This window comes from Chelativorans sp. M5D2P16 (assembly GCF_034427935.1).
Lineage (GTDB): Bacteria > Pseudomonadota > Alphaproteobacteria > Rhizobiales > Rhizobiaceae > Chelativorans.
In genome coordinates this window covers 54,874-169,785 of sequence record NZ_JAXQNM010000013.1, presented here as the reverse complement: position 1 = coordinate 169,785, position 114,912 = coordinate 54,874, and the positions used below count along the sequence as shown (strand labels likewise).

At 65.7% G+C, this 114,912-nt stretch carries 99 protein-coding genes and 1 tRNA gene (2 of these 100 cut by a window edge); 61 read left to right on the top strand and 39 right to left on the bottom strand.

The annotated features are described in order from the left end of the window. On the top strand, window positions 1-581 hold the 3' portion of the coding sequence (locus SIN08_RS08040; protein WP_322451050.1) for a sulfate transporter family protein. 160 nt of this gene lie to the left of the window's left edge; 581 of the gene's 741 nt are visible here — the last part of the coding sequence; its start codon lies off the left edge, out of view; it ends in the stop codon at window positions 579-581. 16 nt (window positions 582-597) lie between these two features. Here the strand turns inward: SIN08_RS08040 and nth are convergent, their stop codons facing one another. Next, a complete protein-coding gene (gene nth / locus SIN08_RS08035; protein ID WP_322451049.1) occupies window positions 598-1,386 on the bottom strand; it encodes an endonuclease III in 789 nt (262 codons plus the stop codon). 21 nt (window positions 1,387-1,407) lie between these two features. Here nth and SIN08_RS08030 point away from each other — a divergent pair, with 21 nt between their 5' ends. The 4 genes from SIN08_RS08030 to SIN08_RS08015 all read left to right on the top strand — a co-directional run bounded on the left by SIN08_RS08030 (window position 1,408) and on the right by SIN08_RS08015 (window position 4,476). Next, the gene (locus SIN08_RS08030) at window positions 1,408-1,893 is read left to right on the top strand and encodes a DUF2244 domain-containing protein (RefSeq protein ID WP_322451048.1); all 486 of its coding nucleotides are present in this window, start codon (window positions 1,408-1,410) and stop codon (window positions 1,891-1,893) included. A 65-nt stretch (window positions 1,894-1,958) separates the two neighbouring features. Beyond that, window positions 1,959-2,855, top strand: coding sequence for a bifunctional helix-turn-helix domain-containing protein/methylated-DNA--[protein]-cysteine S-methyltransferase (locus SIN08_RS08025; protein WP_322451047.1), 897 nt, complete (start codon window positions 1,959-1,961; stop codon window positions 2,853-2,855). A gap of 50 nt (window positions 2,856-2,905) precedes the next feature. Next, window positions 2,906-3,808 carry a ribokinase gene (locus tag SIN08_RS08020; RefSeq protein ID WP_322451046.1) on the top strand — a complete coding sequence of 301 codons (903 nt, stop codon included), beginning with the start codon at window positions 2,906-2,908 and terminating at the stop codon, window positions 3,806-3,808. 53 nt (window positions 3,809-3,861) lie between these two features. Beyond that, window positions 3,862-4,476, top strand: a complete 615-nt coding sequence (locus SIN08_RS08015; RefSeq protein WP_322451045.1) for a LysE family translocator — start codon at window positions 3,862-3,864, stop codon at window positions 4,474-4,476. Window positions 4,477-4,479: 3 nt separating this feature from the next. On the opposite strand, the gene SIN08_RS08010 is transcribed toward SIN08_RS08015, so the two are convergent. Then, entirely contained in the window at window positions 4,480-5,421 is a 942-nt protein-coding gene (locus SIN08_RS08010; protein WP_322451044.1) for a nucleoside hydrolase, read from the bottom strand. Between the two features lie 109 nt (window positions 5,422-5,530). On the opposite strand from SIN08_RS08010, the gene SIN08_RS08005 reads away from it, so the two are divergent. Together SIN08_RS08005 and SIN08_RS08000 are read left to right on the top strand one after the other, a co-directional pair. Then, window positions 5,531-5,956 carry an Hsp20 family protein gene (locus SIN08_RS08005; protein WP_322451043.1) on the top strand — a complete coding sequence of 142 codons (426 nt, stop codon included), beginning with the start codon at window positions 5,531-5,533 and terminating at the stop codon, window positions 5,954-5,956. An 83-nt stretch (window positions 5,957-6,039) separates the two neighbouring features. Then, window positions 6,040-6,297: a DUF1150 family protein gene (locus SIN08_RS08000; protein ID WP_322451042.1), complete on the top strand. Its 258-nt coding sequence runs from the start codon at window positions 6,040-6,042 to the stop codon at window positions 6,295-6,297. 96 nt (window positions 6,298-6,393) lie between these two features. On the opposite strand, the gene ptsN is transcribed toward SIN08_RS08000, so the two are convergent. The 6 genes from ptsN to lptC form a co-directional block, all read right to left on the bottom strand. After that, window positions 6,394-6,858, bottom strand: a complete 465-nt coding sequence (ptsN, locus tag SIN08_RS07995; RefSeq protein ID WP_322451041.1) for a PTS IIA-like nitrogen regulatory protein PtsN — start codon at window positions 6,856-6,858, stop codon at window positions 6,394-6,396. A gap of 56 nt (window positions 6,859-6,914) precedes the next feature. Beyond that, a complete protein-coding gene (gene hpf / locus SIN08_RS07990) occupies window positions 6,915-7,493 on the bottom strand; it encodes a ribosome hibernation-promoting factor, HPF/YfiA family (protein ID WP_322451040.1) in 579 nt (192 codons plus the stop codon). A gap of 220 nt (window positions 7,494-7,713) precedes the next feature. Then, entirely contained in the window at window positions 7,714-9,195 is a 1,482-nt protein-coding gene (rpoN, locus tag SIN08_RS07985; protein ID WP_322451039.1) for an RNA polymerase factor sigma-54, read from the bottom strand. Window positions 9,196-9,355: 160 nt separating this feature from the next. Next, window positions 9,356-10,153: an LPS export ABC transporter ATP-binding protein gene (lptB, locus tag SIN08_RS07980; protein WP_378624867.1), complete on the bottom strand. Its 798-nt coding sequence runs from the start codon at window positions 10,151-10,153 to the stop codon at window positions 9,356-9,358. 13 nt (window positions 10,154-10,166) lie between these two features. Next, on the bottom strand, window positions 10,167-10,715 hold the full coding sequence (locus SIN08_RS07975; protein WP_322451037.1) for an LptA/OstA family protein: 549 nt from the start codon (window positions 10,713-10,715) through the stop codon (window positions 10,167-10,169). Further along, window positions 10,708-11,418, bottom strand: a complete 711-nt coding sequence (lptC, locus tag SIN08_RS07970; protein ID WP_322451036.1) for an LPS export ABC transporter periplasmic protein LptC — start codon at window positions 11,416-11,418, stop codon at window positions 10,708-10,710. The genes SIN08_RS07975 and lptC overlap by 8 nt, the downstream gene beginning before the upstream one ends. A 306-nt stretch (window positions 11,419-11,724) precedes the next feature. Between lptC and sppA the strand changes: the two genes are divergently transcribed. From sppA to SIN08_RS07890, 16 genes are all read left to right on the top strand, one after another. Further along, window positions 11,725-12,696, top strand: coding sequence for a signal peptide peptidase SppA (gene sppA, locus SIN08_RS07965; protein WP_322451035.1), 972 nt, complete (start codon window positions 11,725-11,727; stop codon window positions 12,694-12,696). A 55-nt stretch (window positions 12,697-12,751) separates the two neighbouring features. Then, window positions 12,752-13,036 carry an integration host factor subunit beta gene (locus SIN08_RS07960; RefSeq protein WP_322451034.1) on the top strand — a complete coding sequence of 95 codons (285 nt, stop codon included), beginning with the start codon at window positions 12,752-12,754 and terminating at the stop codon, window positions 13,034-13,036. 81 nt (window positions 13,037-13,117) lie between these two features. Beyond that, a complete protein-coding gene (locus tag SIN08_RS07955; RefSeq protein WP_322451033.1) occupies window positions 13,118-13,438 on the top strand; it encodes a lipopolysaccharide assembly protein LapA domain-containing protein in 321 nt (106 codons plus the stop codon). 10 nt (window positions 13,439-13,448) lie between these two features. Continuing rightward, window positions 13,449-14,408, top strand: a complete 960-nt coding sequence (locus tag SIN08_RS07950; RefSeq protein WP_322451032.1) for an ornithine cyclodeaminase family protein — start codon at window positions 13,449-13,451, stop codon at window positions 14,406-14,408. A 69-nt stretch (window positions 14,409-14,477) separates the two neighbouring features. Further along, window positions 14,478-15,485 (top strand): class I SAM-dependent rRNA methyltransferase, encoded by a 1,008-nt coding sequence (locus tag SIN08_RS07945; protein ID WP_322451031.1) that lies wholly within the window; start codon window positions 14,478-14,480, stop codon window positions 15,483-15,485. After that, window positions 15,482-16,345, top strand: a complete 864-nt coding sequence (locus SIN08_RS07940) for an RNA methyltransferase (protein WP_322451030.1) — start codon at window positions 15,482-15,484, stop codon at window positions 16,343-16,345. The genes SIN08_RS07945 and SIN08_RS07940 overlap by 4 nt, the downstream gene beginning before the upstream one ends. Then, entirely contained in the window at window positions 16,342-16,827 is a 486-nt protein-coding gene (gene lspA / locus SIN08_RS07935) for a signal peptidase II (RefSeq protein WP_322451029.1), read from the top strand. Before SIN08_RS07940 ends, lspA begins: the two co-directional genes overlap by 4 nt. Window positions 16,828-16,912: 85 nt before the next feature. Beyond that, window positions 16,913-17,902: an MDR family oxidoreductase gene (locus SIN08_RS07930; RefSeq protein WP_322451028.1), complete on the top strand. Its 990-nt coding sequence runs from the start codon at window positions 16,913-16,915 to the stop codon at window positions 17,900-17,902. Window positions 17,903-17,981: 79 nt separating this feature from the next. Continuing rightward, on the top strand, window positions 17,982-20,192 hold the full coding sequence (locus SIN08_RS07925; RefSeq protein WP_322451027.1) for a PAS domain-containing sensor histidine kinase: 2,211 nt from the start codon (window positions 17,982-17,984) through the stop codon (window positions 20,190-20,192). Between the two features lie 117 nt (window positions 20,193-20,309). Beyond that, window positions 20,310-21,173 carry a GNAT family N-acetyltransferase gene (locus SIN08_RS07920; protein WP_322451275.1) on the top strand — a complete coding sequence of 288 codons (864 nt, stop codon included), beginning with the start codon at window positions 20,310-20,312 and terminating at the stop codon, window positions 21,171-21,173. A 200-nt stretch (window positions 21,174-21,373) separates the two neighbouring features. Beyond that, window positions 21,374-24,019: a DNA mismatch repair protein MutS gene (gene mutS, locus SIN08_RS07915; protein ID WP_322451274.1), complete on the top strand. Its 2,646-nt coding sequence runs from the start codon at window positions 21,374-21,376 to the stop codon at window positions 24,017-24,019. Between the two features lie 254 nt (window positions 24,020-24,273). After that, the gene (locus tag SIN08_RS07910; protein WP_322451026.1) at window positions 24,274-27,078 is read left to right on the top strand and encodes a [protein-PII] uridylyltransferase; all 2,805 of its coding nucleotides are present in this window, start codon (window positions 24,274-24,276) and stop codon (window positions 27,076-27,078) included. 79 nt (window positions 27,079-27,157) lie between these two features. Further along, window positions 27,158-28,720 carry a murein biosynthesis integral membrane protein MurJ gene (gene murJ / locus SIN08_RS07905; RefSeq protein WP_322451025.1) on the top strand — a complete coding sequence of 521 codons (1,563 nt, stop codon included), beginning with the start codon at window positions 27,158-27,160 and terminating at the stop codon, window positions 28,718-28,720. 70 nt (window positions 28,721-28,790) lie between these two features. Continuing rightward, a complete protein-coding gene (gene trpS, locus SIN08_RS07900) occupies window positions 28,791-29,858 on the top strand; it encodes a tryptophan--tRNA ligase (RefSeq protein ID WP_322451024.1) in 1,068 nt (355 codons plus the stop codon). A gap of 91 nt (window positions 29,859-29,949) precedes the next feature. After that, complete coding sequence (locus SIN08_RS07895; protein ID WP_322451023.1) at window positions 29,950-30,441, top strand: universal stress protein; 492 nt, start codon at window positions 29,950-29,952, stop codon at window positions 30,439-30,441. 91 nt (window positions 30,442-30,532) lie between these two features. Continuing rightward, window positions 30,533-31,105 (top strand): NifU family protein, encoded by a 573-nt coding sequence (locus tag SIN08_RS07890; RefSeq protein WP_322451022.1) that lies wholly within the window; start codon window positions 30,533-30,535, stop codon window positions 31,103-31,105. Window positions 31,106-31,226: 121 nt separating this feature from the next. Here SIN08_RS07890 and SIN08_RS07885 read toward each other — a convergent pair whose 3' ends face one another. Then, window positions 31,227-31,850 carry a L,D-transpeptidase gene (locus SIN08_RS07885; protein WP_322451021.1) on the bottom strand — a complete coding sequence of 208 codons (624 nt, stop codon included), beginning with the start codon at window positions 31,848-31,850 and terminating at the stop codon, window positions 31,227-31,229. Window positions 31,851-32,075: 225 nt separating this feature from the next. On the opposite strand from SIN08_RS07885, the gene SIN08_RS07880 reads away from it, so the two are divergent. Then, a complete protein-coding gene (locus tag SIN08_RS07880; RefSeq protein WP_322451020.1) occupies window positions 32,076-32,573 on the top strand; it encodes an MmcB family DNA repair protein in 498 nt (165 codons plus the stop codon). A gap of 3 nt (window positions 32,574-32,576) precedes the next feature. Here SIN08_RS07880 and SIN08_RS07875 read toward each other — a convergent pair whose 3' ends face one another. From SIN08_RS07875 to SIN08_RS07850, 6 genes are all read right to left on the bottom strand, one after another. After that, window positions 32,577-33,143: an ActR/PrrA/RegA family redox response regulator transcription factor gene (locus SIN08_RS07875; RefSeq protein WP_322451273.1), complete on the bottom strand. Its 567-nt coding sequence runs from the start codon at window positions 33,141-33,143 to the stop codon at window positions 32,577-32,579. Between the two features lie 30 nt (window positions 33,144-33,173). Further along, complete coding sequence (locus SIN08_RS07870; protein ID WP_322451019.1) at window positions 33,174-34,520, bottom strand: ActS/PrrB/RegB family redox-sensitive histidine kinase; 1,347 nt, start codon at window positions 34,518-34,520, stop codon at window positions 33,174-33,176. A gap of 42 nt (window positions 34,521-34,562) precedes the next feature. After that, window positions 34,563-37,019, bottom strand: a complete 2,457-nt coding sequence (gene hrpB / locus SIN08_RS07865; RefSeq protein ID WP_322451018.1) for an ATP-dependent helicase HrpB — start codon at window positions 37,017-37,019, stop codon at window positions 34,563-34,565. Beyond that, window positions 37,016-37,657, bottom strand: coding sequence for an ATP-binding cassette domain-containing protein (locus SIN08_RS07860; RefSeq protein WP_322451017.1), 642 nt, complete (start codon window positions 37,655-37,657; stop codon window positions 37,016-37,018). Before SIN08_RS07860 ends, hrpB begins: the two co-directional genes overlap by 4 nt. Window positions 37,658-37,672: 15 nt before the next feature. Further along, complete coding sequence (locus SIN08_RS07855; RefSeq protein ID WP_322451016.1) at window positions 37,673-39,352, bottom strand: ABC transporter permease; 1,680 nt, start codon at window positions 39,350-39,352, stop codon at window positions 37,673-37,675. A gap of 154 nt (window positions 39,353-39,506) precedes the next feature. Further along, a tRNA-Thr gene (locus SIN08_RS07850) sits at window positions 39,507-39,582 on the bottom strand. Between the two features lie 209 nt (window positions 39,583-39,791). Here SIN08_RS07850 and SIN08_RS07845 point away from each other — a divergent pair. The 3 genes from SIN08_RS07845 to SIN08_RS07835 all read left to right on the top strand — a co-directional run bounded on the left by SIN08_RS07845 (window position 39,792) and on the right by SIN08_RS07835 (window position 43,659). Next, window positions 39,792-40,277, top strand: a complete 486-nt coding sequence (locus SIN08_RS07845; protein ID WP_322451015.1) for a (2Fe-2S)-binding protein — start codon at window positions 39,792-39,794, stop codon at window positions 40,275-40,277. A gap of 143 nt (window positions 40,278-40,420) precedes the next feature. After that, window positions 40,421-42,769, top strand: coding sequence for a xanthine dehydrogenase family protein molybdopterin-binding subunit (locus SIN08_RS07840; RefSeq protein ID WP_322451014.1), 2,349 nt, complete (start codon window positions 40,421-40,423; stop codon window positions 42,767-42,769). Between the two features lie 89 nt (window positions 42,770-42,858). Continuing rightward, on the top strand, window positions 42,859-43,659 hold the full coding sequence (locus tag SIN08_RS07835) for a xanthine dehydrogenase family protein subunit M (RefSeq protein WP_322451013.1): 801 nt from the start codon (window positions 42,859-42,861) through the stop codon (window positions 43,657-43,659). A 72-nt stretch (window positions 43,660-43,731) separates the two neighbouring features. On the opposite strand, the gene SIN08_RS07830 is transcribed toward SIN08_RS07835, so the two are convergent. Beyond that, window positions 43,732-44,184 carry a hypothetical protein gene (locus SIN08_RS07830; RefSeq protein ID WP_322451012.1) on the bottom strand — a complete coding sequence of 151 codons (453 nt, stop codon included), beginning with the start codon at window positions 44,182-44,184 and terminating at the stop codon, window positions 43,732-43,734. A 160-nt stretch (window positions 44,185-44,344) separates the two neighbouring features. On the opposite strand from SIN08_RS07830, the gene SIN08_RS07825 reads away from it, so the two are divergent. Continuing rightward, window positions 44,345-44,803 carry a DUF305 domain-containing protein gene (locus tag SIN08_RS07825; protein WP_322451011.1) on the top strand — a complete coding sequence of 153 codons (459 nt, stop codon included), beginning with the start codon at window positions 44,345-44,347 and terminating at the stop codon, window positions 44,801-44,803. A gap of 6 nt (window positions 44,804-44,809) precedes the next feature. On the opposite strand, the gene dgcN is transcribed toward SIN08_RS07825, so the two are convergent. Then, window positions 44,810-45,805, bottom strand: a complete 996-nt coding sequence (gene dgcN / locus SIN08_RS07820; protein ID WP_322451010.1) for an N-acetyltransferase DgcN — start codon at window positions 45,803-45,805, stop codon at window positions 44,810-44,812. Window positions 45,806-45,975: 170 nt separating this feature from the next. Here dgcN and SIN08_RS07815 point away from each other — a divergent pair, with 170 nt between their 5' ends. Beyond that, window positions 45,976-46,950, top strand: a complete 975-nt coding sequence (locus tag SIN08_RS07815) for a hypothetical protein (RefSeq protein ID WP_322451009.1) — start codon at window positions 45,976-45,978, stop codon at window positions 46,948-46,950. A 58-nt stretch (window positions 46,951-47,008) separates the two neighbouring features. Here SIN08_RS07815 and SIN08_RS07810 read toward each other — a convergent pair whose 3' ends face one another. Further along, window positions 47,009-48,601, bottom strand: a complete 1,593-nt coding sequence (locus SIN08_RS07810) for a cisplatin damage response ATP-dependent DNA ligase (protein ID WP_322451008.1) — start codon at window positions 48,599-48,601, stop codon at window positions 47,009-47,011. After that, window positions 48,601-49,611 carry a ligase-associated DNA damage response exonuclease gene (locus tag SIN08_RS07805; protein ID WP_322451272.1) on the bottom strand — a complete coding sequence of 337 codons (1,011 nt, stop codon included), beginning with the start codon at window positions 49,609-49,611 and terminating at the stop codon, window positions 48,601-48,603. Before SIN08_RS07805 ends, SIN08_RS07810 begins: the two co-directional genes overlap by 1 nt. A 79-nt stretch (window positions 49,612-49,690) precedes the next feature. Between SIN08_RS07805 and SIN08_RS07800 the strand changes: the two genes are divergently transcribed. Continuing rightward, entirely contained in the window at window positions 49,691-52,207 is a 2,517-nt protein-coding gene (locus SIN08_RS07800; protein ID WP_322451007.1) for a ligase-associated DNA damage response DEXH box helicase, read from the top strand. Beyond that, entirely contained in the window at window positions 52,204-52,920 is a 717-nt protein-coding gene (gene pdeM / locus SIN08_RS07795) for a ligase-associated DNA damage response endonuclease PdeM (RefSeq protein WP_416208033.1), read from the top strand. Before SIN08_RS07800 ends, pdeM begins: the two co-directional genes overlap by 4 nt. A 64-nt stretch (window positions 52,921-52,984) precedes the next feature. Here the strand turns inward: pdeM and SIN08_RS07790 are convergent, their stop codons facing one another. The 3 genes from SIN08_RS07790 to SIN08_RS07780 all read right to left on the bottom strand — a co-directional run bounded on the left by SIN08_RS07790 (window position 52,985) and on the right by SIN08_RS07780 (window position 58,480). After that, on the bottom strand, window positions 52,985-53,773 hold the full coding sequence (locus tag SIN08_RS07790) for a TIGR02186 family protein (protein ID WP_322451006.1): 789 nt from the start codon (window positions 53,771-53,773) through the stop codon (window positions 52,985-52,987). Window positions 53,774-53,776: 3 nt separating this feature from the next. Further along, window positions 53,777-54,697, bottom strand: coding sequence for a sulfite exporter TauE/SafE family protein (locus tag SIN08_RS07785; protein WP_322451005.1), 921 nt, complete (start codon window positions 54,695-54,697; stop codon window positions 53,777-53,779). A 171-nt stretch (window positions 54,698-54,868) separates the two neighbouring features. After that, window positions 54,869-58,480: a peptidoglycan-binding protein gene (locus SIN08_RS07780; protein WP_322451004.1), complete on the bottom strand. Its 3,612-nt coding sequence runs from the start codon at window positions 58,478-58,480 to the stop codon at window positions 54,869-54,871. 338 nt (window positions 58,481-58,818) lie between these two features. Between SIN08_RS07780 and SIN08_RS07775 the strand changes: the two genes are divergently transcribed. The 6 genes from SIN08_RS07775 to SIN08_RS07750 all read left to right on the top strand — a co-directional run bounded on the left by SIN08_RS07775 (window position 58,819) and on the right by SIN08_RS07750 (window position 66,440). Then, complete coding sequence (locus tag SIN08_RS07775; RefSeq protein ID WP_322451003.1) at window positions 58,819-60,612, top strand: acyl-CoA dehydrogenase C-terminal domain-containing protein; 1,794 nt, start codon at window positions 58,819-58,821, stop codon at window positions 60,610-60,612. A gap of 38 nt (window positions 60,613-60,650) precedes the next feature. Next, window positions 60,651-61,859, top strand: coding sequence for an acetyl-CoA C-acetyltransferase (locus SIN08_RS07770; RefSeq protein ID WP_322451002.1), 1,209 nt, complete (start codon window positions 60,651-60,653; stop codon window positions 61,857-61,859). A gap of 11 nt (window positions 61,860-61,870) precedes the next feature. Further along, the gene (locus tag SIN08_RS07765) at window positions 61,871-64,093 is read left to right on the top strand and encodes an FAD-dependent oxidoreductase (RefSeq protein WP_322451001.1); all 2,223 of its coding nucleotides are present in this window, start codon (window positions 61,871-61,873) and stop codon (window positions 64,091-64,093) included. Between the two features lie 392 nt (window positions 64,094-64,485). Next, window positions 64,486-65,046, top strand: coding sequence for a thioesterase family protein (locus SIN08_RS07760; protein WP_322451000.1), 561 nt, complete (start codon window positions 64,486-64,488; stop codon window positions 65,044-65,046). A 47-nt stretch (window positions 65,047-65,093) separates the two neighbouring features. Next, entirely contained in the window at window positions 65,094-65,729 is a 636-nt protein-coding gene (locus SIN08_RS07755; RefSeq protein WP_322450999.1) for a 2-hydroxychromene-2-carboxylate isomerase, read from the top strand. Window positions 65,730-65,798: 69 nt separating this feature from the next. Then, window positions 65,799-66,440, top strand: a complete 642-nt coding sequence (locus SIN08_RS07750) for a helix-turn-helix transcriptional regulator (protein WP_322450998.1) — start codon at window positions 65,799-65,801, stop codon at window positions 66,438-66,440. Window positions 66,441-66,670: 230 nt separating this feature from the next. On the opposite strand, the gene SIN08_RS07745 is transcribed toward SIN08_RS07750, so the two are convergent. After that, window positions 66,671-68,326: a lysine--tRNA ligase gene (locus tag SIN08_RS07745; protein WP_322450997.1), complete on the bottom strand. Its 1,656-nt coding sequence runs from the start codon at window positions 68,324-68,326 to the stop codon at window positions 66,671-66,673. 133 nt (window positions 68,327-68,459) lie between these two features. Between SIN08_RS07745 and SIN08_RS07740 the strand changes: the two genes are divergently transcribed. Further along, entirely contained in the window at window positions 68,460-68,876 is a 417-nt protein-coding gene (locus SIN08_RS07740) for a tellurite resistance TerB family protein (RefSeq protein WP_322450996.1), read from the top strand. 52 nt (window positions 68,877-68,928) lie between these two features. Then, on the top strand, window positions 68,929-69,753 hold the full coding sequence (locus tag SIN08_RS07735; protein ID WP_322450995.1) for a sterol desaturase family protein: 825 nt from the start codon (window positions 68,929-68,931) through the stop codon (window positions 69,751-69,753). Here SIN08_RS07735 and SIN08_RS07730 read toward each other — a convergent pair. Continuing rightward, complete coding sequence (locus SIN08_RS07730; protein WP_322450994.1) at window positions 69,747-70,589, bottom strand: transporter substrate-binding domain-containing protein; 843 nt, start codon at window positions 70,587-70,589, stop codon at window positions 69,747-69,749. The two genes, SIN08_RS07735 and SIN08_RS07730, sit on opposite strands and share 7 nt — an antisense overlap. Window positions 70,590-70,976: 387 nt before the next feature. Between SIN08_RS07730 and SIN08_RS07725 the strand changes: the two genes are divergently transcribed. The 3 genes from SIN08_RS07725 to phoU all read left to right on the top strand — a co-directional run bounded on the left by SIN08_RS07725 (window position 70,977) and on the right by phoU (window position 75,278). After that, on the top strand, window positions 70,977-73,019 hold the full coding sequence (locus SIN08_RS07725; protein WP_322450993.1) for a glycosyltransferase family 2 protein: 2,043 nt from the start codon (window positions 70,977-70,979) through the stop codon (window positions 73,017-73,019). Window positions 73,020-73,174: 155 nt separating this feature from the next. Then, a complete protein-coding gene (gene phoR, locus SIN08_RS07720) occupies window positions 73,175-74,437 on the top strand; it encodes a phosphate regulon sensor histidine kinase PhoR (protein ID WP_322450992.1) in 1,263 nt (420 codons plus the stop codon). Window positions 74,438-74,546: 109 nt separating this feature from the next. After that, window positions 74,547-75,278, top strand: coding sequence for a phosphate signaling complex protein PhoU (phoU, locus tag SIN08_RS07715; protein ID WP_322451270.1), 732 nt, complete (start codon window positions 74,547-74,549; stop codon window positions 75,276-75,278). An 8-nt stretch (window positions 75,279-75,286) separates the two neighbouring features. Here phoU and SIN08_RS07710 read toward each other — a convergent pair whose 3' ends face one another. Then, window positions 75,287-76,669, bottom strand: a complete 1,383-nt coding sequence (locus SIN08_RS07710; protein ID WP_322450991.1) for a DHA2 family efflux MFS transporter permease subunit — start codon at window positions 76,667-76,669, stop codon at window positions 75,287-75,289. 155 nt (window positions 76,670-76,824) lie between these two features. After that, the gene (locus SIN08_RS07705) at window positions 76,825-77,346 is read right to left on the bottom strand and encodes a GcrA family cell cycle regulator (protein ID WP_322450990.1); all 522 of its coding nucleotides are present in this window, start codon (window positions 77,344-77,346) and stop codon (window positions 76,825-76,827) included. Window positions 77,347-77,730: 384 nt separating this feature from the next. Here SIN08_RS07705 and SIN08_RS07700 point away from each other — a divergent pair, with 384 nt between their 5' ends. From SIN08_RS07700 to SIN08_RS07690, 3 genes are read left to right on the top strand one after another with little or no spacing between them, the layout of a single operon-like run. Continuing rightward, window positions 77,731-78,954, top strand: a complete 1,224-nt coding sequence (locus SIN08_RS07700; RefSeq protein WP_322450989.1) for an aspartate aminotransferase family protein — start codon at window positions 77,731-77,733, stop codon at window positions 78,952-78,954. Then, complete coding sequence (gene argF / locus SIN08_RS07695; RefSeq protein WP_322450988.1) at window positions 78,951-79,865, top strand: ornithine carbamoyltransferase; 915 nt, start codon at window positions 78,951-78,953, stop codon at window positions 79,863-79,865. The genes SIN08_RS07700 and argF overlap by 4 nt, the downstream gene beginning before the upstream one ends. After that, the gene (locus SIN08_RS07690; protein ID WP_322450987.1) at window positions 79,862-80,851 is read left to right on the top strand and encodes an Hsp33 family molecular chaperone; all 990 of its coding nucleotides are present in this window, start codon (window positions 79,862-79,864) and stop codon (window positions 80,849-80,851) included. The genes argF and SIN08_RS07690 overlap by 4 nt, the downstream gene beginning before the upstream one ends. Window positions 80,852-80,927: 76 nt before the next feature. Here SIN08_RS07690 and SIN08_RS07685 read toward each other — a convergent pair whose 3' ends face one another. The 3 genes from SIN08_RS07685 to SIN08_RS07675 form a co-directional block, all read right to left on the bottom strand. Continuing rightward, complete coding sequence (locus tag SIN08_RS07685; protein ID WP_322450986.1) at window positions 80,928-81,734, bottom strand: YiiX/YebB-like N1pC/P60 family cysteine hydrolase; 807 nt, start codon at window positions 81,732-81,734, stop codon at window positions 80,928-80,930. A gap of 109 nt (window positions 81,735-81,843) precedes the next feature. Beyond that, window positions 81,844-82,329, bottom strand: coding sequence for a bacterioferritin (gene bfr, locus SIN08_RS07680; protein ID WP_322450985.1), 486 nt, complete (start codon window positions 82,327-82,329; stop codon window positions 81,844-81,846). Continuing rightward, a complete protein-coding gene (locus SIN08_RS07675; RefSeq protein WP_322450984.1) occupies window positions 82,295-82,606 on the bottom strand; it encodes a (2Fe-2S)-binding protein in 312 nt (103 codons plus the stop codon). Before SIN08_RS07675 ends, bfr begins: the two co-directional genes overlap by 35 nt. A 367-nt stretch (window positions 82,607-82,973) precedes the next feature. Here SIN08_RS07675 and SIN08_RS07670 point away from each other — a divergent pair, with 367 nt between their 5' ends. The 5 genes from SIN08_RS07670 to SIN08_RS07650 all read left to right on the top strand — a co-directional run bounded on the left by SIN08_RS07670 (window position 82,974) and on the right by SIN08_RS07650 (window position 88,339). Continuing rightward, window positions 82,974-84,224: an ABC transporter substrate-binding protein gene (locus SIN08_RS07670; protein WP_416208032.1), complete on the top strand. Its 1,251-nt coding sequence runs from the start codon at window positions 82,974-82,976 to the stop codon at window positions 84,222-84,224. A gap of 648 nt (window positions 84,225-84,872) precedes the next feature. Beyond that, window positions 84,873-85,898, top strand: coding sequence for a TRAP transporter substrate-binding protein DctP (gene dctP, locus SIN08_RS07665; RefSeq protein ID WP_322450983.1), 1,026 nt, complete (start codon window positions 84,873-84,875; stop codon window positions 85,896-85,898). Window positions 85,899-85,968: 70 nt separating this feature from the next. Further along, a complete protein-coding gene (locus tag SIN08_RS07660; protein ID WP_322450982.1) occupies window positions 85,969-86,598 on the top strand; it encodes a TRAP transporter small permease in 630 nt (209 codons plus the stop codon). Window positions 86,599-86,607: 9 nt separating this feature from the next. Beyond that, on the top strand, window positions 86,608-87,891 hold the full coding sequence (locus SIN08_RS07655; protein ID WP_322450981.1) for a TRAP transporter large permease: 1,284 nt from the start codon (window positions 86,608-86,610) through the stop codon (window positions 87,889-87,891). A gap of 10 nt (window positions 87,892-87,901) precedes the next feature. Continuing rightward, complete coding sequence (locus SIN08_RS07650; RefSeq protein ID WP_322450980.1) at window positions 87,902-88,339, top strand: universal stress protein; 438 nt, start codon at window positions 87,902-87,904, stop codon at window positions 88,337-88,339. Between the two features lie 208 nt (window positions 88,340-88,547). Here the strand turns inward: SIN08_RS07650 and SIN08_RS07645 are convergent, their stop codons facing one another. Next, window positions 88,548-88,721: a hypothetical protein gene (locus SIN08_RS07645; protein WP_322450979.1), complete on the bottom strand. Its 174-nt coding sequence runs from the start codon at window positions 88,719-88,721 to the stop codon at window positions 88,548-88,550. A gap of 175 nt (window positions 88,722-88,896) precedes the next feature. Here SIN08_RS07645 and SIN08_RS07640 point away from each other — a divergent pair, with 175 nt between their 5' ends. After that, the gene (locus SIN08_RS07640; protein WP_322450978.1) at window positions 88,897-89,814 is read left to right on the top strand and encodes a LysR family transcriptional regulator; all 918 of its coding nucleotides are present in this window, start codon (window positions 88,897-88,899) and stop codon (window positions 89,812-89,814) included. A gap of 117 nt (window positions 89,815-89,931) precedes the next feature. On the opposite strand, the gene SIN08_RS07635 is transcribed toward SIN08_RS07640, so the two are convergent. From SIN08_RS07635 to SIN08_RS07615, 5 genes are all read right to left on the bottom strand, one after another. Further along, entirely contained in the window at window positions 89,932-90,768 is an 837-nt protein-coding gene (locus SIN08_RS07635) for a dipeptide ABC transporter ATP-binding protein (protein WP_322450977.1), read from the bottom strand. After that, window positions 90,765-91,619 (bottom strand): ABC transporter ATP-binding protein, encoded by an 855-nt coding sequence (locus SIN08_RS07630; RefSeq protein ID WP_322450976.1) that lies wholly within the window; start codon window positions 91,617-91,619, stop codon window positions 90,765-90,767. The genes SIN08_RS07635 and SIN08_RS07630 overlap by 4 nt, the downstream gene beginning before the upstream one ends. Window positions 91,620-91,621: 2 nt before the next feature. Beyond that, window positions 91,622-92,476 carry an ABC transporter permease subunit gene (locus tag SIN08_RS07625; protein WP_322451268.1) on the bottom strand — a complete coding sequence of 285 codons (855 nt, stop codon included), beginning with the start codon at window positions 92,474-92,476 and terminating at the stop codon, window positions 91,622-91,624. Window positions 92,477-92,560: 84 nt separating this feature from the next. Then, entirely contained in the window at window positions 92,561-93,565 is a 1,005-nt protein-coding gene (locus SIN08_RS07620; protein ID WP_322450975.1) for an ABC transporter permease subunit, read from the bottom strand. 92 nt (window positions 93,566-93,657) lie between these two features. Continuing rightward, window positions 93,658-95,253: an ABC transporter substrate-binding protein gene (locus tag SIN08_RS07615; RefSeq protein ID WP_322450974.1), complete on the bottom strand. Its 1,596-nt coding sequence runs from the start codon at window positions 95,251-95,253 to the stop codon at window positions 93,658-93,660. A 495-nt stretch (window positions 95,254-95,748) separates the two neighbouring features. Between SIN08_RS07615 and SIN08_RS07610 the strand changes: the two genes are divergently transcribed. Both SIN08_RS07610 and SIN08_RS07605 read left to right on the top strand, forming a co-directional pair. After that, window positions 95,749-96,300, top strand: a complete 552-nt coding sequence (locus SIN08_RS07610; protein ID WP_322450973.1) for a DUF924 family protein — start codon at window positions 95,749-95,751, stop codon at window positions 96,298-96,300. Between the two features lie 124 nt (window positions 96,301-96,424). Continuing rightward, window positions 96,425-98,479 (top strand): long-chain-fatty-acid--CoA ligase, encoded by a 2,055-nt coding sequence (locus SIN08_RS07605; RefSeq protein ID WP_322450972.1) that lies wholly within the window; start codon window positions 96,425-96,427, stop codon window positions 98,477-98,479. Between the two features lie 122 nt (window positions 98,480-98,601). Here the strand turns inward: SIN08_RS07605 and pgi are convergent, their stop codons facing one another. Next, window positions 98,602-100,233: a glucose-6-phosphate isomerase gene (pgi, locus tag SIN08_RS07600; protein ID WP_322450971.1), complete on the bottom strand. Its 1,632-nt coding sequence runs from the start codon at window positions 100,231-100,233 to the stop codon at window positions 98,602-98,604. Between the two features lie 153 nt (window positions 100,234-100,386). On the opposite strand from pgi, the gene SIN08_RS07595 reads away from it, so the two are divergent. Then, entirely contained in the window at window positions 100,387-101,880 is a 1,494-nt protein-coding gene (locus SIN08_RS07595; protein WP_322450970.1) for a PLP-dependent aminotransferase family protein, read from the top strand. Between the two features lie 373 nt (window positions 101,881-102,253). Here the strand turns inward: SIN08_RS07595 and SIN08_RS07590 are convergent, their stop codons facing one another. Further along, window positions 102,254-104,053, bottom strand: coding sequence for an IlvD/Edd family dehydratase (locus SIN08_RS07590; RefSeq protein WP_322450969.1), 1,800 nt, complete (start codon window positions 104,051-104,053; stop codon window positions 102,254-102,256). A gap of 122 nt (window positions 104,054-104,175) precedes the next feature. Between SIN08_RS07590 and SIN08_RS07585 the strand changes: the two genes are divergently transcribed. Further along, the gene (locus tag SIN08_RS07585) at window positions 104,176-104,646 is read left to right on the top strand and encodes a CoxG family protein (RefSeq protein ID WP_322450968.1); all 471 of its coding nucleotides are present in this window, start codon (window positions 104,176-104,178) and stop codon (window positions 104,644-104,646) included. A 209-nt stretch (window positions 104,647-104,855) separates the two neighbouring features. Here SIN08_RS07585 and SIN08_RS07580 read toward each other — a convergent pair whose 3' ends face one another. Continuing rightward, window positions 104,856-106,013, bottom strand: coding sequence for an Mrp/NBP35 family ATP-binding protein (locus SIN08_RS07580; protein ID WP_322450967.1), 1,158 nt, complete (start codon window positions 106,011-106,013; stop codon window positions 104,856-104,858). 146 nt (window positions 106,014-106,159) lie between these two features. On the opposite strand from SIN08_RS07580, the gene SIN08_RS07575 reads away from it, so the two are divergent. The 6 genes from SIN08_RS07575 to SIN08_RS07550 all read left to right on the top strand — a co-directional run bounded on the left by SIN08_RS07575 (window position 106,160) and on the right by SIN08_RS07550 (window position 113,158). Further along, window positions 106,160-107,059 (top strand): LysR family transcriptional regulator, encoded by a 900-nt coding sequence (locus tag SIN08_RS07575; protein ID WP_322450966.1) that lies wholly within the window; start codon window positions 106,160-106,162, stop codon window positions 107,057-107,059. A 94-nt stretch (window positions 107,060-107,153) separates the two neighbouring features. Beyond that, entirely contained in the window at window positions 107,154-107,624 is a 471-nt protein-coding gene (locus tag SIN08_RS07570) for a formate dehydrogenase subunit gamma (RefSeq protein WP_416208031.1), read from the top strand. Next, entirely contained in the window at window positions 107,621-109,177 is a 1,557-nt protein-coding gene (locus SIN08_RS07565; RefSeq protein WP_322450965.1) for an NADH-quinone oxidoreductase subunit NuoF, read from the top strand. The genes SIN08_RS07570 and SIN08_RS07565 overlap by 4 nt, the downstream gene beginning before the upstream one ends. Before the next feature lie 10 nt (window positions 109,178-109,187). Beyond that, window positions 109,188-112,058 carry a formate dehydrogenase subunit alpha gene (gene fdhF / locus SIN08_RS07560; protein ID WP_322450964.1) on the top strand — a complete coding sequence of 957 codons (2,871 nt, stop codon included), beginning with the start codon at window positions 109,188-109,190 and terminating at the stop codon, window positions 112,056-112,058. Window positions 112,059-112,062: 4 nt separating this feature from the next. Further along, on the top strand, window positions 112,063-112,920 hold the full coding sequence (gene fdhD, locus SIN08_RS07555) for a formate dehydrogenase accessory sulfurtransferase FdhD (RefSeq protein WP_416208030.1): 858 nt from the start codon (window positions 112,063-112,065) through the stop codon (window positions 112,918-112,920). Next, window positions 112,910-113,158, top strand: a complete 249-nt coding sequence (locus SIN08_RS07550; RefSeq protein ID WP_322450963.1) for a formate dehydrogenase subunit delta — start codon at window positions 112,910-112,912, stop codon at window positions 113,156-113,158. The genes fdhD and SIN08_RS07550 overlap by 11 nt, the downstream gene beginning before the upstream one ends. Window positions 113,159-113,213: 55 nt before the next feature. On the opposite strand, the gene SIN08_RS07545 is transcribed toward SIN08_RS07550, so the two are convergent. After that, on the bottom strand, window positions 113,214-114,912 hold the 3' portion of the coding sequence (locus SIN08_RS07545) for a S8 family peptidase (RefSeq protein WP_322450962.1). 524 nt of this gene lie beyond the right edge of the window; the window shows 1,699 of its 2,223 coding nt (coding positions 525-2,223); the start codon falls outside the window, past its right edge; it ends in the stop codon at window positions 113,214-113,216.

Sequence of the window (114,912 nt, the reverse complement as noted above, 5' to 3'; positions counted from 1 at the left end):
AGCTTGTGCCCGGCCTGCCCGGCTGGGCTGGCTGGCTCGGCGTGCTCGCCGCGATCGTGGCGGGCATCGGCCTGGCGCTGGCTCTGGCCCTGCTCATCGCCCCGGTGACGGCCATCGTTGCCGGCCTGTTCCTCGACGATGTCGCCGAGGCGGTGGAGAAGACCAGTTATCCGCAGGATCCGCCGGGCAAGGCCGTGCCGCTCGTGCCGGCGATCTGGCTTTCGCTCAAGTTCTTCGGTGTCGTCGTCCTGGCCAATCTGGTGGCGCTGTTCCTGCTTCTGGTGCCAGGCATCAATCTCGTCATCTTCTTCATCGTCAACGCCTACCTGCTCGGCCGGGAGTTCTTCGAGTTCGCCGCCATGCGTTTCCGCAGCGAAGCGGAGGCCAAGGCGTTGCGCCGCCGCCACGCCGTCACGATCTTTCTCGCCGGTCTCGTGATCGCCGGTTTCCTGGCGGTGCCGCTTCTCAACCTTCTGACGCCGCTTTTCGCCGGCGCCATGATGGTGCACCTGCACAAGATGATCGTGGCGCGGGAGTCGCCTTCCGGCGTCCGTCCGGCCGTCGGAGAGGCGTCGCCGTAGGCGGCTTACCCGTTCGCTAGGCCTCCTCGGCTTCGCGCTTGGCCTCGATCGGCTCCAGTGGCTCCAGCGGTGCCGGCACATCCGTCGTCTTCTCCGGTGCCTTGCACAGATCGGCGATCACGCAGGCCGGGCAATCGGGCTTGCGCGCCTTGCACACATAGCGCCCGTGCAGGATGAGCCAGTGGTGGGCGTGGTGCAGGAATTCCTCGGGAATGACGCTGACAAGGTTGCGCTCCACTTCCTCCGCCGTCTTGCCCGGCGCCAGCTCGATCCGGTTGGCGATGCGGAAGATGTGGGTGTCGACCGCCATGGTCGGCTGGCCGAAGGCCATGTTCAAGACGACGTTCGCCGTCTTGCGTCCCACGCCCGGCAACCTTGTCAGGGCCTCACGGTCGCCCGGCACGAGGCCGCCATGATCGCGGATCAGCGCCTCGCAAAGGGCGATCACGTTCTTCGCCTTGTTGCGCCACAGGCCGATCGTGCGGATATATTCGCCCAGCTTTTCCTCACCGAGCGCCAGCATCTTTTCCGGCGTATCTGCGACCCGGAAGAGCGGCCTCGTGGCCTTGTTCACCCCGGCATCGGTGGCCTGCGCCGAAAGCACCACCGCCACCAGGAGCGTGAACGGGTTCACGTGCTCCAGTTCGCCCCTCGGTTCCGGCCGCTGGACGCGGAAGCGGCGGAAGATCTCCGCGATTTCCTCGGGGCTGTAGGCGGTGAGGCTCTTTCTCTTGCGGCGGGCCGACCCCGCGGCTTTCTTCTTTGCGGCGCCGGGCGCGGCTTTTTTTGTCTTGGGCTTTTGCATACTGCCTCTATAATTCGAATAATGAGCGAACAGAATGCTGCCGACGAGCCTTTCTTCAAGGCGTTGCTCGTTCCCCACCGTTCATTGGGACGCAGGGGGTTTGCCGTCCTGATGGGCGTGGTCCTGTTTATCTGGCTTACCGTCGGCGCCCTTTTCATGAGCATCGGCGCCTGGCCGATCGTCGGCTTCTTCGGGCTCGACGTGCTGGCGCTTTATATCGCCTTCCGTCTCAACTACCGGGCCGCCCGCGTGCGCGAGGAGGTCTCATTGTCGCGCACCAGCCTTGATATCCGCAAGGTGCCGCCGTCCGGACGGGCCGAATCCCACAGCTTCAATCCCTTCTGGACCCGCTTCAACGTGCACCGGCACACCGAGATCGGCATCACCGCCATGGCGGTGGAAACGCGGGAGAAGAGCGTTCCCCTGGGCAGTTTCCTCAACCCGGACGATCGGGAAAGCTTCGCCGAGGCGTTCGGCCGGGCGCTCGCCACCGCAAAGGGCGGCTGACCGGCAAGAATCGGGTGGAGATGCCTGGGCGTCCGAAGCATATTGGCACGCAAGGAGAACGTGCCATGAATGCAGAACTCGCTATTCTCGATCGTGACGTCACGCCGGTAGGCCATGACTACGAGGTCGTGCGCCGCGTGATCGAAAAGATCAGCCTCGACTACCGCGACCAGCCCTCGCTCGAGGATCTCGCCGCCGATACGGGCGAGACGCCGACCGGTCTGCAGAAGCTCTTCACACGCTGGGCCGGGCTGTCGCCCAAGGCCTTCCTGCAGGCCGTCACGCTCGACCACGCCCGCCGACTGCTCGCCTCCGGCATGCCGCTTCTGGAGACCGCGCTGGAACTCGGCATGTCCGGTCCCGGCCGGCTGCACGACCTTTTCGTCACTCACGAGGCGGTGTCCCCGGGCGAATTCAAGGCCCGGGGCGTGGGCCTCACCATCCGCTACGGCTATCACCTGTCGCCTTTCGGCATTGCGCTCGTCATGGTCACCGACCGCGGCCTGGCCGGCCTTGCCTTCGCCGATGCCGGCAAAGAGCAGGCGGCTTTCGAGGACATGCGCGCCCGCTGGCCCAACGCGCACTACGTGGAGGACATGTCCGCCACCGCGCCCTATGCCGCGCGGGTCTTCGACCCGGCCCGCTGGCGCGCCGAGGAGCCCCTGCGCATCGTGCTCATCGGCACGGATTTCCAGGTGCGTGTCTGGCAGGCGCTGTTGAAGATCCCGATGGGCCGGGCATGCGCCTATTCCGACATCGCCGACGAGATCGGCGCGCCGAGCGCCGCGCGCGCCGTCGGCGCGGCGGTCGGCGCCAATCCCCTTTCCTTCGTGGTGCCCTGCCACCGGGCTGTCGGCAAGTCCGGCGCGCTGACCGGCTATCACTGGGGGCTGACGCGGAAGCGGGCCATTCTCGGCTGGGAAGCGGGGCAACTGCAGCAAAACGGCCAAGCGGCCGATTGATTTTGTCCGCGAACCGGGTAGCTTCCCGCAGTCATTGCGGGAGGCCAAGCGTGATCACCATCCTCGGTTCCATCAATCTCGATCTCATCGCCCGCGTGGAAAGGCTGCCCCGTCCCGGGGAAACCGTGCCGGGCGAGGCGTTCTCGACCGCGCCCGGCGGCAAGGGCGCCAACCAGGCGCTCGCCGCGCGCCGTGCCGGCGCGCCGGTGCGCATGGTCGGCGCAGTGGGGCAGGATGCCTTCGCCGGCCAGGCGCTGGCACTGCTTGAAAAAGCCGGCGTCGAGCTTGCCGCCGTCGCGAAGACCGGTACGGCGACCGGCACGGCCATGATCCTCGTCGGCGGCGACGGCGAGAACATGATCGCCATCGTGCCCGGCGCCAATGCCGAAGTGCTGCCCGAGCATGTGGAGCGCGCGGCATTTGGCGCGCGCGAGGTCGTGCTCCTGCAACATGAAGTGCCGCTTCAGACGGTGAAGGCCGCCCTCGGCGCCGCCCGGGCTGCGGGTGCCGTTTCCATCCTCAACACCGCGCCCTTCCACGCGGCCGCGGCAGATTTCGTGGCCGTGGCCGACTACGTGATCGCCAACGAGACGGAATTCGACCTCTATGCCGAGGCGCTGGCGCTCGCGGGCGCCGACCGCGAGGCGCGCATACGCGCCTTCGCGCGGCAGACGGGCCGCACCATGATCGTCACGCTTGGAAAGGATGGCGCGGTGGCGGCGACGCCGGAGGATTTCCTGCGCGTGCCGGCCCATCCCGTCACGCCCGTGGACACGGTGGGCGCGGGCGACACCTTCTGCGGCTATTTCGCCGCCGCGCTGGTCGAGGGCGTGGGCTTGAAGGAAGCGCTGGGCCGCGCCGCCGTCGCCGGCGCGCTCGCCTGCCTGAAGCCCGGCGCCCAGCCGGCGATTCCGTTGCGTGCCGAGATCGATGCGGCGATGGGTTCGCCCTGAGACTGGACAAGCGCCTGCGGGCGTGCCCTCCTGGTAGGGGAGGGCCCCATACGATGTCGCTCGAAACCTATCTCGCCTACGCCCTCGTCTGTCTGGTTGCTACAGTCGTTCCCGGGCCGACCAACATGCTGATCGTTGCCAACGGCATCCGCCAGGGCGTCAAGGCCGGTCTCCTGAACGTCGCCGGCACGCTGGCCGGCTTGTCGGTCATGATCGCCGTCGTCAGCGTCGGCCTGACGTCGGTCGTCGAAATCGCCGGCCACTGGTTCGCCTGGATCAAGCTGGCCGGCGCTGCCTATCTCTGCTGGCTCGGCCTCAAGATACTTCGTTCGAGCGGTGCGCCTCTCGAACGATCGCCCGCAGGGCACCCGCGCCGGGGTTTTCTCCTTCAGGGCCTGCTCGTCTCCCTCGGCAACCCGAAGCAGCTTCTCTTTTTCGGTGCGCTCCTGCCGCAATTCATCGATCCCGCGGGCAACCATGTCCTGCAGATCGCTTTGCTGGGCGGCACGGCGCTTCTCTTCTCGGCGATGTCCGACGGCGGCTATGCGATCGCCGCCGGCAGTCTCGGGCGTCGTCTCGGCGCCGCCGCCATGCGCCGGATCTGCCGCATCGGCGGTACGTTCCTGATCGGCGGAGGTTTGTGGCTCGCCTTTTCGCGGGCGAGATAAGCGCTACAACCTGCCCAGCCGCTCCGTGAGCAGGGCGAAGAAGCCTTCATCGTCTATCTCACGCATGACCTGCGCGTTATGCGGCCGCTTCGTGACGTGCCACCAGTCGATGACGGTCATGCCCATGGTCAGTTCCGAGGCGGTTTCCACACTGACATTGCAGGTGCGCCCGGCAAAAAGCGCCGGCCGAAGCAGATAGGCGATCACGCAGGGGTCGTGCAGCGGCCCGCCCTCGTTGCCGTACTTCTCCTTGTCGAAGCGCTCGGAAAAGCTCAGCATTGCCGCCGTCGCCAGACCGACGGGTGTGCCGAGTTCGCGGAAAGCGTCCACCCGCGCTCTGGTCGCCAGCGCCTTGTGCGTCACGTCGAGCGGCATCATGACGATGGGGACGCCGGAGCGGAAGACGACGTCGGCGGCATGCGGATCGACATGGATGTTGAACTCCGCCGCCGGGGTGATGTTGCCGCCTTCGAAGAAGCCGCCGCCCATCATGACGATCCCCCCGATGCGCGGCGCGATCCGCGGCTCGCGCACGAGCGCCAGCGCGATGTTGGTGAGCGGCCCCAGCGTGCATAGGGTGAGCGTGCCGGGTTCGTGCGCCATCACGGTCTCGACGATGAAGTCGACCGCGTGTGCCTGCATCAGCGGCATTTCCGGTTCCGGCAGATCGGGGCCGTCCAGGCCGCTCTTGCCGTGCACATGCTCGGCCGTCACCAGATCGCGCACCAGGGGCCGGCCGGCCCCGGCATGGACCTTCATGTCCGGCCGCCCGGCGAGTTCGCAGATCTTGCGGGCATTCTTCTCCGTCAGGCCGAGCGGGACGTTGCCGGCAACGGCCGTGATGCCCAGGACCTCGAGTTCCGGGCTTGCGAGCGCCAGGAGGATGGCCACGGCGTCGTCCTGGCCGGGGTCGGTGTCGATGATGATCTTGCGCACCTGTTGCACGTAGATGAAGCCTTCTTGAACTGATGTCGGCGATCGACCATATCAGGGACACCGGCAAAAACGCCAATCGGGTTTTTGCTTGTCCACGTCGCTCTTTGAGGACAGGAACATGACGCGTATGACGCCTTTTTCGAACCCGCTTCTCCTGGGGTTCGACAGTATGGAGAAGACGCTGGAGCGGATCGCGAAAACCGGCGACAGCTATCCCCCCTACAACATCGAACGCATCCGCAATGGGGAAGGGCGGGGCGAGCGCCTGCGCATCACCCTCGCCGTAGCCGGGTTTTCCGAAGCGGACCTGGACGTGACGACCGAGGAGAACCAGCTCGTCGTGCGGGGGCGCCAGAACGATGAAGGCGAGCGCGAATATCTGCACAGGGGTATCGCCGCGAGGCAGTTCCAGCGCGTTTTCGTGCTGGCGGACGGCATGCGCGTCCTGGGCGCGGAACTGAAGAACGGGCTTCTGGCCATCGATCTCGACCGGCCGGAGCCGGAGCGCCTGGTGCAGAAAATCGATATTTCGGTGAAGGATTAACCGTAAAACCGCATCTCTCACCGGAACCACGAGGCTCTCGGACGGGTTGATCATAAGGATGGCCCGCCGCATAGGAGGCTGAAATGACAGAGAACGAAGTGAAGAACACCGTGACGCAGCAGCAACTTGCCCATCTGGGCGAAGGGGCCATCGCCTATATGCGGGAGATGGACGTCGCCGAATTGAAGGGTAAGTTTCCCGGCATGCCCGACATGGAACCCGGAACGAGGCTGTGGGCCCTTTTCGCAGCGAACGGCCAGCCCATCCTGCTGGCGGATGCCCGCGACGCCGCCCTTGCCGGCGCCTTCCAGAACGATCTCGAGCCGGTCAGTCTGCACTGACACTGACGGGAAGGGCGCAAGTTCCACTAGGAAAAGGATGAGAGGCGCCCGATAGCGAACAGCCTTGCCCGGACCGGGCAGGGGATGCCGTCAGGCTCAGGCCGCGTTGGAGGCCGGTGCCTCCGCGAGGAATGTGTGGATTGCGGCGGCGTCCTTGGTGCCGCGAATCTTGGCGGTCGTCTCCGAATCGCGCAACACGCGCGCAATCCGCGACAATGCCTTCAGATGGTCTGCGCCGGCGCCTTCGGGCGCCAGAAGCAGGAAGACGAGATCGACGGGCAGATCGTCGAGCGCATCGAAATCAACCGGCGTCTCCAGCCGTGCGAAGACGCCGGTAATCTCCTTGATGCCTGGCAGCTTGCCGTGCGGAATGGCCACTCCGTTGCCCACGCCCGTGGAGCCCAGCCTTTCGCGCTGCAGGATCGTATCGAAGATCTCCCGCTCGGCCAGACCGGTTTCCGCCGCGGCCTTTTCGGCGAGAAGCTGCAAGACCTGTTTCTTGGAGTTCGCCTTCAAGGCCGGCATGACCGCCGAGACCTTGATCAGATCGCTCAGATCCATCTTTTCGCATCCTCTGCTTCGGCCGCATATTCCGGCTGAACGGGCCGGCGGGCAGGCTATCCGCTGGTGACCGCCGACGGGTCGATCCAGCCGATATTGCCGTCCGCCCGGCGATAGACGATGTTGACCTCGTTGCTTCCCGCGTTCCGGAAAACGAAGACAGGACTGTCCTTCATGTCGAGCTCCATGACGGCGGAAGCGACCGTCATCGACTTGAGTGGCATGCGCGACTCGGCCACCACCGTGGGAGCATAGTCTTCCGGCAGTTCCTCATCCTCGTCGGAAGCCGGCGCCATGACCCGGTAGGCCATGTCCAGCATGCCGTTGCCGCCTTGTGCCGGGCTGTGCGACTTAAGCCTTCGCTTGTACCGGCGCAACCGTTTTTCGATGCGCTCGGCGGCGCCGTCGAACGCCATCTGCGGGTCTTGCGCGCGGTGCGTGGCCTGAAGCACCGTGCCGGTGTCGAGATGGATGGTGCAGTCGGCGGAAAATCCCGATCCCGATTTTTCGACCGTTACGCGACCGGCGAAGCCGCCATCGAAATACTTGTCCAGAGCTTCACCGATGCGACCCTCGATACGGGACTTAAAGGCGTCGCCTATGTCCATATGCTTGCCGGAAATGCGCAGGCTCATGTGAGAAACGACCTTCGGTCAGAACTTCGACGTCTGAGAGTTTATACCTGTGGTCCGCGCACACAAGGTTCGGCTGCCGTAAAATAAAACCGGTCGGCCATGGGTTCCACCGCTCTGCGGCCGCCCGCACGGATTGGTCGTTGTCCGCAGGCCGCCGTCTCATGCGGGCGGGCTTTAGTGGCTTCGCGCCGGCTTGTCAAATGTTGTGGGGCGCGCGACCTCACGCCCCGGTGCCGGCCAGGGCCTTTTTCTCCCGCCGGCGTTGCACCGAGGAGGGGATGCTCATGCTCTCGCGGTATTTGGCCACGGTTCTGCGGGCGATATCCACACCGTCCTTGCGCAGGATGTCGACGATCGTGTCGTCCGACAGGACGTCCTTCACGTCCTCATCCGCGATGAGGCGGCGGATGCGGTCGCGCACGGCCTCCGCCGAATGGGCGTCACCGCCATCCGCTGCCGCCAGCGCGGCGGTGAAGAAGTAGCGCAGCTCGAAAAGCCCCCGCGGCGTCATCATGTACTTGTTCGCCGCCACGCGGCTCACGGTCGATTCGTGCATGTCGATCGCCTCGGCGATCGTGCGCAGCTTGAGCGGCCGCAGATGCCGCACCCCGGAGAGCAGGAAGGCATCCTGCTGGCGCACGATCTCGCTGGCGACCTTGAGGATGGTCCGGGCCCGCTGGTCAAGGCTGCGGGTCAGCCAGTTGGCGCTCTGCAGGCATTCGGACAGGAACGCCTTGCCTTCCCCGCCGGCCTGCGCCGAAACGGCGGCGAAATAGCTTTCATTGACGAGCACACGCGGCAGCGCCTGCGGGTTCAGTTCCACCGCCCATCCCCCGTCCGGACCGGGACGCACCACCACGTCGGGCACGATCGGATCCGACACGCCCGTCGTGAATGCTGTGCCGGGCTTGGGATCCAGCTCGCGAATTTCCGCAAGCATGTCCACGAGGTCCCCCTCGTCGACGCCGCACAACCGCTTGAGCGCCTGGAAATCGCGCTTGGCCAGAAGGCCGAGATTGTCGAGAAGCGCGCGCATGGCCGGGTCCAGCCGGTCGCGCGCCTTCAGTTGCAGCGCCAGGCACTCGGACAGGTTGCGTGCGAAAAGGCCCGGCGGATCGAAACCCTGGCACGTGGCCAGCACCGCTTCGAATGTGTCCGCCTCGGCGCCCGTGCGTGCGGCGATCTCCTCGATATCCGCCGCAAGATAACCCGCCTCGTCCAGCCCCTCGGCCAGTTCCTCCGCCAGGAGCCGGTCGGCCGGCTCCTCGAAGGCGAAGGCGATCTGCTCGCGCACGTGCTCGCGCAGGCTCGGGGGCGCGGCGGCGATGGCTTCCAGGTCCCAATCCGTATCGGCGGCGGAAATACCGGCCCCGCCCGCCGATCGCCATTGAGCGGAAAGATCCGGGCCGATGACCTCGCGCCTGCCGGGATCGTCGGGAAACAGGTTCTCAAGCGAGGCGTCGAGCCGCTCCGAAATCGCCTCGGCGGAGTTGCGCGGGGCCTCCTGCGCCGGCTCGCCGGGCTCTTGCGCGGGATCGGCGCCGTCCTCGCGCTCGAGAAGCGGGTTGCGCTCGATCTCCCCGTCGATGAATTGCTCGAGCTCGGCATGCGTCAGCTGCAGGAGCCGGATCGACTGCAGCAACTGCGGCGTCATGACCAGCGACTGCGTCTGCCGCAAATTCAGACTCTGTGAAAGCGCCATCGAGCTATGTGCGCCCTTCATACCCGTAACAGCGAGATGCCCTCGCGACTGGCTCGATAAAACTGGCCCGATATTTGCTTGTCAAGCAGCGAGCAGTGAAGGAGGCCCAAAAACGCTCCTTCAGGCCGTCTGCCTGCCGCCTTTCAAGGCGCGCGGATGCTCAGAGCGTGAATCCCTCACCGAGATAGAGGCGTCTGACATCGGCATTGCCGACGATGTCCTGCGGGCGCCCGTGGGTGAGCACCTGGCCGGCGTGGATAATATAGGCGCGGTCGATAAGGCCCAGCGTCTCGCGCACATTGTGGTCGGTGATCAGCACGCCGATGCCGCGCGCCGTCAGGTGCCGCACCAGTTCCTGAATGTCGGTCACGGCGATGGGGTCGATGCCGGCGAAGGGCTCGTCGAGAAGCATGAAGTTCGGTTTGCTGGCAAGCGCACGCGCGATCTCCAGCCGCCGCCGCTCGCCGCCGGACAGGGAGACCGAGGGTGCCTTGCGCAGATGGCCTATGCGGAACTCCTCGAGCAGCGCGTCCAGCGTTTTTTCACGTTCCTTGCGGCTCTTTTCCACCACCTCCAGGATGGCGCGGATGTTCTTTTCCACGGTCAGCCCGCGGAAGATCGAGGCCTCCTGCGGAAGATAGCCGATACCGAGCCTTGCCCTGCGATACATCGGCATCGACGTCACGTCGTAGCCGTCGATGTGGATGGTGCCCTGGTCGACCGGCACCAGCCCCGTCACCATGTAGAAGCAGGTGGTCTTGCCGGCACCGTTCGGCCCGAGAAGGCCTACCGCCTCGCCCGCGCGCACACCGAGCGATACGCCGCTGACGACCTGCCGCCCCTTGTAGGCCTTGGTCAGCCCGCGGGCGATCAGGGTTCCCTTGTAGCGCTCCGGATCGGATTGCGGTTTCGGCCCAGGGGCGGGACGGGCTCCCTGGCGCGTTGCGCGTGAGAAGATGGTCACGAAATGCCTATTGCCTGTTTTGCGAATCCGGTGTGAGCAGCATGCGCACACGGCCGCCCGAACCGCCGTCCTTGCAGCTTTCGAGCGTGGCCTGTCCGGAGGCCATCTGCACCGTCAGCTTGCACCCGACGATTACGTTTTCCCCCTCCGTCAGGACCACCTCATTGCCGGAAAGCTCCAGCACTTCGGTTTGCATGTTGAAAGTGCCGCGTTCGCCGGTGGCCACCTGCCCTTCGGATTTGAGGTAGACCCCGCCGTCCACCTCGAGCCGCTCGATCTGCGCGCCGCCGGCCGACACGGATCCGGACTCGCTGTCGTAAAACACCTTCATTCGTGCCGATCTGAGCTGCGTTTCGCCCTGCACGACGGAAACATTGCCGGTGAAGACGCCCACGCCCTCGCTTTCGTTCACCTCGAAGCGGTCGCTCTCGATCTGGATCGGCTGGTCGCCGGAAAGCTTCAGCCCGGTCTGCCGTCCCCCCTGTCCCTGTGCCAATGCGGCACTCGCCGCAAGAAGCGCCACCGCGGCTGCCAACAGGTATCGCAATCTATTCATCGCCGCGGCTCCCATCGCCTTCGTCCTGGTTCCGGCGGATGTCCGCCGGATCGATCTCCATGTGCACGCTATCTTCGAATACCAGAGTTTTGCCGCTGTCCGAAGCCCGGAATCGGTTGGCGGTGATGCGCATTCCCTCCAGTTCGATCTCCACCGGATCATCGGTCGACAGGGCATTCGAGGCAAGGTCGATCTCGGCCGACTGCAGCCGCGCGCGCAGCCCCGAATTGGTCGAGAGGGAAAGCGAGCCGCCGAGCGTGAGCCGGTCATTCGCGCGATCGAAGTGCCCTTGTCCGGCGCTGATCCGCGCTTCGGTATCCGCGTTGATGGGAATCGTCGCCCTTATCTGACTGAGATCGATGGGTGCATTGGTGGGTCCGACCGCCTGCCGCGCCCGCGCGGCGGTCATCGTATAGGGCAGGTTGTCCCGGGTGAAACCGTCGAGCGTGGGGTTCTCGATCACCAGATGGCCGTCCTCGATCGAAGCGGCGCCGATATCGACGGACTCACGGATCGTCTGCGGAATCAGGGAATAGCCGAGAAAAAGGACCGACACGACGATCGCCACCACGGGCAGGATGAACTTCAAGACCCGCACGCGGCGCGAATGGCGCGCGGCCCTGGCAAAGGCGGCGGCATCGCGCTCGGCGCGCCGGATCGCACGGGTGCGCGTGTCCTCCTGTCCCCTGGCGGCATCGCTCATCCGGTTGCTCCCGCCCGCCGTTCACGGCGCATTGCGGGCTCCGGCGCTGGCGCGCGCCGGCAACCGCCCGTCCCGGGGCGGGCCCGTCCTTGTCGCAGTTGCGGGATTTTTTGCATCGGTACCTTCAACCGCTCGCCCAATTCATACTATACCGCAATATGGCCAATTTGGGGTTAAAGTCAGAGGCTTAGCGGCTACCACCCGGACCGGCCGGCGGCCTGTCGTCGAACATGGTAGCTCATATGCGTTGCCTGCCCTAAAAAACAAGCCTACGTACCTTCTCCGGCAGAAAATGAGGTCCTCTCCATGTCCACCCGCGCCGATGATCTGATCGACCGCCGCCGTCTCAGGCGCAAGCTGACTTTCTGGCGTGTAGTGGCTTTTCTCGTCATTGCACTGGCGCTCGTCGTATCCGGGCGCTGGCTGTTCGGCGAGCAGTTGGGTGTGGCCGCTGCGCATATCGCCCAGGTGCGCATCGAGGGGACGATCACCGAGGATGACGAGCTTTTGGAGCGGCTCGACCGCGTTCGCGAATCGGCGGCCGTGAAAGGGGTCATCCTCACCATCGATTCGCCTGGCGGCACGACGGCCGGCGGCGAGGCCATCTTCGAGGAGATCCGCCGCGTGGCCGAGGAAAAGCCGGTCGTGGCCCAGGTCGGCACCCTGGCGGCGTCCGCCGGCTACATGATCGCCAGCGCCGCCGATTTCATCGTCGCGCGCCAGTCCTCCATCGTCGGCTCCATCGGCGTCATCGTCCAGATCCCGAACATCACCGGCCTGATGGACAAGGTCGGCGTCACCATGGAGGAGGTGAAATCATCGCCGCTCAAGGCCGAGCCGTCGCCCTTCAACCCGACGACGGAGGAAGAACGCGCGATGCTGCGGGCCATGGTCCTCGACAGCTATGACTGGTTCATCGGCCTGGTGACGGAGCGCCGCCCCCTGTCGCGCGGCGAGGTGACCGCGCTTGCCGACGGTTCCGTCTTTACCGGCCGCCAGGCGCTGGAACGCAAGCTGATCGACGCCGTGGGCGGCGAGCGTGACGCCAAGCAATGGCTGGTCGAAAGAGGCGTCGACGCGGATCTCGACGTCATCGAGTGGAAAGCGGACGATTCCGCCGGCTCCTGGTTCCTGCCTCAGATCGCTTCGAACTGGGCGGCGCGCCTGCTCGGCCTGCCGCAGGACGGCGCGTTTCTTCGCCGGATCGGCGCCGAGCGCATGTTCCTTGACGGTCTGCTGTCGGTCTGGCAACCTGAAAATACCCACGTGCCGGATTGAAAAAACAAGAAAAATCATGTTCATCCACGGGCAGTCAAAGCGGCGGTAAGAGACCATGATCAAGTCCGAGCTTGTGCAGACCATTGCCAATCGCAATCCGCATCTGTTTCTGCGCGACGTGGAAAACATCGTGAACGCGATCTTCGAGGAGATCACGGAGGCCCTCGCGGAAGGAAACCGCGTGGAATTGCGCGGCTTCGGCGCTTTCTCCGTGAAGAACCGCCCTGCGCGCATGGGGCGCAATCCCCGTACCGGGGAATCGGTCTATGTCGAGGAGAAGTGGGTGCCGTTCTTCAAGACAGGCAAGGAACTGCGGGAACGGCTGAACGCGGAAGACTAGAACGGACCACGACACAACAGCGGGCAGACGCGCGACGCGCAGGATGATGCCCGTCGCCATCTCAAGCAACCGGGAGCCTGCATGTTCAACCGCATCGTGATCGCGTTGGTTTTCATACCGCTGGCGGTTATCCTGATCGCGTTGGCGGTGGCCAACCGCGCGGCCGTTCCCTTCACGCTCGATCCCTTCAATCCCGGCAATCCCGCCCTGTCGGTCGAGCTGCCGCTTTTCGTCTATCTCTTCGCCGCCATCGTCATCGGCATGATTGTCGGCAGCATCGCCACCTGGTTCCGACAGGGGCGCTATCGCCGCATCGCCCGCGAACGCACGCAGGAAGTGGAGCGCCTGCGCGAGGCCGAGCGCCAGCGAAGCAGGGCCGTCGCTTCGCCCACGGATCTGTGAGCCTGACTGCATGATCACCATCACCGCGAACGACGTCGACAACTGTCTTACCTATGCAGGTCTGGTGGACACGCTGCGCGAGGCCTTCCGGGCCGGCGCCGTGCAGCCGGTGCGCCATCATCACACGATCGAGCGGGCCAAGGGCAGCGCCAGCACGCTCCTGCTCATGCCGGCGTGGAACGATTTCACCGCCGGGGAGGGCGATGGCCATATCGGCGTCAAGATCGCCGCCGTGTCGCCGGACAACAACGCCGCAGGCCTGCCCGCCGTTATGGGCGTCTATCTTCTATTGGACGGCACCACGGGCGAGCCGCGCGCCCTGATCGACGGGCAGCGCCTGACCCTTTGGCGCACGGCCTGCGCCTCGGGCCTTGCCACTTCCTACCTGGCGCGCAACGACGCCTCGCGCCTGCTTCTCGTCGGCGCCGGCGCGCTCGCGCCGCATCTGGCCCGCGCGCATGCCAGCCAGCGTCCCATCCGCGAGGTGACGATCTGGAACCGCACGCCGGCCAACGCCGAGAAGGTTGCCGAGACCCTGCGCCAGGAAGGGATGGACGTGAAGGCCACCGACGAGCTCGAAACCGCCATCGGCCGGGCCGATATCGTCAGCTGCGCCACGCTCTCCACCGTGCCGCTGGTGCGTGGCAGCCTGCTGCGCCCCGGCACCCACGTCGATCTCGTCGGCGCCTTCTCCCCGACCATGCGCGAGAGCGACGACGAGACGCTTTCGCGCGCCTCCGTCTTCGTCGACACCCGCGCCGGCGCTACCAAGGAGGCGGGCGACATCGTCCAGGGCATCGAATCCGGCGCCCTGACCGCGGATGACATCAAGGCCGACCTGTTCGAACTGACGCGCGGCGAACATGCGGGACGGCAGAACGCGGACGAAATCACCCTCTTCAAATCCGTCGGCGCGGCGATCGAGGACCTCGCCGCCGGCATTGCCGTCTATCGCGCCTTCATGCCCTGAGCAGCGGCGCGTTGCGCCTGTCCGGACGCTGTGGCAGAAGCGGCGCGAGGTCGGAATGTGGAGCCCTTGTTGAAGCCTTCACGTGCAAAGCAACGTCAGCCGCGCCGCCCGCGCGAGCCGAAGCGCGACGGCCGGCCCGCTGCCGCCGGTAAGCGGCAGAACGCGCGCCGGCTGGGGCCGCTGCCGGAGGAGCGCCTGCCGCTGATTCTCGAAGTGCTGCCGGGCGAGGACTACACGCTTCTGGATTCGGGCGCCGGCCGCAAGCTTGAGCAATACGGGCCCTATCGCATCATCCGTCCCGAGAACCAGGCCATCTGGCAGCCGGCCTGGAGCGAGGCGGAATGGGAAAGGGCGGACGCCGTCTTCACCGGCGACACGGACGAGGAGGGCATCGGCCGCTGGCGCTTTCCCGGCACGGCGCTCGGCGAGACCTGGCCCATGCGCCATGACGGCATCGCCTATCTCGGCCGCTTCACCTCCTTCCGCCATGTCGGCGTGTTTCCCGAGCAGGCCACCCATTGGGCGCATATGGAAGGCCTGATCGAGGAGGCGCGCCGCCCGGTCAAGGTGCTCAACCTGTTCGGCTATACGGGGCTTGCCTCGCTGGTGGCCGCGCGCGCAGGTGCTCAGGTGACCCACGTCGACGCCTCCAAGAAGGCTATCGCCTGGGCGCGCGAGAACCAGGAGGTCGCCGGCCTTTCCGACCGGCCGATCCGCTGGATCTGCGAGGACGCGGTGAAGTTCGCCGAGCGCGAAGCGCGCCGGGGCAACGGTTACGACATCGTCCTGCTCGACCCGCCCGCCTACGGGCGCGGTCCCAAGGGCGAGGTCTGGCAGCTTTTCGAGCATCTGCCGGGCCTGGTCGAGACCTGCCGCGCCATCCTGTCGCCGAAGCCGCTCGCGGTGATTTTGACGGCCTACTCCATCCGTGCCTCCTTCTTCGCCATCCACGCGCTGATGCGCGACCGTTTCGCCGGCATGGGTGGCCGCGTCGAATCGGGCGAGCTCGTCATTCGCGAGAAGTCCGCGGGGCGCGCGCTTTCCACCTCGCTTTTCTCCCGCTGGGTGGCGCGATGACGGAGCGCGATTGGGAAAGGCGGGCACCCGGCCGGGTGAAGGAGGTGACGAGCCTTTCCAACCCGCTGGTCAAGGACCTCAAGGCGCTCGCGCTCAAGAAGTATCGCGACCGCGAGCATGCCTTCATGGCGGAGGGCCTGAAGCTCGTTCTCGACGCCCTCGACGAAGGCTGGACCATCCGCACCCTCGTCTATGCGAAAACGGGCCGCGGCAATGCCGCCGTCGAGAAGGCGGCGGCCCGCACCGTGGCCGCCGGCGGGCTGGTGCTGGAGGTCGGCGAGAAGGTGCTGTCGGCTGTTACCCGCCGCGACAATCCGCAGATGGTCGTCGGCGTGTTCGAGCAGCGCTACCGTGCACTTGGTGAGATCCGCCCTGCCGAAGGGGATGTCTGGGTGGCGCTCGACCGCGTGCGCGATCCGGGCAATCTCGGCACAGTCATCCGCACCGTCGATGCGGTCGGCGCGCGCGGCGTCATCCTGGTCGGCGAGTGTACGGATCCCTTCTCGCTGGAGACCGTGCGCGCCACCATGGGCTCGCTGTTTTCGGTGCCCCTCGCGCGCGCCGAACCGGAGGCCTTCTTGTCCTGGCGAAAGGACTTCCCCGGCCTCGTCGTCGGCACGCATCTGAAGGGCTCCGTCGACTATCGCGCGATCGAATACGCTGGCCGCCCGGTGCTGCTTCTCATGGGCAACGAGCAGCAGGGCCTGCCCGACCGGCTGGCGGAGACCTGCGACCGCCTCGCGCGCATTCCCCAGGCGGGTCGCGCCGATTCACTCAACCTTGCCGTTGCCACCGGCGTGATGCTCTACGAAATCCGCCGCAAAGTCTTGCCCATGGCGGCCCCGGAGACCGGTTCATGAAGCTGCGCAAGCTCGTCCCCTATGGCGCCGTTGTCCTGCTTGCCGTGGTGCTCGACCAGGCGATCAAGTTCGTGGTCGAGGCGCGCCTGCCGCTGCACCAGGGCATCGACCTCCTCCCCTTCCTGGCGCTGCTGCACTCGCGCAATACGGGCGTCGCCTTTTCCATGTTCTCCGGCGTCGGCGGCTTGTGGCTGAGCCTGGCGGTGCTCGGCGTCATCGCTTTCATCGCCGTTCTGGCATTCCGTACGGAGGCCACGCAGCTCTTCGCGCGCGTGGGTTTCGCCCTCATCATCGGCGGGGCGCTCGGCAATCTCATCGACCGCGCGCTGCGCGGCTTCGTCGTCGACTACGTCTATTTTCACACGCCGTTCTGGTCGTTCGCGATCTTCAACCTGGCCGATGCCTTCATCACCGTCGGCGCCGGCCTGGTGATCCTGGACGAGGTGCTTGCCTGGCGGCGCGGCAGGAAGGCCGAGGAGTGAATCGGCCCCGCCGGGCCCGGCGAGCATTGACCTCCTGCCCCTGCCGCCCCACAGTTCATGACTACCCGCAAGCTGGAGGAGCGCCATGAGCGACCGTTTCGAGGCCGTCCTGATCACCCGCGAGGAGGGAAAGGACCAGACGGTCGACTTCGTCGAGATGACCGAGAACGAGCTGATGGACGGTGACGTGACGGTCGCCGTCGAGGCGACGACAGTCAACTACAAGGACGGGCTCGCCATCACCGGCAAGGCACCAGTCGTGCGCCGCTTCCCCATGATTCCGGGAATAGATTTCGCCGGCACCGTCACCCGATCCGACCATCCGGACTGGGCGGAGGGCGACAAGGTCGTCCTCAACGGTTGGGGCGTGGGCGAGGCTCATTATGGCGCCTATGCGGGCCGCGCACGCGTCAGCGGCGACTGGCTCATTCCCTTGCCGGAGGGCATGAGCGCACACGAGGCCATGGCGATAGGCACGGCGGGCTACACGGCCATGCTGTGCGTCATGGCGCTGGAGCGGCACGGCATCACGCCCGACCGCGGACCGGTCGTCGTCACCGGCGCGGCCGGCGGCGTCGGCTCTATCGCCGTGGCCCTGCTCGCCGGGCGCGGTTACGAGGTCGTCGCGTCCACCGGCCGCACGGGGGAAGAGGCGTACCTGAAGGATCTGGGCGCCAGCGAGATCATCCCCCGCGAGGAGCTTTCCGGCCCGGCCCGGCCGCTCGGCAAGGAGCGCTGGGCCGGCGGCATAGACGTTGCGGGCAGCCACACGCTCGCCAATGTGCTTTCCATGACCTGCTACGGCGGCGCGGTGGCGGCTTGCGGCCTGGCCCAGGGCCTGGACCTGCCGGCCTCGGTCGCGCCCTTCATCCTGCGCGGTATCTCCCTGCTCGGTGTCGATTCGGTCATGGCGCCGCGCGTGCTGCGGCTGGAAGCCTGGCGGCGCCTTGCCGCCGAGCTCGACCACGCCAGGATTGCCGCCGTCTCGCACACGATTCCCTTCCGCCAGGTCGTCGACGCGGCGGGGGATATCATCGCCGGACGGGTGCGGGGTCGGCTCGTCGTCGAAATGTAAACAAAGCCCTTGCGGCTTTGCTAAGAGTTGAGCCGGCCGCCAAAACCTTCCGTAACATCCCCCGACTATGGTCGCTACCATGTGGGGCATCGGACGGATAAAGGCAGCTTTCAAGCATTGCGCGGCGGCGATCGGCCGCCTTCCCGCTGCGTTCTGGTTCGGCGTTTGCGCGCTTCTGGTTTGTGCCCTGGCGTATATCACCGGCGCCGCATTCGCCGTCGTTGCCGCACTCGCACTGATGGGCGGTGTCGGTCTGGCGGCGGGTCTGCGCCGGTTAAGGCCTGCCGGTATATCCGCCACCGATGGCCCCCCGGCTGGAACGGCACGGCTGGAAGAGCTTGCCGACCGCATGTGGGAGATGCAGGAGAGCGAACAGCGCTTTTACGGCCTTCTGGAGGCGCTCGGCGACCTCGTCGTTCATCGTGACCGCGACGGGCGTATTCTCTACGCCAACAGGGTCTTCGCCGAACTCGTGGAGTGCGAGCCGCGTGAGCTTGTCGGCAAGACGCTCACGCAGTTTGGTGTCGATATCGGCGTCGTGCCCGATTCGGCCTTTTCCGAGGGCGAAAGCCTGAGTTCCACCGACGTCGCCATTCATGCCAGGGGCGGCCTGCGGTGGTTCTCCTGGACGGAGCTTTCCCGGCGCGATCATGACAGCGGTACCGTTTCCCACTGGGCCATCGCCCGCGATATCACGGCGCGCAAACGTGCCGAGACCGCGCTCGTCAATGCGCGCGAGCGCGCCGAGCAGGCGAGTCTGGCGAAATCGCGCTTTCTCGCCACCGTCAGCCACGAGATCCGCACGCCGATGAACGGCATCATGGGGATGGCCACGCTGCTCGCCGACACCCGCCTTTCGGCCGAGCAGCGCACCTATGTCAGCGCCGTCTCCACCTCCGCCAGCGCCCTCCTGGCGCTGATCGAGGATCTCCTGGACTATTCCAAGATCGAGGCCGGGCGGCTGGCACTCGAGCCGCAGCAGGTCTCGATCCGCGAACTGGTGGAAAGCATTGTCGAGCTCATGGCCTCGCGTGCCTTCGGCAAGGATATCGGACTGGGCTGCCACATCGCCCCGGATGTGCCGGAGACCATCACCGCAGATCCCGGCCGCCTGCGCCAGATCCTGCTCAACCTCCTGGGCAATGCCGTGAAGTTCACCGAGGAAGGCGGGGTGCTCGTTACCGTCACGACGGCCGCCGTAGGCGGCAAGCCGGCGCTTGCCATTCGCGTGGACGACACCGGCCCCGGCCTCGACGAGGCGGCCGTCGCGCGCATCTTCAACGAATTCGAGCAGGCCGACGGCAGTTCCACCCGCAGGCATGGCGGAGCCGGTCTTGGCCTTGCCATCACCAGCCGCCTCGTCGAGGCGATGGAAGGCAGTATCGCCGTCGACAGCGCCCCCGGCGAGGGTGCGGCGTTCACGGTCTGCCTGCCGGTCGGTGAAACCACCCCGGCCGAGCACGCGCTCGCCCTGAAGGGCTGGACGGTGGCCATCATCACGCCGCACGCCGTCGAGGGCGAGGCACTGGCCATGACCGTGCGCGCGCACGGCGGGAAGGCCGAGATCTTCGATGGCGAGACGAGCGCGGTCGCGCTTCTGCGCCGGCGAAACACCGGCTTCGATGCCGTCATCATCGATGCCGCGCTGGAGGACGAGAAGGCCGGCCTGCTTTCCCGCCTGCGCCGCAAGGGCCTGCGGATGAAGCTTGCGCTGACCCTGATCGCGCCCACCGACCGGGGCCGGCTGGCCTCTTTCCGAGCCAATGGCTATGGCGTCTTTCTCGCCCGTCCCGCCCGCGGCCGCACGCTTTTGCGCCTCCTCCTCAACGAGGGGCCAAGAACGGACGACAGCCAGGCCGTCGAGGTGCGCCCCGCACGGCGCTCCGGTCCGGCGCGCGCCGCCGACACGGCGCTGCGGGTCCTGATCGCCGAGGACAACGAGATCAACGCCATGCTGGCGCGCGTGGCGCTGACGCGCGCCGGGCACAGGGTCACGCTCGTTACCACCGGCCGCGCCGCCGTCGACGCTCTGGCCCGCCCCGCGCGCGATCACGATATCGTCTTGATGGATCTGCACATGCCAGTCATGGACGGCCTCGACGCCATCGCCAATATCCGCCGCTACGAGGAGGAGACGGGCCTTGCCCCGATCCCCATCCTGGTGCTGTCCGCCGACGGCCAGGAGAAAACGCGCCATGGCGTGCTTGCCCACGGCGCAAACGGCTTCGTGACCAAGCCGCTCGATCCCGACCGTCTGCTTGCCGCGCTCGAAACGCACGCCGTGGTGTGAAGGGGCGATTGTAAGCCGATTACTTTCCTGTCATCCTTTTGTCGCAGCAAGCCTCTATGCCGGCGTCGTGACACATGGAGGAACAAAGTGGGGCAGGGTTTGACGCTGAAACCGGCCATGCGTGCGGAAGGCGCGGAAGAACTGGCGCTTGCCGGGAACCTCTCGTCGCGTTTTGCCGAACAGTCCCTCCTCGGCCGGATCGGCCCGCTTCAGGTGCGTCTGGCGCGTGATTCGGAGGAGATCGCCGCGGCCCAGTCGCTGCGCTTCCGTGTCTTCTATCGCGAGATGGGGGCGAAGCCCGGGACTCTCCAGGCGCTCGAGGAGCGCGATGCCGACCGGTTCGACTTCGTCTGCGACCATCTCCTGGTCATCGATACATCCCTGCCCGGGTTGGAACGCGACAGGATCGTCGGCACCTACCGGCTCCTGCCCCAGGAAAGGGCGGTCGCCGCCGGCGGCTTCTATTCCGACGGGGAGTTCGCGTTGGAGACGCTTGTCGCCCGCCATCCCGGCCGCCGCTTCCTGGAACTCGGCCGCTCCTGCGTTTTGCCGGCTTACCGCTCCAGGCGCACGATCGAGCTTCTGTGGCAGGGCATCTGGGCCTATTGCCGGTCCCACAACGTCGATGTCATGACCGGCTGTGCGTCTTTCCCCGGCACGGTGCCCGCCGCCCATGCCGAGGCCTTGTCCTTCCTCGCCCATTTCTGCCGTGCCGAGGACCCGTGGCATGTAAGTGCCCGCGCCGGGCGCTTTGCCGCGATGGACCTGATGCCCGCCGAGGCGGTCAACGCCAAGACGGCGCTTGCCGCCATGCCGCCATTGATCAAGGGCTATCTGCGCCTCGGCGCCAGGTTCGGCGACGGCTGCGTTATCGACCACGACTTTTCGACCACCGATGTGCTGGTCGTGCTGCCGGTCGAGGCGATCTCGGAACGCTATATCGCCTATTACGGTGCGGAAGCCCAGCGCTTCGCGGTTTAGACGTCCGGCCTGTCCTCATTCTCTCTTGCCTTCCTGTGGAGTTTTGCCGAACGCGGGTACATGAGGCTACACTTGCGGTAAAAGTGGCCGAACATCCGAAGAACCGCGTTTTCCTCAAGGGGCGCTTCTTGAACGACGAGACGCCGATCCGCCCGCGCGAAGCCGGGGCCGTGCCGGTCCCAGGCTCCGGCGCGACGCCGATGATGCAGCAGTATATCGAGATCAAGGCGGCCAACGCCGACTCGCTGCTCTTCTACCGCATGGGCGATTTCTACGAGCTTTTCTTCGACGATGCGGAGGTAGCGAGCCGCGCGCTCGGCATCACGCTGACGAAGCGCGGCAAGCACCAGGGCGAAGACATCCCCATGTGCGGCGTGCCCGTGCATTCGGCCGATGACTATCTGCAGCGCCTCATTGCGCTCGGCCATCGCGTCGCCGTCTGCGAGCAGATGGAAGACCCGGCGGAGGCCAAGAAGCGTGGCCACAAGGCGGTCGTGCGCCGCGACGTGATCCGCCTCGTCACGCCGGGCACGATCACCGAGGAGAAGCTTCTCGACCCCGCAGAGGCGAACTACCTGATGGCGCTTGGCCGGGTGAAGGGCGAGGAGCAGCTCGCACTCGCTTGGATCGACATCTCCACCGGCGTCTTCCGCGTGGCATCCACCTCCGCCGATCGGCTGCTCGCCGATATCCTGCGCATCGATCCGCGCGAACTGGTCGTCGCCGAACCGGTCTATCACGACCCCGCCCTGCGCCCGGTCTTCGACACGCTCGGGCGCGTGGCCAACCCGCAGCCGCCAAGCTTCTTCGATTCGGCTGGCGCCTCGTCACGCCTTTCCCGCTTCTACGGCGTGGCCACGCTCGACGGCTTCGGCCGTTTCTCCCGCGCCGAGCTTTCCGCCGTCTCCGGGGCCGTCGCCTATGTGGAAAAGACGCAGAAGTCCGAGCGCCCGCCGCTCGGCCGCCCGGAGCGGGACGAGGAAGGCGCCAGCCTTTTCATCGATCCCTCCACCCGAGCGAATCTGGAACTGACGCGCACGCTCTCGGGCAGCCGGGACGGCAGTCTGCTGAAGGCGATCGACCGCACGGTGACCGGTGCCGGCGGCAGATTGCTGGCCGAGCGGCTGATGTCGCCGCTCACCGATCCGAAAGCCATCGGTGAAAGGCTCGATTCGGTTTCCTTCCTCCTCGAGGAGCCGATGTTGCGCGACGATTTGCGCCGGCATCTGAAGGGTGTGCCCGACATAAGCCGCGCGCTTTCGCGCCTGGCACTCAACCGCGGTGGCCCGCGCGACCTTGGCGCCCTTGCCGCCGGACTCCAGGCCGCCGCCGCGATTGCCGACCTGATCCGGGAGAAAGATCTGCCGGCGGAGCTTTCCCGCGCCGCCGCCCGCCTGTCGGCGCTGCCGGCCGATCTGACTTCCCATCTGGCAAAGGTGCTTGCTGACGATTTGCCGCTTCTGAAGCGCGAGGGCGGCTTCGTGCGCGCGGGCTATGATGACGGGCTCGACGAGATGCGCGGCCTACGTGATGAATCGCGCCGCATCATCGCCGCCATGGAGCGCGATCTGGTCGAGGAGACCGGCATCCGCTCGCTCAAGATCCGCCACAACAATGTGCTCGGCTACTATATCGAGGTGACGTCCGGCAATGCCCAGGTGCTGACCGGCAGCGACACGGCCAGGGCGCGCTTCATCCACCGCCAGACCATGGCCAACGCCATGCGCTTCACCACGACGGAGCTGGCCGATCTGGAAACGAAGATCGCCAACGCCGCCGAGCGTGCACTCTCCATCGAGCTTGCCGTATTTGACCGGCTGGTCGAAGAGGTGGTCGCCGCATCCGAAGCGCTGCGCGCGGGAGCGGAGGCGCTCGCCGTGCTCGATGTCTCGGCCGCCCTGGCGGCGCTCGCCGAAAGCGAGGCCTATTGCCGCCCGGCGGTCGACGACAGCCTCGACTTTCACGTCGAGGGCGGGCGTCATCCGGTGGTAGAGCAGGCGCTGCGCCGCGACGTCGCCGAGCCCTTCGTGGCAAACGACTGTGTGCTTTCGCCTGCCGACGGCGAGAAGGCCGGCGCCATCTGGCTTATTACCGGCCCGAACATGGGCGGCAAGTCGACCTTCCTGCGCCAGAATGCACTGATCGCCGTCCTTGCCCAGATGGGCTCCTTCGTGCCGGCGCGCAGCGCGAGGATCGGCGTCGTCGACCGGCTCTTCTCGCGCGTCGGCGCTTCGGACGATCTGGCCCGCGGCCGCTCCACCTTCATGGTCGAGATGGTGGAGACGGCCGCCATCCTCAACCAGGCCGGCGAGCGCTCGCTGGTCATCCTCGACGAGATCGGTCGCGGCACCGCCACCTTCGACGGCCTGTCGATCGCCTGGGCGGCGGTGGAATATCTGCACGAGAAGAACCGCTGCCGCGCCCTCTTCGCCACCCATTTCCACGAGATGACGGCGCTCAGCGAGAAACTTTCGCGCCTCGTCAACGTCACCATGCGGGTGAAGGAGTTCGAGGGCGAGGTGATCTTCCTGCACGAGGTGGCACGCGGGGCGGCGGACCGTTCCTACGGCGTGCAGGTGGCGCGGCTCGCCGGCTTGCCGGCAGCGGTCGTCGAGCGCGCGCGCGAGGTGCTGCACCGGCTGGAAGAGGGCGAGACGGGCGGCCAGGCGGCGCGGATCGTTGATGACCTGCCTCTCTTCACGGCGGCCGTGCGCCACGAGCCGGTGAAACGACAAACCGACAGCAGGCTGGTCGAGACGCTTGCCGGCCTCAATCCCGACGAAATGACCCCGAGGGAGGCACTCGACGCCCTCTACCGGCTGAAGGCGCTGGATTCGGGCGATTGAGGTGCCCATTTTACTGCCCCTGTAAAAAGGCTATAGACGCGGGCGAAAATGGTGGTGCGTGCCTTTTCCCTCGCCCTTCGACAAGCTCAGGATGAGGGAAAAGGCAAGGAGATGTAGCCGCTGGCTTGGGCGCTGGCGGATTGGTACGAACACAAGCCCTCATCCTGAGCTTGTCGAAGGGCGAGGGCGGGATGCCGTTCACCCTGTTGATTCCAGCCGCACCCGGCATCTGACGGCAGCCACACGGAGACCGGATGGCGAAGATTCCTCTGAAACTCGATCAGATCATCGATACGGCGAAATTGCGGGAAGAGCTGGGCGCGCTGGCCGCGAAGGGAGTCGAAGTACCCGAGACCCGCAACCGGGTGATGAAGCTTCTGAAGGCGCGCCTCAAGGAAGGGCGGCAGGCAGCCGAGGCCATGCTTTCCGAGGACGGCAGCGGCACGGCCTGCGCCACGCGGCTCTCCCACCTGATGGACGAGATGATCCGTGCGCTGACCGGTTTCGCCACCACCCATGTCTATCCTTCCGAGAACCGTTCCGCCGCCGAGCGCATGGCGATCGTCGCCGTGGGCGGTTACGGGCGCGGCACGCTGGCGCCGGGCTCCGACGTCGACCTTCTCTTCCTGCTCCCCTACAAGCAGACCCCCTGGGGGGAGCAGGTGGCCGAATACATGCTCTACATGTTCTGGGACATGGGCCTGAAGGTGGGGCACGCCACGCGCAACATCGACGAATGCATCCGCCTGTCCCGCACCGACGTGACCATCCGCACCGCTGTGTTGGAAGCGCGCTTCATCTGCGGCGACGAGGCGCTTTACGACGAATTGATCGCCCGCTTCGACCACGAGGTGGTCAAGGACACGGGCGCCGAATACATTCACGCCAAGCTGGCCGAGCGCGACGCCCGCCACGCCAAGGCCGGCGAAAGCCGCTATCTGGTCGAGCCCAACATCAAGGACGGCAAGGGCGGCTTGCGCGACCTCCATACGCTCTTCTGGATCGGCAAGTACTATTACCGTGTGCGCACCAGCCGCGAGTTGGTGGAAAAGGGTGTCTTCACGCGGCGCGAATACCGGCAGTTCGCCAAGGCGGAGGATTTCCTGTGGGCGGTTCGCTGCCACATGCATTTTCTCACCGGCAAGGCCGAGGAGCGGCTGCATTTCGACATCCAGCGCGACATCGCCGAGCGCCTCGGCTATACCAGCCATCCGGGTTTGTCTCCCGTCGAGCGCTTCATGAAGCACTACTTCCTGAACGCCAAGGCCGTGGGCGACCTGACCCGCATCTTCTGCGCCGCGCTCGAGGAAGAGCAGGCAAAGCACGTGCCGGGCTTCAACCGCATCTTCCTCACCTTCCAGCGCCGCAAGCGCAAGCTCGCCGGCACCAGCGACTTCGTCATCGACAATCACCGCATCAACATCGCCGACGAGGGCGTCTTCGCGCGCGATCCGGTCAACATGCTGCGCCTCTTCTGGTTCGCCGACCGGCACGGGCTGGAATACCACCCCGAGGCACTCAAGCTGCTCACGCGCTCGCTCAAGCTGATCGACCGCAACCTGCGGCGCGACGAGGAGGCCAACCGCCTCTTCATGGACCTGCTCACCTCCGGCCGCGATCCCGAGCTCAATATGCGCCGCATGAACGAGGCCGGCGTGCTGGGGAAGCTCATCCCCGATTTCAACAAGATCGTCGCGATGATGCAGTTCTCCATGTATCACCACTATACGGTCGACGAGCATCTGATCCGCTGCCTGGGCGTTCTGGCCGAGGTGGAGCGTGGCGACAGCGAGAAGACTCACCCGCTGATCCATTCGCTCCTGCCCGACCTGAAACAATGGCGTTCGGTCCTTTACGCGACGCTTCTCTTTCACGACATCGCCAAGGGCAGGCCGGAGGACCACTCCGTCGCCGGCGCCCGCATCGCCCGCCGCCTTTGCCCGCATATGGGCTTCGACGCCAACGAGACCGCGATGGTGGCCTGGCTCATCGAGCATCACCTCACCATGTCCATGACCGCGCAGATGCGCGATCTCAACGACCGCAAGACGATCCAGGACTTCGCCGCTATCGTGCAGTCGGTCGAGCGGTTGAAGCTGCTGCTCGTCGTTACGGTCTGTGATATCCGCGGCGTCGGCCCCGGCGTATGGAACGGCTGGAAGGGCCAGCTCCTGCGCACCCTCTACTACGAGACGGAACTGCTCCTGACCGGCGGCTTTTCCGAAGGCTCGCGCGCCCAGCGGGCCGCGACGGCGCGGGCGAATCTGGCCGACGCCCTGGGCGAGGCCGGATGGCCCGAGGCGGAGGCGCGCCGCTATGTCGACTTGCACTATGAGAACTATCTCCTGGCCGTCGATACAGAGGACCAGATCCGTCACGCGGATTTCATCCGCGAGACAGACCGCAAGGGCAAAGCGCTCTCCACCATGGTCAAGCCGCACAGCTTCGAGGCGGTGACCGAGATCACCGTGCTGGCGCCCGACCATCCGCGCCTCCTGTCGGTGATCGCCGGCGCCTGCTCGGCGGCCGGCGCCAATATCGTCGACGCCCAGATCTTCACAACCACCGACGGTCGCGCGCTGGACACCATCCTGATCGGCCGCGCCTTCGAATACGATGCCGACGAGCGCCGCCGGGCCGAGCGTGTCGGCGCGCTCATCCAGGACGTGCTTTCCGGCAAGACCTACCTGCCCGACGTGATCGAGAAGCGCGGCAAGTCCCGCCGCGGCACCAGGGCCTTCCGCGTCGAGCCGCGCGCGGAGGTGCGCAACACGCTGTCGAACCGCTTTTCCGTCATCGAGGTGGAATGCCTGGACCGCCCCGGCCTGCTCTCGGAGGTAACCGGAGCCATCTCCAACCTTTCCCTCGACATCGCCTCCGCCCACATCACCACCTTCGGCGAGAAGGTGATCGATACCTTCTACGTCACCGACCTGACAGGCGCCAAGGTCGAGAACCAGGACCGGCTTGCCGCCATCAGGCGGGAGCTTCTCGAGGTGTTGGAAAAGGGGCCCGCCAAGCGCGGCAGCGGGGCGCGGGCGAGGACGGTGGTCGCGTGAGGCGGGTCGGTGAGCTTGGGCTAGTGGAGCTTCCGATGACTGAATACGAGTGCACCTCCCCCTCCGGAGCTGCCGCCCCATGAGCCTCATCGCCAAGTTCGCGAGCGTCGGCAGCGCCACCATGGCGAGCCGTGTACTCGGCTTCGCCCGCGAGGCGCTGATCGCGGCGACGCTCGGGGCGGGACCGGTAACGGACGCGTTTTACGCCGCCTTCCGTTTCCCAAACCTCTTCCGCAGGCTCTTTGCCGAAGGCGCCTTCAACACCGCCTTTATCCCCCTTTTCTCCAAGGAGATGGAGGGCGGGGGCATGGAGGCGGCGCGGAAGTTCGGCGAAGACGTACTGGCCGTGCTCCTGACGGTGCTCCTCGGGCTCAGCGCCCTTGCGATGATCTTCATGCCCTTCCTGGTGGGCACCGTGGTTGCGCCGGGCTTCGCCGACACGCCGGAGAAGTTCGACCTCACGGTCGTCATGACACGCATCATGTTCCCGTATCTCCTCTTCATGTCGCTGGTGGCGATGCTGTCGGGCATCATGAACTCGATGCGCAAATTCTTCCTCGCCGCCTTCGTGCCGGTGCTGCTCAACGTGATCCTGATCGCCGTGCTTGCCGCGGCTATTTTTGCCGACATGACGCCGCGCGTGACCGGCCTGTGGCTTGCCTGGGGTGTTCTCGTCTCCGGCGTGGCGCAGCTTTTCATCCTGATCGTCGCCGTGCGCCGCGCGGGCTTCACCATGCGGCTCGGCATGCCGAGCCCGACACCCGCCGTGCGCCGCCTGCTTGTCCTTATGGCGCCCGCCCTCGTCACCGGCGGCATCATGCAGATCAATCTCCTGGTCGGCCAAATCATCGCCTCGGCGCAGGACAGGGCCATTGCGCTCCTGAACTTCGCCGACCGCATCAACCAGCTCCCGCTCGGCATCATCGGCATCGCCGTCGGTGTCGTACTGCTGCCGGAACTGTCGCGATCGCTCAAGGCGGGCAATCACGCCGACGCGCAGCACCTGCAAAACCGCTCGCTCGAATTCGCGCTCGGGCTGACCTTGCCGGCAGCGGTAGGTCTCATGGTGATCCCCGCGCCCATCGTCGGCCTGCTCTACGAGCGCGGGGCGTTCACCGCGGTCGACACACGGATGACCGCCGCCGCGCTCGCCGCCTTCGCTTCCGGCCTGCCGGCCTATGTGCTCATCAAGGTATTCCAGCCGGGCTTCTTCGCGCGCGAAGACATGAAGACCCCCATGTGGTTCTCGCTGGTGACGGTCGTCGTCAACATCGCGCTCAGCCTGGCTCTCTTCCCGCTCTACGGCCACGTGGCCGTCGCGCTCGCCACGGCGCTCTCCTCCTGGGTCAACGTCGTGTTGCTGTCGGGGACGCTCTGGCGGCGCAATCATTTCCGCCCGTCCGCCCCCACCGTGCGGCGTATCGCCATGATCGTGCTTTCGAGCGCGGTGATGGGGGTGGTCGCCTACGGTCTGGACATGATGCTCCTCGATCCTCTGGCGGGCGCCTCACTGGCATTGCGGGCGGGGGCAACCCTGTCGGTCGTCGCCGCTGCCGCGATCGTCTATTTCGCGCTCGCCATTCTGACGGGCGCCGTCGACCGGGCGGAGCTGAAGGCGGCCCTCAGGCGGCGCGGGGCTTGATTGCACGCGCGGCCTCGTCCATAAGCCCCCACGCGCGGCGGCGCCAATCGGATTTTCAGGAAATTCGTCCATGAGTGAGTTCAGCCAGCTCGTTTTTTCCGGAGTGCAGCCAACCGGCAGTCTCCACCTCGGCAATTACCTCGGCGCAATTCGAAAGTTCGTCACGCTGCAGGACAGTTACGACTGCCTCTACTGCGTGGTCGACCTGCATTCGTTGACAGCCACCCTGGTTCACGACGACCTGGCCGAGCAGACCCGCGGCATCGTCGCCGCCTATCTCGCCTGCGGCCTCGACCCGAAGAAGAACATCATTTTCAACCAGGCCCGCGTGCCGCAGCATGCCGAGCTTGCCTGGATCTTCAACTGCGTCGCCCGCATCGGCTGGATGAACCGGATGACCCAGTTCAAGGACAAGGCCGGCAAGGACCGCGAGAACGCTTCCCTCGGCCTGCTTGCCTATCCGAGCCTGATGGCCGCCGACATTCTGCTCTATCGCGCCACGCATGTGCCCGTGGGGGAGGACCAGAAGCAGCATCTGGAGCTGACCCGCGACATCGCCCAGAAGTTCAACAATGACTTCTCCGGCCGCATCGCCGCGCTCGGCTACGGCGTGGAGATGGAGGTCGGAGAGGAGCGCGTCAACGGCTTCTTCCCGCTCACCGAACCGTTGATCGAGGGACCGGCCACGCGCGTCATGAGCCTGCGCGACGGCACGAAGAAGATGTCGAAATCCGATCCATCGGACCTTTCGCGCATCAATCTGTCGGACGACGCCGACGCCATCGCCAGGAAGATCCGCAAGGCCAAGACGGATCCCGAGCCGCTGCCGGGCGATCCCGAAGGGCTCGCCGGTCGCCCGGAAGCAGAAAATCTGGTCGGCATCTATGCCGCGCTTGCGGACATGACGCGTGAAGGCGTGATTTCCGAGTTCGGCGGCCGCCAGTTCTCCGAGTTCAAGCCGGCGCTTGCCGATCTGGCCGTTTCGAAGCTGAGCCCGATCACCGCCGATATGCGCCGCATTTCCGCCGATCCCGCCTATGTCGACGGCGTGCTGCGCGATGGAGGAGAGCGCGCCGGCGCACGTGCCGAGGAGACGATGAAAATGGTCCACCAGATCATCGGTCTGCTCGCCGACTAGTCAAACCAGATCCACGCGGCTTGCCGCCTGCTTCCGCCGATGGCAGATTATGCCACGGGCATGCGGGCCTGCCTGCGAGAAAGGAACGTGCATGGTCTCCAAACGCCTCAGCCGGGAAGCCGGCCACAAGCGCAAGTTTCTGGCGATCGTCGACGAGACACCCGAATGCGATCGCGCCGTGGCCTATGCCGCGCACAGGGCTAGCACCACCAATGGCTCGGTGGTGCTCCTGTTCGTGGTCGAGCCCGGCGATTTTCAGCATTGGCTCGGCGTCGAGCAGATCATGCGCGAGGAGGCGATGCAGAACGCCCAGTCGGCCCTGAACACCTTTGCCACCAAGATCCGCGAGACCATCGGCATCGAGCCGGAACTGGTGGTGCGCGAGGGCAAGACGGCGGATGAGATCCACGGGCTTATCGAGGAGGACCAGGACATCGCCATCCTCGTTCTGGGCGCCAGCAATGCCAAGGAAGGCCCGGGCCCGCTCGTTTCCTCGATCGCCGGAAAGGGGGCGGCCTTTCCCATTCCCGTCACGGTCGTCCCCCACAGCCTGACCGACGAGGAGATCGAAAGCCTGGCATAGAACTGGCCCATACCTATATGCGGCTTGAACCGGACAGGTTTTCAGCCTATTTTAGAATCATTCCAAAGAATGCCGCACGGAGATCCCGCCGATGTTCATCCAGACGGAAGCAACCCCCAATCCCGCGACGCTCAAGTTCCTCCCGGGGCGGGTGGTCCTTGAGGAGGGCACGGCCGATTTCCGTGATGCCGAGGCCGCTCGCGCCGCCTCGCCGCTTGCCGGGCGCCTGTTCGACGTACCGGGCGTCGTCGGCGTCTTCTTCGGCTACGACTTTGTCACCGTCACCAAGGAAGGGGCGGATTGGCAGCACCTGAAGCCCGCCGTTCTCGGCACCATCATGGAGCATTTCATGTCCGGCCACCCGGTCATGGCGGAGAACGGCACGGGCGCGGAGGCGCCCGGGAGCGAGTTCTACGATGCCGCCGACGAAGAGATCGTCGCCACCATCAAGGAACTTCTGGAGACGCGCGTGCGCCCGGCGGTGGCGCAGGACGGCGGCGACATCACCTTCCACGGCTATCAGAACGGCACCGTGTTCCTGAACATGCGCGGCGCCTGTGCCGGCTGCCCGTCTTCCACGGCCACGCTGAAGCACGGCATCCAGAACCTGCTCCACCATTTCGTTCCGGAAGTGCAGCACGTCGAGCAGGTGCAGGCCGGCTGATCCTGCCCGGTTGCCCGGCTTGGGTATAGCTTCTCACATCGCAAGAAAAAACCGGGCCGCAAGGACCCGGTTTTTTTATGAGCTGCCCGTTTCGGGGCCCGTCATATTGCCGAGACGGTTCTCATCCCTTCACGATTACTTTAGCACCAATGTCAGTGCGGTTGTAAAGATCAATTATATCCTGGTTGAGCAGACGGATGCAGCCCGAGGACATGGCCTTGCCGATCGACCACCATTCCGGCGTGCCGTGCAGGCGGTATCCGGTATCGCCGCCCTTGTTGAACAGGTAAAGCGCGCGCGCGCCGAGCGGGTTGCTGATGCCCGGTGGCATGCCGCCCCGCCATTTGGCGAGCTCCGGCTGGCGGCGGATCATCGGCGCCGGCGGCGTCCAGGTCGGCCACTCCCGCTTCATCGCCACGCGCGCCGTGCCCGACCATTCGAAGCCCTCGCGCCCGACGCCGATGCCGTAGCGAACGGCCTTGCCGTCCTCCATCACGAAGTACAGGAACTTCTCCTTCGTATCGACGACGATCGTGCCCGGGTCCTCATCCGTTTCATAGGAGACGATCTGCCGGTGGTAGGTGCGCGGCACCTTGTAAATCGGAATGCTCGGCAGCGTATACCCGGCATCCTTCACGGAACCGTACTCGGCAGTGAAAATCCGGCTCGGACCGCCGGCGACACAGCCCGCCAGAACCGCCGACAAGCCGAGAACGGCGGCAACAACAAACGTTCTCAATGTCATGGGAAAAATCCGATCCCCCTCGCAGGTGCCATGGTCATGGCCCATTTTCGCCATCATTCTTAAAGTGCGCGTTAATGTTTTGCCAAGGCGGGATATCGCTCGCTTAAGGTGATATCACCACTTGCGGGGCAGCTATTGCAGATCGGCAACACCAGCCGGGTCGACATGCCGCTCTCCGCCCACCGGTCCCTTCCACCATGTTTCGAATGCTGGCATTCTGCGCCCATGCCGATCATCTCGCCCGCCCCCGTCAACCCGCTCGCCGATGGCCGCCAGTCGGATCGCGCGATGCTCATTCGCCGCGGCGTCCAGCGTCTCCTCATGAATATGGGAGCGGCGGTCGTGCCCGAGCTTTCGCTCGCCACCGGTCGGCGTGCCGATCTCGTGGCGCTCACGGCCAGGGGCGATATCTGGATCATCGAGATCAAATCCTCGGTGGAGGACTTCCGCGTCGATCGCAAATGGCCCGACTATCGGCTTCATTCCGACCGCTTCTTCTTCGCCTCGCATCCGGACGTGCCGGAGGAGATCTTTCCGGGGGAGTGCGGTTTCATCCTGTCGGACGGCTACGGTGCGGAAATCCTGCGCGAGGCGCCGGAGCACCGCCTGGCGGCGGCCACGCGCAAGGCTGTGACGATCCGCTTTGCCCGCGCCTGCGCGGCGCGACTGACGGCAGCGGAACTCGCGGGCGTTCCGGTCCCCTTGCTGGATGAGGATGGCTGAGGATCAGCGCGGCGCGCGCTTCGCCAGGATGCGCTGCAGGGTGCGCCGATGCATGTTCAGCCGCCGGGCGGTTTCCGAGACGTTGCGGTCGCACATCTCGTAAACGCGCTGGATATGTTCCCAACGCACCCGGTCGGCTGACATGGGATTTTCCGGCGGCTCGGCCCTTTCATGCGGCTGGCGGGTGAGCGCGCCGTAAATATCGTCGGCGTCGGCCGGCTTCGACAGGTAATCGATCGCGCCGAGCTTCACCGCCGTCACCGCGGTGGCGATATTGCCGTAGCCGGTCAGGATGACGGTGCGCGCGTCCTTGCGCTTCTCGCGAATGGCCGAGACCACATCGAGCCCGTTGCCGTCGCCCAGCCGCATGTCCACCACGGCGAATGCCGGCGCGTCCACCTTCACTTTTGCGAGCGCCTCTTCCACGCTTTCGGCTGTCTCGACGGCGAAACCGCGCCCTTCCATGGCGCGGGCCAGCCGCGCCAAAAAGGGCCGGTCGTCGTCGACGATGAGCAGGGATCGCTCTTCGCCGGGGATGTTCTGTATCTGGTCTGCTGCTGGGTCGGTCATCATCGGTCTTCTGCTTTCTTCCCGCCAGATTTAAGCGGTTTCGCCGCGCATTTCCAGTTTTTCACGGTCGGTGAAGACTTCGTCGCCGCCGGCGAGGAACCGTTCGCGCGGCCAGGAGATGTCCACCGTCGCACCCTTGCCCTTGTCGCCGGCGTTGGAGAACACGATCGCCGCGCCGGAGCGCTCGAGCAGCGTCTTGGCAATGAAGAGTCCCAGCCCCAGCCCGCCGCCGGAACTGCCCGTGCGTCGCTTGGACATGTAGGGCTCGCCGATTCGGTCGATGATCTCGGCGGGAAAGCCGGGCCCGTCGTCGACGAGGCGGATATGGACCGTCTCGGCGTCCCAGCTCCAGATGACGTTTACCGTTTCGCGGGCGAAATCGACCGCGTTCTCCATGAGGTTTCCGAGCCCGTAGATGACGCCGGGGTTGCGCCGGCCGACAGGCTCCGGACCATCGGTCAGGCCCGCTTCCATCCTAATTTCGATACCGAAATCGCGGTGCGGCGCGGCCGTCTCCTCGATGAGCGAGGTAAGCGGCAGGCGGGCCAGATGCGCTTCGCCCTGCGAGGAAAGGCTGGTGAGCTGTTTCAGGATCTCCCGGCAGCGCTCGGTCTGCGAGCGCAGAAGCGTGACGTCCTCGCGAAAACGGGGATCCTCGGTGAGCGCCTTTTCCATCTCGCGCGCCACCAGCGCGATCGTGGCAAGCGGGGTGCCGAGCTCGTGCGCGGCTGCCGCCGCCAGCCCGTCGAGCGCCGAGATGTGCTGCTCGCGCTGCAGGACGAGCTCCGTCGCCGCCAGCGCGTTGGCCAGAAGCCGCGCCTCTTCCGCCACGCGATAGGCATAGATGCCGGTGAACGCGATCGAGGACACCACGGCGATCCACATGCCGGCGACGTACAGGAAGGGCATGGTGAGTGCCGTGCCCGGATACCAGGGCAGCGGCAGGTGGAAAAAGGCGAGCAGGCTCGTAAGCCCGACGACATAGACCCCCAGGAGCGCCGTCCAGGCGAGCGGTAGCGAGGTGGCCGAGATCACCACCGGCACCGTCATCAAAAGCGAGAAGGGGTTGGTGAGGCCGCCGGTGAGATAGAGCAGGCCCGCAAGCTGCGAGGCATCGAAGGTCAGAATGGCGAGCGCCGCAACGGGCGGCAGGAGATGCGCGGTCGGAAAGCGGAAGGTGAGATAGAGGTTCAGCCAGGCGGACGCCGCGATGAGCACGAAGCACGGGCCGACGGGCAGCGGGAAGCCCAGCCCGTAGGCCACCACCAACACGGCCACGCTCTGGCCGACGATCGCCAGCCATCTCAGCCTGATCAGCGTGTTGAGGCGCAGGCTGCGGCTGCGGCGCGTATTCGGTGTCTGTGTCTCTTCAAGCATTGGCGCCTTTATGTGCCTTCACATGCCGGCGGCCAAGTACTTTTATTGTCGCGATTTCGCGCGTCTGGTGGGGGCGGCTGTTGCCGGATCCACCGGCCAGACATGCTTGGGATAGCGCCCGCGCATGTCCGCGCGCACATCCGCCCACGAGCCGCGCCAGAAGCCGGGCAGGTCGCGCGTCTTCTGGATCGGCCGATGTGCCGGCGACAAAAGTTCGAGCGTCAGCGGCAATCCCTCCGCCACTGTCGGATGCTCCGTGAGGCCGAAAAGCTCCTGGACGCGGACGGCCAGCACGGCCTCGCCGTCCGCGTAGCGGATCGGCAGGCGGCTTCCTGTCGGCGCGGTGAAATGGCTGGGCGCCTCCGCATCCACCCGGCGCTGCAGATCATGGGGCACCAGCGCCATCAGCCCGTCGGCAAGCGCCCGGCCTGAAATGGCCGAAAGCGACGGTTCGCCGGTGAGAAACGGCAGCAGCCATCCCTCGAGCCGCTCCGTCAGCGTCTCGTCGGTCACGTCCGGCCAGGGCGTGCCCCTGGTCGCGTGCAGGAAGGAAAGGCGCGCGCGAAGGCCCTCCGCCTCCCTGTTCCAGGGCAGGACGGAAAGGCCGTGCGCGCGCACCGCGTCCAGAACCGCCCGGTTCGCCGCCTCGCCCTTAGGCGCCGGCAATGCCTGCTCGCCGAGCACGACCGCCCCCAGCCGCCGCGTCTGGCGCTGGCGCACCATGCCCCTGTCGCGATCAAACAGCGTTTCCACCTGCGTTTCGATGCGGTGGCCGAGACGGGCGACGATATCCTCTTCGCTGACCGCGGCGGCGGCGGTGATCCGCGCATTGCGCGCCTTGCCGTGAAGATCGGCCACCACCAGACAGGCTTCGCGGGCAAGCGGCTCTTCCGCGTCGATCTGCCCGCCGCGGCCATTGGCGAGCACGAAACGGCCGTAGTCGCCGCGTGCCTTTGCGACGCGATCCGGCCAGGCATGCAGCAGCAAAGGTCCTGCATGCGCGGGCGTGCCGCCTTCGCCGCCGCCGGCTGTCCGCGCCAGCCGGTCGGCCAGCCCGCGCGCCGCCTGCGCCCGCTGGCTCCGTTCGCCGGCAAAGCGGAAAAGCCGTTCGTCGAGATCGACGCTGTTTCCACCCAGCCCGCGTTCCGAAAGCAGAACGGCGAGCCGAGCCGCCACCCGGCCTTGGCCCTCCCGTGCGGCCATACTCACCATGTGCGCCAGCCGCACGGGCAGCGCGAGGCGCCGCATGGACGCGCCTTCCGCCGTCAGCCGCCCCGTTTCGTCGAGCGCGCCGAGCGTCCTCAGAAGCGCGCGCGCCTCTTCGAGCGCGGCTTGCGGCGGTGGGTCGAGAAAGGCAAGCGTCGAAGGGTCCGTCACGCCAAAGGCGGCGCAGTCGACGAGAAGCCCGGAAAGATCCGCCTCGAGGATTTCCGGCGGCGTGAAGGCGGGCAGCGCGGCGGTCTGCTCCTTGCGCCACAAGCGCAGCGCGACACCCGGCTGGGTGCGGCCTGCGCGGCCCGCCCGCTGGTCGGCCGAGGCGCGCGAAACCCGCACCGTCTCGAGCCGCGTCAGCCCGGTGTCCGGCTCGTATTTCGGCAGGCGGGAAAGCCCGCTGTCCACCACCGCCGTCACGCCGTCGATGGTGACCGACGTCTCGGCGATCGCCGTCGCCAGCACGACCTTGCGCCGCCCCTCGGGCGCGGGCCGGATTGCCGCGTCCTGCGCCTTGCCGTCGAGCCCGCCATGCAGCGGCGCGAGGTCGACCGCCACGGGCAGGCGGCCGGCAAGCGCTTCCGCCGTGCGGGCGATTTCCCGCTGGCCGGGCAGGAAGGCGAGGACGCTGCCGCTCCCCTCGGCCAAGAGCCCGCGCACCGCGCCTGCGACGGCGTCTTCCACCGGCCGGTCCGGCGCGCGCTCGGCATAGCGGATCTCGACGGGAAAGCTGCGGCCTGCGCTCTCCAGAACCGGTGCGCCGTCCAGGAGGGAAGCCACGCGCGCGCCGTCCAGCGTCGCCGACATGACGAGAAGGCGCAGATCCGGCCGCAGTGCGCCGCGCACGTCGAGCGCCAGGGCGAGCGCGAAATCGCCGTCGAGGGAGCGTTCGTGGAACTCGTCGAAGATCACCGCCGAAACCCCATCGAGCGCCGGATCGTCGATGATCATGCGCGCCAGCACGCCCTCCGTGACGACGAGAATGCGCGTTTGCGCCGACATCTTGCGCTCCATGCGCATGGCATAGCCGACCGTGCCGCCCGGCTCTTCGCCGAGAAGGGCGGCCATGCGGCGCGCGGCAGCACGGGCGGCGAGCCGCCTGGGCTCGAGCAGCACGATCCGTCCACCTTCGCTCCACCCCGCCTCCAGCAGCGCCAGGGGCACCAGCGTCGTCTTGCCGGCGCCGGGCGGCGCGACGAGCACGGCTTTCCCCTCGTTTCCCAAAGCGGATTCCAGCGCCGGCAGGACAGCGGTGACGGGCAGTTCCGGAAGACTTTTGCCCCTCATGCGCCGATCCTCACCACCTCACCACCCGCAGCATCCGCATCGGCCTCGTCATGGGTGACGAGCAGGACGGGCAGGCCCCGCTCGCGCGCCTTGGAAAAGACGAGCTGGCGCATCTGCTGGCGCAGTTCCATGTCGAGCTTCGAGAAGGGCTCGTCGAGAAGCAGCATGCGCGGCTGGGAGACAAGGACGCGTGCCAGCGCTACCCGCGCCTTCTGCCCGCCGGAAAGGGTCGCGGGGTCGCGTTTGGCGAGCCCGGCCAGTCCCACCTCGCCCAGCGCCTCATCGACGTGCCGCACCCGTTTCGCGCGGCCCTTCACCGTTTCCGGCAGGGCGAAGGCGAGATTGCCGCCCACGCTCATGTGCGGAAAAAGAAGCGGATCCTGGAACAGGATGCCCACGCGGCGCTCCTCGGCGGGCAGGGCGGTGATCTCAACGCCGTCGACCGTCGCCCGACCGTGCCCGGAAAAGGCGGGGTCGAGAAAACCGCCGAGATAGGCGAGCAGGCTCGACTTGCCCGCGCCCGACGGCCCCATCACGGTCAGCACGGATCCCGGGGGAACGTGGCGCGTGAGCGAAAGAAGCACGCGGCCGTCGAGTGCGATCGTCACCTTGTCGAGAGAAAGCCCTTTTGCCGCCAAGCGATCGTCCTGCCTTCACACCTGCATGCCGCGGAAGCGACGGAATATCAGCGCCGGCAGGAGCGTGGCAATGCCGAAGCCCGCCATCGGAAGCAGCATTTGCCAGAAGGCGTAGACGCCGATGACGCGCCGGTCCCCGCCCGCCGCGAGCGCAACCGCTTCCGAGGTGATCGTGGTTAGCCGTCCGGCACCCACCAGCACGGTGGGCAGATAAAGCCCCACCGAAACGGCGAAGCCGAGCGCCCCCATGGTGAGTACGGCACGCGTCATCATCGGCAGGCGCACATGCAGGATGCGCCGCCAGCGCGCCTTCCCGAACCCCGCCGCCACCCGGTCGTAGCGGCGGTCGAAGGCGTGCCACGGATCCCTGAGCGCCAGATAGGCATAGGGCATGACGAACACCAGATGCGCCAGGATGAGCGCCGGCATCGTCGCCAGGGTGCCCGTGTAGATGAGGAAGAGCTGAAGGCCGAAGACGAATGCCACCTGTGGCACGACAAGCGGCAGGAAGAGCAGCGTCAGCGCGCCGCGTCCCGGTCTGTGGCCCGTTTCCTCCTCGCGCAGCAGGCAGAGGACCGCCAGCAGGCCGGCGATCAGGGTGGAGGCGAGCCCCGCGATCAGCGTCGTGCCGAGCGGTGCCGCGAGCCGCGGCAGGGCGGTGATCCACGTCTTCAGGGAAAAGGACGACGGCAGGGCATCGGGAAATTGCCACAGGCCGCTGAAGGACCAGATCGCCAGCGTGGCAAGTCCCGCAAGCACTGCGCTCGCCGCCAGCAGGACCATGCCGAGCGACAGCCCGCGCACGACCGCGTCTTGCCGCAACCGCATCCCTCTGAATATCGCAAGCCGGCAGAGAAATGTTCCCGCCCGTTCGAGCGCGAGCCAGGCGGTCATGGCCGTTGCCGTCACGGCAAGCTGCAGCAACGCCCCGGTGGAGGCCAGATAGCGCATGGACAGGTCGGGGTCGTTCATCCACGTGACCAGCCGCACCGCCAGCGGCGCCGGCCGTGTCGGGCCCAGGATCGCCGCCACGTCCACCACGGACGTGGCGAAGGCGATGACGGCGAAGACCGGCAGTCGGATCTGTCGGTAGACCGCCGGCCAAACCCCCAGCAGGAACCCCGCCACACGGCCGTAGCCCAGCGCCGCGGTGAGCATCCGGGTCTGCTGCGCAGGCACCTGCGGCAGCGCGGCAAGGGTCATCAGGAGCAGAAATGGAATCTCCTTGGCGATGAGCCCGGCCATCATGGAAAGACCGTACGGGTCGTGCACGATGAGCAGGTCGGGCGGCCTCTCCCATCCCGTCAGAGCCGGCGAGACAAGCCGGGCCAGCATGCCCGAAGGTGCAATCAGAAGGGCCAGCGCGAACGCCGCCGCCGCGTGCGGCAGGGACAAGAGCGGCGAGACCATGTGCTGCACACGTGAGAACAGCCTTGTCCCGCCCCAGCCGGCGACGAAGAGCATGACGGCAAGAAGCGAAACCAAGGCCGTAACCAGCCCCGCCGCGAGGCTGAGCACGGCGGAGGTGACGATGGCCGGCTCCAGGAAAAGCGTTCGGAAATGGGCAAGGGTCCACTCCGTCCCGCCAAGCACCGGCAGAAAGCCGAACGCCGGCAAAACGGTTCCCGCCAGGCCGAAAGCGACCGGCCCGGTGAGCAGGAGAATGGTGAGCGGTGGTCCAAGACGTGTCAGCATCAGCGCCGTCCGGGTATGAATTGTCGCGTCAACTATGAGAAGGCACTCGCGCCGTATTCGCCGGCGCCGCAGTGTCGCGCGAACATCCACCTTTCGTCATCCTCGGATTCCATCCGAGGATTCATGCCGGAACAACCTAGCTGCGGTGACGGAGTGGTGCCGCTTGTCAGACTCGAACTGACGACCTCCGCATTACGAATGCGATGCTCTACCAACTGAGCTAAAGCGGCGACCGATGGCGCTTTCGCGCCGATGCGCCGGCTGATACAGGCATTGCGCCGCAAGATCAAGTAAAACCCGGAGCGGAAATCGCCGACGCTGCCCGAGCGCCTCCGTGGCGGAACACCTCGCACCAAAGGGAATGGACTCTTCGCGATCGTGAGATAATGTGCAACCATGTTGGCCAATGGCAACTGGCGGCAATTCTAGGAGGGAATAAATGGCGGAAGTTTCGATGACGGTGAACGGCCGCAAGGTTTCGGACACGGTGGAGGATCGCACGCTGCTGGTTCATTTCCTGCGCGACAATCAGGGCCTCACCGGCACCCATGTCGGCTGCGACACCTCGCAGTGCGGCGCCTGCGTCATCCACCTCGACGGAAAGGCGGTGAAGTCCTGCACGATGCTGGCCGCCCAGGCCTCGGGCAGCGAGGTGCTGACCATCGAGGGGCTGGCGAAGGATGGGGCGCTGCACCCCGTGCAGGCGGCCTTCAAGGAGCACCACGGCCTGCAATGCGGTTTCTGCACGCCGGGCATGATCATGGCCGCCGTCGACATGATCAACCGCCATCCGGAAGGACTCGACGAGAAGACCGTGCGCGATGAGCTGGAAGGCAACATCTGCCGCTGCACCGGCTATCACAACATCGTCAAGGCGATCCTCGCAGCCTCGGAGGCGATGGGAGGCAAGGCGAAGGCCGCGTAGGGCAATAAAGCAGTAAGGCAACAGGGCAAGTGGGGGAGCAAGGCGGTAGTGCAGAGTGACTGGACAAGGTGGGCGGCTGCTGTGCTGCCCTACCGTCCCATTCCACTCATCTGCCGCGTCCCCTGACATCCGGGAGGTTCACCATGGGAATCGAAGGCATCGGCGCGCGCGTGGCGCGCAAGGAGGATAAACGCTTCATCACCGGGCTCGGCCGCTATGTCGACGACATGGTGGTGCCCGGCATGAAGCAGGCCGTGTTCGTGCGCAGCCCGCATGCGCATGCGGCGATCAAGAGCATCGACACGGCCGCGGCAAAGGACATGCCCGGCGTTATCGACGTGCTGACGGGCACGCAGCTCAAGGACGACGCCATCGGCAATCTCATCTGCGGCTGGATGATCCACTCCAAGGACGGTTCGCCCATGAAGATGGGCGCATGGTCGCCGTTGGCGGTGGACCGGGTGCGCTATGTAGGCGATGCGGTGGCGATCGTGATCGCCGACACCCGCGGCCAGGCACGCGACGCGGCGGAGGCCGTCGAGATCGATTATGAGGAGATGCCGGCCGTCACGGACGCGGTGAAGGCACTGGAGCCCGGCGCCCCGCAGCTCCACCCCGAGGCCGAGAACAATCTGATCTTCGACTGGGAGATCGGCGAGGCGGCGGCGACCGACAGCGCCATCGAGGGCGCGGCCCACGTCACGCGCGTCAAGCTCGTCAACAATCGGCTGGTGCCCAACGCGATGGAGCCGCGCGCGGCGCTTGGCCACTACGACATGGCCGAGGACCACTTCACGCTCTGGACCACGAGCCAGAACCCGCATGTGGCGCGCCTCGTCATGAGCGCCTTCTACAACGTGGCGCCGGAAAACAAGCTGCGCGTGATCGCCCCGGATGTCGGCGGCGGCTTCGGCTCCAAGATCTTCATCTATCCCGAGGAAGTGGTCTGCCTTTGGGCCTCCAAGCGCACGGGCGTGCCGGTGAAATGGGTGGCCGACCGCACCGAGAGCTTCCTGTGCGACGCCCACGGCCGCGACCACGTGACCGAGGTGGCGATGGCCTTCGACGCGGACAACCGCATCGTCGGGCTGAAGGTCGACACGATCGCCAATTTCGGCGCCTACATGTCGCTCTTCTCCTCCTCCGTGCCGACCTACCTCTACGCCACGCTGCTTTCGGGCCAATACGCGATCCCGCAGATCCACTGCAATGTGCGGGCCGTCTACACCAACTCCGCACCGGTGGACGCCTATCGCGGCGCCGGACGGCCGGAGGCAACCTATGCGCTGGAGCGCACGATGGAGACGGCGGCGCGCGAGCTCGGCGTGCCGCCGGCGGAGCTCAGGCGCAAGAACTTCATCCGTGAATTCCCGCACCAGACGCCCGTCATCATGAATTATGACGCGGGTGACTATGAAGCCTCGCTGGATGCGGCCATGCGCGAGGCCGACTATGCCGGCTTCCCCGCCCGGCGTGAGGAGGCGAAAAAGCGCGGCAAGCTGCGCGGCATCGGCATGAGCTGCTACATTGAGGCCTGCGGCATCGCGCCGTCCCAGGCCGTCGGCTCGCTCGGCGCCGGCGTGGGCCTTTGGGAGTCGGCCGAAGTGCGGGTGAACGCCGCCGGCACCATCGAGGTGCTGACCGGCTCGCACAGCCACGGCCAGGGGCACGAGACCACCTTCGCCCAGGTCGTCGCCTCGCGCTTCGGCGTGCCGATCGAGCAGATCTCGATCGTCCATGGCGACACCGACAAGGTGCAGATGGGCATGGGCACCTACGGTTCGCGCTCCGGCGCCGTAGGCATGTCGGCCATCGTCAAGGCGCTGGACAAGGTGGAGACCAAGGCCAGGAAGATCGCCGCCCACCTTTTGGAGGCCGACGAGAGCGATATCGTCATCGAAAACGGCGAGGCCAAGGTGGCCGGCACCGACCGCTCGCTGCCCTGGGCGCAGGTGGCGCTCGCCGCCTACACCGCGCACAATCTGCCCGACGGCATGGAGCCGGGGCTGAAGGAAGGCGCCTTCTATGATCCGACCAATTTCACTTTCCCTGCCGGCTGCTACATCGCCGAGGTGGAGGTGGATCCGGAGACGGGGCACACGGACATCATCCAGTTCGTCGCGGCCGACGATTTCGGCAACATCATCAACCCGCTGATCGTCGAGGGACAGGTGCATGGCGGGCTGGCGCAGGGCATCGGCCAGGCGTTGCTGGAAGGCTGCACCTACGATCCCGCTTCCGGTCAGCTCGTCACCGCCTCCTATATGGACTACACCATGCCGCGGGCGGGCGACCTGCCCTCCTTCCAGGTGTTGACCACCAACACGCCCTGTCCCGGCAATCCGCTGGGCGTCAAGGGCTGCGGCGAGGCCGGCGCCATCGGCTCGCCGCCGGCGATCATCAATGCGATCACGGATGCGATCGGAAACAACGATCTGACCATGCCGGCCACGTCGGAAAAGGTGTGGGCGGCGATGCAGAGCGCACAGTGAACGGTGAAGTGGTGATGGTGCGGCGCAAATCTTTCAGCGCCGCATCCACCCGAGTTCCCATTCACCATTCACCCTGAGAGGAGAACAGGATGTACCAGACGACCTATCACCGGGCTTCCTCCGTTTCCGAGGCGGTGAAAGCGCTCACCGAGGCGGATGACGGCAAGTTCGTCGCTGGCGGGCAGACGCTCATCCCCACCATGAAGCAGCGGCTGGCCGCGCCGTCCGATCTCGTCGACCTGCGGCACATCGCGGAACTGAAGGGCGTCACGGTTTCCGGCGACAGCGTGAAGATCGGCGCCGGTACGACGCATGCCGAGGTGGCGAGCGATGCCGCGCTCGCCAGGGCCTGCCCCGCGATCTGCCATCTGGCCGGCCATATCGGCGATCCGCATGTGCGCCATATGGGCACCCTCGGCGGCTCCATCGCCAACAACGATCCCGCGGCCGACTATCCGGCGGCGCTGCTGGCCCTCGGCGCCACCGTCCATACCAGCAAACGCGAGATTGCGGCGGACGACTTCTTCACCGGCCTCTTCGACACCGCCCTCGAAGAGGACGAGATCGTCACCGCCGTTTCCTTCACCGTTCCGGAGACGGCGGGCTACGCCAAGTTCCCGAACCCGGCTTCGCGCTATGCGTTGACGGGCGTCTTCGTCGCCAAGCGCGGCGACGGTGTGCGTGTGGCGGTGACGGGCGCCGGAGAGGACGGCGTCTTCCGCGCCGACGCGATCGAGCAGGCGCTTGCATCCTCCTTCGCGCCGTCGGCGCTCGACGCCGTGCGCGTGCCGGCGGACGGGCTGATGTCCGACATTCACGCTTCCGCCGAATACCGGGCGAACCTCGTCGTGGTGATGGCCAAGCGGGCGGTCCAGGTGGCCGCCGGCTGACGCCGCGCGTTCGACCGACGGAAAGGCTCCCCTCCCCGCGCGGGAGCCTTTTCTTTTTGCCGTTGGGGCGGCTTACTCTTCGATCTGCTCGCCCTCGGGCGAGACCAGGTACCACTCGCCGCCGAAGCTCTCGATATCCTGGCCCGAGGTGGCGCCCGCCCCCTCGTCCCTGGCGAAGTAGTAGAGCGGCCAGCCATTATAGGTGACCATTATCTGGCCTTCATGATCGATCGTGCCGAGGAGCGAGGCGTCGGCCATGTCGCCCGCCTGCGGCTCACCCTGGGTGTAGAAGGGCGGCCATGCATCCAGGCACTCGCCTTCGCAGGACACCTGCGCCTGGGTGTCGCCCTGGCCCTGCGTATCGGCGGTGAAAAGATAAAGGGCGCGCCCTTCGCCGTCGGTCAGGTACTGGCCGTATTCCTCACTTTCGGCGACCTGAACCATTGCGGCGTCCTGAGCAAAGGCGGGCACGGCGGGGAGCATCAACGCCGCAACCGCGATCGAAGTCGTGATCAGCCTCGTCATGGCTTTCTCCTTTCATGACTGCTGCCGTGCCCTAACAACTGACCGCAGGATTCGTTCAGAATTGACGCTTTAAGCCAGGCGCCGCGGGAAAGGTGATTGAACCGCTTGTCGGAACCCGGTCCGCCAGCGAGCCGTTGACTGCTTTTACGGAGCCACGGCCATGTCAGCGTATGCCCGCTTTGCAGCCATGATCGTTACCGCAGTCATGGTGATGTACGGCGTGATGTATCTAAATACCTACAGTCTTGACCACGTCTACTGGAGCGAAACGCGAGTCTATATGGCTTTCCTCATGGGCGCCACGATGGCCGTCGTCATGCTTTTCTTCATGCTCCACATGTACACCAAGCCTGCCGCGAACATCACAGTCCTGCTCGCTGCCGTGGCGATTTTCGCTGCGGCACTCTATCTTGTGCGCAGTCAGCGGACGATCGAAGATGAATCCTGGATGCGTGCGATGATCCCGCATCATTCCATCGCTATCCTGACGAGCGAGCGCGCAGAGCTTTCCGATCCACGCGTGCGTGAGCTCGCCGACCAGATTATCGAGTCGCAGCGGCGTGAGATCGCGGAAATGAAATCCCTCCTGCGCGACTTGGGGGATAGGGAGCAGAATTGACCGAGTCTACTGCAGCATGTCCACCAGCCGGCCGGCGCCGTCGCGATAGGGATCGACCGTCGGCAGACCCATGCGCTCCTCGATCTCCCGCAGGCATTGTTGCGCGTCCTCGGCCGAGAGCGCGGCGGTGTTGACGGAGATGCCGGTGACCCTGACGTCCGGATTGACGATCCGCGCCGTCTCGAGCGCCAGGTCGCGCAGAGCTTCGAGCGAAGGCAGGGAATAATGCGGCAGGCCGCGCATATGGGTGCGGGTCGGCTCGTGGCACAGCACCAGCGCGTCCGGCCGCCCACCATGGATCAGCGCCATTGTGACGCCCGAGAAGGAGGGGTGAAACAGGCTGCCCTGGCCCTCGATCAGGTCCCAGTGGTCGGGTTCGTTGTCCGGCGTCAGCCATTCCACGGCCCCGGCCATGAAATCGGCCACCACGGCATCCAGCGGGACGCCCGAACCGGTGATCAGGATTCCGGTCTGTCCGGTGGCGCGGAAGCTCGCCTTCATGCCGCGGGCATGCATCTCGCGCTCCATGGCGAGCGCGGTGTACATCTTGCCGATCGAGCAATCCGTGCCGACGGCGAGCCATCTTCTGCCGGTGCGGGGCCTGCCCTCGGCAATCGGGTATTCCTGTTGCGGCACGCGAACGTCGAAGAGGTGGGTTCCGGCCCTGCCCGCCGCCTCGACGAGTTCGGGCAGCGCGGTAAGCCGGTTATGAAGGCCCGAGGCGATGTCCATGCCGGCTGTGGCAGCGGCGAGCAGCGTGTCGAGCCATGCGGGCGAAATGACGCCGCCGCGATTGGCGGCACCCACCACGAGCGTCTCGGCGCCGGCGGCGCGCGCCTCCTCGACGCCCATTTCGGGAAGACCGAGATCGGCCCTGCAGCCTTCGAGCCGCAACTGGCCGATACAGAATTCAGGCCGCCAGTCCTTGATTCCTTGCGCAACCTTGGCCGCCAACTGGTCCGGCGCGTCACCGAGGAAAAGCAGATAGGGCGTCTTCAGCATGCCGTCGCTCCGTCAAGAAAACCGCTCCGATAGCTGAAGCCAGCGCATCGCGCTGTCAAGCAGCGCCTTTTGGTCCAGGCACGCTTTCGGTGTGCAGACGGGACGAGGTCGTTGATTGCGCCGCCGCCTGCGGTTAACGATTGGTAAGGGACAAAAAGGCGGAGAGCCAATTGGAGGCGATCAAGAGGGCGATCAGGAGCGCGCTGGAGAAGGGCGACGCACAGGACAGGGCCTTCCGCGAAAGGGTCTACCGGCAAACCTTTGCCGCATTCGAACGCTCCATCCAGTCCAGGGGGGACCTCACGGCCGAGGACGTGCGCGCCCGCCGTGAGCGCGTCAAGGAACTGATCATCGAGATTGAAGGGGAGTTCCTCCCGGCGGCACCGGCCGAGACGCCGGCCACCCCGCCTTCACCGGAAACCGGGGCCGAACTCGATTTCGCGCCGCGCGAGGCGCGCGAAGACCGGCTTTCCGCCACGGAAGAACCCGGCGCCGGAGACCTCGGCGCGAACACGCGCGCGGATCGGGCCTACGCCTTCCAGGAAACCGGCAGGCGCCGCCTCTTTTCCATCGCTCTTGCGGCCGCGGCGCTGATCGCCGTCATTGCGGTCGGCGGCTGGTTCCTGTTTTCCGGCGGGCCGGCAGGCGAGGCAACGCCCGACACCGCGGGCCAGGAGCGGGGCGAACCCGGCCGCGATATCCAGGCCAGTGGAGACTGGATCACCGTCTTCTCGCCCAACGATCCCACCACCGCCCGCGCCGGCGGCGGCACCAGCGCCGAAGCGGTCGAGGAGGAGGGCGAGGCCTTCATGCGTATCGGCGGCGGGCCGGAAGCGCGGATCTCCTTCGACATCGGGCAGGGCATCCTGGAACGGCTCGCCGGGGAGCGTGTTGTTTTCTCTCTCTCTGCGAGGGCGCAGGAGGGAGAAGAGACGCAAATCTCGATCGCCTGCGATTTCGGCACGCTCGGCGATTGCGCACGGCGCCGCTATGTCGTCGGACCTTCGCGGACGGATTATCTGTTGGAAACGGAACTGCCCGACCGGCGGCCGAGCGGCGGCGGCACGATCACTGTCGTTCCCGACATGGAGGGAGAGGGCCGGGCGCTGGAGGTGTTCTCGGTGCGGGTGGCGACGGCGGAGTAGCGGGATAGCGAATATTCGAGGTCCTGCCGGCTTCCGCGAGTTATTCACCGCACGCCTGTCACTCCAACATCGCCTCCAGCGTCTCGATCCGGTCCGCCTCGTGGACGGGCTTGTCCCACCTGAGCCTTGAGATGCGGGGGAAACGCATGGCGATGCCCGACTTGTGGCGGGTCGAGCGCTGGATGCCCTCGAAGGCGAGTTCGACGACGAGGCCGTGGCTGCGGTCGGCGCGCACGGCACGCACGGGGCCGAACCGGTCCACCGTGTTCTCGCGCACATAGCGGTCGATCTGTCTCAGTTCCTCGTCGGTGAAGCCGAAATAGGCCTTGCCGACGGGTACCAGGACCGGATCCTCCTGCGGGCCCGACCAGACGCCGAAGGTATAGTCTGAATAGAAACTCGACCGCTTGCCGTGGCCGCGCTGCGCGTAGATGAGCACGGCGTCCACGGTGAAGGGATCGCGTTTCCACTTGAACCACGGCCCCTTGGGCCGGCCCGGCAGGTAGGCCGAATCCCGGCGCTTCAGCATCACGCCCTCGATAACCGGATGCGGTGGATTGCAGCGCTTGTCGTCGAGTTCCTCCCAGGTGCGGAACGGGACGGTAGGCGAAATGTCGAAGCGGGCGGCGGGCAGGTTCGCCACGAAGGCTTCCAGGAGTCCCCGCCGTTCCTCGAAAGTCATCGTGCGGGTGTCCCGGCTGTCGATGATCAGCGCGTCGTAGCAGCGCATGAAGACGGGATAATCCTGAAGCATTGCCCGCGAGACCGACTTGCGGTTGAGCCGCTGCTGGAGGTCGGAGAAAGTGCCGGTCTTCTCCCGCGGGTCGCCGACGAGCAATTCCCCGTCGAGCGCGGCCTCGCAATCCATCGCCTCAACCAGATCCGGGAAGGCGCCGGAGATGTCGTCGCCAGTCCGGGAATAAAGCCGCCGCACGCCGCCTTCTGAAACCGCCTGCACGCGGATGCCGTCCCATTTCCACTCGGCGGCATAGGCGGCAGGATCGAGCATGGAGAAATCCACTTCGGCCGCGGGATGTGCCAGCATGACGGGACGGAAGGGCGCCTTGGCCGCGTTCTCCGGCTTCTCTCCCTTGCCTTCGAGCCAGGCGAAGAGATCGGTGAAGGGCGGGCGCAGCCCGTGCCAGAGTTCCTCGATCGCCTGCACGTCCACGCCCCCGAGTTCCGCCAGCGCCTGTTTGGTGAGCCGCGCGGAAACACCGACGCGCAAGCCGCCGGTGGCGAGCTTGATCGCCGCGAAACGGCCGGAGGGCGAGAGCCGGTCGAGCAGCCGCGCCATGACGGCGGGTGCGTCGGAGCGACTCACCCGCGAGAGCGTGTCCACCACGTCCGACAGGCGCGGCACCCCCTCTTCCTCGGCGCCTGCCGGCCAGATGAGCGAGACCGTTTCGGCGAGGTCGCCGACATAATCATAGGAATAGGCGAAGAGGACCGAGTCCACGCGCTCGGTCGTCAGCGTGCGCAGCATGGCCGGCTTGACGGCGGGAAAGTCGAGCCCGCCGGTGAGCGCGGCTAGTCCGTAGCCGCGGTCGGGATCCGGAACGGAAGCGAAATAGTCGGTGAGGAGCCTGAGCTTGCCGTTGCGGGACGGCGTCAGCACCAGCCTGTCGAGGAGTTCGGCGAAGCGCTCCACTATTCCGCCTCGTCCTCATAGCCGGTCAGGTGCAACGGTTTTGCGGTAATGCCGTTCAGCTCGCACCAGCGCACCAGCGCCTCTTCCCTACCATGGGTGACCCAGACCTCGCCGGCGCCCGTCTCGCGGATGGTGGCGGTCAGTTCGTGCCAATCCGCGTGATCGGAGATGATGAGCGGCAGTTCGACGCCGCGCTGGCGCGCCCGCTGGCGGATGCGCATCCAGCCCGAGGCGAAACAGGCCAGGGGATCGGAAAAGCGCCGCGACCAGCGGTCCCCGAGCGTTGAAGGCGGGCCGATGACGATGGCGCCGGCAGGCGGCGGCGCCTCGTCCTTGTCGACGGTGGCGGGCTGCAACGGCCCGAGCGGCACACCGGCGCTCTCGTAATAGGCGCAAAGCCTGGAAAGCGCCCCGTGGATGAAGATCGTGCCGTCGTAGCCCGCTTCGCGCAGGTGGGCGATCACCCGCTGCGCCTTGCCGAGCGCATAGGCGCCGACGATGTGGGTACGCTCGGGAAAGCGTTCCACCGAGGCGAGCAGGTGGCCGATCTCGGTGGCCGCGTCGGCGTGGATGAAGACCGGCAGGCCGAAGGTCGCCTCGGTGATGAAAACATCGCACTTGACCGGCGCGAAGGGCGCGCAGGTGGGATCGGGGCTGCGCTTGTAGTCTCCGGAGGCGACGATGCGCAGACCGTTTGCCTCCACCGCGATCTGGGCCGAGCCCAGGACGTGCCCCGCCGGGTGAAAGGTCGCGCGCACGCCGTTAAGCGCGATCGGCTCGCCGATTGGCGCCTCCTGGGTGCTGCCGGCAAAATCGGCGCCGTAGCGCAGCCCCATGATGTCGAGCGTCTCGCGTGTGGCAAGCACCGCGCCGTGCCCGGCGCGGGCATGGTCGGCATGGCCATGGGTGATCAACGCGCGGCCGACCGGACGCACCGGATCGATGAAGAAATCGCCCGGCGGGCAATAGAGCCCCTCGGGACGGGAGCGAAGCAGATCGCGCGCTTTGATCATGCGATCAAGATAGGCCTTTTCGCCTGCGGTGGAAGAGTCTTGGCGGCGCGTCTGTTCTGCATTAGTTCTATCTTCCTTGAAACTCGAGACCGATCCCCCTTCCGGCGACAGCGCCGCCCGCCTGCCCGCGCCGTTCCGGGAGTGGTTCGCCGCGCGCGGATGGACGCCGCGCCCGCACCAACTCGAACTGCTCAAGCGCACGCAGGAAGGCCGCTCGGTCCTGCTCATCGCGCCGACGGGCGCCGGCAAAACGCTGGCAGGCTTTCTGCCGTCTCTCACGCATCTGGCCGAGCGGCCGAAACCAAAGCCGGGAGCAGCGTGGCAAGGTGTGCACACGCTGTACATCTCGCCGCTCAAGGCGCTCGCCGTCGATATCCAGCGCAACCTCACGCGGCCCGTCGAGGAGATCGGCCTCGATATCCGCATGGAAACACGCACCGGCGACACGCCGGCGCATAAGCGCCAGCGCCAGAAATACGCGCCGCCGGACATTCTCCTGACCACGCCGGAGCAACTCGCCCTTCTGATCGCCTCGCCGGACGCCGACCGGTTCTTCGCCGGTCTGCGCTATGTCGTGCTCGACGAGTTGCATTCGCTGGTCACCTCGAAGCGCGGGCACCTGCTTGCGCTGGGGCTGGCAAGGCTGCGCCGGCTGGCGCCGGAGGCGGTCGGCATCGGCTTGTCGGCCACCGTCGCCGAACCGGAGGCGCTGCGCCGCTGGCTGGTGGACCAGAACCCGGCCGGCCGGATGGCCGACATCGTCACCGTGGCCGGTGGCGCCAAGCCCGAGATCACCATTCTGGAGACGGACGAGCGCGTGCCGTGGTCCGGCCATTCGGCGCGCTACGCCATCCCCGCCGTCTACGAGGCGATCACGCGGCACAAGATGACGCTCATCTTCGTCAATACGCGAAGCCAGGCGGAGCTGCTCTTTCGCGAGCTGTGGCACGTCAACGAGGACAATCTGCCGATCGCCCTGCACCACGGCTCGTTGGACGTCGCCCAGCGCCGACGGGTGGAGAAGGCGATGGAGACGAACAGCCTCAGCGCCATCGTCGCCACCTCCACGCTCGACCTTGGCATCGATTGGGGCGATGTCGATCTCGTCATTCATGTCGGCGCGCCCAAGGGCGCGAGCCGGCTCGCCCAGCGCATCGGCCGCGCCAACCACCGCATGGACGAGCCGAGCCGGGCGATCCTGGTGCCGGCGAACCGGTTCGAGGTGATGGAGTGCCGTGCCGCGCTGGAGGCCAATTATCTGGGCGCGCAGGATACGCCGCCTCTGGGCGAGGGCGCGCTCGACGTGCTCGCGCAGCACGTGCTGGGGCGGGCCTGCGCCGGGCCTTTCGACGAGGCGGAATTCTTCGAGGAGGTGAGAAGTGCCGCGCCCTATTCCGGGCTCGACGCCGGGACCTTCTCGCGCGTGGTCGAATTCGTCGCCACGGGCGGCTATGCGCTCAAGAGCTACGAGCGCTATGCCCGCATCCGGCGCATGAAGGACGGCCGCTGGCGCATCACGCACCCGCGCGTGGCGCAGCAATACCGGCTCAATATCGGCACCATCGTCGAATCGCCGATGCTCAATGTACGGCTGGTGCGTGGCGGTGGTCGCCAACGCGGGGGCATGGTGCTGGGCAAGGTGGAGGAATATTTTCTGGAAACGCTGGCGCCGGGCGACACCTTCATGTTTTCCGGACGCATCCTGCGCTTCGAGGGCATTCGCGAGAACGAGGCATTCGTGACCAGCGCGTCGGGTCAGGACGCCATGGTTCCGGCTTATGCCGGAGGCAAGTTTCCGCTGTCGACCTATCTGGCGGGCGAGGTGCGTGGGATGCTCGCCGATCCGGATCGCTGGCGGACGCTGCCCGAGCAGGTCTCCGGCTGGCTGCGGATCCAGCAAGAGAAGTCGGTGCTTCCGCGCAAGGAAGACCTCCTAGTGGAAACCTTCCCGCGCGGCGATCGCTCCTACATGGTGGCCTATCCGTTCGAGGGGCGGCTTACGCATCAGACGCTCGGCATGCTGCTCACCCGGCGGCTGGAGCGCGCCGGTGCCCGGCCGCTCGGCTTCGTCGCCACCGACTATTCGCTGGCCGTCTGGAGCCTCGGCGACATGGGAGGCATGATTCGCCGGAAGGCGCTTTTTCTGGCCGAACTCTTCGACGAGGACATGCTGGGCGACGACCTGGACGCCTGGCTAGCCGACAGCTGGCTCATGAAGCGCACCTTCCGCAATTGCGCCGTCATCTCCGGCCTCGTGGAGAAGCGCCATCCGGGGCAGGAGAAGACCGGCCGCCAGGTGACTGTCTCGGCCGACCTTATTTACGACGTCTTGCGCACCCATGAGCCCGACCACATCCTGCTTCAGGCGACCTGGCGGGATGCGGCTACCGGCCTGCTCGACGTCGGGCGTCTCGGCGAGATGCTGTCGCGCATCCGTGGCCGAATCGTGCATAAGGATCTGGACAGGATCTCGCCGCTGGCGGTGCCCGTCATGCTGGAGATCGGCAGGGAGCCGGTGGCGGGCAGCGCCAACGAATCGTTGCTGGGCGAGGCAGCGGAGAACCTGATCGAGGAGGCCATGGGCGGCGTATGAATGTGGTGAGCAGGATCGAAGCGGCCGCGCACGGCCCCGTCGAGATCGCAATGGCCGGCGAGCGCATGGTCTGCGACCCTTCGGGCGCGCTCTACCTGCCCGCCGACCGGCTGCTCGTCGTCTCCGATCTGCATCTGGAAAAGGGCTCCTCCTATGCCCGGCGGGGCAGCATGCTGCCGCCCTACGATACGGCGGCCACGCTGGCACGGCTTGCGGACGTCGTGGCGCGGCTTCGGCCGGCGGTCGTCGTCAGCCTCGGCGACAGCTTTCACGACGATGGCGGCGCCGGGCGCATGCCGGAACCCTTCCGCGAGCATCTTCTGCAAGTAATGGAAGGCCGGGAGTGGTACTGGATCGCCGGCAATCACGACCCGGCCGCGCCCGATAACCTTCCGGGCCGCTGTGTGGACGAGCTTGCGCTCGGCGATCTCACCTTCCGCCATGAGCCTTCGAAAGGCGGCGGCGAGGGCGAGATCGCCGGGCATCTGCATCCGGGCGCCCGCATCGTGCGCCGCGGCCGCTCCGTGCGCCGCGCCTGCTTCGCCTCGGACGGAAGGCGCCTTGTCATGCCCGCCTTCGGCAGCCTCACCGGCACGCTCAACGTGCTCGACCGCGCCTTCGCCGGTCTTTTCAAGCGCGAGTCTCTGACCGCCTACATGCTGGGGGCGAACCGCGTCTACCCGATCGCGGGCGGCGCGCTGCGGCCAGCATGAGCTAGCTATCTAACTTTCGCAATTTTGAACGGAAAACCGGCTTCCACTTTTCCTGGAATTGCTCTTAATCCCGCCGGAAGACCAGGCGGCCCACCCATCCCGTTAAGATGGCCACGAAAACGGCGCCGAGCCCGTAGAGCAGCCCGTTCTGGTGGGCGAACTCGAAGATGCGTTGCTCGATACCGGCCTTGCGGATGGTCAGCGCCGCCGAGGTTTCGCGTACGAAGGTGCCGTTGCGGAAGAGGAAGGCGCGTGCCCGGTGCGTGCCCACGGGAACGTTGGGGGCAAGCTGCAAGGTGGCGCGGAACAGGCTGCGCGAAAGGAACTGCACCCCGCCGGGGCGCTCCACATAGAGCCCCGCGGCCAGCTTGCGGGCGCGCAGGGCGGCCGTGAATTCTTGGATCGTCTGCGGATTGCCGTCCGCGTCGAGCGGCTGCAGGCGCACATTCTCGACGCGAAGCGCCAGCCGCTCGTAATTGGCGGTATCCGTGATGTCCTGCGGCTGGCGTGTCAGGGCGACGGAATAGGACGCCGGCACATCGCGAAAGACGAGGGAATGGGTATTGATCCACATCCCCAGAACGCGCGTCTTCTTGCGCACGACGGTCGTACGCGGCGGGCCCTCCAGGACGACGATCACATCATAGCCGCCCTGCCGGCTGATCAGCGGGTCGATGTCGTCGACGGCACCGAAGATCGTGAGGTTGGCTCCGGCGAAATCGGAGGTGATGGAAACGCGGTCGGTGGAAAGGCCGATCTGGATGTCCTCGCTCGGCGCTTCCTGGCCGAACGCGCTGCCCGCCAGCGCAGCCCCGAGGAAAAGCATGATGGCGGCGGCGAGCGGGGCCATCATTCCTCAAACCCCTCCGGTGGCGAGCGAATAGAGACTCGCGGGCCGCACGAAGAGGTCGAAGGCAAGGCGGAGCGCCACGGCAAGGACCAAAAGAGCGAGGAGCGCGCGCAGCTGTTCGCCGCGCAGCCGCTGGCCGACCCGCGCGCCATACTGCGCCCCGGCCACACCGCCCACCATCAGCAGGAAGGCCAGCACGATGTCGACCGTCTGGTTTGCCGTCGAATGGATGACGGTGGTGAAGGCGGCGACGAAGACGATCTGGAACAGGGACGTGCCGATGACGACATTGGTCGGCACCTTGAGCAGGTAGATCAGCGCCGGCACCATGATGAAGCCGCCGCCCACGCCCATGATCGACGCCAGGAAGCCGATGATGGCGCCGATCCCGACGATGGGAATGACGCTGACGAAGAGCTTGGAGGCGCGAAACCGCATCTTGAGCGGCAGGCGGTGGATCCAGTTGTGCTGACCTGGCCGCCGGAGCGTGGCGCCTTGCCCGCGCTTCGCGCGGCGGATCGCGCGCACGCTCTCGATCAGCATGAGGCCGCCGATGGAGCCGAGGAAGGCGACGTAGAGCAGGGAGACGATGAGGTCGAGCTGGCCGAGTCGGCGCAGATAGGCAAAGACGTAGATGCCGAGCGAGGATCCCACGACGCCGCCTGCCAGAAGCACCAGCCCCAGCTTCACGTCGAGCGAGCCGCGCTTGAAATGGGCGAGCGCCCCGGAGAACGACGAGGCGATGACCTGATTGGCGCCGGTGGCCACCGCGATCGCCGGTGGAATGTTGTAGAAGATCAGGAGCGGGGTGATGAGGAAGCCACCGCCCACCCCGAACATTCCCGAGAGGAAACCGACCGCGCCCCCCATGGCGAGTAGAACCACCATGTTGACGGATATTTCCGCGATCGGGAGATAGATGCCCACCCGCGACACCAAAAGCGTTGTTTTCCAATGCGCAACGGGACCGCTGCGCACATTCGACTATTGTTCGTTCTTGCGCCTACAGCGTCGCGAAGTCAAACGTGCCGGGGCGGAATACTTTGAAAACCCGCATGAAATTGCGCAGCAGCAGTGGCCCCCGCGCGCCGCTGCTTCCTATTGCGAAGCCTCCTGACGCTCGAGCAGCGCCCGCACCAGCTTGGCGTCGATCTCGCCCGTCTCCGCCATCCCGTTTTCCTTCTGGAAGGCCTTGATCGCCGTGCGCGTCCGTGCCCCCAGCACACCGTCGGCGGGACCGGCTTCGTAGCCGCTGTCGTTGAGGATGCGCTGAATGTTGGCGACGGCCTTCTTCAGATCGACGCTGCCGGTGACGGTCTCGTCGGGCAGCCACGCGTCCGGAATGTCAACCACATTGGCCGCCGGGTCGGCCTCGCGCGCTTCCCAGAGTTTCGCCTTGCCCTGCGCCTTGGCGAGATCGGCGGGCGCCATGGTTGCGGCAATCTCGTCGCGCTTGACGGCGGCGTCGGTGTCGCCCGCCCGGGCGACGATGTCGAACCACTTGTATGCCTCACTCAGGTCGCGCCGCATGCCGACGCCCTTGGCGGCCAGGATGCCCAGGTTGAACTGGCTGTCGGTGACGCCGAGGTCGGCTGCTTCCTGGAACCAGCGGGCGGCGGACTCGTTGTCCGGCGTGCCGTCCGCGCCCATGGCGAACAGGACGCCGAGATTGTGCATGGCGCTGGCGTTGCCCTGTTCGGCGGCAAGCTGGTACCACATCTTCGCCTTGGCGATGTCGCGCTCGATCCCGCTGCCCTTTTCGTAGAAGTGGCCGATGCGGTATTGCGCAGCCGCAAGGCCCAGCTCCGCGGCCTTCTCGTACCACCGGGCGGCCTCGGCCATGTCCTGCTCGACCCCGACCCCCTCCGCAAAGCGGTTGCCGAGTTCGTAGAGTGCGGCCACTTCGCCGTTCGCCGCCGCCTTGCGCAGCGCTGCCGGCCCGATCTCGCCGGGAATTTCCAGCGGCTCCGGAACGGCGGTTTCAATCGCCGTGTCCGCCTGTGCCTCGTCATCCTGGTGTGCGGTCGGCGCTGCCGGCTCCTCGCCCGCTTGGCTTTCGTCCTGCGGCGGCGGCTGCGTGCTTATGGCGGCGGTCTCGATACTTTCGACCGAGGGCTCGGACATTCCGGCGAAACGTGCCGGGACGGCACCTTGCGTATCTGGTGCGGCGTCTTGCATATCCGGTGCGGACGTCGCCTGCGCCTGCACTTCGACTTCCGCCGACGGCGCTCGCTCTGCCACCTGCTCCTCGCCGGGTATCGTCGCGCGCAGATAGTACAGCCCGCCGGCAACGATAATGGCGCCGGCGGCCGCCAGGAGAAGAGTTCTCTTGCGGCCGCGCAGAAGACCGCCCTTGCGGACCTTCTCCGATTCCCCGCCCTTGCGATCCTTCAGCATTTCCGCTTCCGCCGCGGCCGCCTGCGCGGCACGGCGCGCGGCGGCGATGAAGTCGGCCTTGGCGGTGTCGTCGCGCTCGGCCTCGTTCCGCTCGCGTTCGTCGCGCACACGGCGAATGATGGCGTTGAGATCGGGTGCGCCCGAACCGGGCTCCAGCGGCTCGTCGGCGTGTTCGGCGCCCAGCGTGACGGCGCCCTCGTCGCCTTCGGCCGTCTCGGCGACAGACGGCTCCTTGCGGGCCGGTGCCTCCTCTTCCCGCGTGCGCCCGCCAAAGGCGCGCGAAAGGCCGCCGAGCAACGATTGTCTCGTCTCCTTGGAGCGCAGGGAGCCATCATCCTCCTTGAGCGCGGCATCGGCCGCTTCGGTCGCGGCTTGCGCCGGCGTCCGCGGGGCTGGTGGGACGGTATCGGCGTGATCGGACGTGTCGGAATGCGCAGGAGCGGCATCGACGGGGCCGGCGGCAACGGCCGTCGCATCCTCAGGGCCCGCCTGTTCGAGGGAGCCCAGCCTCTCGACGATCTTGAGCAGCGTGTCGTGAATGGCCTCAAAGGTCTTGCTGTTGCGCTCCTCCGACTTGCGGGCGAGTGCTTCGAGCCGCTGCAGGTCGTCCTTCAGGCTGTCGTCGCCCGCCTCGGCATGGGCCGGCCCGAGCGACTGCACTGCCTGCTCGGCCGCCCTGCGAGCCGCGTCCAGCATTCCGGCCCTGCTTTCGCCGATGGAGCGTTCGATGCTCTCCAGCCGCGGCGCCAGCGCCTCGAATCTCTGCTCGTCCGCGGCCGGACGCGCCAGGTGCGCCGAAAGGGCAGCGATCTGGCTCTCGAGGTTGCCGATGGTTTCCGGATCGACGCTCGGGCCTGCGGACGCGGTGTCCCGCAGCCGGTCGGAAATATCCTCCAGCCGCGCCTCGAGAACGCGCAACGCTTCCGATTCGCCGGGCTCGCGCGCATTGTCGATGTGGGCGGCCAGTTCGGCGAAACGGCTGTCCATCGCCGCCATGAGACCGGATTCGTCCACGCCGGAGCCGGCCCTGTCGAGCCGCTCGGCCACGTCCTGCAGTCGCCGCTCCAGGTCCTGCAGCAGGCCCTGGCTGTGCATGAGCGCGTCCTCCTGGCGCTGCTCGACCATCCTGGACAGGGCGGCGAAGCGCTCCTCGAGGCCGAGGAACAGGCCATCGGCGTCGGGCGGCAAGGGTGCGGCGTCGAGCTTCTGCGCGATCTGCGCGACATGGGTGGCCAGCCGCTCCACCGCCTGCTCCGGCAGATCGATGCGGCGGGCGATCTCATCCACGCGGTCGGTGAGATGGTTGAGCCGCTCGATCACCATGCCGTCGGGCGCGGCCTCGACGAGCTCGTTGATCTGGTTGGCCAGCGAAGCGATGCGCGCCTCGATCCGTTCAAACGGCCGCGGGTCGAAGGCGGCGCGCGCGGTGGACGCGGTGATGGCGCGCGAAATCTCGTCCATCCGTTCCTCGATCAGCGCACGGAGGTCCGGTTGTCCGCGGTCATGCTGGAGGGCGAACTGGTCGAGGGAATCCGCCAACGCCTTAACACGCTCTTCCAGCGAGCGGAGCGGCAGCGTTTCGGGCAGCCTGTCCACCGCCGCGCTGATTTCGGCCAGGCGGGCATGGAGGGTCTCCATACCCGGGTTTCGCCCTTCCTGCGCGCGGGGCGCCATTTTGTCCTCGACGGCGTTCCAGCGCTGGTCGGGCGAGCGCACGGTCTCCTCGCGGGCGAGGTTGGCGAGCGAGGCCCTGACCTGCTCCAGCTCCAGCCGCAGAAGATTGGCATTGCGGTCGTCGCTGCGCTCGGCCAGAAGCGCGATCGCTCGGGAGAGGCGCGCAAACTCGGCGTTCAACTCGTCGGTGAGAGGCGACGGCGGCACGGCTTCCATGATGCCCGACAGTTCCTTGCGCAACTGGTCGAACTCGCCGCGCAGGCTGGAGCCCACCATCGAGCGCATTTCCTGACGCAGGGACCCCAACTCGGCGGCGATGTTGCCGATGGATGCGCGCTGGTCCTCCTGGCGCCGGGCGTCCTCGATCTCCCGGGCGAGCCGTTCCTGGCCGGCATGCGGTGTCTTGTCTATTGCGGGATCGGGCCGCCGGTTGGCGGGCTCGGCGGCAAGCGCCTCGTCCGAGAGGCGCTGGATGCGCCGTGCCATATCCTCGTCGCCGCCGGTGGCCTCGCGCCGTTCGTCGCCGCCCAAACGCCGTTCCAGCTTGTCGAGCGTGCGGTTGATCTCTTCGAGGGCAGTACCGGACCTGCGCTGCCGCCCCGCATTCAGGTTGTCCAGGTAGGACCGCTTGCTGCTCATAACGCCCGCCTCTCCGCGGCTGTCGGCACGCCGCAATTACAAACGACACGCGGGGAAACACTGGGTCCGGCCGCCGTGATGGCCTTGCGGTTCCACGAGGTTCCCCTCGATCGGCACCCCGCGATCAGCGAAGCAGACTGCGGGGAAGGTCCGACGCGGCAAGAATCGCCAATCGTGGTAAACATCCGGTTAACCATTGTTACCGAGGCGCAGGCACTCCGCCGTTGACCAGCTTTGCCGCGCTGAATTACGTTTACGCGAACGTCAAAGATTGATATGAGGCGGGCGAGACCGGCACGGGCGCCAGCCCGTCCGAGAAGTTCGTGCTGGAGGATCTCATGCCGACCTACAGGGCCCCTGTTCGCGACACGCTGTTCGTGCTTCGCGACGTGCTCGGTTACGGGCGTTACGACAACCTGCCGGGCTTTGCCGATGCTTCGCCCGACGTTCTAGAGGCCATCCTGGCGGAAGGGGCGAGGCTGGCCGAGAATGTCATGCAGCCGCTCAACCGCGCCGGCGATACGGAAGGCTGCACGCGCCACGAGGATGGCTCGGTTTCAACCCCGAAAGGTTTCGCTAGAGCCTATCGCCACTACTGCGAAGGCGGATGGATGGGACTTTCCGCGCCCGCCGGATATGGCGGCCAGGGCCTGCCGTACCTGATCCATTCGGCGGTCGGCGAATATCTCTCCTCGGCCAATATGGCGCTGATGATGTATCCGGGTCTGACCCAGGGCGCGATCGCCGCCATTCTCACCCACGGCACCGACGCGCAGAAGAGCCGCTTCCTGCCGAAGATGATCGATGGGACCTGGACGGGCACGATGAACCTGACCGAGCCGCATTGCGGCACCGATCTCGGCCTCCTGCGCACCAAGGCGGTGCCGAACGGGGACGGCAGCTACAAGATCTCCGGCCAGAAGATCTTCATCTCCGCCGGCGAGCACGACCTTTCCGAAAACATCGTCCACCTGGTGCTCGCCCGCATCGAGGGCGCGCCGGACGGCACGAAGGGTATCTCCCTCTTCATCGTGCCGAAGCTGAAGCTCGACGAAGGCGGCAATCCCGCCGGGCCGAACGGCGTTTCCTGCGGCGCTCTGGAAGAGAAGATGGGCATTCACGGAAACGCAACATGCGTGATGAATTATGACGCGGCGCAAGGCACCCTCCTTGGCACGGAGAATGGCGGGCTGAAGGCCATGTTCACCATGATGAACGAGGCGCGCCTCGGCGTCGGGATGCAGGGGCTGGCAATCGCCGAGGCCGCCTACCAGCACGCCGCCGATTACGCGCGCGAGCGGCTGCAGGGCCGGGCGCTCACCGGCGTCAAAGCACCCGGGGAAAAGGCGGACCCGATCATCGTCCATCCGGACATCCGCCGCATGCTGATGACCATGCGCGCCGTCAACGAGGCCGGCCGTGCGCTCATCCTTTGGACGGCGCTCCAGTCCGACATTGCCCATCGCAGCGAAGATGAGGCCGAGCGCGCGCAAGCCGAAGACCACCTTGCGCTCATGACGCCGGTCATCAAGGGCGTGCTCACCGACAAGGGCTTCGACCATGCGGTGATGGCGCAGCAGGTCTTCGGCGGCCACGGCTATATCGAAGAGCACGGGATGAGCCAGTTCGTGCGCGACGCCCGCATCACCCAGATCTATGAGGGAGCCAACGGCATCCAGGCGCTCGACCTCGTCGGCCGCAAGCTGCCGCAGGACGGCGGCCGCGCCGCGCAGGCCTTCTTCGCGACGGTCGGCGAATTCTGCGAGACGCACCGTGCGGACGAGAAGATGGCGCCCTATACCAAGGCACTGAAGAAGGGGCTGAACGACCTGCAGTCCGCCACGCTCTGGCTGATGCAGAACGCAATGCAGAAGCCGGACAACGCCGGCGCTGCATCCTACGACTATATGCACCTCCTCGGGCTCGTGGCGCTTGGCTATATGTGGGGCCGCACGGTCAAGACAGCGCAGGAAGGGCTCGCCGAAGGCGGGGAGGATACGTCCTTTCTTGAAGAAAAACTCGTCCTTGGGCGCTTCTTCATGGAGCGGGTGATGCCGGAGACGGGCGCGCACCTCGCCCGCATCGCATCAGGCGCCGAAACGGTGATGGCGCTGCCCGCGGAGGCATTTTAAGGTGCCGGCAAACCGGCAAGGAACGAAGGGAGACGGGAATGGCTGACGCCTATGTCTATGACGCAGTGCGAAGCCCGCGCGGCCGCGGCAAGAAGGACGGCGCGCTGCACGAGGTGCCGGCGGTGCGGCTCGCCGCAAGAATGCTGGAGGCGGTGCGCGACCGCAACGGGCTCGACACACGGCAGGTGGACGACATCATATTCGGCTGCGTCGATCCCGTCGGCGAGGCAGGCTCCGTGATCCCGCGCTCGGCAGCCTTCGAGGCGGGCTACGACAACCGGGCGCCGGGCATGCAGATCTCGCGCTTCTGCGCTTCCGGGCTCGACTCTATCAATCTGGGGGCCGCGAAGATCGCCGCAGGCTCCGACGATATCGTGATCGCCGGCGGCGTGGAATCCATGTCGCGCGTCGGCATGGGCATGTCGGGCGGCGCCTGGTTCATGGACCCCTCGGTCGGTCTTCCCGCCTATTTCATGCCGCAGGGCGTTTCCGCCGACCTCATCGCCACGAAATACGGCTTTTCCCGCGACGACGTGGACGCCTATGCCGTGGAAAGCCAGAAGCGGGCGAAGAAGGCCTGGGACAAGGGTTATTTCAAGAACTCGGTCGTGCCTATCAGGGATCAGAACGGCCTCACCATTCTCGATAACGACGAGCATATGCGCCCCGACACGGATATGCAGGCGCTGGCATCGCTCAACCCGTCCTTCACAATGCCCGGCGAGATGGGCGGGTTCGATGCGGTGGCGGTGCAGCGCTATCCGGAGATCGAGGCCGTCAATCATGTGCACCACGCCGGCAACTCGTCCGGCATCGTAGACGGCGCTGCGGCCGTGCTGCTCGGCTCGAAGAAGGCCGGCAAGGGGCTAGGGCTCAAGCCGCGCGCCAGGATCCGCGCCTTCACCAATATCGGCTCCGAACCCGCCATCATGCTGACGGGTCCGGTGGACGTGACGAAGAAGCTTCTGAAAAAGGCGAAGATGAAGCTTTCGGACATCGATCTGTTCGAGCTCAACGAGGCCTTCGCCTCGGTCGTGCTGCGCTATATCCAGGCTTTCGACATCGACCGTGGGAAGATCAACGTCAATGGCGGGGCGATCGCCATGGGCCATCCGCTCGGCGCCACCGGCGCCATGATCTTCGGCACCGTGCTCGATGAACTGGAGCGCCGCGAACTCAACACGGCGCTGGTGACGCTGTGCATCGGCGCCGGCATGGGCACGGCGACCATCATCGAGCGGGTTTGAGGGGATTGGACATGGCTGATTACAGGAACTTTACCGTCGAGACCGACGCCGACGGCATCACCCTCGTCACCTGGGACATGCCGGACCGCTCCATGAATGTCTTCACCGAGGAGGTGATGGACGAGCTGGAGGCGATCGTCGACCGCCTCGCGTCGGACGAGGCTGTCAAGGGCGCCGTCATCACCTCCGGCAAGGAAACGTTTTCCGGCGGTGCCGATCTTACCATGCTCCAGGCGATGCTGGGTCGGTTCGAAAAGGAGAAGGGGAAGGATCGCGAAAAGGCGGTGAAGCTCCTCTTCGACGGTGCCGGGCGGATGGGCTGGCTTTGGCGCAAGCTGGAGACCTCAGGCAAGCCCTGGGTGTCGGCCATCAACGGCACTTGCATGGGCGGGGCTTTCGAACTGTCGCTCGCCTGCCACGGGCGCATTGCCGCCGAGGGCGATCACGTGAAGATGGCCCTGCCGGAGGTGAAGGTCGGCATCTTCCCCGGTGCCGGTGGCACCCAGCGCGTGCCGCGGCTCGCCGATACGCAGGAAGCCCTGCAGATGCTGACGACGGGCAAGACCCTGTCGCCGCAGAAGGCGAAGGCCATGGGTCTCGTGCATAAGGTGGTGCCGGCGAAGAAGCTGGTGGACGCGGCAAAGAAGATGATCCGCGATGGCCTCAGCCCCGTGCAGCCCTGGGATGAGAAGGGCTTCAAGCTGCCGGGCGGGCCGGTCTATTCGGCCGCCGGCGCCAATCTCTGGCCGCCGGCAATCGCCATCCTGCGCCGCGAGACCTACGGCAACTATCCTGCCGCCACGGCCATCCTGAAATGCGTCTATGAGGGGCTCCTGGTGCCCTTCGACACGGCGCTCACAATCGAGCAGCGCTATTTCACCGAGATCCTGCAGACGCGCGAGGCGGCGGCGATGATCCGCTCGCTTTTCGTCTCGCTGCAGGCTCTCAACAAGGGCGCACGCCGGCCAAAGGACGTGCCGGCGAAGACGTTCAAGAAGATCGGCGTGCTCGGCGCCGGCTTCATGGGTGCGGGCATCGCTTATGTTACGGCGAAGGCGGGCATTCCGGTGGTCCTCATCGATCGTGACCAGGAGGCGGCCGGCAAGGGCAAGGCACATTCGGCCGCCCTGATGGACGGCCTTATCAAGAAGGGCCGCGCCACGGAGGCAGAAAAGGAAAAGCTGCTCTCGCTGATCACGGCCACGCCCGACTATGACCGGCTCGAGGGCGCCGATCTGGTGATCGAGGCGGTGTTCGAGGACTCTGCGGTCAAGAAGGAGGTCACCGAGAAGGCGGAGGCGGTGTTGAAATCCTCGGCCATCTTGGCCTCCAACACCTCGACCATTCCCATCACTTCGCTGGCGCAGAATTCGAAGCGGCCGAAGAACTTCGTCGGCATCCACTTCTTCTCGCCCGTCGACCGGATGATGCTGGTCGAGATCATCATGGGCAAGCACACCGGGGAGAAGGCGCTGGCCGTCGCCATGGACTATGCGCGTGCGATCAAGAAGACACCCATCGTCGTCAATGATACGCGCGGCTTCTACGTCAACCGCTGCGTGCTGCGCTACATGCAGGAAGCCTATTCAATGTTGAACGAGGGCGTGCCGGCGCCCATGATCGAGAACGCGGCCAAAATGGCCGGCATGCCGGTGGGGCCGCTGGCGCTCACCGACGAGACGGCCATCGATCTCGCCCAGAAGATCATGAAGCAGACGATCCGCGACCTGGGCGAGAAGGCGGTCGATCCCCGCCACATGAAACTGATCGACACGATGGTCGACAAGCACGGCCGGCGCGGCCGCAAGAACGGCAAGGGCTTCTACGACTACCCCGAGAAGCCGGCGAAGAAGCATCTGTGGCCGGGGCTCACGGAGCTCTACCCGCAGAAGGCGCCGGAGGAGATCGATGTCGGGGAGATCAAGGACCGGCTGCTCTTCACCATCGCGCTCGAAGCCGCGCGCGTGATGGAGGAAGGGATCGTGACGGACCCGCGCGAAGCGGATGTCGGCTCGATCCTCGCCTTCGGCTTCGCGCCCTACACGGGGGGAGTCCTGTCCTATATCGACGGGATCGGCGCGGAGCATTTCGTTGAGCGGGCGAAGCGGTTGCAGAAAAAATTCGGCAGGCAGTTCAAGCCGCCGAAGCTTCTTCTCGACATGGCGGAGAAGAGCCAAACCTTCTATACACGCTTCGCGCACGAGGATCCCGCCGCGACGAAGAAGGCCGCCTGACAGGCGATGAAGGCCGGCCCGGCCGCGGGCTGGTTCCTTTGAAGTTTCGAGGGTCTATTGAGATGAAGGACGTGACTGTGGCGCTGGCCCCCTCTCTTGCAAATTCCAAGGACTTAGCTTTGCTAAGCCCAGGAATTTGCTTCCGAGCTTGTCGAGGAACTCCCCCGTCCCCTTCGACAAGTTCAGGAGGGGGAGATAGGCGCACGCCCGAGCGTTTCTGCAAATCATCGATGCTGTCGATTGGCGGAAGCGATGGTGCAAGCGTATCTCCCCCCTTGCGGGGGAGAAAGCGATTTCAACATCTTAGCCGGAGGCTAGGTGTTAGAAACCGCAAGAGAGGAGCCCGCTTGCCGCGCTCATCCGATCAATGGCCCTTAGGCCGGATCGCATAAATGTATGTCTGGTTTCGGCTCCTGCGGGTCGCAGCGGCAAGCCGCCGCCGCGGGCGCTTCAAGGTCGGCGATGAGAGCCGGCTGGCTTTTCGCTGCCTGCCGAGCGACGTCGACATGAACTTCCACCTGAACAACGCCCGCTACATGATGCTGGCGGATGTCGGGCGGATGGACATCTTCTTCCGCAGCGGCCTCATCTCGACCGCTCGGCGCAAGGGGTGGGGACCGCTTCTGGGTGGCCTGCAGGTGGCCTATGTACGAGAGATCCGCCTGTGGCAGCGCTTCGAGATCGTCTCGACGCTGGAGACCTGGGAAGGCACGCAGATCATCGGCCGCCACCGCTTCGTGCTGGCCGACGGCCGCACCGGCGCCATCATCCTGACGACCGGCGGCGTCTACGACTTCCGCAACCGCGCCTTCCTGCAGGTGGGCGAGGTGATGCGAATGCTTGGCAATGAAGCACCCCCGCGCCCGCCGAACGAGGCGGAGCAGGCCTTCATGACCTCGCATCAAGGCTTGCGCACCATCGCAAAAAAGGAGCCTCTGCCCTTTTCCGGCTAGCCGACGCCTTCTACCTTGGCGAGATCGGCACCTGATCGGAGGCTTCCATGCCCAACACCATCGACTACTACATGACGACGATGTCGCCCTTCTCCTATCTCGGCCACCAGACCCTGCGCGCGGTGGCGCAGAAGCACGGGGCTTCGATCCGGGTGAAACCGTTCGATCTTCTGAAGGTGTTCGAGAATTCCGGCGCCGTTCCGCCGGCCAAGCGCCCGCCGGTGCGCCAGCGCTACCGCTTCATCGAGCTGCAGCGCGTGGCGGACTACCGCGGCATGCCGATCAACCCGAAGCCGAAATACTGGCCGGTGAACCCGGCGCTTGCCGACCACACGATAATCGCGCTTGTCGAGGCCGGGCACGATCCGCTGAGCTATATGGAGCGCGTCTTTGCTGCCCTCTGGGCGAACGAGGAGGACATCGCCGACCGTGCGGTGCTGGCCGGCTATCTGCGTCATGAAGGCTTCGACGCGGAGCAGATCCTGATGGCGGCCGTGGCGCCGGGGACGACGGCCATCCGCGCCCGGAACACGGAGGAGGCGATCGCCGCCGATGCCGTGGGCGCGCCGGCTTATGTACTCAACGGCGAGGTCTTCTGGGGTCAGGACCGGGTCGAATATCTCGACCACGTGCTCGCCAGCGGGCGCAAGCCCTTTTCCGCTGCGCCCTTTATGGACAAGTAAGCCGAGAGGGAGTAGAACCCGTATACAGGCATTTTTTCCTGTCTACGATTGCATGGCGGAGGAGCGAGCGTGCTTTCGCACGACAAAGTGTGGGCGGCAATCGACGCGCTGGCGGCGCGCTGTTCGCTCTCCGCTTCGGGGCTGGCCAAGAAGGCGGGCCTCGATTCCACGGCCTTCAACCGCTCCAAGCGCTTCTCATGCGACGGGCGGCCGCGCTGGCCTTCGACCGAGTCCCTGGCCAAGGTCATGGCCGCAACCGGTGTCTCGCTGGATGACTTCATGGCGCTCATGGAAGGGGCGGCCGGTGCGCAGCGACGCCCCCCGCGCCCCTGCGTTCCGCTGATCGGCTTCGCCCAGGCCGGCGCCGGTGGCTTCTTCACCGATGCCGGCTTCCCGGCCGGCCACGGCTGGGAGGAGGTCGAACTGCCGGGAAAAGTCAGCGAAGGCGCCTATGCGCTCGAGGTGCAGGGCGATTCCATGCTGCCGCTCTACCGCGACGGCGATGTGCTCGTGATAGAGCCCGCCGCCGCCGTGCGCCGTGGCGACCGCGTCGTCGCCAAGACCATCGACGGCGAAGTCATGGCCAAGATCCTGGCGCGCCGCAGCGCGGGGGAAATCGAGCTTTTGTCGCTCAATCCCGACCATCCCAACCGCGTGCTTTCCGCCGACGAGGTGGAATGGATCGCCCGCATCGTCTGGGCCAGACAGTAGTCCTTCGACAGGCTCAGGATGAGGACTGGCCTTTGCGTCTGCCCTTCAACGCTAGAGCATTTTGCAGCCAAGTGGAATCACTTGGCGTGGCACAAATGCGGCGAAAACAAACAGATAGAGCAGCCAAGCGAACGAATGTGAGCGCACCCTGCTCTAATCGTGCGCGGAGCGCAGCTTGCCTCTCCCTCATCCTGAGCCTGTCGAAGGACGAGGGCAGGCACACGCCACAGTCACGCCGTCAATTCTCCTGCCAATGCCTTCTCGATGAGCGCCCGCGTCTCCTCGATGCCGTAGAGCGCGGCGAAGGAGCCGAAGCGGGGGCCGCGCTCCTGGCCGAGAAGGACTTGGTAGAGCATCTGGAAGAAGGCCACCGAAACGCCCGGGCCGCCGCTCGGGCTCTTTTTCTTGTGGTCCTGATAGCGCTCGATGCCGCGCGCCACGTCGAGGGCGGCGTTCTGGATCGCCTCGCCGTCGGCATCGGCGGGCAGCGCGGCGAGTGCTTCGGCGAGCGCGGCCAGCGCCTGACGCTCCACCCCGTCGGGTTCGCGAAACTCCTTTGCCGGCTTCACGAAGTCCTCGAAATAGCGGATCGCGTAGCCGACCAGCCGATCGAGCTCGGGGTGGTTTTTGGCCGTGACACCGGGTGCATAGCGCGAGATGAAGCCCCAAAGGACACCCCTCTCGTGGGCGTTGGACACGCTGACAAGGTTGAGCAGAAGCGCGAACGGTACCGGCAGGTCGATCGCCGGCGGGTTGCCGTCGTGGATGTGCCAGACAGGGTTGTTGAGCCGGCTATTGAAGTCTTGCGCCTGGTAGGCGGACAGGAATGAATAATACTCGTCCACCGCCTTCGGGATCACGTCGAAATAAAGCTTCTTCGCCGTTTTCGGCTTCTGGTACATGTAGAGCGACAGGCTCTCCGTCGGGGCATAGGCAAGCCATTCGTCGATGGTCAGCCCATTGCCCTTGGACTTCGATATCTTCTGGCCCTTTTCGTCTAGGAACAGCTCGTAGTTGAAGCCCTCCGGCGGGCGTTCGCCGAGCGCGGTGCAGATGCGGGAGGCGAGCTTGACGCTGTCGATCAGGTCCTTCCCGGACATCTCATAGTCGACGCGCAGCGCGGCCCAACGCATGGCCCAGTCCGGCTTCCACTGCAACTTGGCCCGACCGCCGGTGACCGGTGTTTCGAAGCGCCGGTCCGTCTCCGGGTCGCGCCACACGATCGTGCCGGCATCGACATTGCGCTCCTCGATCGACACCTGCATCACGACCCCGGTCTCGGGATGGATGGGCAGGAAGGGCGAATAGGTCTGCGCCCGCTCCTCGCGCAGGGAGGGCAGCATGATCGCCATGACCTCCTCATAGCGCTCCAGAAGCTTCAGGAGCGTCTCGTCGAAGCGCCCGGAAGTGTAGTAGTCGGTCGAGGAAGCGAATTCGTAATCGAATCCGAACTGGTCGAGAAAGGCGCGCAGGCGCGCATTGTTGGCCGCCCCGAAAGACGGAAATTCGTTGGAGAACGGATCCGGCACGCGCGTTAGCGGCTTGCCGAGATGGGCGCGCAGCATCTCCTGGTTGGGTACGTTGTCGGGAACCTTGCGCAGGCCGTCCATGTCGTCGGAAAAGCAGATGATGCTGGTCTTCACCCTGTCCTCGGTGAGGACGCGAAAGGCATGGCGCACCATGGAGGTGCGTGCCACCTCGCCGAAGGTGCCGATATGCGGCAGGCCGGACGGGCCGTAGCCGGTCTCGAACAGCACCGTCTCCGGATAGCCGCGCCCCGCGTAGCGTTTGACGATCCTGCGCGCCTCCTCGAAAGGCCAGGCCTTGCTTTCGGCCGCGGCCGCGATCACATCGGGCGTGAGTTCGAGCGCGTTTGTTGTCGTCATATCCGGTTTTCCAGAGGGTGTATGTCGGCGCTGGTCTAAGGCTGGGCCGCCGGTGCGTCAATCGAGACATGGATTTTTCGTTGCGGCGGCAAGGCGCACCGCCTACCTTCGCCGCAAAAGGAGCAGGTGAAGAATGAGCCTACAGCCGTCCACCCACGAGGCGCTGATCTACCTGATGGTCATCATGTCGGCGGCCGATCGCGACATGACGGACGCCGAACTCGGCAGCATCGGCCGCGTGATCCAGACGCTGCCGGTGTTCCGCGGTTTCGACGAGAACCGGATCATCGAAGTGGCGCGCCAGTGCCAGCAGATTCTGCAGGAGGACGACGGGCTCGAACGCATCCTCGGGACAATCCATGACGTCGTGCCGGCGCGGCTCCACGACACGGCCTATACGCTGGCGGTCGAAGTCGCGGCGGCCGACCTGCACGTGGAGCCGGAGGAAAAGCGGATGCTGCAGATCGTCCGCGGCCGCCTGCAGATCGAGCCGCTGGTCGCCGCGGCGATCGAGCGGGCCGCACGGGCCCGCCACCGCAGCCTGGCGTGAGGCTCAAGCACATGTGAGTGGCCTGGAGGCGGCCGGCGCGCGATAAGAAGGCATGGACGCATTCATCCTGTCCGAGGCCGCTATCCGCCTTGCGGCTTTCACCGGCATTTTCGTCGCCATGGCGGCGTATGAGCTTTGGTCGCCGCGGCTGGAACGGGCGGAAATGGCCGGCGCCTGGAAGACGCGGCGCTGGTTCACCAATCTCTTGCTGCTGGTCATCTCCGCCGCCATCCTGCGGGTCGTCTTTCCGGCCGCCGCCGTCGGCGCTGCCCTGTGGGCCGAGACGCAGGGCTGGGGGCTCTTCCGCTACTTCGGCTTCGATCCGCTTGCGGCCGGTATCGTCGCCTTCGTCGTGCTCGATTTCGCCGTATGGCTGGAGCATGTCGCCAGCCACAAGATTCCGATTCTGTGGCGCATTCACCGCATGCATCATGCCGACAACGGCTTCGACCTCACGACGGGGTTGCGGTTCCACCCGCTCGAGATCCTGATCTCCATGCTATGGAAGGCCGGCGTCGTGGTCGCGCTGGGAGCGCCGGTGCTGGCGGTCCTGATCTTCGAGATCGTGCTCAACGGCGCGTCGATGTTCAACCACGCCAATATCGCCATCCCGAAGCCGCTCGACCGCGTACTGCGCCTGGTCGTCGTGACGCCGGACATGCACCGCGTGCACCACTCCAGCATCCGCCGCGAAACCGACGCGAACTACGGCTTCAACTTTCCCTTTTGGGACCGCCTGTTCCGCACCTATGTGGACCAGCCGAGCCGCGGCCACGGCGGCATGGAGATCGGATTGCGCGAATATCGCGGGCCGGTTGCGGCAGGGTTCCTCTGGGCGCTCGCCCTGCCCTTCAGGGCACTGAAGCGCGATCAGTAGAAGCCGATCGGGAAGTAGCGCAGGTAAAGCTCCTCGAACGTGCCGCTCTCCTCGATTTGCTGCAAGGCGTAATCGAGCGCATCGGCGAGCGCCGGCGCGTCCCGGCGGACGGCGATGGCCATCCCGCGGCCCAGATATTCCGGTGCAAGATACGGCCCGTCCGCGAAGGCGCAGCAGCCGCCGGCGGCCTCCGTATCGGCGAGCCAGAATGACAGCCGCATCCCGTCGCCGAAGGCGGCATCGATCTCTCCCGCCTGCAGATCCTCGAAGAGCCACGCCTCGCGCGTGTAGGTGACGGCGCGCGCCCCGGGAAACAAGTCACGCAGCATCTCTTCATGCGCAGTGCCGGCCATAACGCCCACGCGCCGGTCCGCGACCGCCTCGTAAGCGGGGCCCTGGAAGATTGAATCGCGGCGGGTCACGAAACGGGCCGGGAACTGCAGATAGGACCGGGAGAACCGGTATCGGTCACGTGCCTCCCGCGTGACCGCCAGACCCGCCAGGATCGCTTCGCCCTCGCCCGCCTCAAGTGCGCTTTCCAGCTCCTCGAAGGGCAGGGCCTGTATCTGGCAGCGCTCGGCAAGCTCCAGCGCGTCGCAGATTGCGCGCGCCAGGTCCACGTGAAAGCCGACGAGGCGGTCTTCGGAATCAAGGAAATTGAACGGAAAGAAATCCGTCGTCGTCAGGAAGCGCAGGCGGGTCAGGCCTGAAACGTCCGGGCGGCTCACCGACTGTTTCGAATCCCAGACATGGGGGACTTCCGTCCCGGCACGCAGGAACTGGGCCGTAGTGCACAGCAGGATTCCGGTCAGGACAGCAGCGGCAAAGGGGCGCAAGCCGTCAAATCTCCACAGAAATGAAATAGACGCAAGCGAAGGAGGAGTCCTTTGAAGAAGAGACGACCAAGTCAACCATGCACCATATCCTTGCAAAACCGAAGGCCCATTGACGGAAAGGTTTAAATTTCACATTATGAACTTATAACCGCCGGAGGAGAGGGACGGCCGGCTTCGGGGGAGAAGTTGGGGGGCCGACATTGCCAAAGAGATATCCAGGAGTCTGGCGACCGTTGTACCGTATGACGGTCGCACAGGAGCCGTTGCGTGACGAGTCTGTTGCGTCGCGGCAAATCGTTTCTTCTTTCTCGTCATTTTCGTTCATGTTCTGACTCGCATCGGGATATCACGCCCGCGGCGTTCACGCACTTGTTCTTACGGTGAACCATGTTTGTGCCGGGTGCCAGCAAGGGAACTGGAGAGCCGTTCCGCAATCGCGCCGGCGAACACCGCTCGGCGGATATCCCGCCCGCGGTGCCAATCCGGCCGTCGGGTCTGGCCGACTGGTGGCCGCTGCTGGAGCAGCTCGGCATCGCCTATCACGAGCTTCAGGCGGTGGAAACGCGCGGCCGGCTTGCCGGCGTGCCCTTTCAGAGGGAGCTGGCCGTTTCCGGCTTGATCGATGAGGACGATCTCTATCGCACGTTGGCCCGTGCGCTCGGCGTCGGTTTCGTACCGGAAATCCGCCCCGCCAGCCTGATCATGCGCCAGCATCATTGTCTTGCCGCACTGCGCCGCATCGGCGGGGTCGGCAATGCGGCGGCTATCGACAATGATGGTCAGACCTTGCTCCTGATCGCGCCGGAGCGCATCGATATCGCCGCTATGCGCGCATATCTGCGACGCCACCCGCGGATCGCTCGGCATATCCGCATCGTTCCGCCTTCGGTGCTGCGTTCGGCGGTCCAGCGCCTGGCGCGGAGAAGCCTGTCCCGCATCGCCATCCAGGACCTGTTCGACCGGATGCCGGAATTCTCGGCGCGCTTCGTCCTCGTCCCTTGGCAGGGCGCGGTGCTGGGTGCCTTCGCCGTGGCGCTCTTCGCATCGCTGGCATTGTGGCCGGTCCCGTCGCTGTTGGCGCTGCATGTCCTGTTGTCGCTTTTCTTCCTGTCCTGCGTCATGCTGCGAGTCATCGTCGCCGGTGCCATGCGCGGACAGCGCCCTTCGCCACCACTCAAGGCCGTGCGCACGGACGAGATGCCGGTCTATACGGTTCTCGTCGCGCTCTACAAGGAAGCAGAGGTTGTCCCCGATCTGCTGGTGGCGCTGGGGCGGCTGGTCTGGCCGCGCAGCAAGCTTGAAATCAAGCTCGTGTGCGAAAGCGACGATCACGAGACACTGCAAGCCCTGCGGGCGCAAAAGCTGCGCTCCTACATCGAGATCATCGAAGTGCCGCCCGAAGGCCCCCGCACGAAACCGAAGGCACTGTCCTACGCGCTGCCGATGACGACGGGCGAATTGCTGGTGCTCTATGATGCGGAGGACCGGCCGCACCCCTTCCAACTGGTCCAGGCATGGCAACGCTTCCGTGAAAGCGGGGAGGAACTCGCCTGCCTGCAGGCACCGTTGCTGATCTCCAACCGCCGCGAAAGCTGGCTTTCCTCGATGTTCGCCTTCGAGTACTCGGCGCTGTTCAACGGGCTTCTGCCCTGGCTTGGGCGCAACCGGCTGACAATGCCGCTGGGCGGCACCTCGAACCACTTCCGCCGTTCGGTGCTCGAGTGCGTCGGCGGGTGGGACCCCTACAACGTGACGGAAGACGCCGATCTGGGTCTGCGCCTGCACAGGCTCGGCTATCAAACCGACACGATCACCTTTCCCACCTACGAGGATGCCCCTGCGACGGCGGGGGTTTGGCTGCCGCAGCGCACCCGCTGGTTCAAGGGGTGGGCGCAGACCTGGCTGGTCCACATGCGCGATGTCGGCGCACTCTGGCGGGATCTGGGGTCGCACTCCTTTCTGGCCACTCAGGTGCTCACGGCCGGAATGCTGCTTTCCGTGCTTGCCAACTCCGTCTTCGTCGTGACCGTTTTGGGCCTTGCCCTCCATTGGGCGCTCCACGGCACGTTGCTTTATCATTCACGTGCGCTCCTCCTGCTCGACGCGATCAATCTCCTGTTCGGATATGGTGCGTTCCTAGCGCTCGGCTGGTGGACGCTGCGCAACACCGAGCGGCCGAGGCTGTGGAAACTGGCCTTGCTCACCCCGGCCTATTGGCTGCTGTTGTCCATTGCGGGGTGGCGTGCCATCTGGCATCTCTACCGCCGGCCACACCTGTGGGAAAAGACGCCGCATCGCCCGAACCGGCCGAGATCCGCCGGGCCCGTCCCCCGGAAGAGGCGGGGTGCGTCGAACGTCCCGGTCGGTTCACCATCGGCACGAATGCCGAAGTCCCAGACAGCCTTGGAAACTGCCGGGGATCGGGGTTAAGCCTCCAAGTCGATACTTCTGACAAAAACGTCTTGAACCGCCGATGTATCGGCGGTTCGTCCTTGTTCATAAACCGATTCCCTCGCGGCGGTAGGTTGATGCTAGAACGTCATCGATAAGTTCCGGTGCAATCCCCCTTGAACCAGGGTGCTTGAATGAAGAAGGAAGATGCCGCGCGGGGCGGCAGCGCAAAGGCCGCGCTGAGGCGCCTGGCCCGCAACTGGTACATTCTGGCCGCCGCATCCGCGGCGTTGCTGGCGCTCGATCTCTTCGTGGGCGGCAGCGGCGCGGCGGCGGCGCTCGCGGTGGCTTTCGTGCTGGCGGTCGCCGCCTTCTTTCCGGGCAAGAGGCGCGAAGGCATGCCCGAAAAGGGCGACGACGCCCTGACACGGGACCTGGGCACGCTGCCGGCGCTCCACCTGGCGGCGGCCGTGCAGGACCCCCTCTACGTGTTCGACGAGGGAGGCACCGTCGTCTATGCCAACGAGGCGGCAAGGACCGCGTTCGGCTCCACCGTACAAGGCACATCCCTGCAATTGCGCTTCCGTGCCCCGGAGATGCACGACTTCATCGCTCGCGTGCTCGAAGGAGGTTCCGGTCCCTTTGCCACGGATTACACCGAGCGCGTGCCGATCGAGCGGGCCTATCGCGTCTCGGCGATGCCGATCGGCGAGGGGTCGGGCCTTTTCGTGCTTCTGTTCAAGGATCAGAGCGAGGCACGGCGCATAGACCGCATGCGCGCGGACTTCATCGCCAATGCCAGCCACGAGTTGAGGACGCCGCTCGCCTCCATCGCCGGCTTCATCGAGACTTTGCGCGGGCCGGCCCGCGACGATCCGGACGCACGCGAGAACTTTCTGCAGATCATGCAGGACCAGACCGCGCGCATGGCCCGGCTGATCGACGATCTTCTGTCGCTCTCGCGCCTGGAAATAAAGTCCCATATGAAGGGTGGCGAGCACATCGACCTGAAGCAGCTCCTCGAATCCGTGCGCGATTCCATGGCGCATCTGGCGGCCGAATCCAATGTCGCCATCGAGCTCGACCTGCCCGAGGCACCGGTGGAGGTTCAGGGAGATCGCGACGGGCTGGTGCAGGTCTTCGAAAACCTCCTTGAGAACGCCTGCAAATATGGCGGCTCCGGCGGGCGGGTGGTGATTACGGCGACGGCAGCGGAGCAGGACGGCTCGAAACGCGTGACGGTGACCGATTTCGGACCGGGCATCGCCGAAGAGCATATCCCGCGCATCACGGAGCGCTTCTACCGGGTCGACGTTGAGAACAGCCGCGCCCAGAAGGGCACCGGACTCGGCCTTTCGATCGTCAAGCACATCCTCGCCCGGCACGGCGCTCGCCTGTCGATCCGCTCACGCGTCGGCGAGGGCTCTTCCTTCACCGTCATCTTCCCCCCGGAATAAGGACGGCCGGCACACTGGCATCCGCGCCGGTCGCGCCTATTTCTTGTTCCCGTCATGTGGATAGCCTACCAAGGTCGGGGGTGATTTGCCCAGGAGAAGCTCGGTGCCAATGCAAAGCCAGCACATAACGCACTCTTTCGATACGGAACTGCGTTTCCTGACCAACCAGATCGGCGGAATGGGCGGTTATGCCGAGCGCATGGTGGAGCAGGCGGTCGCAGCGCTGGTGAGCGGCGACATCGAGCTGGCACGAAAGGTGGTCGAGGACGATGCGTTTCTCGACGAGAAGGAACGCGAGATCGGCGAAAAGGCCGTGGTCGTCATCGCCAAGCGGCAGCCGATGGCCGCCGATCTGCGCGAGATCCTCGGCGCGATCCGCATTTCCGGCGACCTCGAGCGCGTCGGCGATATGGGCAAGAACATCGCCAAGCGGGTGACGGCGGTTGCCGAGACGCGGCAGCCGCCGCGGCTCTTCCGCGGCATTTCGGCGCTGTCCGACCTGGCGCTGACGCAGCTCAAGGACGTTCTCGATGCCTACGCTTCGCGCTCGGCGGAGAAGATCAGCTTCGTGCGCGATCGCGATGAAGAGATCGACGCGATGTACACCTCGCTGTTCCGCGAACTGCTCACCTACATGATGGAAGATCCGCGCAACATCACCGCCTGCACGCATCTCATCTTCTGCGCCAAGAACATCGAGCGGATCGGCGACCACGCCACCAACATCGCCGAGACCGTCTATCATATCATCACCGGCACGATCCTGCCGCCCGAGCGGCCCAAGGAGGACGAGAGCCACCGTGTCACCGCGCCGGCGTCCGACGAGCCGCGCGAGCGCTGATTGCGGGCTCAGCCGGTCCTTGCCTGCCGGGTATGCCGGCGGAGCCAGGCGGCCGTGCCGAGCGTGGCGAGCGAAACGGCGGTGAGTGCCGCAAAGGCGGCGCCGTAGGCTCCGGTATCGATCCGGGAAAGCAGGACGACGACGAGAATTGCGCCCGTGGCGCCGCCGATGCGCTGCGCAACGTTCACCAGCGTCGCGGCATCGCCCATCTCCTCGGCGGAGACGGCGGCATAGGCCGCGGTCATGGCCGGCATCTGCGCCAGGGCCAGCCCGGCGCCCCGCACGATAAGCGCGGCCGCCAGGAAAGACACCGGCAAAGGCTCCGGCGCCAGGAAGGGGAGGGTCGTCGCGACGAGAAGCGCCGCCCCCGCGAGCGCCACCAGGCCGGGGCCGTGGCGGTCGGTCAGCGTGCCGGCGACCGGCAGGACGAAGGCCGAGCCGAGGCCCATGGCAAGCAGCATCAACCCCGTTTCACCGGCGCCCTGGGCGACGGGCAGCTGGAGATAGAGCGGAACGAGCAACAGGCCGCCATACATGTTGACCCCCGTCAGCCCCGCCGTCGCCATGGCGGCTGCGAAAGCCGGCCGGCGGATCGGCTTGAAGTCGATGAGGGGGCGGGGCGTCCGCAGGGCGTGAACCACGAACGCCGCAACAAGGCCGGCGCCGAGCAGGCAAGCCGTCATCAGGCCTATCGAGATTTTGCCGGTGCCGGTCTCCGTGGCTGCATAAAGCAGCAGGGGAAGTCCGAAAACGAGAAGCGCCAGCCCGTAGAGATCGAGCGTGCGTCCAGTGTCCCGCGCGCCCGGCGGCACCAGCCCGCGCGCGGCCAAGAGGGCGGCCAGCCCGATCGGCACGTTGATCCAGAACAACCATCGCCACGAGACCGCCTCGAGCAGGAATCCGCCCACCGCAGGGCCGAGCGCCGGACCGAGCGCGACGACCAAGCCGAGCACGCCCATGAGGCGGCCGAGCTGGTTACGCTCAGCAGTGGCACCGATCACCGCCTGGCCGGCAGGCACCATCAGTCCGGCGCCGAGCCCCTGGATGAAACGGGCGGCGATGAGGCTTGATGGCCCGGGCGCCAGCGCGCACAAGATGGACGCCGCGACGAAAATCAACAGCGATGCCGCCCAGACCCGGCCATAGCCGAAGCGAGTGCCGAGCCAGCCCGTCGCCGGAAGGGATACGGCAAGCGCGATGAGATACCCGCTCGCCACCCATTGTACCACCGGCAATGTCGCGCCGAAATCTGCGCGGATGGTCTCCAGCGCGAGATTGGCCACGGTGGAATCGAGCATGGCCATGAACGCGCCGGCGCCGGTCACGGCGGCGATCCGCCAGACGCGGGCGGGTATGCGCGGTGGCTTTTCGATGTCGGTCTTCAACTGCATGCGCCGGCATGTCTCGCCGCCGATGAAAGCGGCGTCAATGGTTCAGACAAGCTCTTCAAAGGGCACACGCACGCCGGCTGGCTGTTCCTTCGGCGCAAAAAAAGAGGCGGCATGCGCATCAGCGCTGCCGCCTCAGTTTCTCCCCTACCCCGCGGTCAACCCCGCCCCTGTCGGGTTCGCCGGCGTTCGCCCGCCGGCTGATAGGCAAGCCTGGAATGGAATGTGCAATAGGGCCCCGTTTCTCCGGTATCGTTGCCGCAGAAGCTGAAATCGGTCTCCAGCGGGTCGCCGTTCGGCCATTTGCACGTGCGCTCGGTCAGTTCCACGAGCTGAAGATTGCGCGAGATCGGCACCACCACATCCTCGACGGGCCGAAGATCCTGATAGGCGACGGCATCCTCCTCGAAGCGCACCTTGAGCGCGGTGGCGCCCACGGAGGTGGCGACCGGCCGCGTGCTGCGTTGCTGACGGCGCGTGCCGCCGCCGCTCGAACCCGATGTCTTTTGCCGCGGGGCCGTGGAAGTGGCGCGGCCGCGGCTGGAAAGCTTCAGCCGGTGCACCTTGCCGATAACCGCGTTGCGGCTGACGCCGCCCAGTTGCGCCGCGATCTGACTGGCACTCAGGCCCTCCGCCCAAAGCTTTTTCAACAGCTCGACACGCTCGTCGGTCCAGTTCATAAGGACGTGCTCCTGTGCACGCGGGCGGAATCCGGGTGGGTCTCCGCCCAGCTCCAGCCGGGAAGACACCACATATACGCAGGTAGGATGGTCCGCCGCACGAAATCTAGTCGTTACGCTGGTTAAACTACATTATCGGTTGACTCGCTGACAAGAGTCCGGCAGGCGCCGCGAATCTCTTTCCAAGGTTTTCCCCAACTTGGACGAATACGGGCCGCCCCGCCGGCGCGACCCCGTCGACCGTGCACGCCCGCGTCTTTCGTTGACTTCCTGCCGGAAAACCCTGATATAAACCGTGTGCCGCCCCTCGGGCGGCATTTTGATTTCATCGGCCTGCCAGCGGCATGCCCCGGCCGCACCCTGCAGGCGCTTCGGAGTAAAATCATGGGCAGCCCGGCGCTCTACGAAACCTATGCTCGCCTCCCCCTCGCCTTCGAGCGTGGCGAGGGCTCATGGCTGATTACGGCGGACGGCACGCGCTATCTGGACTTCGCCGCGGGCATCGCCGTCAACGTACTCGGACATGCCCACCCGCATCTGGTGGCCGCGCTCGTCGGCCAGGCGGGGCGACTGTGGCACGTTTCCAACCTCTACGAGATTCCCGGCCAGCAGAAGCTGGGCGAACGGCTGGCGCAGAACACCTTCGCCGACCGCGTCTTCTTCACCAATTCCGGCGCCGAGGCTCTCGAATGCGCGATCAAGACGGCGCGGCGCTATCATTTCGTCAACGGCGCGGAGAACCGCACCCGCATCATCACCTTCGAGGGCGCCTTCCACGGCCGCACGCTGGCGACCATCGCCGCGGGTGGCCAGAAGAAATATCTGGAAGGCTTCGGTCCCGCGGTGGAAGGCTTCGACCAGGTGCCTTTCGGCGACATGGAAGCGGTGGAAAAAGCCATCACGCCGGATACGGCAGCCATTCTCGTCGAGCCCGTCCAGGGCGAAGGCGGCATTCGCCGGCTGTCCCTGGGAGCCATGCGCAAGCTGCGCGAACTGTGCGACAGGCACGGCCTGCTTCTCGTTCTCGACGAGGTGCAAAGCGGCGTCGGGCGCACCGGCAAGCTGCTGGCGCATGAGTGGTCCGGGATCGAGCCGGACATCGCGGCCATCGCAAAAGGCATCGGCGGCGGCTTCCCCATGGGGGCCTGCCTGGCGACGGAAGAAGCGGCCAAGGGCATGACTCCGGGCGTGCACGGCACCACCTTCGGCGGCAACCCCATGGCGATGGCGGTCGGCAACGCCGTGCTCGACATCATTCTGGAGGAGGGTTTCCTCGAGGAGGTCGCCCGCAAGGGATTGCTGCTCAAGCAGGGGCTCGCCGCGCTCGCCGACGAGTTCCCCGATATCGTCGAGGAAATCCGGGGCGAGGGGCTGATGCTGGGCATTCGCTGCAAGATTCCCAATGCCGTGCTTCAGGGCGCCTTGCGGGAGGAGAAGTTCCTGTGCGCGCCGGCTGGCGAGAACGTGCTGCGTCTCCTGCCCCCGCTCAATGTGAGCGACGAGGAGGTCAACGAGGCGCTCGGGCGCATACGCACCGCCATGCAGGCGGTCACGACGGGCAGCGCGGAGGAGATTCTGCCGGCCGCAGGGGAGAAAAGCCAGGCATGACGACACCGCGTCATTTCATCGACATCGCCACCGTATCGACCGCAGATCTGCGCTCCATGCTCGCTGACGCGCGCACGCGCAAGGACAGGCTGAAGGCGGGCGCGCTCGACAGGCCGTTCGTCGGCAAGGCCTTGGCGATGATTTTCGACAAGCCCTCCACGCGCACCCGCGTTTCCTTCGACGTCGGGATGCGCCAGCTCGGCGGCGAGACGATCATGCTGACGGGCACGGAAATGCAGCTCGGCCGCAGTGAGACCATCGCCGACACGGCCAAGGTCCTGTCGCGCTATGTCGACGCGATCATGATCCGCACCACGAGCCACGAGCGCCTGCTCGAACTGGCGGAGAATGCCACCGTGCCCGTCATCAACGGGCTGACGGACGACACGCATCCCTGCCAGATCATGGCCGATCTGATGACGTTCGAGGAGCATCGCGGCAGCGTCAAGGACCGGCTCTTCGCCTGGAGCGGCGACGGCAACAACGTCCTGCATTCGCTGGTGGAGGCTTCCGCGCGCTTCGGTTTCCGGCTCAACGTGGCGACCCCGCCTGGAAGCGAGCCCGATCGTCACTATCTAGAGTGGGCGAAAGCGAATGGCGGCCGTGTAACGCTGACGCATTCCGCCCCGGAGGCGGTGCGCGAGGCCGATTGCGTTTTCACCGACACATGGGTTTCGATGGGGCAGGAACACCGCGCCCGCGGTCACAACGTCTTCCAGCCCTATCAGGTGAACGAGGAATTGATGCAGCACGCCCGCAAGGACGCCCTGTTCATGCATTGCCTGCCCGCCCATCGCGGCGAGGAGGTGACCGACGGCGTGATCGACGGCCCGCACTCGGTGGTCTTCGACGAGGCCGAAAACCGTCTTCACGCGCAAAAGTCGATACTCGTCTGGTGCCTTACGCCGTGAGCGAGCAGAGCATCAAGCTGGGAGAGTTCGGCTTCGCCGGCGACGACCACGTCGTGCCCTTCGACGTGGACGCGCTCGACGTGCGCGGACGCGCCGTGCAGGTCGGACCCATGCTGGACCAGATCCTGGACCGGCACGCCTATCCCGAACCGGTCGCGCGGCTTCTGGCCGAGGTGGTCGTGCTGACCGTGCTGCTCGGCAGCGCGCTGAAGTTCGACGGCAAGTTCATCGTCCAGACGCGCTCGGACGGGCCGGTCGACATGCTGGTGGCCGACTTCGCCACGCCCGGCTCCGTACGCGCCTATGCGCATTTCGACGACGAACGCCTGCAGCAGGCGACGGCCGAGGGCGCGGATTCACCCGCGGCGCTGCTCGGCACCGGCGTCCTGGCGCTGACTATCGATCAGGGCGCTTATATGCAGCGCTATCAGGGCGTCGTCGAACTCGACGGTTCCGACCTGGAGGAAGTGGCGCGCAGCTATTTCCGCCAGTCGGAACAGATCCCGACGGATGTGCGTCTCGGGGTCGCGCGCATCGTCGTGCCCGGCGAGGGCGGCGGCGCCGAGCGCTGGCGGGCCGGCGGGATGCTCATGCAGTTTCTGCCCTCGGCGCCCGAGCGCAGCCGCATGGCGGACCTGCCGGGCGGCGACGGCGACGAGGACGATGTCGGCGGCGGCCACCCCGAAGACAACGCCTGGCAGGAGGCGCTGGCGCTGTTCGGCACCGTGGAAGCGGACGAGCTGCTCGACCCGTCGGTCGGCGTCGAGCGGCTGCTGTATCGCCTGTTCCATGAACAGGGGGTGCGGGTCTACCAGGGCGTGGACGTCATCGACGACTGCTCCTGCTCGCGCGAGAAGATCAAATCCATCCTCGACGGCTTCACGGCCGAGGAGATCGCCGAGAGCACTGAAGACGGCGTGATCCGCGTCAATTGCGAGTTCTGCGCCAAGGAATATCTCTTCGATCCGCAGGAATTCGATAGCTGAGCGGGGCGCGAACTTTTCCGCCCGGCGAGCGCATTTTGCTCCCGCCCGACCAGTGACGGCGGGCCGACCGCTCCCCTCAGCCCGCCTTCTTCCGCGCCTCCTCTTCACCCGCTTCCGCCCATGTGAGCATCTTGTAGTCGAAGCCGAAGGCGAGTGTTGGCTTGACGATCTGGAAATAGGGCGACAGATCGAAATCGCGCGGCGTGTACAGCGAATGGTGGCGGATTTCGAGAATTTCCCGGCGCGAATAGGTGGATTCGGCCGCCGCCTCGCCGGGCGCGCGCCTTACCCGCGGCAGGATCGGATAGGCGACGGACTGGAACGCCTGGGCAATCAGCGAGGAGCAGATGGCGCGGGTGGGATCACCGGAGCCGAGCGCGATCATGCGCCGGCGCCAGCGCACCGGCACCGGCGGCGTGGGCAGGAAATAGCGCATTAGGTCGATGATGTTGCGCATGTCGTATTTCAGCCCGAGCCGCTCCGCCATGAAGACAATGATGGCCTCGCGGTCGTCGGGCGTGAGCCCGCTCGGCCGGCAGATGCGGGTGTTGTAGGTGCGGTATTTCGACAGCGGCACCGCCACGCAGCCCTCGCCGAGATTGACCTCGATCAGGCGCGGGCGCTCCGTGCCGTCTTCGGGCGGCGGCAGGACGTCGCCGACGAAGAGAGCCGCATGGCTCCAGGTAGATTGGGTGAGATACTTGATCGCCGCAGAAAGCCGTTGATTGCCCTCGACGAGCAGGACATCGCCGGGTTGCAACGTGCGGTGCAGGGTTTCCGGATCCGAGGGCGTGTAGGGCTGATAGCCCGACGATTCGACCTCGAGGCGCCTCGCCAGGAAGTGCCCCAGCCGGTCGAGCAGACGATCGACGGAGGCGCTCATGCCGCCGCCCCGCACAACGCCCGACCGCCTCGGTTTTCAGTCCGACCGGGCGGGACGTCCCTCGCGCTTGTAACGTTCAGCAACGACTCGTCCCGCCGATCGCCCGGCCTTAGTCGTCCTCGTCGGCGGAGCCGGCGTTGAGCTGGCCGTACTTGTTCTCGCCGATCGTGTTGAGAAGCTCGAGCTGGGTTTCGAGAAAGTCGATATGGCCCTCCTCATCCGCCAGAAGCTCCTCGAAGAGCTTCATGGTGACGTAGTCGCCGAGATTGTTACAGATCTCGCGCGATTCCTTGTAGGAAGTGCGGGCGTCATACTCGCCGGCCAGGTCGGCCTCCAGGACCTCGCGCACATTCTGGCCGATGCGCAGCGGCGCCACCGTCTGCAGGTTCGGATGACCTTCGAGGAAGATGATGCGCTCCACCAGCTTGTCTGCGTGGTGCATTTCCTCGATGGATTCGGCGCGCTCCTTATGAGCGAGCTTCGTATACCCCCAGTCCTCGAGCAGACGATAATGCAGCCAATATTGGTTGACGGCGCCGAGCTCGAGAAAAAGAGCCTCGTTAAGCCGCTCGATAACCTTTTTGTCGCCTTTCACTGAATTTGCTCCCGAATTTCTCGCGCAAGGCGCGCACACGATCCAAATATGTCACGATTTCCGCATCACCACTATCTGCGTTGCGGTGATAATTTTCCGTAACCCGGATGATCGTTTCCACCACATTTGGAAAGCAGCCGCAACAGCGGCCGCGCTGGGCCATGGCGTGATACACCTTTGCGGGCACGATGAGCTGCCACGGATCCTCATCGAGCATCGCGACGATGGTCGCCTCGATTTCCTTCTCGGTGATGAGATTGCAGTGACAGACGAGCATGGTTCACGCAAAGACGATCGGGTGCAAGACCGAAGCCTGCTCCCCTTCGAGCGAACCTTGACAACCCCTGGGAAAAGCCCGCCTGAGGGCGTCTTCGGAAAAGTGGCGTGCGCTTTTCCAAATGCCGTCCGGCATGGCGTTCTCCGATCGAACGGGTTCAAGGCCCAGACATCAAAGGAACGCATCCTTCGGTGGGCGCATAAAAACGCCTTCGGAGGGTTGCTGTCAATAAAAACCTGACGGATCTATTCATAATGCCGCAGCGGGCCCGGGCGGCGAGCCCGGACGGCGAAAACCGGCGCTCTCACGGGGAAGTGAGTGGGCGCGAGCCGCCGTCATTTGCCTTTCCGCCCCGCCCAATGCTCACATGCGGAAAACGCGAAGAAAGGACGAGCCATTGCTGAAGCGGATCGTGGCAGCCACCTTTGCCTTGCTCTGGGCGTGCACCGCGCGCGCCGGGACCGTCGACCCCGCCGACTGGCAGGCCGTGCTGGCGGATGCCCGCGGCGAGACCGTCTACCTCAACGCCTGGGGCGGGGCGGAGAACGTCAACGCCTACATCGAATGGGCCTCCCGGGAGCTGAAGCGGCGCTTCGATGTCACGCTGGTGCATGTGAAGCTCGAGGACACGGCCAACGCGGTCGCCACCGTGGTGGCCGAAAAGGCGGCCGGGCGCGATACGGGCGGCAGGGTGGATCTCGTCTGGATCAACGGCGAGAATTTCGCCGCCATGAAGGCGCGCGGCCTTCTCTTCTCGCCGGGCTGGGCCGGGATGCTGCCCAACTGGCGCTACGTGGATCACGAGAACAAGCCGACCATCACGACCGATTTCACCGTTCCCGTCGAGGGGATGGCAAGCCCCTGGGGCATGGCAAAGCTGGTGTTCTTCTATGATTCCGCACGTACGGAGGAAGAAGCGCTGCCTGAAAACGCCGACGAGCTGCTCGCCTGGGCCGAAGCCAATCCGGGGCGCTTCTCCTATCCGCAGCCGCCGGATTTCATTGGCTCGTCTTTTCTGAAGCAGGTCCTCATCGAGAAGGTGGAGGACCCTTCCGTGCTTCAGGAGCCGGTCGACGAAGCGACCTTCCAGGAGATTGCGGCACCGCTGTTTGCCTATCTCGATGCGCTCCACCCGGTGGCGTGGCGGGGCGGGCGCGCCTTTCCGCAGAACTACCCGGCCATGAAGCAGCTTCTGGCCGACGGCGCGCTCGACATCATCTTCGCCTTCAACCCCGCCGAAGCCAGTAGCGCCATCGCCGACGGCGCGTTGCCGGACACGGTGCGTTCCTTCACCTTTCCCGGCGGTACGCTCGCCAACACGCACTTCCTCGCCATTCCCTACAACGCTTCGGCGAAAGCCGGCGCGCTGGTGACGGCGAATTTCCTTCTTTCGCCGGAAGCCCAGGCCAGAAAGCAGGATCCGGCGGTCTGGGGCGACCCGACGGTCCTGTCGATGGACAAACTCGGGCAGGAAGACCGCGCCCGGTTCGAGGCGCTCGACCTCGGCCTGGCCACACTGGCTCCCGAGGCGCTGGGACCCGCCTTGAACGAGCCGCATCCAAGCTGGATGGAGCGCATCGAGGAGAAATGGAAGCGGCGCTATCTCGCGGGAAACTGAATTCCCGGCAGGTCGCCCATCGGGTGTTGAACGAACGCGTGTTCTCCGCGATTTTTGCGCAGAGGGCCGGTTCAATTCCCCTCTCTTCAGGTGCCATCCACCGCCGTCTGCACTATCGCTCCAGGAAAGCCGGTGGCGCGGTGCTGCCCTGCTTTTCAGGTCCAGATCCGTTTTCCGTCATCGCAGTCTGCAGGAGGCTTGGTCGGTGTCCCTGCATCCCGCCACCCGACAGTGGGGCACAACGGGAAATGCCCGCGGCGGGAAATATCGGTTTGACTCTGCAACTTCTGTGTTTCACTTTTAAGAACAGAAACCTGCCGTGAGAGCAAGGAGGGGAGCAGTGGCTGCACCCGGGAGCCGAGATCACGAGGAGTCGTTCATGCCGATAGGGCACAGAGCGCCCCTTTGCGCGGCGCGGCGCATAACGGCTCTTTCTCTTGTCCTTTCCGGTCTTCATCGATCCGTTGACAATTCCCCCCGCCGCAGCGCCGGACGGGAGAGAACGCGCATGGTGGTGCGCACGCCGGGCTTCGCAACGGTGCCCGGCTGGTTGCCGGCAAGCTGAGCCGACAAGAACACCGAAACAGGGCGGCGCGCTCGCGCTGGCCCGCTATTGGCAACTCCAGCAGTCCAACAGAGGAGAACACTATGTCGTCATTCAGAATCCACCTCCTGGCGGGTGTCGCGGCTACGGCGACGCTCGCGGCGGGCATCGGCACGGCCGACGCGGCCTCGTGGAAATATGCCTTCGAGGAGGCGATGACGGATGTGCAGGGTGTCTATGCGCAGAAGTTCAAGGAGGAGGTCGAGGCGAACACGGATCACACGATCCAGCTTTTCCCGTTCGGCACGCTCGGTGAATCCGCCGATATCATGGAGCAGGCGCAGGCTGGCATCCTGCAGTTCGTCGACCAGTCGCCGGGCTTCACCGGCGCGCTGATCCCGGAAGCGCAGGTGTTCTTCGTGCCCTACCTCCTGCCGCAGGACCATGAGACCCTGGTCAACTTCTTCCGCACCTCGGTCGCCATCAACGACATGTTCCCCGAGCTCTACGCCGAGCAGGGGCTCGAGCTTCTCAAGATGTTTCCGGAAGGCGAAGTCTGCATGACGACGCAGGAGCCGGTGCACAGCCCGGCCGACCTCAACGAGGTGAAGGTCCGGGTGATGACCAACCCGCTTCTGGTCGAAAGCTACCGCGCCTTCGGCGCCACGCCGACGCCGCTCCCCTGGGGCGAGGTCTACGGCGCTCTGCAGACGGGCATCATCCAGGGGCAGGAGAACCCGACCTTCTGGATCGAGTCGACCAAGATGTACGAGGTCAGCCCCGTCATCACCTGCATCGGCCACAACAACTTCACCACCGCGGTGATGGCCAACAAGGACTTCTACGACGGTCTTTCCGAAGAGGATCAGCAGGCCATTCAGAATGCGGCCGACGCGGCGTTCGACCATATCGTCGAGTACCAGAAGGGGCTGCACGAGGAGTCGCTCGAGAAGATCCGCGAAGCCGGTGGGGAAGACGTCCAGGTCAATATCCTGTCGGAGGAGGAGCGCCAGCCCTTCATGGAGGCCGCCAAGGAGGTCGAGCAGGAGTTCACCGAAATGACCGGCGAGAGCGGCCAGCAGATCCTGGATCAGATGAAGGAAGATCTGGACCAGGCGCAGGCCGAATAGCCGCCGACATCACCGGCCGGGCGCGGGGGACGTCCGGCCGGCGCTTTGCAAGAAGAGCGGGGACCAGCAATTGCCGCAACATCACGACGAGTCGCAGCTGCAGTCGCAGACGGATACGACGGCGGCCGATGACATTTCCACTGAAGTATACAAATCCGATCTGCCGGGCTTCCTTGGAACGATCGACACGGCCATCAGCCGCATAGAGTCGGTGTTGTTGGCTGCCGGCGTGCTGCTCTTGGCGGCCAACACCATCGCCAATGTCGTCGGCCGCTTCGTCTTTCAGCAAAGCATCTTCTTTTCCGAAGAGCTCAACCGCATCCTGATCATCCTGATCACCTTCGCCGGGATCAGCTATGCCGCCCGACACGGTCGGCATATCCGCATGTCCGCCATCTACGACGCGCTCCCGTCGACGCTGCGCAAGCCGCTGATGATCATCATCGCGCTCATCACCGCGGTCTTCATGCTGGGCCTCGCCTGGTATTCAACACAATACATAATGACCCTTGCCGGGCGAGGGCGTGTGCTGCCGTCGCTGCAGATCCCGGTGTGGATCATCTATCTGTGGGCCCCGATCGGCTTTTTCATGACCGGGCTCCAGTACATCCTGACGGCGATCAAGAACATGCTGGAAAAGGATATCTACCTCTCGACCAACGTGCTCGAGGGATACGACGACGAAGAGATCGAGATCTGAGGGCGGGTCATGGCTACCACCATCTTTTCCATCATGATCGTCCTCCTGCTCCTGGGCTTTCCGATGATGATCCCCCTCATCATCGGCGCCTTCGTCGGCTTCTACTCGCTGTTCGGCGGGATGGGACAGCTGGAGACGATGGTGCAGCAGATGATGGCCGGCATCCGCCCGGCCTCGCTGATCGCCGTGCCCATGTTCATCTTCGCGGCCGACATCATGACGCGCGGCCAGTCGGCCGGGCGCCTGATCAATCTCGTGATGTCCTTTGTGGGCCACCTGCGCGGCGGCCTCGCCGTCTCGACCGCGGCCGCCTGCACCATGTTCGGTGCCGTGTCCGGCTCGACGCAGGCAACCGTCGTCGCCATCGGGTCGCCGCTGCGCCCGCGCATGCTCAAGGCCGGCTACAATGACAGCTTCATCCTTGCCCTGATCGTCAATTCCTCCGACATCGCCTTCCTGATCCCGCCGTCGATCGGCATGATCATCTATGGCGTGGTGTCGAATACGTCGATCGCCGAGCTTTTCATCGCCGGCGTCGGGCCTGGGATCCTGATTCTGATCCTTTTCTCGATCTATTCGTGGATTTATGCGGTGCGCAATCGCGTGCCGACGGAGGAAAGGGCGAGCTGGGGCGAACGTCTCGTAGCGGTGCGGGACGCACTGTGGCCACTGGGCTTCCCGGTCATCATCATCGGCGGCATCTATGGCGGCGTCTTCAGCCCAACGGAAGCGGCTGCGGCCTGCGTGCTCTACGCGATCCTGCTTGAGATGGTCGTGTTCCGCGAGCTCGACTTCAAGGGTCTCTACGAGACGGCGAAGTCCACCGGCCTCATCACGGCGGTGGTCTTTATCCTCGTCGCCGCCGGGGCGGCCTTCTCCTGGGTCATCTCCTTCGCACAGATCCCGCAGCAGATCCTCGCCGGCATCGGCATCGACCAGATGGGCCAGATCGGCGTCCTCGTCGTCATCTCCATCGCCTTCTTCATCGGCTGCATGTTCGTCGATCCGATCGTGGTAATCCTCGTGCTCGTGCCGATCTTCGCGCCGGTGGTGGAGGCGGTCGGCCTCGATCCGGTGCTGGTGGGGACGATCATCACCCTGCAGGTCGCCATCGGGTCGGCCACGCCGCCCTTCGGCTGCGACATCTTCACGGCCATAGCGGTGTTCAAGCGTCCCTACATGGATGTGATCCGAGGCACGCCGCCTTTCATCCTCATCCTGCTGTGCGTTTCCGCCGCGCTTATCTTTTTCCCGCAGATCGCGCTCTTCCTGCGCGACCTGGCGTTCAGATAGGAGGTGAGCCGTGTTCAAACGGATCCTCGTCCCGATGGATGGCTCGATCGGTGCCACGAAGGCGCTCGATATGGCCGTCCAGATGCAGAAGAGCACGGGCGCCGAGTTGCTGCTGCTCACGGTCTACCGTCACCACAGCCTGCTCGAGGCCTCGACCTCCATGGTGCGGCCTGCCGACCCGGGCAACATCGACCAGGCCCTCCGCGACCACGCGAAGGAAGTGGCCGACACGGCCAAGAGGCACGCGGTGGAGCAGGGTGCCAATGCGCCCCGCGCCTTCGTGAAGAGCGGCCAGCCGGCCCGCACCATCGTCAGGTTCTCCAAGGACCGGGAGGTCGACCTGATCGTGCTCGGCAGCCGCGGCCTGGGCGACCTGGAAGGCTACCTGCTCGGCAGCGTGTCCCACAAGGTCACCAGCCTGGCGGATTGCCCGGTGATGGTGGTCTAGGGCACTCACTTCGCCAGGGAAGATGTGCCCCTTTCCCTCCGGGACCATACCAAGCCGGTGCCATGCGCCTACTCAGACCCACAAGGGCGCGCCGCCATCCCCGCGCTTCAGAAGGGGTATCCCGGGTTGTTCCGCAGTCTGGAAGCGGACGCAACGGCTCCGGCGTCCGCTCCGCCCGGCCGGAACGAGGACCTACACTGATCCTGCTTCAATGCTGCAGCGGCGCCATCCCCGCCTGCGGCCGGCTGCGCCGGCCGTTGCGGATACGCTCGACAATCGCGCCGAGCGCGCGCTTCAGAGCCGCCGAACGCGCCTTGTCGGCCTGCCGTGCGTAGTGCTGCAAGTCCGGTCTTGAACCGGCACCGACCGTGTAGTGTGACATGGCGATCTCCTTTGACATAGGGGGGACGCCGCGCCCGGCCTGCCGGCCTGAGGTCGTCGGGGCCAGGGGGCTCTCCCGTTTGCCATTTCCGTATGCTGCAAAGATAATATCGACGTCATACGCACGCAATGGAAATAAACTATCTTGTAGCGTGCGTTTATGTTACACATAGCCCATGGCGTACCGTCTTCCCAACCTGAATGCCGTGAGGGCGTTCGATGCCGCGGCCCGGCACCAGAGCTTCACGCGGGCGGCCGATGAGCTGGGTGTCACCCACGCCTCGATCAGCCGCTATGTGAAGAACCTGGAGGCTGAGCTCGGCGTGACACTTTTCGAGCGCCGGCACCGGCAGGTGGCGCTCACGCCCGCCGGCGCGCATTATGCCGACGTCGTCGCCGACGCGCTCACCCTGATCTCCATCGAGACCGGCACACGCGCCCGCGACGCCAAGGGCAAGGTCGTCCTCGAGATCGACTCGGATCTCGCCGTGCTGTGGCTCATGCCTCGTCTGGACAACGCGGTGCTGGGCGGGCTCGGCATAGAACTCGAGCTGCGCTCCTATCCCGAACCGCCGCGGACGATCGTCCCGGACACGGACCTGGCGATCACCTGGGGCCCGATGGACGTGCCGGGCTACTCGCGGGAGCCGTTCCTGAGCTTCACCATGTTTCCCGTCTGTGCACCCGAGCACGCGGAGCGCGTGCGCACGCGTGGGCTGACGGCGAACAAGCTGATCTACGATCGCGGGGTGAGCAGTTGGGACGAACTGCTGAAGCGCGCCGGCACCGGTCTCGACGCGGCCGAGGGGCACCTGATCTTCCACCGCACCCATCTTTGCCTGGAGGCGGCAGTGCGGGGCCTCGGTGTCGCCGTCGGCGACGACGTCACCGCCGGCGCGATGCTGCGCGAGGGCCGCCTTGTGCGCCCTTGCGGACCCTTCATGCCCGGCCGGCATGCCTTCCATCTGTCCACCGCCTCGCGTGGGCCGATCCGCCCTCCCGTCGTGGCCTTGCGCGACTGGTTGCTCGAGCAGGCCGCCGACCACGTCCGGTGGGCGCGCGAAGCCGGGTTCGCGTCGCCGGCGGAGAAATAGAAGCACCGCGGCTATTATTCAGCGGCTACGGCACCATGCGCCTCTCGGAAAGAACGCCGTGGAACTCCCGCTGTTTTTCGATATCGATCCCGCGTCTTCCGGGCCGACCCCTGCCCCTCACGCGGCTTTCTTTTTCTTCGCCAGCCGCTTCCGGATGCTTTCCACGTCGGCGCGCGGCGTGGCCGCGAACAGCGTCTTTGTGTAGTCGTGCTTGGGATCGGAGAACACTGCGTCGCGCGTGCCGTATTCCACCGCCTCGCCGAAATACATCACCATCACCTCGTCGGCGATGTAGCGCACCACCGAAAGGTCGTGGCTGATGAAGACGAAGGTAAGACCGAACTCGTCCTGGAGGTCGGCGAGCAGGTTCAGGACCTGCGCCTGCACGGAAAGATCGAGTGCGGAGACCGGCTCGTCCAGCACCAGGAGTCGCGGGTTGAGCATGAGCGCGCGGGCAATGGCGATGCGCTGGCGCTGGCCGCCGGAGAACATGTGCGGATAGCGGTTGAAATGCTCCGGCGCGAGGCCGACCTTGGTGAGCATCTGCATGGCACGGTCGCGCCGCTCCGCCGCCGGAACGTCCTTCGCGTTGATGATCAGCGGATCCATCAGGACGTCGCCGATCTTCTGGCGCGGGTTGAGCGAGCCATAGGGGTTCTGAAAGACGATCTGCACCTTGCGGCGCAGCTCCGGCGTCAGCCGCTGGCGGCCGATGTCGACCTTCTCCCCGTCGATGAGGAGGTCTCCGGCGGTCGGCGGGTCGATCATGGTGATGATGCGCGCCAGCGTCGACTTCCCGCAGCCCGACTCGCCGACGATGGCGAGCGTCTTTCCCTTTTCCAGCTTCAGGCTCACACCCTTCACTGCGTGCACGGTGCGATCCTTGCGGAACAGCCCGCCGCCGATGTGGTAGTCGCGGACGATGTCGCGGGTCTCGACGACGATCTCGGTCATCTCTGCGCTCCCGTGTAGGGCGTCTCGTCAAGCGCGAAATCGGCAACGGTGGGCAGCCGGTCGCCGATCGCGTTTTCCGGCAGCGCCGAAAGAAGCGCCTTTGTGTAGGGATGCTTCGGCGCCTCGAACAGCGACAACACGCCAGCCTCCTCCATCTTGCGGCCCTTGTACTGTACGATGACGCGATCGGCCGTCTCGGCCACCACGCCCATGTCGTGGGTGATCAGGATCATGCCCATGCCGGTCCTCGTCTGCAGGTCCATCAGCAGGTCGAGAATTTGTTTCTGGATCGTCACGTCGAGGGCGGTCGTCGGCTCGTCGGCGATCAGAAGCTTCGGATTGCAGGCCAGCGCAATGGCGATCATCACGCGCTGGCACTGCCCGCCCGACATCTGATGCGGGAAGGAGCCCAGCCGCTGCTCCGGATCGGAAATGCCCACCGACGTCAGAAGCTCGATCGCCCGCCGCCGCCGCGCCCTGCGGTCGAGATCGGTGTGCGTCTTCAGCGTTTCCTCGATCTGGAAGCCGACGGTGAAGCACGGGTTCAGGCTGGCGACCGGCTCCTGGAAGATCATCGCGATGTCCTTGCCGATGATCCGGCGCCGGTCGGCGGGCGACAGGTTCAGGATGTCGCGTCCCTGAAAGGTCACGCGGTCGGCCTTGACGGTCGCCGTCCACGGCAGGAGGCCCATGACGGCCAGCATGGATACGGACTTGCCGGAGCCCGATTCGCCGACGATGGCCAGCACCTCGCCCTTCTCCACCGAAAGGGAAATGCCGTCGACGGCCCTGAGCGTACCGCCCGCGGTATCGAACTCGACAGTGAGGTTTTCGATCTCGAGAAGGGACATGGTCACGACCTCTTCAGCTTTGGATCGAGCGCGTCGCGCAGGCCGTCGCCCATCAGGTTGATGGCGAGCACGGTGATCAGGATGGCAAGGCCGGGGAAGGTGACGACCCACCAGGCGCGCAGGATGAACTCGCGTGCTTCTGCCAGCATGGTGCCCCATTCCGGCGTCGGCGGCTGCGCGCCCATGCCCAGGAAGCCGAGCGCGGCGGCATCCAGGATCGCCGTGGAAAAGGAGAGCGTGGCCTGCACGATCAAGGGCGCAGTGCAATTGGGCAGGATGGTCCTGAACATCAGCCTGAGATTGCCGGCGCCCGCCACCCGGGCTGCCGTCACGTAGTCACGGCCCTTTTCCGCCATCACCGCCGCGCGCGTCAGCCGCACGAAATGCGGTTGCAGCACCAGCGCGATGGCGATCATGGCGTTGAACAGCCCCGGCCCGAGAACGGCCACCAGCACCAGCGCGAGAAGCAGCGACGGGAAGGCGAGAATGATATCCATCAGCCGCATGATGACGGTATCGGTCGCTCCGCGGAAATACCCGGCGATGAGGCCGACGCAAACACCGACGGTCACCGACAGCGTCACCACCACAAGTCCGATGAAGAGCGAGAAACGCGCTCCGTAGAGAAGACGCGAAAGAAGGTCGCGACCCACCGCATCGGTGCCGAGAATGAACTCCCAGCGGCCGCCTTCCTCCCAGACCGGCGGAACGAGAAGAGCGCCCCGAATCTGTGTGCTGGGACTGTATGGGGCCAGCAGCGGCGCGAAAATCGCGATCAGCACGATGACCGTGAAGACGACGAGGCCGAGCACGGCGCCCCGGTTCTGCCGGAAATAGTACCAGAACTCGGCCAGCATGGCGCGGCGGGTCGCCGCGACCTTGGGACCGCCTTCCAGGCCGATTGCCGCGTCGGCTTGTTTTCTGTTTATCTCAGCCATTGGTCAGTGCCTGATCCTCGGGTTCACCAGACCGTAGAGCACGTCGACGATCAGGTTCACCAGCATGATGAAGCCGGCGATCAGAAGCAGCCCGCCCTGGACCACCGCGTAGTCGCGCCGGAAAACGCTGTCGACCATCCACTTGCCGATCCCCGGCCAGGAAAAGATCGATTCCGTCAGGATGGCCCCGGCCATCAGCACGCCGACCTGTAGGCCGATCGTGGTGATCACCGGGATCAACGCGTTGCGCAGTGCGTGCAGGCCGATCACCCGGCGCGGCGCCAGTCCCTTGGAGCGCGCCGTGCGCACATAGTCCTCGCCGAGCACCTCCAGCATGGCCGAGCGTGTCTGCCGCGCGATCACCGCCAGGGGGATCGTGGCCAGCACGATCGTCGGCAGGACGAGATGGGAGAGGGCGGACCTGAACGCGCCCTCTTGACCCGACAGCAGGCTGTCGATGAGCATGAAGCCGGTGACCGGGGGGAAATAATAGAGCAGCGATATGCGGCCCGAGACCGGTGTCAGTTGCAGGACACCGGAAAAGAAGATGATGAGCAGCAGCCCCCACCAGAAGATGGGCATGGAATATCCCACAAGGGCCGCGCCCATGATCGACTGGTCGAGCCAGGAGCCACGCTTCACGGCAGCAACGATGCCGAGCGGCACGCCGACGGCGACGGCCAGGATGATGGCGCACAGCGACAATTCGAGCGTCGCCGGGAAGCGCGTGAAGAATTCGGTCAGAACCGGCCGGCGCGTTACCAGCGAGTTGCCGAAGTCGCCGGTCAGGATGCCGCCGAGATAATCCAGATATTGAATCGCGAGCGGACGGTGGAAGCCCAGTTGCCGGGTCAACTCCTCATAGCGTTCCGGCGCCATGACGCGCTCGCCCGACATCAGCATCACCGGGTCGCCGGGGAGAATGCGTATGAAGGCGAAGGCGATGATCGACACGCCGATGAAGGTCGGAATGAGCACGGCAAGCCGACGGAGGACGAAGCTCAGCATGACGCGTCCGGTCTCCTGCTACTGCATGGGGTAAACTGCAAAGAAGCGCGCCGGTTGCCCGGCGCGCCTCCTGCTGCATCCAAAACGCGAAACTATTCCGCGAGATCCACGCCTTCGAAGGCGAAGTCGCCCAGCGGGCTCTGCACGAAGCCCTGCACTTCCTTGCGCATGGGCACGACAGAGATCGAGTGGTCGAGCGTTGCCCAGGGAGCCTCGCGCTTGAAGACCTCCTGCGCCTGCCGGTAGAGTTCCGCACGCTCTTCCTGCTCGGTGAGCTGCTTGGCCTCGACCACGAGGTTGTCGAACTCTTCGTTGCACCACTGTGCGCGATTGTTGCCGCCGACGGCGTCGCAGCCGAGCAGGGTGTGCAGGAAGTTGTCCGGATCACCGTTGTCGCCGGTCCAGCCCAAAAGCACGGCGCCGTCGCGATCCACCTCCTTCGAACGGTCCAGATACTCGGCCCATTCATAGGTGACGATCTCGACGTCCACGCCGACTTCGGCGAAATCGGACTGGATGAGCTCTGCGGCGCGGCGCGCGTTCAGCATGTAGGGCCGCGAAACCGGCATCGCCCACACCTTCATGGAGAGATCCGTCACGCCCGCTTCCTCGAGCATCTGCCTGGCGGCTTCCGGGTCGTAGGGCTCGTCCTCGATCTCCTCGTTGTAGGACCACATGGTCGGCGGGATGGGGTTCTTGGCGGGCGACGCCAGCCCCTGGAACACCGCCTCGATGATCGCTTCCTCATTGATGGCCATGTTGAGCGCCTTGCGCACCTGCGGGTTGTCGAAAGGCGGCTGCTGCGAGTTGTAGGCCAGATACGCGACGTTGAGCCCCTCCTGCTCCATGACCGTCAGGTCCGGGTTGGCCTTCATGGACTCGACGTCGGCCGCGTTCGGATAAGGCATCAGGTGGCACTCGCCGGCCTGGAGCTTTTGATAGCGCACCGAGGCGTCCGGCGTGATGGCGAAAACCAGGTCGTCGATCGGCTGCTGGCCGTTCCAGTAGTCCTCATGCGAGCGGTAACGGATCACCGCGTCGGGCTGGTAGGCCACGAACTCGAACGGACCGGTGCCGAGCGGCTGCTGGTTCAGCGTCTGCATGTTGCCGTCTGCCTCGAGCTGGTCGGCATACTCCTTCGATACGATCGATGCGAAGGGCATGGCCAGATTGGCCAGGAACGGTGCTTCCCGGCGCTTCAGCGTGAAGCGCACCGTCATGTCGTCCACCTTCTCGATTGATTCGATCAGGTCCGGCATGCCCATGCCGTTGAAATATTCCCAGCTCGCACCGGAGACATAGCCGTGCCAGGGATGATCCTCCTGCCACTGCCGCTCGAAGGAAAAGATGACGTCGTCGGCGTTCAGGTCACGCGAGGGCGTGAAGAAGTCCGTCGTCTGGAACTTCACCCCCGGGCGCAGGTGAAACGTGTACTGCAGGCCGTCGTCGGAAATCTCCCAGCTTTCGGCGAGCCCAGGCACGGTCTCCGTCGTGCCGGGCTTGAACTCCAGAAGCCGGTTGTAGACCGTGTGCGCGGCCGCATCGAAAGTCGTGCCCGCCGTGTAGAGGCCCGGATCGAAGCCCTCGGGCGAGCCTTCGGAGCAATAGACGAAGGTTTTCGCGTGGGCGGCGCCGCCGACCGCCGTAGCGGCCAGCAGAGCGGCCGCGAATGCCAGTTTGGTTTTCATCGGGATCTCCCTATTGTTATCTTGAGCCGTTCCCAATGGCTCTTTGAAGCCGCATTTAAGCAAAGTTGGCCGGAGGTGGGAACTCCTTCGGACGGTTTGTGGATAACAAAATTTCGCATCCGACAAATTTTGTTTCATAGGCCTCCCTTATTCTCTGCGCGGGTTTCCAGCGGAGAATGACGTGTTTTCCCGGCAAATGCACCGGGAAGAGGAGATTTGAATGGATCATCGGCGTTCTTTCCGCAGATGGGAGATGGATAATTGGGATCCGCGCGGCAGCAGGTACTCGGGGCGGGATCGTGAGTGTACACGGATGCCCCGTTTCGTTTTCAACGCCACTCACCTATCTATCCCTGAGTTGCCCGGCGAGATGCGGCGTACCGCCCGAGGCGAATTTTGGTTCCGTCGTCCGTTTCACGGTGGACGGCGCGGCCCGACAACCGGCACACTGCGAAGGGGCGTCTGAATCGGATGCGCCGAGGAGAGGAGACATCAATGGCCCGAGACTGGATCGACAGCATTCTTTCCTTCTGGTTCGAGGAGGTCGATTCCAAGGACTGGTTCAAGAGCAGCGACAAGCTGGACGAGTCGATCCGAGCGCGCTTCGCCACCCTTCACGAGCAGTTGAGCGCGCATACCCCGGATGAGGTGCGGAAGAATCCGCGCGCCGCGCTGGCCGCGATCATCCTGTTCGACCAGTTCCCCCGCAACATGTTCCGTGGCTCGGCCAAGGCCTTCTCGACCGACGATGTGGCCATGCGGATAGCGCGCGAGGCCGTGGCGAACGGCTTGGACGAAGCGCTCGGGCCCCTGGAACGGCAATTCCTCTACATGCCTTTCCAGCACTCCGAGGTCTCGGCGGACCAGGAGCAGGCGGTCATGCTGTTCAGCGCGCTGGGAGACGAGGACGCACTGCGCTACGCGGTCGAGCACCGGGATATCATTCAGCGTTTCGGGCGCTTTCCCCACCGCAACCGCGCGCTCGGCCGCAAGAGCACGCGCGATGAGGAAGCTTTTCTGGAGCAGCACGCAGGCTACGGCCAGTAAGGTGGAACCGTGACCTTGGCGCATCCCCCGCATGCCGCCATAATGAACCGCATCAGGGCGCGCGCCCGGTGCCCGGGTGCCGTTAGATACGAGCAAATAAAACAGGGACTCCAGGGAGGGAGACGTGGCAAGATCCAACGATACCGGAGAGAAGGCGGGAACCCGGGCCCGCAAGACGACAGCGCGAAAGTCGCAGGCGGCAGCCGACAAGCAGCCGGCGAAGACCGAAACGCCGTCTGCCAAGAAGACTGGAACCGGCGCAAAGAAAACAACGGCCACGACCTCGAGCCGCAACACGGCAAAACCGCGCTCCAAGGTTTCGAGCGCCGCAAAGACGAACGTCAAATCGACCGCCAAGAGCGATACCGGTGACGGTAACGCCAAGACCTCCACCCGGCGTTCGGCGTCCGCGAAATCGCCCACTGCGAAATCGCCTGCCGCAAAGGCGACCGGCACGAAGGCCGCGGCCCCCGCCCGCCCCAAAAAGGCCGCGCCTGCCGCGCGGCGGCGGGTCCCCGCCAAAAAACCATGGCTGAAGAGCTATCCCGAAGGCATACCGGCCGAGATCGGCACCTTCGCGCATTCGTCGCTTGGCGACCTGATGGTGGAATCCTGCCGCCACTTCGCCGACAGGCCGGCCTTCACCTCGATGGGCAAGACGCTCACCTTCGCCGGAGTAGAGGAGGCCTCGCGCCATTTCGCCGCCTACCTGCAGTCGCTGGGGCTGAAAAAGGGCGCGCGCGTGGCCATCATGATGCCCAACGTGCTGCAATATCCCGTCGCGCTCATGGCGGCGCTGCGCGCGGGCTACGTGGTCGTTAACGTCAACCCGCTCTATACCCCGCGCGAGCTGGAGCACCAGCTCGTCGATTCCGGTGCCGAGGCGATCGTCATCCTTGAGAATTTCGCCCGCACGCTTCAAAAGACGATCGGTCAAACGCCGGTGAAGCACGTCGTGGTGGCCAGCATGGGCGACATGCTGGGGCTCAAGGGGCGTGTCGTGAACTTCGTCGTGCGGCGGATCAAGAAGATGGTCCCGGCGTGGGAACTTCCCGGCCATGTGCCCTTCAAGAGCGCCATGCGCGAGGGAGCGGCGCGCCGCTTTCAGCCGGTCGAGGTGGGTCTCGACGACCTTGCCTTCCTGCAATATACGGGCGGCACGACCGGCGTATCCAAGGGCGCCATGCTTCTGCATCGCAACGTTCTCGCCAACGCCATGCAGAACGAGATCTGGCTTGAAACCGCCTATACCGACAGGCCACGGCCCGAACGCCCCGTCTTCATCTGCGTCCTGCCGCTCTATCATGTCTACGCGCTGACGGTGAACGCCCTGACGGGCATGAAGCTCGGTGCCGAGAACGTGCTGATCGTCAACCCGCGCGACATCCCCGCGCTGGTGAAGGAACTCGGCAAGCACGACTTTAACGCCTTCATCGGGCTCAACACGCTCTTCAACGCGCTGTTGAACAATGAGGATTTCCGCAAACTCTCCTTCAAGAATCTCGACCTGACCCTCGGCGGCGGCATGGCGGTGCAGCGCTCGGTGGCCGAGCGCTGGCAGGCGCTCACCAACTGCGTGATCGCGGAAGGATACGGCCTGTCGGAGACCTCGCCCGTGGCCACCGTCAACCGCCTGGACATGCGGGAGTTCACGGGCACGATCGGCCTTCCCCTGCCGTCGACGGACATTGCCATCCGCGACGAGGACGGCAAGGACGTGAAGCAGGAAACCGTGGGCGAGATCTGCATCCGCGGCCCGCAGGTCATGCCCGGCTACTGGAACAAGCCGGGCGACACGAAGAAGGCCATAACAAAGGACGGCTTCTTCAAGTCCGGCGACATGGGCGTGATGGACAAGAACGGTTTCATCAAGATCGTCGACCGTAAGAAGGACATGATCCTCGTCTCCGGCTTCAACGTCTATCCCAACGAGATCGAGGACGTCGTCGTCCAGCACCCCGGGGTGCTCGAGGCCGCTGCGGTCGGCGTGCCGGACGAGCATTCCGGCGAGGTGCCCAAGCTGTTCGTGGTCAAAAAGGACGCCGCACTCACGGAAAAGGATGTGCTCGATTTCTGCCGCAAGGAACTGACCGGCTACAAGCGACCGAAATACGTGGAATTCCGCGATGAGCTGCCGAAGTCGAATGTCGGCAAGATCCTGCGGCGGGAATTGCGATAGGCACCCGGGAACCGGGGCCGCTGCTGCAGTCGCTCAATCCGGGTGGTATCGTGGTGAGTGCGCCCTCATCCCGAGCTTCTCGAAGTGCGAGGGGGGATGCCGGGAGAAACCCGCGTCCAGTCTCAGCGCAGCCCCGCGATATGCTCCACCAGTCCTGCCGTGGAGGCGTCGCGGTCGGCGGGTTCTTTCTCGCCCTCGACCACCGGCAGAAGCTCCGTCGCCAGTTCCTTGCCCAGTTCCACGCCCCATTGGTCGAAGGCATTGATGCGGAAGAGCGCGGCCTCCACGAACACACGGTGCTCGTAAAGCGCGATGAGGCGGCCGAGCGTGAACGGGTCGAGCTTGCGGTAGAGGATGGTCAGCGACGGCCGGTTGCCGGGGAAGACGCGGTGCGGGGCGAGCGCGGTCACTTGTTCCTCGCCCAGGCCCTTGGCGCGAAGCTGTTCTGCCGCCTCCTCCAGCGTGCGCCCCTTCATCAGCGCTTCCGACTGGGCAAGGCAGTTGGCGATCAGGAGATCGTGGTGGTGCTTCAGTTCCGGCTCGTGGCCGTTGGCCGCGAGCATGAACTCGACGGGAATGACGTCCGTGCCCTGGTGCAGGAGCTGGAAAAAGGCGTGCTGGCCGTTGGTGCCGGGCTCGCCCCAGACGAGCGGCCCAGTCGGCGTGGCCACGGACGCGCCGTCGAGTGTAACCCGCTTGCCGTTCGATTCCATATCGAGCTGCTGCAGATAGGCGGGCAGGCGGGCAAGACGCTGGTCGTAGGGGATGACCGCGCGGGCCGGATAGCCGCAGATGGCGCGGTGCCAGAAACCGACGAGGCCGAGCAGCACTGGCATGTTCTCGAGCAGCGGCGCGGAGCGGAAATGCTGGTCCATCGCCGCCGCGCCGGCCAGGAGCCGGCGGAAATCCTCCGGGCCGATGGCGATCATGATCGGCAGGCCGATGGCCGACCAGAGCGAATAGCGCCCGCCCACCCAGTCCCAGAAGCCGAAGACACGATCCTCGTGGATGCCGAAGGCGGCCACCTTGTCGAGTGCGGTGGAAACGGCGGCGAAGTGCGCCCCGGTGGCGTCCCTGCCCAGCCGCTCCGAAATCCAGTTCCGCGCGGTGGCGGCATTGGTCATGGTCTCGACCGTGGTGAAGGTCTTCGAGGCGACGATGAAGAGTGTCGTCTCGGGGTCGAGCCCCTTCAGCGTGTCGGCGATGTGCGCGCCGTCGACGTTGGAGACGTAGTGCAGGCGCGGCCCGTCGTGATAGGGCGCAAGCGCCAGCGTCGCCATCACAGGGCCCAGATCCGACCCGCCGATGCCGATGTTGACGACGTCGGTGAAGGGTTTGCCCGTCGCGCCTTTCAGGCTGCCGGAGCGGACGGCTTCGGCGAAATCGCCCATCGCCGACAGCACCGCCTCCACCTCCGGCATGACATCCTCGCCGTCGAGCATGACGGGCTTGTCGGCGCGGTTGCGCAGCGCGGTATGAAGGACGGCGCGGTTCTCGGTGGTGTTGATGCGCCCGCCCGAAAACATCGCCTCCCGGCGCTCGACAAGCCCCGCCGCTTCGGCCAGCTTTTGAAGAAGCCCGAGCGTCTCGTCGTTGACCGCGCATTTCGAATAGTCGAGCAGCAGGTCGTCGAGAGCGAGCGAATAGCGGGAGAAGCGGTCGGGATCGGCCGCGAAGGCGGTGCGCAGGTCGAGGTCCTCGTTGTCCCGGCGGTGCCGGCGCAGCGTGTCCAGCGCGGTGTCGAAGGCGCTCATTGTTCGGCTTCTCCTGCTTGTGACCTGGCGCGAACTTAAGGGGCCGGCCGGCAAATGTGAAGCGGCGGCGCAGCGGCGCCGTGGAGCAATCATTTAGGCCAGGGTTGCGCCGCTCCACACGCGGGGGTAGGCTCGCGCCGCCGGAGAGGAATTATGCCGACCAGAAACGATTCGGCCCTGTGGGCGGGCCTGTTCAAGATATCCCCCGATTCGAGTCAGACATTGCAGGCGCAGATCCGCCAGGCGATCGTCTCGGCCATTCTCGACCGGCAGATCGCGCCCTCCATGCCGCTGCCGTCCTGTCGGATTCTCGCGGAGAAGCTGGGGGTCGCGCGCGGGACGGTGGTGCTTGCCTTCCAGCAGTTGGTCGACCAGGGTTTCCTGATCGCCCGCGAGCGGCGCGGGCATTTCGTCAATCCTGAGGCGCTGGCCGCACCCGTGCATCCGCCGCGCGCCGGCACGCGGCAGACCGGACAGATCGACTGGAAAGCGCGTCGTCAGGTAATGGCGAGCGAGATGCCCGGCGTGCCGAAGAATGAGGACTGGATGCAGTCCTCCTATCCCTTCGTCTACGGCCAGTTTGACCCGGCGCTGTTTCCCACGGCCGAATGGCGCGAATGCAACCGCATGGCGCTCGCGGTGTTGGAAATCCGCAACTGGGCAGCGGACATGGTCGACAGGGACGACCCGCTGCTGATCGAGCAGATCCAGGCACGGCTTCTGCCCCGGCGCGGCATCTTCGCCAATCCGGACGAGATCATCGTCACGCTGGGTGCCCAGCATGCGCTCTACATGCTCTCCACGCTCCTCATGCGGCGCGGCGCGCGGGTGGCGATGGAGAATCCGGGCTATCCCGACGCGCGCTCCATCTTCCGCCTGGCCGGCGGGGAGACCCTGCCCGTGGGCGTGGACGGCGACGGGATGGATGTCGACGCCATCCCCCCGGAGGCCGATTTCGTCTTTCTCACCCCCAGCCATCATTGCCCGACCATGGTGCCGCTCTCGCGTAACCGGCGTGAGACGCTGCTTCAGCGGGCGGAAGAAGACGACTGGGTGGTGATCGAGGACGATTACGACAGCCAGCTTGCCGACGAGACGCCGCAGGAGGCATTGAAGGGCCTCGATCACACCGGGCGCGTGATCTATCTCGGTTCCATGTCCAAGACCCTGGCGCCGGGCCTGCGCCTCGGCTATGTCGTCGCGCCCGCGGAACTGGTGGCGGAACTGCGCGCGCTGCGCCGGCTGATGCTGCGCCATCCACCGGCCAACAACCAGCGTGCGGTGGCGCTCTTCCTCTCGCTCGGTCATCACGATGCGCTGGTGCGCCGCCTTTCCGCCGCCTTCGAGGAACGGCGCGCGAAGCTCCTCGAAGCGATCAGCGCATATATGCCGGAATGGCAGACGACCGACGTGCCCGGCGGCACCTCGGTCTGGCTCGAGGGGCCGCCCGGCACCGACACCGCCACGCTCGCCCGCCTCGCCAGGGCGCGCGGCGTGATCGTGGAGCCCGGCGCCCGCTTCTTCGACGGTCCCGAGCGTCCTTCCCCCTATATGCGGCTCGGCATCTCCTCGATCGCCCTGCAGCACATCGAGCCCGGCATCCGCGAGCTCGCCGCCGCCGCGGCGCGGCGCTCGCAGGCGGCTTAGAGCATTTTGCAGCCAAGTGGAATCACTTGGCGTGGCACAAATGCGGCGAAAACAAACAGATAGAGCAGCCAAGCGAACAAATGTGAGCGTACCCTGCTCTAGAGCGGAGTGCGTTTCAGGTGCGTTCAGCACCGCACGTCATCCCGACCGAACGGAGCGAAGCGGAGAGAGAGAGCCGGGATCCATTCCGTGATGCTTTTGGCCGGCGCAGATCGTTCCGGAACGGATCCCGGACAGCCCCCGCTAACGCTTCGGTTTCCGGAATGACGCGCGACAGAGGCGAACTTGCCTCAACCCATCATGCTCCGGGGAACAGGTATCAGGAAAGCCCCGGTGCCCCTGCGCGCGCCTCTGTCCGGCCGCTTGCAGCGCCTCAGTGATTGTCCCGCGGAACGCCCTTCTCGCGCGCGATCCGCTTGTAGCTGACCGCCGGCTTCAGCACCATGCCTTGCGCCAGTTGGTCGATCATGGCGCGCTGGATTTCCTGCCAGGGCGTCTGGTGGTCGGGGAAGGCGTAGCCGCCGGCGGCCGTCAGCGCCGTGCGCCGCGCTTCCAGCTCCTTCTCGTCCACCAGCATGTCCGCTCCGCCCGTCTTCAGGTCGATGCGGATCCTGTCGCCGGTCTTCAGCAGTGCAAGCCCGCCGCCGATCGCCGCTTCCGGCGAGGCGTTGAGGATGGAGGCCGAGGCCGAGGTGCCGGACTGGCGCCCGTCGCCGATGCAGGGCAGCGCGTGGATGCCCTGTTTGATGAGATAGTCCGGCGGACGCATGTTCACCACTTCCGCCCCGCCCGGATAGCCGACCGGGCCGGTGCCGCGCATGACGAGGATGCAGCCGGCGTCGATGGCGAGCGCGGGGTCGTCGATGCGGTCGTGATAGTCCTCCGGCCCGTCGAAGACGATCGCCCGGCCTTCGAAGGCTTCCGGATCCTTAGGGTTCGCCAGATAGCGCGCGCGGAACTCCTCCGAAATCACGGAGGTCTTCATGATGGCGCTGTCGAACAAGTTTCCCTTGAGGTTGATGAAACCGGCGTCCCGCATCAAGGGATCGGCGGCGGGTCGGATGACGTTCGTGTCGATATTTTCCGCACCCCGGCAGTTCTCGCCGAGGGAGCGGCCGTTGACCGTCGCCGCGCCGGGGTGAGGTAGAAGCCCCTCCTTCATCAGCTCCATCACCACCGCCGGCACGCCGCCGGCATGGTGGAAATCCTCGCCCAGATACTCGCCGGCCGGCTGCATGTTGACCAGAAGCGGAATATGGTGGCCGACGCGCTGCCAATCGTCATTGTCGAGCGGCACGCCGAGATGGCGGGCGACGGCATTGAGATGGATCGGCGCGTTGGTGGAGCCGCCCAGCGCGGAGTTGACGACGATAGCGTTCTCGAATGCCTCGCGCGTCATGATGTCCGAAGGTTTGATGTCCTCGTGCACCATTTCGACGATGCGCTGGCCGGTGCGGTAGGCCATCTGGCCGCGCTCGCGGTAGGGCGCGGGAATGGCCGCCGAGCCGGGAAGCTGCATGCCCAGTGCCTCGGCGAGCGAGTTCATGGTCGAGGCAGTGCCCATCGTGTTGCAGAAGCCGACGGACGGTGCCGACGAGGCCGCCAGGTCCATGAACTCGTCGTAGTCGATCTCGCCGGCTGCCAGCCGCTCGCGCGCTTCCCAGACGATCGTGCCGGAGCCGGTGCGCCGGCCCTTGTACCAGCCGTTGAGCATCGGCCCGACGGAAAAGGCGATGGCCGGAATGTCGACCGTCGCGGCGGCCATCAGCAGCGCCGGCGTGGTCTTGTCGCAGCCGATGGTCAGCACCACTCCGTCGAGCGGATAGCCATAGAGTACCTCCACCAGCGCCATATAGGTGAGGTTGCGGTCGAGCGCGGCGGTCGGCCGCTTGCCGGTCTCCTGGATCGGATGGCAGGGAAATTCGAAGGGGATGCCGCCCGCCGCCTCGATGCCGGCGCGCAGCCGCTTTGCGAGTTCGACATGGTGCCGGTTGCAGGGCGAAAGGTCGGAGCCGGTCTGGGCGATGCCGATCAGCGGCTTGCCCGACTGGAGTTCCTCGCGCGTCAATCCGTAATTGAGATAGCGCTCGATATAGAGCGCCGTCATTCCCGGATTGTCCGGATTGTCGAACCACTCCTGGGACCGCAGTTTCCTGCCGCTGCCTTGGGTCATGCTTTTGCCTCTCGGTTGCCGGCCCAACGGATATTGCATCACGGCGGACCCGGCAAGGTGGCGGATGGACAGGAGCGCCTTGCTGCGATAGCCAGTGGAAACATCGAACGGAGGGATCGGCCATGGCCATGAATATCGAAGGCGAGGAACGCATCGAGGCACCGGTGGAGACCGTCTGGCGCGCGCTGAACGACCCGGACGTGCTGAAGGAGTGCATCCCCGGCTGCGAGGAGCTGGAAAAGAAGTCCGACACCGAGTTCGCGGCCACCGTCTCGCTCAAGATCGGCCCCATCAAGGCCCGCTTCAACGGCGGCGTCGAGCTCACCAACCTCAACCCACCCCATTCATACACCATCTCCGGCGAGGGCAAGGGCGGCGTCGCCGGCTTCGCCAAGGGGGGAGCGGATGTCTCCCTCGAGGAGGACGGGCCGGACGCGACGATCCTTTCCTACAAGGCCAAGGCCGATGTGGGCGGCAAGATGGCCCAGCTCGGCGGCCGGCTCATCCAGTCGACCTCAAAGAAACTGGCGGCGCAGTTCTTCTCCGATTTCAACGCCAAGGTCAGCGGTGCGGAGGAGACACAGGACGGATGAGGAAAGGCGCGTGTAAGTAGTGCGTGCCTTCACCCTCGCCCTTCGACAGGCTCAGGATGAGGGAGAAGGCAAAGCAGCCGTTGTGCGCGGATGAGGGCGCAGACAAGATGGTCGTTGTGCAAGTCTCTACGGGTTGAGGATTGTGCCGAAGAGCCCTCATGGTGAGCTTGTCGAACCACGAGGGCGGGTGCTGGGTGAGCGATATCCCGTTATTCGAATACGATCGCCGGGGCTTCTCCAGCCTCGCTCTCCGCTCTCAAACGTTCCAGCACTTTCGCCGCCACCGCGCGATAGGTCTTCCCTTGCGCGCCCTCCGGATTCGAGATCACGACCGGTGTGCCCGTGTCGGACGTCTCGCGCACGTCCATCGTCAGCGGCACCTCGCCGAGGAAGGGCACGCCCAGCCGCTCGGCTTCGTGCCTGGCGCCGCCATGGCCGAAGATGTCGTAGCGCTTGCCGGTATCGGGAGCGAGGAAGTAGCTCATGTTCTCGACGATACCGAGCACCGGCACGTCGACGCGGCGGAACATGTTGAGCCCCTTGCGGGCGTCGATCAGGGCAAGGTCCTGCGGGGTCGACACGATCACCGCGCCGGCGAGCGGCACCTGCTGGGCCATGGTGAGCTGGGCGTCGCCGGTGCCCGGCGGCATGTCGACCACCAGCACGTCGAGCGGCCCCCAGGCGACGTCGCGCAGCATCTGGCGCAGCGCCGACATGACCATCGGCCCGCGCCAGATCATCGGCGTCTCCTCCTCGACCAGGAAGCCGATGGACATGACCTGCATCCCATAGGCATCCATCGGGCGCAGGGTCTTCGAATCCACCATCTCCGGCTTGCCCTTCAGCCCCAGGAGGCGCGGCACCGAGGGGCCGTAGATGTCGGCGTCGAGAAGCCCGACCTTGAGCCCCAGTGCCTTAAGGCCGAGCGCCAGATTCACCGCGGTGGTGGACTTGCCCACACCACCCTTGCCGCTGGCCACGGCGATGATGGCGTCCACCCCCGGCACGCCCGGCTTGGCGGCTTGCGGGCCCTGCGGCGCCTCTTGCGGCCGTGGCTGCGGCTGCGGCGCGGGGCGCGGCGCCGGCCGCTGTGGCGGCGCATCGGCCATCCCGCCGCCCTCCCGTTCGGCTGTCAGCGCCACCACGGCGCCCTTGACGTCGGGAATCGATTTCACCGCCTGTTCCGCCGCCGCGCGCAAGGGCTCCAGTTCCTCGGCGCGTTCGGCCGGCACGGTGATCGAGAAGAATACCTTGTCGTCGGCAATGAATATCTCGGAAACGAGACCGAGCGAGACGATATCGCTCTTGAAATCCGGTCCCCGGACGGTGCTCAGCTTATCGATGACGGCTTCGCGGGTGACGCTCATGGTGGTCCTCGTCCCTGATCCTCGCGTCCTGACATAATGCAGTCATGCTTCAGAACCAAGTGCAGCCCTCCTGCCGTGCGCTGCCAAACTTGCTTGCCGGGCGACATTGAGAAAAGCTACCCAGTCGCGGGAGGCGCACAAGCATCATGATCGACAAGCTGGAATTCTTCATCACGCTGGCGAAGGAGCGGCATTTCGGCCGGGCGGCGGAGGATCTGGGCATCACCCAGCCGACCCTTTCGGCCGCCATCAAGCAACTCGAGGACCAGCTCGGCGTCATGCTTGTGCAGCGCGGCTCGCGCTTTCAGGGCCTCACGCCCGAGGGTCAGCGGGTGCTCGAATGGGCCCGCCGCATCGTCGGCGACACGCGCACCATGCGCGAGGAAATGCGCACCACCCGGCGCGGGCTTTCCGGCCATGTGAAGATCGCCGCCATTCCCACCGCGCTCGCCATGGTGCCGCGGCTGACCACGCCGTTCCGCGAAAAACATCCGGAGGTGACCTTCTCCATCACATCGCGCACGTCGCTGGACGTCCTGTCGCTGCTGGAGAATTTCGATATCGATATCGGCATCACCTATCTCGACAACGAGCCGCTCGGCCGTGTCGTCTCCGTACCGCTCTATTCGGAGCACTATCAGCTCATCACCGCCGCCGGCAACCGCTTCTCCGACCGCGAGACCGTCACCTGGGTGGAGGTCGCGGAACTGCCTTTGTGCCTGCTCACCCCCGACATGCAGAACCGCCGCATCATCAACCAGCATCTCGCGGAAGCGGGCGCCGAGGTTCGCCCGACGCTGGAATCGAACTCGATGATCCTCCTGTTCTCGCACATCCGCACCGGCAAATGGGCATCCATCATGCCCCTCAACCTGGCCGAGGTCCTGGGCTTCTCCGAGCCGATCCGCGCCATCCCCATCGTCGAGCCGGACGCCAGCCACCTGGTCGGCGTGGTGGCCGTCGAGCGGGAACCGCACACGCCAATGGTTTCGGCGTTGCTCTACCACGCGCGCCGCCTGGCCAAGGATCTCGAAGAGTATCGATAGAGATCTTCTATCGTTCCACGAGAATGCAATATTGATCGGCAGCGCCCGGATCGTGTCTCCTTGCGGCGAAAGTCGTTAGGGAGGACGCTGCACCATGCGGCAAGGTACCGAGATCGTCTCCATCGTGATGCCCATTATCGATCGGTGGAGGAATGAGGAAGGTCCGCTCCTGCCCATCCTGAACGGCATTCTGCGCGAGCTCGGCTACGTACCGCGCCAGGTATTGCCCGTCATAGCCGAAGAGCTGAATCTGACGCGCGCGGAAGTCTACGGCGTTGTCTCCTTCTATCATGACTATCGCGAAAATCCGCCGGGCCGCCATGTGCTGAAGGTGTGCCGGGCGGAGGCCTGCCAGGCCGTGGGCGGCGATGCCGTGGCCGAGAAGCTGCAAAGGCTCTTGGGCGTGGAATTCGGCGAAACGGCCGGTGACCGCTCGGTGACGCTGGAGCCCGTCTATTGCCTCGGACTGTGTGCCTGCGCGCCCTCGGCCATGCTCGATGGCGAGGTGATCGGCCGACTGGACGACGAGAAGGCGGCAGCAATCGCCGTGGAGGTCCGGGCATGAGGCCGATCGTCTACATTCCCCGCGATTCCGGCGCGCTGGCGCTGGGGGCGGAAAAGGTCGTCCGGGCGCTCGAGAAGGAGTTGGAGTCCCGTGGGCTCGACGCCTGCATCGTGCGCACCGGCTCGCGCGGGCTCTACTGGCTCGAGCCGATGGTCGAGGTTGAGACGGATGACGGCCGTGTGGCCTACGGTCCCGTCGCGCCGTCGGACGTCGCCGCGCTGTTCGATGCCGGTTTCCTGAAGGGCGGCGCGCATCCGCTTTCCCTCGGCAAGCCGGAGGAAATCCCCTATCTCAAGCGCCAGACGCGGCTCACTTTCGCGCGCTGCGGCATCATCGATCCCGTTTCCCTTGCCGATTACGAGGCCCATGGCGGCCTGAGAGGACTGCGCAACGCGCTCGCCATGACGCCGCTCGAGATCGTCGAGGAGGTCACGGAGTCCGGCCTGCGCGGACGCGGCGGCGCGGGTTTCCCCACCGGCATCAAGTGGAAGACGGTGCACGACACGCCCGCCGACCAGAAATACATCGTCTGCAACGCCGACGAAGGCGATTCGGGAACCTTCGCCGACCGCATGATCATGGAAGGCGATCCCTTCGTGCTGATTGAAGGCATGACGATCGCCGGCATCGCCACCGGCGCCAACAGGGGCTATATCTATCTGCGCTCCGAATATCCCCATGCCCACCAGATCCTAAACGAGGCGATCTCCATCGCCCGACAGTCCGGTGTGCTGGGACCGAGCGTGCTCGGCTCGCAACATGCCTTCGACATGGAGGTGCGGGTCGGCGCCGGTGCCTATGTCTGCGGCGAGGAGACCGCCCTTCTCGACAGCCTCGAGGGCAAGCGCGGGATGGTCCGCGCCAAGCCGCCGCTTCCCGCCCATGAGGGGCTGTTCGGCAAGCCGACCGTCATCAACAACGTCATCTCGCTGGCCTCCACGCCCATCATTCTCGACAAGGGCGGCCCCTTCTACCGCGATTTCGGCATGGGCCGCTCGCGCGGTACCATCCCCATCCAGATTGCCGGCAACGTGAAGCACGGCGGACTTTTCGAGACCGCCTTCGGCCTGACACTCGGCGAAATCGTCGACGACATCGGCGGCGGCACGGCCACCGGGCGTCCGGTGCGGGCGGTGCAGGTCGGCGGGCCGCTCGGCGCCTATTTCCCGCGCGCGCTCTTCGACACGCCCTTCGACTACGAGGCCTTTACAGCAAAGGACGGGCTGATCGGGCACGCCGGCATCGTCGTCTTCGACGACACGGTCGATATGCTCAAGCAGGCGCACTTCGCCATGGAGTTCTGCGCCGTCGAATCCTGCGGCAAGTGCACGCCCTGCCGTGTCGGCTCCACCCGCGGGATGGAGGTTCTCAGCCGGCTGAGGAACAATATCGAGCCGGAGCGCCAGCTCGAGATCGTCACCGATCTCTGCAACAGCATGAAGTTCGGCTCGCTCTGTGCCTTGGGCGGTTTCGCCCCCTATCCGGTCATCAGCGCGCTGACCCATTTCCCCGAAGATTTCCGCCCCACGCCCGTCCGCGAGGCGGCAGAGTAGGAGGAACAGAATGTCATTCGTAGAAGAAATCGACTACGGAACGCCGGCCTCGAAGTCCGAGAATGCAGTCACCCTGACCATCGACGGCAAGGAGGTGACGGTTCCGGAGGGCACATCCATCATGCGCGCGGCGCGCGAGGCCGGGGTCGAGGTTCCGAAATTGTGCGCCAACGACATGGTCAAGGCCTTCGGCTCGTGCCGGCTTTGCCTCGTCGAGATCGAGGGTCGCGGCGGCACGCCGGCCTCCTGCACCACGCCGGTGGCAGACGGCCTCAAGGTTTCCACGGGTACCGATCGCCTGCAGTCCATCCGCCGCGGCGTGATGGAGCTTTACATGTCCGACCATCCGGAGGACTGCCCGGCCTGTGCGGCGGGCGATTGCGAGATGACCCGGATGTCGAAGAAGGTGGGCCTGACCGAACTGCGCTACGGCGAAGGCGAAAACCACGTATGGCCGGCCCGCGATGGCGAGGCCAACCTGCTCTTCCAGGAGCAGGACGCCTCCAATCCCTATTTCGCCTATGACGCTTCGCAGTGCATCGTCTGCTCGCTGTGCGTGCGTGCCTGCGAGGAAAGCCAGGGCACCTTCGCGCTGACGGTCGAGGGACGCGGCTTCGAAAGCCGCATCGCCGCCGGCATGAGCGAGCCCTTCCTCGAATCGGAGTGTGTGTCCTGCGGCGCCTGCGTGCAGGCCTGCCCGACCGGGGCGCTGCGCGAGAAATCCGTCATCGAAAAGGGCATGCCCGACCATTCCGTCGTCACCACCTGCGCCTATTGCGGCGTCGGCTGCTCCTTCAAGGCGGAAATGAAGGGCGAGGAAGTCGTCCGTATGCTGCCTTACAAGGGCGGCAAGGCCAATCGCGGCCATTCCTGTGTCAAAGGCCGCTTCGCCTACGGCTATGCCACGCACGAGGATCGCATCCTCAATCCCATGATCCGCGAAAAGATCTCCGATCCCTGGCGCGAAGTATCGTGGGAGGAGGCCTACGCCCATGTGGCCAGGGAGTTCCGCCGCCTGCAGTACCAGTACGGCAAGGACTCGGTTGGCGGCATCACCTCCTCGCGCTGCACCAACGAGGAGACCTATCTCGTACAGAAGCTTATCCGTCAGGGCTTCGGCAACAACAATGTCGACACCTGCGCCCGCGTCTGCCACTCGCCCACGGGCTACGGGTTGAAGACGACCTTCGGCACCTCCGCCGGCACACAGGATTTCGATTCGGTCGAGCATGCCGACGTGGTGATGGTGATCGGCGCCAACCCGACGGACGGCCATCCCGTATTCGGCTCGCGCCTGAAGAAACGGTTGCGCGAGGGCGCCAGGCTTATCGTTCTCGATCCGCGCCGCATCGATCTCGTGCGCACGCCGCATGTGGAGGCCGACTATCACCTGCCGCTGAAGCCGGGGACCAACGTGGCGGTGCTGACGGCGCTCGCCCATGTGATCGTCTTGGAGGGCCTGGTGGACGAGGCCTTCATCCGCGAGCGCTGCGATTGGGACGAGTTCCAGGACTGGGCGTCCTTCGTCCTGCAGCCCGAGAACAGCCCCGAGGCGGTGGAGGAGGTTTCCGGTGTTCCCGCCGACCTCATCCGCGGCGCCGCGCGGCTCTATGCCACGGGCGGCAACGCGGCCATCTATTACGGTCTCGGCGTGACCGAGCACAGCCAGGGCTCGACCACCGTGATGGCGATCGCCAACCTGGCCCAGGCCACCGGCAATATCGGTCGGCCCGGCGTCGGCGTGAATCCGCTCAGGGGACAGAACAATGTCCAGGGCTCCTGCGACATGGGCTCCTTTCCGCACGAGCTGCCGGGCTACCGCCACATTTCCGACGACGCCACGCGGGCGATCTACGAAAAGCTGTGGGGCGTGAAGCTCGACAATGAGCCGGGTTTGCGCATCACCAACATGCTCGACGCCGCCGTCGACGGCTCCTTCAAGGGCATCTACATTCAGGGCGATGACATCCTGCAGTCCGACCCCAACACGCGCCACGTGGCGGCCGGCCTCGCCGCCATGGAATGCGTGGTCGTGCACGATCTCTTCCTGAACGAGACGGCGAACTACGCCCACGTTTTCCTGCCCGGCTCCTCCTTCCTGGAAAAGGAGGGCACCTTCACCAATGCCGAGCGCCGCATCAACCGCGTGCGCAAGGTGATGGAGCCGAAGAACGGCTATGCCGACTGGGAGGTGACGCAGGAAATGGCCCGGGCGATGGGGCTCGACTGGAACTACCGGCACCCCGCCGAGATCATGGCCGAGATCGCTTCCACGACTCCCAGCTTCTCCGGCGTCACCTACGAGCTCCTCGACCGCGAGGGCTCCGTCCAGTGGCCGTGCAACGAGAAGGCCCCCACGGGCACCCCGATCATGCACATGGGCGGCTTCGTGCGCGGCAAGGGCAAGTTCATCCGCACGGCTTACGTGGCGACGGACGAGAAGACGGGGCCGCGCTTCCCGCTGCTCCTCACCACGGGCCGGATTCTCTCGCAATACAACGTCGGCGCGCAGACGCGGCGCACGGAGAATGTCGTCTGGCACGAGGAGGACCGGCTGGAGATCCATCCCTTTGATGCCGAGAACTGTGGGATCCGCGATGACGATTGGGTGAAGCTCTCGAGCCGCTCCGGCGAGACAACCCTGCGCGCCACCATCACAGAGCGGGTCGCACCCGGCGTCGTCTACACCACCTTCCACCACCCGGAGACACAAGCCAATGTGGTGACCACCGAATATTCGGACTGGGCGACCAACTGTCCGGAATACAAGGTGACCGCGGTGCAGGTCTCGCCCTCCAACGGGCCGACCGAGTGGCAGGAGGACTGTGAAGAGCTTTCCCGCTTGAGCCGCCGCATCGTGCATGTGGAAGCGGCGGAGTAGTGCGATGCGCGCTCCGAACGGTGCCCGTCATCGTCCGATGAAGACCGTGCCTCTCACAGCCGTCTCCCGCATCGCGCGCCGCGTCGGCGGGACCCGCACGGCGCTGCGCAGCGTGCCCGAGGAAACGGCGGTGGCGCTCTCCTTTGGGGGCACGACTCACGCCGTGATGATGGCCACGCCAAGCGACTTGGAGGATTTTGCCCTCGGCTTCAGCCTGACGGAGGGGATCGTCTCCGCCCCTGGCGAGATCGAGGCGATCACGGTTGAGGACCTCGGATCCGGCTTCGACGTGCAGATCAGGCTGAAAGACGCGGCCAACCGGCGTTTCGAAGCGCGCCGCCGGCGCCTTGCCGGGCCGGTGGGCTGCGGGTTGTGCGGCATCGAATCCATCGAGGAAGCCATGCGCGACGTGCCGGCCGTTGCCGCCGGCGGCCCGCTTTTGACCGAGGGCGACATCGTCCGGTCCGTCCAGCTCCTGTCGGAGCAGCAGACGCTCCATCGCGAGACGGGCGCGGTGCATGCGGCCGGGTTCTATGTGCCTGGCAAGGGCATCGTCGCTATGCGGGAGGATGTCGGCCGCCACAACGCGCTCGACAAGCTCGCCGGCGCGCTGGCGAGAGCCGGGACCGACGCCAGCCGCGGCGCCGCCGTCATCACCAGCCGGGTTTCGGTGGAGATGGTGCAGAAGGCGGCGGCGATCGGCGCGCCGGTTCTCATCGCCGTCTCCGCTCCGACCGCGCTCGCCATCCGCACCGCGGACGAATGCGGCGCCACTCTGGTGGCGCTGGTACGCGGGTCGGAGTTCGACATCTTCACCCATCCCGAACGCATTCACAACGGAGCAGCCAGACATGTCGCATGAAGCAGGCACGTCCAGCGAAGAAAAGCTCGTCTACATGGCCAACCAGATCGCCGGCTTTTTCCAGACCATGGATGATGAGGAAGCGGTCGCAGGTGTAGCCGACCACATCAACAAGTTCTGGGAGCCGCGCATGCGCCGGCAGCTTTTCCGGATCATCGAGCGCGGCTGCGACGGCCTGAAGCCGCTCGTCCTAAAGGCGGCAAAACAGATCAATCAACCGGAGGACATGCGGGCTTGAGAAGCGCATGCGCGCTTACCGTTGGCCGCAAGAGCGGCGTCTTTCATGAGCCGGCTTAAAACTCCTTCGTCAAACCGAGAGAGAACGAGAAGACGGGATCCGGATCGCTGGCCGCGACGAGATCGGTGTTGAAGCCGAAGAGTACGTCGACGTCCTGCTCCGTGCGGTTGCGGTAGACCAGTCCGAAACGCAGCGGCAGATCCGTGTTGGCCAAGTCCACAGCGATGTTTTCGTAATGGATCGTGCCGTTGGCATCGCGCCCGACTGGCAGATTGACCTCGGCCTCGCCGGCAACGGCGCTCGGTCGCATCCCGCCGTAAAAATCGATCGTGTCGCGTTCCGTCAGCACGCCGCGGCGACGGGCAGAAAGGCCACCGCTCGCATAGGCAAGGGCGCCATAATCCACCAGCGCGTGGGGAGCGTCGCTCACGAAGCCGCTTCCGAATTCGGCATAGGCGCCCATCGACCAGGCGCGCGAGATTGCCGTGCTGACACTGATGCCGGCGGCCGCATTCGCCGTGTTCCGGCCGGCGAGAAAGGGACCGCGCGTTTCACTGCCGAAAAAGCCGGCGCCACTGTGCCCGAAGGAGAAGGAAACTTCGCTGGCGAACTTGTCGCTCGCGGTAATCCGTGAAAGGGAGAAGGCAGCTTCACCACCCTCGTGTTTGTGCGCGACCTGGCCGGAAAACTGGAAGAACGTGCCTTCGTCAGCCGGAAAGACGTGGGAAAACGCCGTGTCCGAGTCGAAGCCGGCGAGCGTCTGCGAGAAAAAGAGCTTCGGCACCGCGACGTCGTGCAGGGTGCGGGGCAGGTCGCTCCCGTTTTCGACGAAGGCGAAGCTGGCGGCCATTTTCTCCACATTGCGCGCCATCTGCCGGGCATCGGCCACGCCCTTTCCCGCATTGACGGAGGTTTCGCCGCCGAGCCTCCTGCCCGGGACATAGAAGTCGGTGCCGAGGGCGTCGACCACCATCACCTCGCGGCCGGCGATCGCCTTGGCGATGCTGTTGCCGACGACGGGGCCCGCCGTGGCGATGCCGCCCGAGAGGCTGGTGCGCTGCGCGCTGTAGACGTTCTCGCCGCTTGCAATCGACAGACCGCCGATGGGCGAAAGGGCCGCCTTCATGTCCGGGACGCCGTGGCCGTAGAGGCTGGAATAGTTGCGGCTCACTCCCGGGGCGAAGGTCGACGTGCCGGAGACCGTATCCTGGAAACCATCCCAGTCCCGCCGCGCCGTGGCCAGGAGGCGCACCGTCCACTCCTCCGGCGAAAGATTGGGGAACGCCTGGGCGATGAGCGCGACCTGCCCGGCGACCTGGGGTGCCGCGAAGGACGTGCCGGTGCTGAAGGCATAGGATGTGTCGTTGGCGGCGGTCGGCGCGTAGACCGTTCCGTCGCTGGTCAGGCAGAAAGCTGCGGCGGAGCCGCACGGCGCGGACAGGAGCTCGGCATCGAGAATGCGACCGTCGCTTTCATCGACCGTGAACAGCGCATTGCTGGCGACGAGCCAGGCCTCCGAAAGCTCCGGCACGAACAGCGGAAGCCCAGCCCAGGCGGATGCGTCGCCCAAACTGGGGTCATTGGAGTTGGCCAGGACGATAACGCCCGTCTCCTGGAAGCGGTCATAGGCATCGAAAAGGCCCCGCCACTCGGACGGCGTGCCGCCCCTCTCGCCCGTGATATAGGTGGCATAGTCGCTCGTGCCGGAACTCGCGAACGCCGCCATCTCCTCGCTGGCGGCGGTCTCCGGCACA

Excerpts from the sequence above, each read along its gene's own strand:
- SIN08_RS07825 (WP_322451011.1), top strand. The coding sequence starts at position 44,345 with ATGTCAGCGTATGCCCGCTTTGCAGCCATGATCGTTACCGCAGTCATG.
- SIN08_RS07855 (WP_322451016.1), bottom strand. The coding sequence starts at position 39,352 with ATGCTGACACGTCTTGGACCACCGCTCACCATTCTCCTGCTCACCGGG.
- SIN08_RS07580 (WP_322450967.1), bottom strand. The coding sequence starts at position 106,013 with ATGAGCGTCACCCGCGAAGCCGTCATCGATAAGCTGAGCACCGTCCGG.
- SIN08_RS07955 (WP_322451033.1), top strand. The coding sequence starts at position 13,118 with ATGTTCAACCGCATCGTGATCGCGTTGGTTTTCATACCGCTGGCGGTT.
- fdhF (WP_322450964.1), top strand. The coding sequence starts at position 109,188 with ATGTCATTCGTAGAAGAAATCGACTACGGAACGCCGGCCTCGAAGTCC.
- dgcN (WP_322451010.1), bottom strand. The coding sequence starts at position 45,805 with ATGCTGAAGACGCCCTATCTGCTTTTCCTCGGTGACGCGCCGGACCAG.
- SIN08_RS07710 (WP_322450991.1), bottom strand. The coding sequence starts at position 76,669 with ATGCAGTTGAAGACCGACATCGAAAAGCCACCGCGCATACCCGCCCGC.
- SIN08_RS07835 (WP_322451013.1), top strand. The coding sequence starts at position 42,859 with ATGTACCAGACGACCTATCACCGGGCTTCCTCCGTTTCCGAGGCGGTG.
- SIN08_RS08005 (WP_322451043.1), top strand. The coding sequence starts at position 5,531 with ATGACGCGTATGACGCCTTTTTCGAACCCGCTTCTCCTGGGGTTCGAC.
- SIN08_RS07645 (WP_322450979.1), bottom strand. The coding sequence starts at position 88,721 with ATGTCACACTACACGGTCGGTGCCGGTTCAAGACCGGACTTGCAGCAC.
- hpf (WP_322451040.1), bottom strand. The coding sequence starts at position 7,493 with ATGAGCCTGCGCATTTCCGGCAAGCATATGGACATAGGCGACGCCTTT.
- SIN08_RS07950 (WP_322451032.1), top strand. The coding sequence starts at position 13,449 with ATGATCACCATCACCGCGAACGACGTCGACAACTGTCTTACCTATGCA.
- SIN08_RS07595 (WP_322450970.1), top strand. The coding sequence starts at position 100,387 with ATGCCGACCAGAAACGATTCGGCCCTGTGGGCGGGCCTGTTCAAGATA.
- SIN08_RS07870 (WP_322451019.1), bottom strand. The coding sequence starts at position 34,520 with ATGCTTGAAGAGACACAGACACCGAATACGCGCCGCAGCCGCAGCCTG.
- SIN08_RS07765 (WP_322451001.1), top strand. The coding sequence starts at position 61,871 with ATGGCTGATTACAGGAACTTTACCGTCGAGACCGACGCCGACGGCATC.
- SIN08_RS07885 (WP_322451021.1), bottom strand. The coding sequence starts at position 31,850 with ATGACATTGAGAACGTTTGTTGTTGCCGCCGTTCTCGGCTTGTCGGCG.
- SIN08_RS07880 (WP_322451020.1), top strand. The coding sequence starts at position 32,076 with ATGCCGATCATCTCGCCCGCCCCCGTCAACCCGCTCGCCGATGGCCGC.
- SIN08_RS07975 (WP_322451037.1), bottom strand. The coding sequence starts at position 10,715 with ATGAATAGATTGCGATACCTGTTGGCAGCCGCGGTGGCGCTTCTTGCG.
- hrpB (WP_322451018.1), bottom strand. The coding sequence starts at position 37,019 with ATGAGGGGCAAAAGTCTTCCGGAACTGCCCGTCACCGCTGTCCTGCCG.
- SIN08_RS07685 (WP_322450986.1), bottom strand. The coding sequence starts at position 81,734 with ATGAGCGCCTCCGTCGATCGTCTGCTCGACCGGCTGGGGCACTTCCTG.
- SIN08_RS07890 (WP_322451022.1), top strand. The coding sequence starts at position 30,533 with ATGTTCATCCAGACGGAAGCAACCCCCAATCCCGCGACGCTCAAGTTC.
- SIN08_RS07565 (WP_322450965.1), top strand. The coding sequence starts at position 107,621 with ATGAGGCCGATCGTCTACATTCCCCGCGATTCCGGCGCGCTGGCGCTG.
- SIN08_RS07775 (WP_322451003.1), top strand. The coding sequence starts at position 58,819 with ATGCCGACCTACAGGGCCCCTGTTCGCGACACGCTGTTCGTGCTTCGC.
- SIN08_RS07620 (WP_322450975.1), bottom strand. The coding sequence starts at position 93,565 with ATGCTGAGCTTCGTCCTCCGTCGGCTTGCCGTGCTCATTCCGACCTTC.
- SIN08_RS08000 (WP_322451042.1), top strand. The coding sequence starts at position 6,040 with ATGACAGAGAACGAAGTGAAGAACACCGTGACGCAGCAGCAACTTGCC.
- SIN08_RS07790 (WP_322451006.1), bottom strand. The coding sequence starts at position 53,773 with ATGATGGCCCCGCTCGCCGCCGCCATCATGCTTTTCCTCGGGGCTGCG.
- SIN08_RS07625 (WP_322451268.1), bottom strand. The coding sequence starts at position 92,476 with ATGCTGGCCGAGTTCTGGTACTATTTCCGGCAGAACCGGGGCGCCGTG.
- SIN08_RS07760 (WP_322451000.1), top strand. The coding sequence starts at position 64,486 with ATGTATGTCTGGTTTCGGCTCCTGCGGGTCGCAGCGGCAAGCCGCCGC.
- SIN08_RS07575 (WP_322450966.1), top strand. The coding sequence starts at position 106,160 with ATGATCGACAAGCTGGAATTCTTCATCACGCTGGCGAAGGAGCGGCAT.
- SIN08_RS07875 (WP_322451273.1), bottom strand. The coding sequence starts at position 33,143 with ATGACCGACCCAGCAGCAGACCAGATACAGAACATCCCCGGCGAAGAG.
- murJ (WP_322451025.1), top strand. The coding sequence starts at position 27,158 with ATGAGCCTCATCGCCAAGTTCGCGAGCGTCGGCAGCGCCACCATGGCG.
- SIN08_RS07735 (WP_322450995.1), top strand. The coding sequence starts at position 68,929 with ATGGACGCATTCATCCTGTCCGAGGCCGCTATCCGCCTTGCGGCTTTC.
- SIN08_RS07740 (WP_322450996.1), top strand. The coding sequence starts at position 68,460 with ATGAGCCTACAGCCGTCCACCCACGAGGCGCTGATCTACCTGATGGTC.
- SIN08_RS07845 (WP_322451015.1), top strand. The coding sequence starts at position 39,792 with ATGGCGGAAGTTTCGATGACGGTGAACGGCCGCAAGGTTTCGGACACG.
- SIN08_RS07780 (WP_322451004.1), bottom strand. The coding sequence starts at position 58,480 with ATGAGCAGCAAGCGGTCCTACCTGGACAACCTGAATGCGGGGCGGCAG.
- SIN08_RS07655 (WP_322450981.1), top strand. The coding sequence starts at position 86,608 with ATGGCTACCACCATCTTTTCCATCATGATCGTCCTCCTGCTCCTGGGC.
- SIN08_RS07630 (WP_322450976.1), bottom strand. The coding sequence starts at position 91,619 with ATGTCCCTTCTCGAGATCGAAAACCTCACTGTCGAGTTCGATACCGCG.
- SIN08_RS07830 (WP_322451012.1), bottom strand. The coding sequence starts at position 44,184 with ATGACGAGGCTGATCACGACTTCGATCGCGGTTGCGGCGTTGATGCTC.
- SIN08_RS07705 (WP_322450990.1), bottom strand. The coding sequence starts at position 77,346 with ATGAACTGGACCGACGAGCGTGTCGAGCTGTTGAAAAAGCTTTGGGCG.
- pdeM (WP_416208033.1), top strand. The coding sequence starts at position 52,204 with ATGAATGTGGTGAGCAGGATCGAAGCGGCCGCGCACGGCCCCGTCGAG.
- SIN08_RS07670 (WP_416208032.1), top strand. The coding sequence starts at position 82,974 with ATGCGGAAAACGCGAAGAAAGGACGAGCCATTGCTGAAGCGGATCGTG.
- dctP (WP_322450983.1), top strand. The coding sequence starts at position 84,873 with ATGTCGTCATTCAGAATCCACCTCCTGGCGGGTGTCGCGGCTACGGCG.
- SIN08_RS07910 (WP_322451026.1), top strand. The coding sequence starts at position 24,274 with ATGGCGAAGATTCCTCTGAAACTCGATCAGATCATCGATACGGCGAAA.
- SIN08_RS08015 (WP_322451045.1), top strand. The coding sequence starts at position 3,862 with ATGTCGCTCGAAACCTATCTCGCCTACGCCCTCGTCTGTCTGGTTGCT.
- lptC (WP_322451036.1), bottom strand. The coding sequence starts at position 11,418 with ATGAGCGATGCCGCCAGGGGACAGGAGGACACGCGCACCCGTGCGATC.
- phoR (WP_322450992.1), top strand. The coding sequence starts at position 73,175 with ATGAAGAAGGAAGATGCCGCGCGGGGCGGCAGCGCAAAGGCCGCGCTG.
- SIN08_RS07925 (WP_322451027.1), top strand. The coding sequence starts at position 17,982 with ATGTGGGGCATCGGACGGATAAAGGCAGCTTTCAAGCATTGCGCGGCG.
- SIN08_RS07725 (WP_322450993.1), top strand. The coding sequence starts at position 70,977 with ATGTTTGTGCCGGGTGCCAGCAAGGGAACTGGAGAGCCGTTCCGCAAT.
- ptsN (WP_322451041.1), bottom strand. The coding sequence starts at position 6,858 with ATGGATCTGAGCGATCTGATCAAGGTCTCGGCGGTCATGCCGGCCTTG.
- SIN08_RS07770 (WP_322451002.1), top strand. The coding sequence starts at position 60,651 with ATGGCTGACGCCTATGTCTATGACGCAGTGCGAAGCCCGCGCGGCCGC.
- SIN08_RS07940 (WP_322451030.1), top strand. The coding sequence starts at position 15,482 with ATGACGGAGCGCGATTGGGAAAGGCGGGCACCCGGCCGGGTGAAGGAG.
- nth (WP_322451049.1), bottom strand. The coding sequence starts at position 1,386 with ATGCAAAAGCCCAAGACAAAAAAAGCCGCGCCCGGCGCCGCAAAGAAG.
- SIN08_RS07745 (WP_322450997.1), bottom strand. The coding sequence starts at position 68,326 with ATGACGACAACAAACGCGCTCGAACTCACGCCCGATGTGATCGCGGCC.
- phoU (WP_322451270.1), top strand. The coding sequence starts at position 74,547 with ATGCAAAGCCAGCACATAACGCACTCTTTCGATACGGAACTGCGTTTC.
- SIN08_RS07550 (WP_322450963.1), top strand. The coding sequence starts at position 112,910 with ATGTCGCATGAAGCAGGCACGTCCAGCGAAGAAAAGCTCGTCTACATG.
- SIN08_RS07675 (WP_322450984.1), bottom strand. The coding sequence starts at position 82,606 with ATGCTCGTCTGTCACTGCAATCTCATCACCGAGAAGGAAATCGAGGCG.
- pgi (WP_322450971.1), bottom strand. The coding sequence starts at position 100,233 with ATGAGCGCCTTCGACACCGCGCTGGACACGCTGCGCCGGCACCGCCGG.
- trpS (WP_322451024.1), top strand. The coding sequence starts at position 28,791 with ATGAGTGAGTTCAGCCAGCTCGTTTTTTCCGGAGTGCAGCCAACCGGC.
- fdhD (WP_416208030.1), top strand. The coding sequence starts at position 112,063 with ATGCGCGCTCCGAACGGTGCCCGTCATCGTCCGATGAAGACCGTGCCT.
- argF (WP_322450988.1), top strand. The coding sequence starts at position 78,951 with ATGACGACACCGCGTCATTTCATCGACATCGCCACCGTATCGACCGCA.
- rpoN (WP_322451039.1), bottom strand. The coding sequence starts at position 9,195 with ATGGCGCTTTCACAGAGTCTGAATTTGCGGCAGACGCAGTCGCTGGTC.
- SIN08_RS08030 (WP_322451048.1), top strand. The coding sequence starts at position 1,408 with ATGAGCGAACAGAATGCTGCCGACGAGCCTTTCTTCAAGGCGTTGCTC.
- SIN08_RS07930 (WP_322451028.1), top strand. The coding sequence starts at position 16,913 with ATGAGCGACCGTTTCGAGGCCGTCCTGATCACCCGCGAGGAGGGAAAG.
- SIN08_RS07895 (WP_322451023.1), top strand. The coding sequence starts at position 29,950 with ATGGTCTCCAAACGCCTCAGCCGGGAAGCCGGCCACAAGCGCAAGTTT.
- mutS (WP_322451274.1), top strand. The coding sequence starts at position 21,374 with ATGATGCAGCAGTATATCGAGATCAAGGCGGCCAACGCCGACTCGCTG.
- SIN08_RS07920 (WP_322451275.1), top strand. The coding sequence starts at position 20,310 with ATGCGTGCGGAAGGCGCGGAAGAACTGGCGCTTGCCGGGAACCTCTCG.
- SIN08_RS07960 (WP_322451034.1), top strand. The coding sequence starts at position 12,752 with ATGATCAAGTCCGAGCTTGTGCAGACCATTGCCAATCGCAATCCGCAT.
- SIN08_RS07590 (WP_322450969.1), bottom strand. The coding sequence starts at position 104,053 with ATGACCCAAGGCAGCGGCAGGAAACTGCGGTCCCAGGAGTGGTTCGAC.
- SIN08_RS07755 (WP_322450999.1), top strand. The coding sequence starts at position 65,094 with ATGCCCAACACCATCGACTACTACATGACGACGATGTCGCCCTTCTCC.
- SIN08_RS07700 (WP_322450989.1), top strand. The coding sequence starts at position 77,731 with ATGGGCAGCCCGGCGCTCTACGAAACCTATGCTCGCCTCCCCCTCGCC.
- SIN08_RS07570 (WP_416208031.1), top strand. The coding sequence starts at position 107,154 with ATGCGGCAAGGTACCGAGATCGTCTCCATCGTGATGCCCATTATCGAT.
- SIN08_RS07610 (WP_322450973.1), top strand. The coding sequence starts at position 95,749 with ATGGCCCGAGACTGGATCGACAGCATTCTTTCCTTCTGGTTCGAGGAG.
- SIN08_RS08025 (WP_322451047.1), top strand. The coding sequence starts at position 1,959 with ATGAATGCAGAACTCGCTATTCTCGATCGTGACGTCACGCCGGTAGGC.
- SIN08_RS07585 (WP_322450968.1), top strand. The coding sequence starts at position 104,176 with ATGGCCATGAATATCGAAGGCGAGGAACGCATCGAGGCACCGGTGGAG.
- lspA (WP_322451029.1), top strand. The coding sequence starts at position 16,342 with ATGAAGCTGCGCAAGCTCGTCCCCTATGGCGCCGTTGTCCTGCTTGCC.
- SIN08_RS07640 (WP_322450978.1), top strand. The coding sequence starts at position 88,897 with ATGGCGTACCGTCTTCCCAACCTGAATGCCGTGAGGGCGTTCGATGCC.
- SIN08_RS07840 (WP_322451014.1), top strand. The coding sequence starts at position 40,421 with ATGGGAATCGAAGGCATCGGCGCGCGCGTGGCGCGCAAGGAGGATAAA.
- sppA (WP_322451035.1), top strand. The coding sequence starts at position 11,725 with ATGTCCACCCGCGCCGATGATCTGATCGACCGCCGCCGTCTCAGGCGC.
- SIN08_RS07635 (WP_322450977.1), bottom strand. The coding sequence starts at position 90,768 with ATGACCGAGATCGTCGTCGAGACCCGCGACATCGTCCGCGACTACCAC.
- SIN08_RS07615 (WP_322450974.1), bottom strand. The coding sequence starts at position 95,253 with ATGAAAACCAAACTGGCATTCGCGGCCGCTCTGCTGGCCGCTACGGCG.